This window comes from Pseudomonas tumuqii (genome assembly GCF_013184545.1).
GTDB lineage: Bacteria > Pseudomonadota > Gammaproteobacteria > Pseudomonadales > Pseudomonadaceae > Aquipseudomonas > Aquipseudomonas tumuqii.
In genome coordinates this window covers 1-113,824 of record NZ_JAAOJA010000001.1, presented here as the reverse complement: position 1 = coordinate 113,824, position 113,824 = coordinate 1, and the positions used below count along the sequence as shown (strand labels likewise).

104 protein-coding genes, 2 tRNA genes and 1 pseudogene are annotated in these 113,824 nt (G+C 65.0%); 62 read left to right on the top strand and 45 right to left on the bottom strand.

Annotation, left to right across the window (positions count from 1 at the left end):
* Positions 1-92: 92 nt before the first annotated feature.
* The 10 genes from G9C89_RS00535 to G9C89_RS00490 all read left to right on the top strand — a co-directional run bounded on the left by G9C89_RS00535 (position 93) and on the right by G9C89_RS00490 (position 13,140).
* Positions 93-2,312, top strand: coding sequence for a primosomal protein N' (locus G9C89_RS00535; protein ID WP_172143409.1), 2,220 nt, complete (start codon positions 93-95; stop codon positions 2,310-2,312).
* 196 nt (positions 2,313-2,508) lie between these two features.
* The gene (gene argS, locus G9C89_RS00530; RefSeq protein WP_172143408.1) at positions 2,509-4,242 is read left to right on the top strand and encodes an arginine--tRNA ligase; all 1,734 of its coding nucleotides are present in this window, start codon (positions 2,509-2,511) and stop codon (positions 4,240-4,242) included.
* Complete coding sequence (locus tag G9C89_RS00525; protein ID WP_172143407.1) at positions 4,243-4,926, top strand: SPOR domain-containing protein; 684 nt, start codon at positions 4,243-4,245, stop codon at positions 4,924-4,926.
* Between the two features lie 196 nt (positions 4,927-5,122).
* Positions 5,123-5,656 (top strand): ATP-dependent protease subunit HslV, encoded by a 534-nt coding sequence (gene hslV / locus G9C89_RS00520; RefSeq protein ID WP_090501097.1) that lies wholly within the window; start codon positions 5,123-5,125, stop codon positions 5,654-5,656.
* 27 nt (positions 5,657-5,683) lie between these two features.
* Entirely contained in the window at positions 5,684-7,024 is a 1,341-nt protein-coding gene (hslU, locus tag G9C89_RS00515) for an ATP-dependent protease ATPase subunit HslU (RefSeq protein WP_172143406.1), read from the top strand.
* A gap of 100 nt (positions 7,025-7,124) precedes the next feature.
* A complete protein-coding gene (locus tag G9C89_RS00510; RefSeq protein WP_172143405.1) occupies positions 7,125-7,496 on the top strand; it encodes a gamma-butyrobetaine hydroxylase-like domain-containing protein in 372 nt (123 codons plus the stop codon).
* A gap of 340 nt (positions 7,497-7,836) precedes the next feature.
* Complete coding sequence (gene phaC, locus G9C89_RS00505) at positions 7,837-9,516, top strand: class II poly(R)-hydroxyalkanoic acid synthase (protein WP_172143404.1); 1,680 nt, start codon at positions 7,837-7,839, stop codon at positions 9,514-9,516.
* Between the two features lie 145 nt (positions 9,517-9,661).
* Complete coding sequence (gene phaZ / locus G9C89_RS00500) at positions 9,662-10,519, top strand: poly(3-hydroxyalkanoate) depolymerase (RefSeq protein WP_172143403.1); 858 nt, start codon at positions 9,662-9,664, stop codon at positions 10,517-10,519.
* A 233-nt stretch (positions 10,520-10,752) separates the two neighbouring features.
* Positions 10,753-12,435, top strand: coding sequence for a class II poly(R)-hydroxyalkanoic acid synthase (gene phaC, locus G9C89_RS00495; protein WP_172143402.1), 1,683 nt, complete (start codon positions 10,753-10,755; stop codon positions 12,433-12,435).
* 90 nt (positions 12,436-12,525) lie between these two features.
* Positions 12,526-13,140 carry a TetR/AcrR family transcriptional regulator gene (locus G9C89_RS00490; RefSeq protein ID WP_172143401.1) on the top strand — a complete coding sequence of 205 codons (615 nt, stop codon included), beginning with the start codon at positions 12,526-12,528 and terminating at the stop codon, positions 13,138-13,140.
* A gap of 82 nt (positions 13,141-13,222) precedes the next feature.
* Here G9C89_RS00490 and G9C89_RS00485 read toward each other — a convergent pair whose 3' ends face one another.
* The 3 genes from G9C89_RS00485 to G9C89_RS00475 form a co-directional block, all read right to left on the bottom strand.
* The gene (locus G9C89_RS00485) at positions 13,223-13,972 is read right to left on the bottom strand and encodes a phasin family protein (RefSeq protein WP_172143400.1); all 750 of its coding nucleotides are present in this window, start codon (positions 13,970-13,972) and stop codon (positions 13,223-13,225) included.
* A gap of 10 nt (positions 13,973-13,982) precedes the next feature.
* Positions 13,983-14,423 carry a phasin family protein gene (locus G9C89_RS00480; protein ID WP_172143399.1) on the bottom strand — a complete coding sequence of 147 codons (441 nt, stop codon included), beginning with the start codon at positions 14,421-14,423 and terminating at the stop codon, positions 13,983-13,985.
* Between the two features lie 138 nt (positions 14,424-14,561).
* The gene (locus G9C89_RS00475) at positions 14,562-14,840 is read right to left on the bottom strand and encodes a polyhydroxyalkanoic acid system family protein (RefSeq protein ID WP_172143398.1); all 279 of its coding nucleotides are present in this window, start codon (positions 14,838-14,840) and stop codon (positions 14,562-14,564) included.
* Positions 14,841-15,049: 209 nt separating this feature from the next.
* On the opposite strand from G9C89_RS00475, the gene ubiE reads away from it, so the two are divergent.
* The 9 genes from ubiE to G9C89_RS00430 all read left to right on the top strand — a co-directional run bounded on the left by ubiE (position 15,050) and on the right by G9C89_RS00430 (position 20,952).
* The gene (gene ubiE, locus G9C89_RS00470) at positions 15,050-15,820 is read left to right on the top strand and encodes a bifunctional demethylmenaquinone methyltransferase/2-methoxy-6-polyprenyl-1,4-benzoquinol methylase UbiE (protein WP_172143397.1); all 771 of its coding nucleotides are present in this window, start codon (positions 15,050-15,052) and stop codon (positions 15,818-15,820) included.
* Positions 15,820-16,437 carry a ubiquinone biosynthesis accessory factor UbiJ gene (locus G9C89_RS00465; RefSeq protein WP_172143396.1) on the top strand — a complete coding sequence of 206 codons (618 nt, stop codon included), beginning with the start codon at positions 15,820-15,822 and terminating at the stop codon, positions 16,435-16,437. The genes ubiE and G9C89_RS00465 overlap by 1 nt, the downstream gene beginning before the upstream one ends.
* Complete coding sequence (gene ubiB, locus G9C89_RS00460) at positions 16,434-18,026, top strand: ubiquinone biosynthesis regulatory protein kinase UbiB (protein ID WP_172143395.1); 1,593 nt, start codon at positions 16,434-16,436, stop codon at positions 18,024-18,026. The genes G9C89_RS00465 and ubiB overlap by 4 nt, the downstream gene beginning before the upstream one ends.
* Before the next feature lie 66 nt (positions 18,027-18,092).
* Entirely contained in the window at positions 18,093-18,494 is a 402-nt protein-coding gene (gene hisI, locus G9C89_RS00455; protein ID WP_172143394.1) for a phosphoribosyl-AMP cyclohydrolase, read from the top strand.
* Positions 18,487-18,819, top strand: a complete 333-nt coding sequence (locus tag G9C89_RS00450) for a phosphoribosyl-ATP diphosphatase (RefSeq protein ID WP_079203446.1) — start codon at positions 18,487-18,489, stop codon at positions 18,817-18,819. Before hisI ends, G9C89_RS00450 begins: the two co-directional genes overlap by 8 nt.
* A 41-nt stretch (positions 18,820-18,860) precedes the next feature.
* Positions 18,861-19,094, top strand: coding sequence for a twin-arginine translocase TatA/TatE family subunit (tatA, locus tag G9C89_RS00445; RefSeq protein ID WP_172143393.1), 234 nt, complete (start codon positions 18,861-18,863; stop codon positions 19,092-19,094).
* A 3-nt stretch (positions 19,095-19,097) separates the two neighbouring features.
* Positions 19,098-19,451, top strand: coding sequence for a Sec-independent protein translocase protein TatB (tatB, locus tag G9C89_RS00440; RefSeq protein WP_172143392.1), 354 nt, complete (start codon positions 19,098-19,100; stop codon positions 19,449-19,451).
* The gene (gene tatC / locus G9C89_RS00435) at positions 19,448-20,248 is read left to right on the top strand and encodes a twin-arginine translocase subunit TatC (protein ID WP_172143391.1); all 801 of its coding nucleotides are present in this window, start codon (positions 19,448-19,450) and stop codon (positions 20,246-20,248) included. Before tatB ends, tatC begins: the two co-directional genes overlap by 4 nt.
* Positions 20,245-20,952 carry a 16S rRNA (uracil(1498)-N(3))-methyltransferase gene (locus G9C89_RS00430; protein WP_172143390.1) on the top strand — a complete coding sequence of 236 codons (708 nt, stop codon included), beginning with the start codon at positions 20,245-20,247 and terminating at the stop codon, positions 20,950-20,952. The genes tatC and G9C89_RS00430 overlap by 4 nt, the downstream gene beginning before the upstream one ends.
* A gap of 237 nt (positions 20,953-21,189) precedes the next feature.
* On the opposite strand, the gene G9C89_RS00425 is transcribed toward G9C89_RS00430, so the two are convergent.
* Positions 21,190-21,693: a winged helix-turn-helix transcriptional regulator gene (locus tag G9C89_RS00425; protein ID WP_172143389.1), complete on the bottom strand. Its 504-nt coding sequence runs from the start codon at positions 21,691-21,693 to the stop codon at positions 21,190-21,192.
* A 102-nt stretch (positions 21,694-21,795) separates the two neighbouring features.
* On the opposite strand from G9C89_RS00425, the gene G9C89_RS00420 reads away from it, so the two are divergent.
* Positions 21,796-22,524, top strand: a complete 729-nt coding sequence (locus tag G9C89_RS00420; protein ID WP_172143388.1) for an SDR family oxidoreductase — start codon at positions 21,796-21,798, stop codon at positions 22,522-22,524.
* Between the two features lie 170 nt (positions 22,525-22,694).
* The gene (locus tag G9C89_RS00415) at positions 22,695-23,288 is read left to right on the top strand and encodes a 2-hydroxychromene-2-carboxylate isomerase (RefSeq protein ID WP_172143387.1); all 594 of its coding nucleotides are present in this window, start codon (positions 22,695-22,697) and stop codon (positions 23,286-23,288) included.
* Between the two features lie 17 nt (positions 23,289-23,305).
* On the opposite strand, the gene G9C89_RS00410 is transcribed toward G9C89_RS00415, so the two are convergent.
* Entirely contained in the window at positions 23,306-23,887 is a 582-nt protein-coding gene (locus tag G9C89_RS00410; protein ID WP_172143386.1) for a TetR/AcrR family transcriptional regulator, read from the bottom strand.
* Positions 23,888-23,975: 88 nt separating this feature from the next.
* Between G9C89_RS00410 and G9C89_RS00405 the strand changes: the two genes are divergently transcribed.
* Together G9C89_RS00405 and G9C89_RS00400 are read left to right on the top strand one after the other, a co-directional pair.
* Positions 23,976-24,473, top strand: coding sequence for a DoxX family protein (locus G9C89_RS00405; protein WP_218575902.1), 498 nt, complete (start codon positions 23,976-23,978; stop codon positions 24,471-24,473).
* A 75-nt stretch (positions 24,474-24,548) separates the two neighbouring features.
* Positions 24,549-24,965 carry a UPF0158 family protein gene (locus G9C89_RS00400; RefSeq protein ID WP_172143385.1) on the top strand — a complete coding sequence of 139 codons (417 nt, stop codon included), beginning with the start codon at positions 24,549-24,551 and terminating at the stop codon, positions 24,963-24,965.
* Positions 24,966-24,992: 27 nt separating this feature from the next.
* Here the strand turns inward: G9C89_RS00400 and G9C89_RS00395 are convergent, their stop codons facing one another.
* The 4 genes from G9C89_RS00395 to pip form a co-directional block, all read right to left on the bottom strand.
* Complete coding sequence (locus G9C89_RS00395) at positions 24,993-25,637, bottom strand: response regulator (RefSeq protein WP_172143384.1); 645 nt, start codon at positions 25,635-25,637, stop codon at positions 24,993-24,995.
* Between the two features lie 3 nt (positions 25,638-25,640).
* Positions 25,641-26,990: a cache domain-containing protein gene (locus tag G9C89_RS00390; protein ID WP_172143383.1), complete on the bottom strand. Its 1,350-nt coding sequence runs from the start codon at positions 26,988-26,990 to the stop codon at positions 25,641-25,643.
* A gap of 133 nt (positions 26,991-27,123) precedes the next feature.
* Entirely contained in the window at positions 27,124-27,561 is a 438-nt protein-coding gene (dtd, locus tag G9C89_RS00385; RefSeq protein WP_172143382.1) for a D-aminoacyl-tRNA deacylase, read from the bottom strand.
* Complete coding sequence (pip, locus tag G9C89_RS00380) at positions 27,558-28,529, bottom strand: prolyl aminopeptidase (protein WP_172143381.1); 972 nt, start codon at positions 28,527-28,529, stop codon at positions 27,558-27,560. Before pip ends, dtd begins: the two co-directional genes overlap by 4 nt.
* A 287-nt stretch (positions 28,530-28,816) precedes the next feature.
* Between pip and G9C89_RS00375 the strand changes: the two genes are divergently transcribed.
* The gene (locus tag G9C89_RS00375; RefSeq protein WP_172143380.1) at positions 28,817-29,251 is read left to right on the top strand and encodes a hypothetical protein; all 435 of its coding nucleotides are present in this window, start codon (positions 28,817-28,819) and stop codon (positions 29,249-29,251) included.
* Positions 29,252-29,338: 87 nt separating this feature from the next.
* Here G9C89_RS00375 and G9C89_RS00370 read toward each other — a convergent pair whose 3' ends face one another.
* From G9C89_RS00370 to hutC, 12 genes are all read right to left on the bottom strand, one after another.
* Positions 29,339-31,261 carry an autotransporter domain-containing SGNH/GDSL hydrolase family protein gene (locus G9C89_RS00370; protein WP_172143379.1) on the bottom strand — a complete coding sequence of 641 codons (1,923 nt, stop codon included), beginning with the start codon at positions 31,259-31,261 and terminating at the stop codon, positions 29,339-29,341.
* A gap of 134 nt (positions 31,262-31,395) precedes the next feature.
* Complete coding sequence (hutG, locus tag G9C89_RS00365; RefSeq protein WP_172143378.1) at positions 31,396-32,199, bottom strand: N-formylglutamate deformylase; 804 nt, start codon at positions 32,197-32,199, stop codon at positions 31,396-31,398.
* Positions 32,192-33,400, bottom strand: coding sequence for an imidazolonepropionase (gene hutI / locus G9C89_RS00360; RefSeq protein WP_172143377.1), 1,209 nt, complete (start codon positions 33,398-33,400; stop codon positions 32,192-32,194). The genes hutG and hutI overlap by 8 nt, the downstream gene beginning before the upstream one ends.
* A complete protein-coding gene (hutH, locus tag G9C89_RS00355; protein ID WP_172143376.1) occupies positions 33,397-34,929 on the bottom strand; it encodes a histidine ammonia-lyase in 1,533 nt (510 codons plus the stop codon). Before hutH (G9C89_RS00355) ends, hutI begins: the two co-directional genes overlap by 4 nt.
* Positions 34,930-34,938: 9 nt before the next feature.
* On the bottom strand, positions 34,939-35,769 hold the full coding sequence (locus G9C89_RS00350; protein WP_172143375.1) for a quaternary amine ABC transporter ATP-binding protein: 831 nt from the start codon (positions 35,767-35,769) through the stop codon (positions 34,939-34,941).
* Complete coding sequence (locus G9C89_RS00345) at positions 35,766-36,617, bottom strand: ABC transporter permease (protein ID WP_172143374.1); 852 nt, start codon at positions 36,615-36,617, stop codon at positions 35,766-35,768. Before G9C89_RS00345 ends, G9C89_RS00350 begins: the two co-directional genes overlap by 4 nt.
* A 132-nt stretch (positions 36,618-36,749) precedes the next feature.
* The gene (locus G9C89_RS00340) at positions 36,750-37,721 is read right to left on the bottom strand and encodes an ABC transporter substrate-binding protein (RefSeq protein WP_172143373.1); all 972 of its coding nucleotides are present in this window, start codon (positions 37,719-37,721) and stop codon (positions 36,750-36,752) included.
* A gap of 62 nt (positions 37,722-37,783) precedes the next feature.
* Positions 37,784-39,316 carry a histidine ammonia-lyase gene (gene hutH, locus G9C89_RS00335; RefSeq protein ID WP_172143372.1) on the bottom strand — a complete coding sequence of 511 codons (1,533 nt, stop codon included), beginning with the start codon at positions 39,314-39,316 and terminating at the stop codon, positions 37,784-37,786.
* 2 nt (positions 39,317-39,318) lie between these two features.
* Positions 39,319-40,986 carry a urocanate hydratase gene (gene hutU, locus G9C89_RS00330; protein ID WP_172143371.1) on the bottom strand — a complete coding sequence of 556 codons (1,668 nt, stop codon included), beginning with the start codon at positions 40,984-40,986 and terminating at the stop codon, positions 39,319-39,321.
* Positions 40,987-41,026: 40 nt separating this feature from the next.
* Positions 41,027-42,352 carry a YjiH family protein gene (locus G9C89_RS00325; RefSeq protein WP_172143370.1) on the bottom strand — a complete coding sequence of 442 codons (1,326 nt, stop codon included), beginning with the start codon at positions 42,350-42,352 and terminating at the stop codon, positions 41,027-41,029.
* A 414-nt stretch (positions 42,353-42,766) separates the two neighbouring features.
* Positions 42,767-43,360: a HutD/Ves family protein gene (locus G9C89_RS00320; RefSeq protein ID WP_172143369.1), complete on the bottom strand. Its 594-nt coding sequence runs from the start codon at positions 43,358-43,360 to the stop codon at positions 42,767-42,769.
* On the bottom strand, positions 43,357-44,109 hold the full coding sequence (hutC, locus tag G9C89_RS00315) for a histidine utilization repressor (protein WP_172143368.1): 753 nt from the start codon (positions 44,107-44,109) through the stop codon (positions 43,357-43,359). The genes G9C89_RS00320 and hutC overlap by 4 nt, the downstream gene beginning before the upstream one ends.
* A 93-nt stretch (positions 44,110-44,202) precedes the next feature.
* Between hutC and G9C89_RS00310 the strand changes: the two genes are divergently transcribed.
* Complete coding sequence (locus G9C89_RS00310) at positions 44,203-45,567, top strand: formimidoylglutamate deiminase (RefSeq protein ID WP_172143367.1); 1,365 nt, start codon at positions 44,203-44,205, stop codon at positions 45,565-45,567.
* A gap of 183 nt (positions 45,568-45,750) precedes the next feature.
* On the opposite strand, the gene G9C89_RS00305 is transcribed toward G9C89_RS00310, so the two are convergent.
* From G9C89_RS00305 to G9C89_RS00285, 5 genes are all read right to left on the bottom strand, one after another.
* The gene (locus G9C89_RS00305) at positions 45,751-46,311 is read right to left on the bottom strand and encodes a lipocalin family protein (protein ID WP_172143366.1); all 561 of its coding nucleotides are present in this window, start codon (positions 46,309-46,311) and stop codon (positions 45,751-45,753) included.
* Between the two features lie 10 nt (positions 46,312-46,321).
* Positions 46,322-46,576 (bottom strand): outer membrane protein assembly factor BamE, encoded by a 255-nt coding sequence (locus G9C89_RS00300; RefSeq protein WP_172143365.1) that lies wholly within the window; start codon positions 46,574-46,576, stop codon positions 46,322-46,324.
* Positions 46,577-46,669: 93 nt separating this feature from the next.
* Positions 46,670-47,272, bottom strand: a complete 603-nt coding sequence (locus tag G9C89_RS00295) for a DUF924 family protein (RefSeq protein ID WP_172143364.1) — start codon at positions 47,270-47,272, stop codon at positions 46,670-46,672.
* 3 nt (positions 47,273-47,275) lie between these two features.
* Complete coding sequence (locus G9C89_RS00290; protein WP_172143363.1) at positions 47,276-48,283, bottom strand: class 1 fructose-bisphosphatase; 1,008 nt, start codon at positions 48,281-48,283, stop codon at positions 47,276-47,278.
* A 105-nt stretch (positions 48,284-48,388) separates the two neighbouring features.
* Positions 48,389-50,038, bottom strand: coding sequence for a histidine kinase N-terminal 7TM domain-containing diguanylate cyclase (locus G9C89_RS00285; RefSeq protein WP_172143362.1), 1,650 nt, complete (start codon positions 50,036-50,038; stop codon positions 48,389-48,391).
* 382 nt (positions 50,039-50,420) lie between these two features.
* Here G9C89_RS00285 and G9C89_RS00280 point away from each other — a divergent pair, with 382 nt between their 5' ends.
* Positions 50,421-50,822: a YkgJ family cysteine cluster protein gene (locus G9C89_RS00280; RefSeq protein WP_172143361.1), complete on the top strand. Its 402-nt coding sequence runs from the start codon at positions 50,421-50,423 to the stop codon at positions 50,820-50,822.
* An 8-nt stretch (positions 50,823-50,830) separates the two neighbouring features.
* On the opposite strand, the gene G9C89_RS00275 is transcribed toward G9C89_RS00280, so the two are convergent.
* Both G9C89_RS00275 and G9C89_RS00270 read right to left on the bottom strand, forming a co-directional pair.
* Positions 50,831-52,198, bottom strand: coding sequence for a DUF3999 domain-containing protein (locus G9C89_RS00275; RefSeq protein WP_172143360.1), 1,368 nt, complete (start codon positions 52,196-52,198; stop codon positions 50,831-50,833).
* Positions 52,195-55,779 carry a DUF2339 domain-containing protein gene (locus G9C89_RS00270; RefSeq protein WP_172143359.1) on the bottom strand — a complete coding sequence of 1,195 codons (3,585 nt, stop codon included), beginning with the start codon at positions 55,777-55,779 and terminating at the stop codon, positions 52,195-52,197. The genes G9C89_RS00275 and G9C89_RS00270 overlap by 4 nt, the downstream gene beginning before the upstream one ends.
* Before the next feature lie 714 nt (positions 55,780-56,493).
* Between G9C89_RS00270 and G9C89_RS00265 the strand changes: the two genes are divergently transcribed.
* From G9C89_RS00265 to G9C89_RS25380, 12 genes are all read left to right on the top strand, one after another.
* Positions 56,494-57,804: a nucleotide sugar dehydrogenase gene (locus tag G9C89_RS00265; RefSeq protein WP_172143358.1), complete on the top strand. Its 1,311-nt coding sequence runs from the start codon at positions 56,494-56,496 to the stop codon at positions 57,802-57,804.
* Positions 57,805-57,875: 71 nt separating this feature from the next.
* Positions 57,876-59,324, top strand: coding sequence for a mannose-1-phosphate guanylyltransferase/mannose-6-phosphate isomerase (locus tag G9C89_RS00260; protein WP_172143357.1), 1,449 nt, complete (start codon positions 57,876-57,878; stop codon positions 59,322-59,324).
* A gap of 243 nt (positions 59,325-59,567) precedes the next feature.
* Positions 59,568-61,082 (top strand): glycosyltransferase family 2 protein, encoded by a 1,515-nt coding sequence (locus tag G9C89_RS00255; protein WP_172143356.1) that lies wholly within the window; start codon positions 59,568-59,570, stop codon positions 61,080-61,082.
* Between the two features lie 16 nt (positions 61,083-61,098).
* Entirely contained in the window at positions 61,099-62,256 is a 1,158-nt protein-coding gene (locus G9C89_RS00250) for a PilZ domain-containing protein (protein ID WP_172143355.1), read from the top strand.
* Positions 62,257-62,275: 19 nt separating this feature from the next.
* Positions 62,276-63,604 carry a sel1 repeat family protein gene (locus G9C89_RS00245; protein WP_172143354.1) on the top strand — a complete coding sequence of 443 codons (1,329 nt, stop codon included), beginning with the start codon at positions 62,276-62,278 and terminating at the stop codon, positions 63,602-63,604.
* Positions 63,601-65,001: an alginate export family protein gene (locus G9C89_RS00240; RefSeq protein WP_172143353.1), complete on the top strand. Its 1,401-nt coding sequence runs from the start codon at positions 63,601-63,603 to the stop codon at positions 64,999-65,001. The genes G9C89_RS00245 and G9C89_RS00240 overlap by 4 nt, the downstream gene beginning before the upstream one ends.
* 15 nt (positions 65,002-65,016) lie before the next feature.
* Positions 65,017-66,444, top strand: coding sequence for an MBOAT family O-acyltransferase (locus G9C89_RS00235; protein WP_172143352.1), 1,428 nt, complete (start codon positions 65,017-65,019; stop codon positions 66,442-66,444).
* Positions 66,445-66,453: 9 nt separating this feature from the next.
* Positions 66,454-67,563, top strand: a complete 1,110-nt coding sequence (locus G9C89_RS00230; RefSeq protein WP_172143351.1) for an alginate O-acetyltransferase AlgX-related protein — start codon at positions 66,454-66,456, stop codon at positions 67,561-67,563.
* 12 nt (positions 67,564-67,575) lie between these two features.
* The gene (locus G9C89_RS00225; RefSeq protein ID WP_256674079.1) at positions 67,576-68,229 is read left to right on the top strand and encodes an alginate O-acetyltransferase AlgF; all 654 of its coding nucleotides are present in this window, start codon (positions 67,576-67,578) and stop codon (positions 68,227-68,229) included.
* A gap of 6 nt (positions 68,230-68,235) precedes the next feature.
* Positions 68,236-69,624, top strand: coding sequence for an alginate O-acetyltransferase AlgX-related protein (locus G9C89_RS00220; RefSeq protein WP_172143350.1), 1,389 nt, complete (start codon positions 68,236-68,238; stop codon positions 69,622-69,624).
* Positions 69,615-70,730: a polysaccharide lyase gene (locus G9C89_RS00215; RefSeq protein WP_172143349.1), complete on the top strand. Its 1,116-nt coding sequence runs from the start codon at positions 69,615-69,617 to the stop codon at positions 70,728-70,730. The genes G9C89_RS00220 and G9C89_RS00215 overlap by 10 nt, the downstream gene beginning before the upstream one ends.
* Positions 70,731-70,746: 16 nt before the next feature.
* On the top strand, positions 70,747-72,240 hold the full coding sequence (locus tag G9C89_RS25380; RefSeq protein ID WP_172143348.1) for a right-handed parallel beta-helix repeat-containing protein: 1,494 nt from the start codon (positions 70,747-70,749) through the stop codon (positions 72,238-72,240).
* A 123-nt stretch (positions 72,241-72,363) separates the two neighbouring features.
* Here the strand turns inward: G9C89_RS25380 and typA are convergent, their stop codons facing one another.
* On the bottom strand, positions 72,364-74,178 hold the full coding sequence (typA, locus tag G9C89_RS00205; protein WP_172143347.1) for a translational GTPase TypA: 1,815 nt from the start codon (positions 74,176-74,178) through the stop codon (positions 72,364-72,366).
* Positions 74,179-74,339: 161 nt separating this feature from the next.
* The gene (thiI, locus tag G9C89_RS00200) at positions 74,340-75,794 is read right to left on the bottom strand and encodes a tRNA uracil 4-sulfurtransferase ThiI (protein WP_172143346.1); all 1,455 of its coding nucleotides are present in this window, start codon (positions 75,792-75,794) and stop codon (positions 74,340-74,342) included.
* Between the two features lie 329 nt (positions 75,795-76,123).
* On the opposite strand from thiI, the gene glnA reads away from it, so the two are divergent.
* From glnA to ntrC, 5 genes are all read left to right on the top strand, one after another.
* Complete coding sequence (glnA, locus tag G9C89_RS00195) at positions 76,124-77,530, top strand: glutamate--ammonia ligase (RefSeq protein WP_172143345.1); 1,407 nt, start codon at positions 76,124-76,126, stop codon at positions 77,528-77,530.
* A 172-nt stretch (positions 77,531-77,702) separates the two neighbouring features.
* A complete protein-coding gene (locus G9C89_RS00190; protein ID WP_172143344.1) occupies positions 77,703-78,257 on the top strand; it encodes a DUF4124 domain-containing protein in 555 nt (184 codons plus the stop codon).
* Between the two features lie 3 nt (positions 78,258-78,260).
* Entirely contained in the window at positions 78,261-78,875 is a 615-nt protein-coding gene (locus G9C89_RS00185) for a DUF4124 domain-containing protein (protein ID WP_172143343.1), read from the top strand.
* A gap of 194 nt (positions 78,876-79,069) precedes the next feature.
* Positions 79,070-80,155 (top strand): nitrogen regulation protein NR(II), encoded by a 1,086-nt coding sequence (gene glnL, locus G9C89_RS00180; protein ID WP_172143342.1) that lies wholly within the window; start codon positions 79,070-79,072, stop codon positions 80,153-80,155.
* Positions 80,152-81,588, top strand: coding sequence for a nitrogen regulation protein NR(I) (gene ntrC, locus G9C89_RS00175; RefSeq protein WP_172143341.1), 1,437 nt, complete (start codon positions 80,152-80,154; stop codon positions 81,586-81,588). Before glnL ends, ntrC begins: the two co-directional genes overlap by 4 nt.
* Positions 81,589-81,966: 378 nt before the next feature.
* On the opposite strand, the gene G9C89_RS00170 is transcribed toward ntrC, so the two are convergent.
* Complete coding sequence (locus tag G9C89_RS00170; RefSeq protein WP_172143340.1) at positions 81,967-82,407, bottom strand: hypothetical protein; 441 nt, start codon at positions 82,405-82,407, stop codon at positions 81,967-81,969.
* Here G9C89_RS00170 and trmL point away from each other — a divergent pair.
* Entirely contained in the window at positions 82,406-82,870 is a 465-nt protein-coding gene (gene trmL / locus G9C89_RS00165; RefSeq protein WP_172143339.1) for a tRNA (uridine(34)/cytosine(34)/5-carboxymethylaminomethyluridine(34)-2'-O)-methyltransferase TrmL, read from the top strand. The two genes, G9C89_RS00170 and trmL, sit on opposite strands and share 2 nt — an antisense overlap.
* Before the next feature lie 113 nt (positions 82,871-82,983).
* Here trmL and secB read toward each other — a convergent pair whose 3' ends face one another.
* The 3 genes from secB to G9C89_RS00150 all read right to left on the bottom strand — a co-directional run bounded on the left by secB (position 82,984) and on the right by G9C89_RS00150 (position 84,321).
* Positions 82,984-83,475 carry a protein-export chaperone SecB gene (secB, locus tag G9C89_RS00160; protein WP_172143338.1) on the bottom strand — a complete coding sequence of 164 codons (492 nt, stop codon included), beginning with the start codon at positions 83,473-83,475 and terminating at the stop codon, positions 82,984-82,986.
* A 176-nt stretch (positions 83,476-83,651) separates the two neighbouring features.
* Positions 83,652-83,906, bottom strand: a complete 255-nt coding sequence (grxC, locus tag G9C89_RS00155; protein WP_172143337.1) for a glutaredoxin 3 — start codon at positions 83,904-83,906, stop codon at positions 83,652-83,654.
* Between the two features lies 1 nt (position 83,907).
* Positions 83,908-84,321 (bottom strand): rhodanese-like domain-containing protein, encoded by a 414-nt coding sequence (locus G9C89_RS00150; RefSeq protein WP_172143336.1) that lies wholly within the window; start codon positions 84,319-84,321, stop codon positions 83,908-83,910.
* Positions 84,322-84,460: 139 nt separating this feature from the next.
* Between G9C89_RS00150 and gpmI the strand changes: the two genes are divergently transcribed.
* The 3 genes from gpmI to G9C89_RS00135 all read left to right on the top strand — a co-directional run bounded on the left by gpmI (position 84,461) and on the right by G9C89_RS00135 (position 88,738).
* Entirely contained in the window at positions 84,461-85,996 is a 1,536-nt protein-coding gene (gene gpmI / locus G9C89_RS00145; protein ID WP_172143335.1) for a 2,3-bisphosphoglycerate-independent phosphoglycerate mutase, read from the top strand.
* 149 nt (positions 85,997-86,145) lie between these two features.
* Complete coding sequence (locus G9C89_RS00140; RefSeq protein WP_172143334.1) at positions 86,146-87,396, top strand: murein hydrolase activator EnvC family protein; 1,251 nt, start codon at positions 86,146-86,148, stop codon at positions 87,394-87,396.
* 34 nt (positions 87,397-87,430) lie between these two features.
* Positions 87,431-88,738 carry a S41 family peptidase gene (locus G9C89_RS00135; protein WP_172143333.1) on the top strand — a complete coding sequence of 436 codons (1,308 nt, stop codon included), beginning with the start codon at positions 87,431-87,433 and terminating at the stop codon, positions 88,736-88,738.
* 191 nt (positions 88,739-88,929) lie between these two features.
* Here the strand turns inward: G9C89_RS00135 and G9C89_RS00130 are convergent, their stop codons facing one another.
* From G9C89_RS00130 to hisB, 7 genes are all read right to left on the bottom strand, one after another.
* Positions 88,930-89,685 (bottom strand): substrate-binding periplasmic protein, encoded by a 756-nt coding sequence (locus tag G9C89_RS00130; protein ID WP_172143332.1) that lies wholly within the window; start codon positions 89,683-89,685, stop codon positions 88,930-88,932.
* A gap of 75 nt (positions 89,686-89,760) precedes the next feature.
* Positions 89,761-90,516 carry a substrate-binding periplasmic protein gene (locus tag G9C89_RS00125; protein WP_172143331.1) on the bottom strand — a complete coding sequence of 252 codons (756 nt, stop codon included), beginning with the start codon at positions 90,514-90,516 and terminating at the stop codon, positions 89,761-89,763.
* A gap of 248 nt (positions 90,517-90,764) precedes the next feature.
* Positions 90,765-91,535, bottom strand: coding sequence for an imidazole glycerol phosphate synthase subunit HisF (gene hisF / locus G9C89_RS00120; protein ID WP_172143330.1), 771 nt, complete (start codon positions 91,533-91,535; stop codon positions 90,765-90,767).
* 75 nt (positions 91,536-91,610) lie between these two features.
* A complete protein-coding gene (hisA, locus tag G9C89_RS00115) occupies positions 91,611-92,348 on the bottom strand; it encodes a 1-(5-phosphoribosyl)-5-[(5-phosphoribosylamino)methylideneamino]imidazole-4-carboxamide isomerase (RefSeq protein WP_172143329.1) in 738 nt (245 codons plus the stop codon).
* Positions 92,349-92,385: 37 nt separating this feature from the next.
* Positions 92,386-92,646, bottom strand: coding sequence for a DUF2164 domain-containing protein (locus tag G9C89_RS00110; protein WP_172143328.1), 261 nt, complete (start codon positions 92,644-92,646; stop codon positions 92,386-92,388).
* Positions 92,647-93,285, bottom strand: coding sequence for an imidazole glycerol phosphate synthase subunit HisH (gene hisH, locus G9C89_RS00105; RefSeq protein WP_172143327.1), 639 nt, complete (start codon positions 93,283-93,285; stop codon positions 92,647-92,649).
* Positions 93,285-93,878 carry an imidazoleglycerol-phosphate dehydratase HisB gene (gene hisB / locus G9C89_RS00100; protein ID WP_172143326.1) on the bottom strand — a complete coding sequence of 198 codons (594 nt, stop codon included), beginning with the start codon at positions 93,876-93,878 and terminating at the stop codon, positions 93,285-93,287. Before hisB ends, hisH begins: the two co-directional genes overlap by 1 nt.
* A gap of 130 nt (positions 93,879-94,008) precedes the next feature.
* On the opposite strand from hisB, the gene G9C89_RS00095 reads away from it, so the two are divergent.
* The 15 genes from G9C89_RS00095 (at position 94,009) to G9C89_RS00025 (ending at position 109,631) form a co-directional block, all read left to right on the top strand.
* Positions 94,009-95,298 (top strand): nitrate regulatory protein, encoded by a 1,290-nt coding sequence (locus G9C89_RS00095; RefSeq protein WP_256674078.1) that lies wholly within the window; start codon positions 94,009-94,011, stop codon positions 95,296-95,298.
* Positions 95,299-95,631: 333 nt separating this feature from the next.
* A complete protein-coding gene (locus G9C89_RS00090) occupies positions 95,632-96,963 on the top strand; it encodes a CmpA/NrtA family ABC transporter substrate-binding protein (RefSeq protein WP_172143325.1) in 1,332 nt (443 codons plus the stop codon).
* A gap of 31 nt (positions 96,964-96,994) precedes the next feature.
* Positions 96,995-97,864 (top strand): nitrate ABC transporter permease, encoded by an 870-nt coding sequence (ntrB, locus tag G9C89_RS00085; RefSeq protein ID WP_172143324.1) that lies wholly within the window; start codon positions 96,995-96,997, stop codon positions 97,862-97,864.
* 10 nt (positions 97,865-97,874) lie between these two features.
* Complete coding sequence (locus tag G9C89_RS00080; RefSeq protein ID WP_172143323.1) at positions 97,875-98,657, top strand: ABC transporter ATP-binding protein; 783 nt, start codon at positions 97,875-97,877, stop codon at positions 98,655-98,657.
* Positions 98,658-98,956: 299 nt separating this feature from the next.
* Positions 98,957-100,072 (top strand): NAD(P)/FAD-dependent oxidoreductase, encoded by a 1,116-nt coding sequence (locus G9C89_RS00075; RefSeq protein ID WP_172143322.1) that lies wholly within the window; start codon positions 98,957-98,959, stop codon positions 100,070-100,072.
* Positions 100,073-100,355: 283 nt separating this feature from the next.
* Positions 100,356-102,587 (top strand): AsmA family protein, encoded by a 2,232-nt coding sequence (locus G9C89_RS00070; RefSeq protein ID WP_172143321.1) that lies wholly within the window; start codon positions 100,356-100,358, stop codon positions 102,585-102,587.
* Positions 102,584-103,663 carry an A/G-specific adenine glycosylase gene (gene mutY / locus G9C89_RS00065; RefSeq protein WP_172143320.1) on the top strand — a complete coding sequence of 360 codons (1,080 nt, stop codon included), beginning with the start codon at positions 102,584-102,586 and terminating at the stop codon, positions 103,661-103,663. The genes G9C89_RS00070 and mutY overlap by 4 nt, the downstream gene beginning before the upstream one ends.
* Complete coding sequence (locus G9C89_RS00060) at positions 103,660-103,932, top strand: oxidative damage protection protein (RefSeq protein WP_172143319.1); 273 nt, start codon at positions 103,660-103,662, stop codon at positions 103,930-103,932. Before mutY ends, G9C89_RS00060 begins: the two co-directional genes overlap by 4 nt.
* 255 nt (positions 103,933-104,187) lie before the next feature.
* A tRNA-Phe gene (locus G9C89_RS00055) sits at positions 104,188-104,263 on the top strand.
* A gap of 486 nt (positions 104,264-104,749) precedes the next feature.
* A complete protein-coding gene (locus tag G9C89_RS00050; protein ID WP_172143318.1) occupies positions 104,750-105,523 on the top strand; it encodes an ABC transporter ATP-binding protein in 774 nt (257 codons plus the stop codon).
* 18 nt (positions 105,524-105,541) lie between these two features.
* Positions 105,542-106,294 carry an ABC transporter substrate-binding protein gene (locus tag G9C89_RS00045; RefSeq protein WP_172143317.1) on the top strand — a complete coding sequence of 251 codons (753 nt, stop codon included), beginning with the start codon at positions 105,542-105,544 and terminating at the stop codon, positions 106,292-106,294.
* A 51-nt stretch (positions 106,295-106,345) separates the two neighbouring features.
* On the top strand, positions 106,346-107,041 hold the full coding sequence (locus G9C89_RS00040; protein WP_172143316.1) for an ABC transporter permease: 696 nt from the start codon (positions 106,346-106,348) through the stop codon (positions 107,039-107,041).
* On the top strand, positions 107,038-107,727 hold the full coding sequence (locus tag G9C89_RS00035; RefSeq protein WP_172143315.1) for an ABC transporter permease: 690 nt from the start codon (positions 107,038-107,040) through the stop codon (positions 107,725-107,727). The genes G9C89_RS00040 and G9C89_RS00035 overlap by 4 nt, the downstream gene beginning before the upstream one ends.
* Before the next feature lie 45 nt (positions 107,728-107,772).
* Entirely contained in the window at positions 107,773-108,990 is a 1,218-nt protein-coding gene (locus G9C89_RS00030; protein WP_172143314.1) for a methyltransferase, read from the top strand.
* Between the two features lie 565 nt (positions 108,991-109,555).
* A tRNA-Thr gene (locus tag G9C89_RS00025) sits at positions 109,556-109,631 on the top strand.
* Positions 109,632-110,199: 568 nt separating this feature from the next.
* Here the strand turns inward: G9C89_RS00025 and G9C89_RS00020 are convergent.
* From G9C89_RS00020 to G9C89_RS00005, 4 genes and pseudogenes are all read right to left on the bottom strand, one after another.
* Positions 110,200-111,978, bottom strand: a complete 1,779-nt coding sequence (locus tag G9C89_RS00020) for an acyl-CoA dehydrogenase C-terminal domain-containing protein (protein WP_172143313.1) — start codon at positions 111,976-111,978, stop codon at positions 110,200-110,202.
* Between the two features lie 56 nt (positions 111,979-112,034).
* Positions 112,035-112,703 (bottom strand): TetR/AcrR family transcriptional regulator, encoded by a 669-nt coding sequence (locus tag G9C89_RS00015; protein ID WP_172143312.1) that lies wholly within the window; start codon positions 112,701-112,703, stop codon positions 112,035-112,037.
* Positions 112,704-112,757: 54 nt separating this feature from the next.
* Positions 112,758-113,609, bottom strand: a complete 852-nt coding sequence (locus G9C89_RS00010; protein WP_172143311.1) for a 3-hydroxybutyryl-CoA dehydrogenase — start codon at positions 113,607-113,609, stop codon at positions 112,758-112,760.
* Positions 113,610-113,626: 17 nt separating this feature from the next.
* Positions 113,627-113,824 (bottom strand): annotated as a pseudogene (locus G9C89_RS00005) (acetyl-CoA C-acyltransferase); the annotation flags it as partial.

The window sequence follows — 113,824 nt, the reverse complement described above, 5'->3', positions numbered from 1 at the left end:
TACCAGAGCGCCGCCACGACGCAAGCCACCGCGACACCGGCCGTCGCCAGACCCCGTGCTAAGATCGCGCCCTTCTGCCTGGAGCCCACCGCGTGCCCGACGCCATTCTGCGCATTGCTCTGCCCTCGCCGCTGCGCCGCCTGTTCGACTACCGGGCGCCGCCCGGTGTGCCGCGCAGCGCCCTGCAACCGGGCGCACGGCTGCGCGTACCCTTTGGCCGGCGCGAGCTGATCGGCATTCTGATCGAGGTAACGGATCACAGCGAGGTTCCCGCCGGCAAGCTCAAACCCGCCCTGCAGCTGCTCGATGCCCAATCGCCGCTGCCGCCCGCGCTGTTCAAGCTGTGCCTGTGGACGGCGCAGTATTATCAGCACAGCCTGGGCGACACCCTCAGCTGGGCGCTGCCGGTGCTGCTGCGTCAGGGCGAGCCGGCGGAGGTTCGCCAGGAGCGCTTCTGGCACCTGGCCGAAGGCGCCCAACTGGATGACCCGCGCCTGAGCCGCGCGCCGCGCCAGCGCGAGGCCCTGCAGACCATCGCCCAGCACCCGCACGGCGTCGCCCAGCAACTGCTTGGCCAGCTGCAACTGAACAAGGACAGCCTCGGCCTGCTGCACGAGAAGGGCCTGGTGCGCATCGAGATACGCCGGCATGCCGCCAGCGAACGCCACCTCAACTGGTTGGCCGAACCGGAACTGCCATTGAACCCGGAGCAACGCGCGGCTGCCGAAGCCATCCGCACCGGCTTCGGCCGCTTCAATGCCTTCCTCCTCGCCGGAGTGACCGGCAGCGGCAAGACCGAGGTCTACCTGCAGCTGATCCGCGAGACCCTGGAAGCCGGCAAGCAGGCCCTGGTGCTGATCCCGGAGATCAACCTCGGTCCGCAGACCCTGGCGCGCTTCGAGCGGCGTTTCAATGCGCGGATCGCCCTGCTCCACTCCGGGGTCAACGACCGCGAGCGCCTGGACGCCTGGCTGGCCGCTCGCGATGGCGAGGCCGATATCATCATCGGCACGCGCTCGGCGCTGTTCACGCCGATGCAGCGCCCCGGCCTGATCATCATCGATGAAGAACATGACGCCTCCTACAAGCAGCAAGAGGGCCTGCGCTACCACGCCCGCGACCTGGCCGTGGTGCGGGCGCACCAGGACAACATTCCGATTCTGCTCGGCTCGGCCACACCCTCCATGGAAAGCCTGCACAACGCCCACAGCGGCCGTTACGCCATGCTGCACCTGCACCAGCGCGCCGGCGGCGCCCAGCAACCGCGGTTCCTGCGCCTGGACGTGAAAAGCCGGCCACTCGACTCCGGCATCTCCGCACCCATGCAGCAGGCCATCGCCCAGACCCTGGCGGCCGGCCAGCAGGTGCTGGTGTTTCTCAACCGCCGCGGTTTCGCCCCGACCCTGCTCTGCCACGACTGTGGCTGGCTGTCGGAATGCCCGCGTTGCGACGCACGGATGACCGTGCACCAGCGCTCCGGCGAGTTGCGCTGCCACCACTGCGGGCATGTCGAACGCCAGCCGAGCAACTGCCCGACCTGCAACAACGTCGACCTGCGCCCGGTCGGTGCCGGTACCGAGCGCGCCGAAGAGCGACTGGGCATTCTCTTCCCGCAGGTTCCGGTATTGCGCGTGGACCGCGACAGCACCTCGCGCAAGGAGGCCATGACCACCCTGTTCAACACCGTGCAGCGCGGCGAGCCGTGCATTCTGGTCGGCACCCAGATGCTCGCCAAGGGCCACCACTTCCCCCGCGTGACCCTGGTGGCGATTCTCGATGCCGACGGCGGGCTGTTCTCCGCCGACTTTCGCGCCAGCGAGCGCATGGCCCAGCTGATCGTCCAGGTCGCCGGCCGCGCCGGGCGCGCCGAGGAACCCGGCAAGGTGATCATCCAGAGCCACCTGGCCGACCACCCGTTACTGGTGCAACTGACCGAACAGGGTTACTTCGCCTTCGCCGAGCAAGCCCTCAGCGAGCGCCGCAGCGCCGGCCTGCCGCCCTTCTGCCACCTGGCCCTGCTGCGCGCCGAAGCGCACAAGCCGGGGCAGGCCGAAGGTTTTCTCGACGAGGCCTGCAGTGAAGCCGAACTGTTATTGAACGAGCTCAAGCTCAGTGGCATCGAACTGCTTGGCCCGGTCCCGGCACCGATGGAACGCCGCGCCGGCCGTTACCGTGCGCAACTCCTGGTGCAAGCCAACGCCCGCGCGCCGCTGCACCGCCTGCTCGGCAGCTGGATGCTGGCGCTGGAGCAGATGCCCAGCGGTCGCGCGGTGCGCTGGTCGCTGGATGTCGACCCGATCGATTTATTCTGAAGTAGGGTGCGCGGGGCCGCCTAGGCCGTGCGCACCCTTGGCACACAGGCAGGTGGTGCGCACGGCGCACCCTACACAGCTTTTACCTGCAGCTTATGACTTGCCGCTTGAAGCTGCGCCCTCCGGGCGTCGATAATGCCCAGTTTCCCACCAGCGCCTCAGGGCACAGCCGCCTCAACGGCCGACCGAGCAGACCATGAAAGACAGCATTCGCCACCTGATCCAGCAAGCCCTGACCCGCCTGACGACCGAAGGCGTGCTGCCCGAGGGTCTGAGCCCGACGATCCAGGTGGAGAACACCAAGGACAAGAGCCACGGTGATTTCGCCAGCAATATCGCCATGATGCTGGCCAAGCCGGCCGGCTTGAAGCCGCGCGACCTGGCCGAGAAGCTGATCGCCGCGCTGCCCAGCGATGCCGACATCAGCAAGGTGGAGATCGCCGGCCCCGGCTTCCTCAACTTCTACCAGAACAGCCAGGCCCTGGCCGGTCGCCTCGACGCCCTGCTGGCCGACAGCCGGCTCGGGGTGCGCAAGGCCGGCAAGCCGCAGACCGTAGTGGTCGACCTGTCCTCGCCGAACCTGGCCAAGGAGATGCACGTCGGCCACCTGCGCTCGACCATCATCGGCGACGCCGTGGCACGGGTGCTGGAATTCCTCGGCGACAGCGTGATCCGGCAGAACCACGTCGGCGACTGGGGCACCCAGTTCGGCATGCTGCTGGCCTTTATGGAGGCCAACCCGGCCGCTGCCGAGAGCGAGCTGGCCGACCTCGAAGGCTTCTACCGCGCGGCGAAGAAATGCTTCGACGATTCCGCCGAATTTGCCGAGCGCGCCCGCGAACTGGTGGTCCAGCTGCAAGCCGGCGAGCCCGAATGCCTGCGCCTGTGGCACCGCTTCAACGAGATATCCCTGTCGCACTGCCAGCAGGCCTATGACCGTTTGGGCGTGAAGCTGACCCCGGCCGACGTCAAGGGCGAGAGCGCCTACAACGCCGAACTGCCGGGCATCATCGAGGCCCTGCGCGACAAGGGCCTGCTCAGCGAAAGCGACGGTGCCCAGTGCGTGTTCATGGACGAGTTCAAGAACGCCGAAGGCAATCCGCTGCCGGTGATCGTGCAGAAGGCCGGCGGCGGCTACCTCTACGCGACCACCGACCTGGCCGCCATGCGCTACCGCAGCCAGCAGCTCAAGGCCGACCGCGCGCTGTATTTCGTCGACCAGCGCCAGGCTCTGCACTTCCAGATGGCCTTCGAAGTGGCGCGCCGCGCCGGCTTCGTGCATGACGGCATGCAGCTCGAACACATGGGTTTCGGCACCATGAACGGCGCCGACGGCCGCCCGTTCAAGACCCGCGACGGCGGCACGGTCAAATTGATCGACCTGCTCGACGAGGCCGAAGAGCGCGCCTACAGCCTGGTCAAGGGCAAGAACCCGGATCTGGATGAAAGCGAGCTGCGCAGCATTGCCCACGCCGTCGGCATCGGCGCGGTGAAGTACGCCGACCTGTCCAAGCACCGCACCAGCGACTACAGCTTCAACTTCGAGCAGATGCTCAGCTTCGAGGGCAACACCGCGCCCTACCTGCTGTACGCCTACACCCGGGTAGCCAGCGTGTTCCGCAAACTGGGCACCAGCAGCATCGAGGGACAGATCATCCTCGCGGCCGAACAGGAGCTGGCGCTGGCCGGCAAACTGGCGCAATTCGGCGAAGTGCTGAATAACGTCGCCGACAAAGGCGTGCCGCACCTGCTCTGCGCCTACCTCTATGACCTGGCCGGGCTGTTCTCCAGTTTCTACGAGCACTGCCCGATCCTCAGCGCCGAAGACCAGGCCACCCAGCAGAGCCGTCTGCGCCTGGCCGCCCTGACCGGGCGCACGCTCAAGCAGGGCCTGGAGCTGCTCGGCCTGGAAACCCTGGAGCGCATGTAAGTGGCGGCGCGCAAGAAGCCCCCAGCCAAACGCGGCGCCAGCCGCTACAAGGCTCCGGCGAAGAAACCCGTGCCCGGCTGGATCTGGCTGGCCTGCGGCCTGGCCGTCGGCGTGTTCGTCATGCTGCTGATGAACCTGCAACCGGGTGGCGATGCGGTCAAACGCAACAAGGCTGAGACGGCGCGTGCCAGCCAGCCTAAGCCCGCTGCGCAATCGCAGGAACCGGGCAAGCCCAAGTACGATTTCTACACCCTGCTGCCCGACTCGGAAGTCATAGTGCCGCCGGATGCCCTGCCGCCACCCGCCCCCGTGCAACCAGCGGTGACCCCGGCAGAAGCGGCGAAGATCGACGCCGCCCGCGCCCTGGCCGCACTCAACGGCGAAACGCCGCCGCCCGCACCGCCGATAGCCAAGCCCGAACCTGCTGCCCAGGCGCCACTGAGTACCCAGTTTTTCCTCCAGGCCGGCTCGTTCCGGCGCAAGGACGATGCGGAAAGCGTGCGTGCGCAGATCATCCTGCTCGGCCAGAACGTGCGCGTGGAATCCGGCACGGTGCGCGAAGAAACCTGGTACCGCGTACTGGTCGGCCCCTTCGCCAACCGCGAGCAACTCGCGGTCTCGCAAAAAGCCCTGTCTGCCAACGGCTTCGGCAATCTGCTCCTGCAGCAACGGCAGAACCGCTGAGCCTCACCCCGACCGGCCCGCCAGGAGCCGGTCGACGCTTTTCCTCGGCGCGCATGCGCTGTATCGGCAATCTGCTGTTACAGCCGCGCGCCTGCCATTTGGTCGAGAATCATCGGCCTCCGGTTGAAAAGTAGCGCACGCCCCCCCATTTGAATCTGCATTGGGCATTTTCGCCCCGCTGCGTGGAGACTCCCCCTTGACCACCATCGTTTCAGTACGCCGCCACGGCAAAGTCGTCATGGGCGGCGACGGCCAGGTTTCCCTCGGCAATACCGTGATGAAAGGCAATGCGAAAAAGGTTCGCCGCCTCTATCACGGCCAGGTATTGGCCGGTTTTGCCGGCGCTACCGCGGATGCCTTCACCCTGTTCGAGCGCTTCGAAGGCAAGCTGGAAAAGCACCAGGGCCACCTGGTACGCGCCGCCGTCGAACTGGCCAAGGACTGGCGCACCGACCGCTCACTGAGCCGTCTGGAAGCCATGCTCGCCGTGGCCAACAAAGACGCCTCGCTGATCATCACCGGCAATGGCGATGTGGTGGAGCCGGAGCACGGCCTGATCGCCATGGGCTCCGGCGGCGGCTTCGCCCAGGCGGCGGCCCTGGCCTTGCTGGAGAACACCGAGCAGATGTCGGCCCACGAAATTGCGGAAAAGGCGTTGAACATTGCCGCGTCCATTTGTGTCTTTACCAATCAGAACCTGACCATTGAGGAACTGGACTCGGCCATCTGAGCCGATTTCCGTTCGGAGCCGCCTGTTATGTCCATGACGCCCCGCGAAATCGTGCACGAACTCAACCGCCACATCATTGGCCAGGACGACGCCAAGCGTGCCGTGGCCATCGCCCTGCGCAACCGCTGGCGGCGCATGCAACTACCGCTGGAGTTGCGCGCCGAAGTGACGCCGAAGAACATCCTGATGATCGGCCCGACCGGCGTCGGCAAGACCGAAATCGCCCGGCGCCTGGCCAAACTGGCGGGCGCACCCTTCATCAAGGTCGAGGCGACCAAATTCACCGAAGTCGGCTACGTCGGCCGCGATGTCGAGTCGATCATTCGCGATCTGGCCGATGCCGCGGTGAAAATGCTCCGCGAGCAGGAGATGGTCAAAGTCCGTCACCGCGCCGAGGACGCCGCCGAAGAACGCATCCTCGATGCCCTGCTGCCGCCACCGCGTGCCGGTTTCAACGAAGACCCGGCGCCGAGCAGCGACTCCAACACCCGCCAGCTGTTCCGCAAGCGCCTGCGCGAAGGTCAGCTGGATGACAAGGATATCGACATCGAGGTGGCCGACAGCCCGGCCGGCATCGAGATCATGACCCCGCCCGGCATGGAAGAGATGACCAGCCAGTTGCAGAGCCTGTTCTCCAACATGGGCAAGGGCAAGAAGAAGAGCCGCACGCTCAAGGTCAAGGAAGCGCTGAAACTGGTGCGCGACGAAGAGGCCGCGCGCCTGGTCAACGAGGAAGAGCTGAAAGCCCGCGCCCTGGAAGCCGTGGAGCAGAACGGCATCGTCTTCATCGACGAGATCGACAAGGTCGCCAAGCGTGGCAATGTCGGTGGCGCCGACGTCTCCCGCGAAGGCGTGCAGCGCGACCTGCTGCCGCTGATCGAAGGCTGCACGGTCAACACCAAGCTGGGCATGGTCAAGACCGACCACATCCTGTTCATCGCCTCCGGCGCCTTCCACCTGAGCAAACCGAGCGACCTGGTGCCGGAACTGCAAGGCCGCCTGCCGATCCGCGTCGAACTCAAGGCGCTGTCGCCGGAAGATTTCGAGCGCATCCTCACCGAACCGCATGCCTCGCTGACCGAGCAGTACATTGCCCTGCTCAACACCGAGGGCCTGCGCATCGAGTTCGCCGCAGACGGTATCAAGCGGCTCGCCGAGATCGCCTGGCAGGTCAACGAGAAGACCGAGAATATCGGTGCGCGCCGCCTGCATACCCTGCTCGAGCGCCTGCTCGAAGAGGTGTCCTTCAGCGCCGGCGACCTGGCGGCCCAGCATGACGAGAAGCCGATCCGTATCGATGCCGACTACGTCAACGGCCACCTCGGCGAACTGGCCCAGGACGAAGACCTCTCGCGCTATATTCTTTAAACGCAGCCTGTAGGAGCGAGGGGGACGCCTAGTCCTTGCTCGCGATTTACCATGATCGCGAGCAAGCTCACTCCTACACCAACCCCTTGCGGAACCCGTCATGCACATTCCCAGCGCAGTCAAACTGCACAAGGCATCGCGAACCCTGGAGCTGCAGTACGGCAGCGACAGCTACAGCCTGACCGCCGAGTTCCTCCGCGTGCACTCGCCCTCGGCGGAAGTGCAAGGCCATGGCAAGCCGATCCTGCAGACCGGCAAGCTGCACGTCGCCCTGAGCAGCGTCGAGCCGGCCGGCAATTACGCCCTGAAACTGTGTTTCGACGATGGCCACGACAGCGGGCTGTTCAGCTGGGATTACCTCTACCAACTGGCCACTGATAAGGATCGTTTATGGGCCGACTACCTGGCCGCGCTCGCGGCTGCCGGAAAATCCCGCGACCCCGACGAGTTCGTGGTCAAGCTGATGCTCTAGCCCAACCGGCGAGCCAGAGCCTGTCCAGCTGTTCCAGCCGCCTGCAGCGGGCGGTCGGCCCCACGCTCAAGCCCTTCTCTCACCGAGGTTAGAGCGCACTTTCTAATCTATCTCGGCATACTCAGCGCGCACTTGCCCGTATCGCGGCAAGCTTGCGCAAATCAACAAACTCGGGTAACCAAGGAACTGGCAGGTTCCCTGCATCTGGCCAAGCCAGGTGCATAGATTGAGAAGCGGATCAGTTCCGCCCCCGGTAACCCGAGCAATACCCGGCCCTAGTCCCGTGTCGCCTTGCACAGCAACACGCCGGTATTCGTCTCAGGACAATGGAGCGTCGTAGATGTCTGAAAAAAGCAATGATGATCTGAAATACCAAGCTTCAGAGAACACTCTCGGCCTGAACCCGATCGTCGGCATCCAGAGCAAGGACCTGCTAACGTCAGCCCGCACGGTGCTCACCCAGGCTATCCGGCAGCCGTTTCACAGCGCCAAACACGTTGCTCATTTCGGCGTGGAACTGAAGAACGTCCTGCTTGGCAAGTCCGAGCTGCAGCCCGAGAGTGGCGACCGCCGCTTTGCCGATCCGGCCTGGAGCCAGAATCCGCTGTACAAGCGCTATCTACAGACCTATCTGGCCTGGCGCAAGGAACTGCATGACTGGGTCGAACACAGCAACATGTCGGAGCAGGACGCCAACCGCGGCCACTTCCTCGTCAACCTGATGACCGACACCATGGCGCCAAGCAACAGCATGGCCAACCCCGCGGCGGTCAAGCGCTTCTTCGAGACCGGCGGCAAGAGCCTGCTCGACGGCCTTTCGCACCTGGCCAAGGACATTGTCAATAACGGCGGCATGCCCAGCCAGGTCGACATGAAGGCCTTCGAGGTCGGCAAGAGCCTGGCCACCACAGAAGGCACGGTGGTGTTCCGCAATAGCGTGCTGGAGCTGATCCAGTACCGGCCGACCACCGAACAGGTGCACGAGCGCCCGCTATTGGTGGTGCCGCCGCAGATCAACAAGTTCTACGTGTTCGACCTGTCGCCAGAGAAGAGCCTGGCGCGCTTCCTGTTGCGCAGCGGCGTGCAGACCTTCGTGGTCAGTTGGCGCAACCCGACCAAGGCGCAACGCGAGTGGGGCCTGTCGAGCTATATCGAAGCGCTCAAGGAAGCTATCGAGGCGGTCATCGCGATCACCGGCAGCCAAGACATCAACATGCTCGGCGCCTGCTCCGGCGGCATGACCACCGCCTCGCTGCTCGGCCACTATGCGGCGCTTGGCGAGCACAAGGTACACGCCCTGACCCTGCTGGTCAGCGTGCTGGACAACAAGCTGGACACCCAGGTCGCCCTGTTCGCCGACGAGAAGACCCTGGAGATGGCCAAGCGCCGCTCCTACCAGGCCGGCGTCATCGAAGGCAGCGACATGGCCAAGGTGTTCGCCTGGATGCGCCCCAACGACCTGATCTGGAACTACTGGGTCAACAACTACCTGCTCGGCAACGAACCGCCGGTGTTCGACATCCTCTACTGGAACAACGACACCACGCGCCTGCCCGCCGCGCTGCACGGCGAATTCATCGACATGTTCAAGGCCAATCCGCTGATCCGTCCCGGCGCCCTGGAAGTCTGTGGCACGCCGATCGACCTCAAGCAGGTCACCTGCGACGTGTTCTGCCTCGCCGGCACCACCGACCACATCACCCCCTGGGAGGCCTGCTACAAGTCGGCCCATCTGTTTGGCGGCAAGTGCGAGTTCGTCCTGTCCAACAGCGGCCATATCCAGAGCATCCTCAACCCGCCGGGAAACCCCAAGGCTCGCTACATGACCAACGCGGAACTGCCGCGCGAACCGAAAGACTGGCAGGCAGGCTCGACCAAGCACACCGACTCCTGGTGGCTGTACTGGCAGAAGTGGCTGACCGAGCGCTCCGGTCCCAGCAAGAAAGCACCGAGCAAACTGGGCAACAAACAGTTCCCGCCTGGCGAGCCAGCACCTGGAACCTACGTACACGAACGGTGATCGACTGCGCCCTGCGCACCACTGCCCGCGGCACCTGGAAGTGCCGCTCGCCCAACCGGCAGATTTGCCGAGCGGGCGATCAGGTTTGTTCTGGGAGTGACCGGGACGGTCTCACCCAGTGTTTTCATTCATAGGGCCTGCGCGCATGTCGTTACCTTTTGTATTTCGCACCATCGACCTGGATGGCCAAACCATCCGTACCGCCGTTCGTCCCGGCAGTGGAAAGATGGCGCCTTTGCTGATTTTCAATGGCATCGGCGCCAACCTGGAACTGGTCATGCCCTTCGTTCTGGCGCTCGACAGCGATCTCGAAGTAATTGCCTTCGACGTGCCCGGTGTCGGTGGCTCCTCGACCCCCCGCACCCCGTTCCGCTTCCCCGGACTGGCCAAACTGGCAGCGCGCATGCTGGATTACCTGAACTACGGCCAGGTCAATGTGATCGGCGTGTCCTGGGGCGGCGCCCTGGCGCAACAGTTCGCCCATGACTACCCGGAACGCTGCAAGAAGCTGGTGCTGGCGGCCACCTCGGCCGGGGCGGTGATGGTGCCGGGCAAGCCCAAGGTACTCTGGCGCATGGCCAGTCCACGGCGCTATGTGCAGCCGTCCTATGGCGTGCAGATCGCTCCGGACATCTACGGCGGTGCTTTCCGCCGCGACCCCAAGCTGGCCCTGGCCCATGCCAGCAAGGTGCGCTCGGGCGGCAAGATGGGCTATTACTGGCAGCTGTTCGCCGGCCTCGGCTGGACCAGCATCCACTGGCTGCACAAGATCCGCCAACCGACCCTGGTGCTGGCCGGCGACGACGATCCATTGATCCCGCTGATCAACATGCGCCTGCTGGCCTGGCGCATTCCGAATGCCGATCTGCATGTAATCGACGATGGCCACCTGTTCCTGGTGACCCGCGCCGGAGTCGTGGCGCCGATCATCATGAAATTCCTCGCCGAAGAACGCCAACGCGCCGTGATGCACCCCCAGCCCACACCTGCCCGCCAGAATTGATCCACGCCGAGAAGCGCTGAAAACCTCTCGCCCACTGCATCCCGCACCGAGGAGGCACGAGCAGTGTCCGCCCGCCCCATCCTGGTGCGGACCGCGGGGTCTGGCACTTGATTGCTCAAGCTGTCACATGTCGGGGAACAACCTGCGCTAGTCTAGGGGGCGAACCCGCAGCCTCTTGGTACAAGCCTTGCTGTACTGCTCCCTGATCACGGATAGTTTTGGAGTGTCGCCTCATGCGCAAACAACCCCCGACACGCAGCCTTCCGGCCCCGGCCGGCTCGATGAATGCCCAGAGCGCCGTTGCTGGCCTGCGCGCCAGAGACATGCTTTCCACCCTGCGCGGCCTGGCCGTGCAGGGCTTGCGCCAACCGGTTCACAGCGCCCGACACGTACTGGCCCTGGGCGGGCAACTGGGTCGAGTACTGCTCGGCGACACGCCGTACCAGATCAACCCGAAGGATTCGCGCTTTGCCGATCCGACCTGGAAACTCAATCCGTTTTACCGGCGCAGCCTGCAGGCCTACCTGGCCTGGCAAAATCAGCTGAGCCACTGGATCGAGGAAAGCGACATGAGTGCCGACGACCGCACTCGCGCGCGCTTCGTCGTCAGCATCCTCGGCGATGCCCTGTCCCCCTCCAATACCCTGCTCAACCCATTGGCGCTCAAGGAACTGTTCAACACTGGCGGCAGCAGCGTATTCAAAGGCCTGGGCCACCTGCTCGACGACCTGCTGCACAACGATGGTCTGCCCAGCCAGGTCAACAAGCGAGCCTTCGAAGTCGGCCGCAGTCTGGCCGCCACACCCGGCGCGGTGGTGTTTCGCAATGAACTGCTGGAGCTGATCCAGTACAAGCCGATGAGCGAGAAGCAATACCTGCGCCCCCTGCTGATCGTGCCGCCACAGATCAACAAGTACTACATCTTCGACCTGTCGCCGGACAAGAGCTTCGTCCAGTACGCCCTGAAAAACGGCCTGCAGGTATTCGTGGTGAGCTGGCGTAACCCGACCAAGGCGCACCGCGAGTGGGGCCTGTCGAGCTATGTGCAGGCGGTCGAGGAAGCCATCGATGTCTGTCGGGCGATCACCGCCAGCAAGGACGTCAACCTGCTGGGCGCCTGCGCCGGCGGTCTGACCATCGCCGCCCTGCAGGGGCATCTGCAAGCCAAGCGGCAGCTGCGCAAAGTCGCCAGCGCCACCTATCTGGTCAGCCTGCTGGACAGTCAGCTCGACAGCCCGGCCATGCTCTTCGCCGACGAGAAAACCCTGGAAGCGGCCAAGCGCCGCTCCTACCAGCAGGGCGTACTGGACGGCCGCGACATGGCCAGGGTGTTCGCCTGGATGCGCCCCAACGACCTGATCTGGAACTACTGGATCAACAACTACCTGCTCGGCAAGCAGCCGCCGGCCTTCGACATTCTCTACTGGAACAACGACAACACCCGCCTGCCGGCCGCCCTGCATGGCGACCTGATCGACTTCTTCAAACACAACCCGTTGATCCGTGCCGGCGGCCTGGAAATCTGCGGCACCCCGGTCGACCTGCAAAAGGTCACGGTCGACAGCTTCAACGTCGCCGGGATCAACGATCACATCACCCCCTGGGACGCGGTCTACCGCTCGAGTCTGCTGGTCGGTGGCAGCAAGCGCTTCATTTTGTCCAACAGCGGGCACATCCAGAGCATTCTCAACCCGCCGGGCAACCCCAAGGCCAACTACCTCGAGAGCAGCAAGCTCAGCGGCGACCCGCGCGCCTGGTACCATGACGCGCAGAAGCACGACGGCAGCTGGTGGCCGCAGTGGCTGAGCTGGATCCAGGAGCACGCCGGCGAGCAACGCGAGACCCAGGTAGCCCTGGGCAACCCGCATTACCCGGCGATGGAAGCGGCACCCGGCACCTATGTGCATGTGCGCTAGCAGAACCGCTTCCACACGCTAGCGAGCACTGGCCGAAGCCACCTTCGGCCGGTTATCTTCCCGCTTCCCCTGTCAGCATAAGAAGACCGGATGAAAACCCGCGACCGTATCCTCGAATGCGCGCTGATGCTGTTCAACCAGCAAGGCGAACCGAACGTCTCCATCCTGGAAATCGCCAATGAACTGGGGATCAGTCCGGGCAACCTGTACTACCACTTCCATGGCAAGGAACCGCTGATTCTCGGCCTGTTCGAGCGTTTCCAGGCGGAACTGGCGCCGCTGCTCAACCCTCCAGACGACGTACGCCTGGATGCCGAGGACTACTGGCTGTTCCTGCACCTGATCGTCGAGCGCCTGGCGCACTATCGCTTCCTGTTCCAGGACCTATCCAACCTGGCCGGGCGCCTGCCCAAGCTGGCCCGCGGCATCCGCAACTGGTTGAACGCATTGAAACGCACCCTGGCCTCGCTGCTGGCACGACTGAAGGCGGAAAACCAGCTGATCAGCGACACCAATTCCCTCGGCCAACTGGTCGAGCAGATCACCCTGACCCTGCTGTTCTCCCTCGACTATCAGCGCATCATCGGCCGCGAGGGTGAGAGCCGTCTGGTGGTCTATCAGGTAATGATGCTGGTGGCGCCACACCTGACCAGCGAATCACGCTTCGCGGCCGAGCATCTGGCGCGAAGCTACCTGGAAGCCTGAATCTGCAACGCTGACGTCGGCATAAACACAAACGCAAACGCCCGGCACTAGGCCGGGCGTTTGCGTTTACGGCTGCGCGTCTTTAGGACTGGCTGGCCGGTGTTACTGGAGCAACCACGGCTGTCGGAGCAGGCGCAGGTGCAGGTGCAGGTGCAGCAGGTGCCGCTGCGACTGCTGCAGTAGCAGGCTTGACCGCCGGTTTGGCGGCGGCTTTGGCTGCCGGCTTGGCCGCTGGTTTTACCGCTGGCTTCGCAGCCGGCTTCGCAGTCGGCTTGGCCGCAGCTTTAGCTGCAGGTTTAGCGGCTGGTTTAGCGGCTGGCTTGGCCGCAGGCTTGGCTGCAGCCTTAACGGCCGGTTTGGCAGCCGCCTTGACCGCAGGTTTGGCTGTCGGCTTGACCGATTTGACCGAAACGCCGGTCAATTTCTCGATCTGCTTGGTCAGGCTTTCGACCTTGGCGTTGAGCGCTTTCACTTCATTGCGGCTCGGTACGCCGAGACGCGAAATGGCGTTGTTCAGACGCTTGTCGAACGCTTCTTCCAGCTCGCCCCACTTGCCGATCGCCCGGTCCTTGACCTCGTCGACCTTGGACTTGGTGCTGCCCACTTTCGACTCGACAGTGGACTTCACCGCCTCGACTTGCTTCTCGACTTCGCTCTTGGCCAGCTTCTCGGCTTTTTCGCCGTCCTTGACCAGCGTGTCGAACAGCTTGGTGCCGTCCTTGCTGACCTTGGAGTAAGCCCCCAGGCCTGCCAACCAGATCTGACGCGAGTATTTTTCAACCTCGCCGATCCAGGAGCTGGTCTGCTTTTCGGTTTTCTTTTTGACGGCCATGCTGTTCTCCTTATTTGGTACGCGCGACGTGCTCGAGCAACGCGCTCAGCTCATCAAGCTTAGCAGAGAGTGCTGCAACATCCTGCTTGGACGGGATGCCGATGCGGTTGAGCGCACTGGCCACCCGAGTGTCGAAAGCCTTCTCGATTTTATCGAGTTGCACTTCGACTTTACCTTTCACGCTATTGACGTTGCTGGTCACGCTGCTCTTGACGCTATCGATCTGGCTGTTGGCTGCTTCGACCTGCTCATGGACCAGCGTCTTGCCTTGTTTCTCGACGCTTTCGCCGCTCTTGACCAGCTCTTTGAAATACTCGGCGCCTTCCTGTCCGGCCTTGGCATAGGCACCCAGGCCAGCCAGCCAGATCTTGCGGGCGTAGACTTTGACGTCGGTCAGCACGGTGGCTTTCTCTTCGACTTCAACTTTCTTCTTCACGATAACTTTCGACATGGTGCACCTCACGCGCAGTGGTTTGAGGAAACGCCCACGGAATGCAGGCTTGGGCACAAGGTATCGAGGAAAATTAGAATCCACATACTAGTCGCGAAAAATATCCGCCGAGCCTCAGCGGTTGCGCAACGACGACGCTCAGGCCTTGAGGCTCTTATCCAGCACCTCTTCGATTTCCCGCTTGATGCTGCTGCTCATGGCCGACAGCAGCAGGCCGAGGTTGAGTTGCACCCGCACCCGGTCCTCGCCCACCTCGATGCGGCCATCGGCACCGCTGCGCTTGAATTCCAGGGTGTCGCCGTTCCAGCTGTAACGCACGGCGTACTCGCGGGCTAAGCGTTCGGCCAATTGCTCGGCTTTTTCCCGGGCGACCTCGCGACCGAGCGAATGGGGGCGTTCGACATTGATTCTGGCCATCGCATTTCTCCTGGCTGCGACCTTAAGTCGCGCGACTATAGCAATAAGCTGCAGCCGCTAGCTGCACACTGCAAGCTGCACGCAGCAAGAGAAGCCAGGCATTTCGCTTTGGCGATACTTTGCAGCTTGACCCTTGCAGCTCAGCGCGGCCTTTTCGGTTTAGAATGGCCGCCACTTTGATTCAGCCTCTCTATTCAGGTAAGGGCGAGATGAACGACCCGCGCAAGCACAGCGACAGCGAACCCACCACGCACTTTGGTTTTCAGGATGTACCGGAAAGCCAGAAGGCGCAGAAAGTCGCCGAAGTGTTTCATTCGGTGGCGGCCAAATACGACCTGATGAACGACCTGCTCTCGGGCGGCATGCATCGCCTGTGGAAGCGCTTCACCATCGAGTTGTCCGGCGTACGTCCGGGTAACCGGGTGCTGGATATTGCCGGAGGTACCGGCGACCTCGCGCGCAAGTTCGCCAGCCTGGTCGGGCCCAGCGGCGAAGTGGTGCTGGCCGACATCAACGAATCGATGCTCAAGGTCGGTCGCGACCGCCTGCTCGACCGTGGCGTGGCCGGCAACGTGCGGTTCGTCCAGGCCGACGCCGAGAAGTTGCCGTTCCCGGACAATCATTTCGATTGCGTGACCATCGCCTTCGGCCTGCGCAACGTCACCCACAAAGAGGACGCCATCCGCTCCATGCTGCGCGTGCTCAAACCCGGCGGCCGCCTGCTGGTGCTGGAGTTCTCCAAGCCGTCGAGCAGCCTGCTGTCGAAGATCTACGACACCTACTCGTTCAACTTCATGCCCCTGATGGGCAAGCTGATCACCAACGATGCCGAGAGCTACCGCTACCTGGCCGAATCGATCCGCATGCACCCGGACCAGGACACCCTCAAGGCCATGATGGTCGAGGCCGGCTTCGAGCGCGTCACCTACCACAACATGACCGGCGGCATCGTCGCCCTGCACCGTGGCATCAAGCCCTGATGCTCAGCACCGCCCTGCTGGCCGGCGTCGAGCTCGGCCTCAACCGGGTACTGGCCCTGGACAGCACGGCGCGGCCACGTCTGGCATGCTTGAGCGGCCGGGTGATCGCGCTGGACTGCACGGCGCCGGCCCTGCGGCTGTTCATCCTGCCCAGTGGCGAAGGCCTGCAACTGGCCGGGCAATGGGCCGGCGCGGTCGATTGCCGCCTGCGTGCGCCCGCGGCGAGCCTGTTGCGCCTGGCCACCGGCAAGGACAAGACGGCGGTGCTGCACAGCCCGCAAGTCGAACTGGACGGCGACAGCGCCGTGCTCCTGGAACTGGCCGGTATCCTCCAGGACCTGGAACTGGACTGGGAGTACGAACTGTCACGCTGGCTCGGCCCGCTCGGCAGCCAGCTACTCGGCAGCCATATCCGCAGCCGGGCCAACTGGACCGGCCAGACCCTCGACAGCCTGCGCCTGAATCTGGCCGATTACCTCAGTGAAGAATCGCGTAGCCTGGTCGGCCAACGCGAAGCCGATGCCCGCTTCGCCGAACTGGATCGCCTCAAGCTCGACCTCGACCGTCTCGATGCCCGCATCGAGCGCATCATCCAACCGCATAAGCCCACCGCATGAAGCTGCTCGCCGTTCGTCGTCTGCTGCGTATTCAACGCGTGGTCATCCGCTACCAACTGGATGACCTGCTGTTCGCCCAACCCCTGCCGCTCTGGCTGCGCGCGCTGCGCTATGCCCTGCCGTGGCGCTGGCTGCCGCGCAAGGCCCTGCACTTGTCGCGCGGCGCCCGCCTGCGCCTGGCCCTGGAAGAACTGGGGCCGATCTTCATCAAATTCGGTCAACTGCTCTCCACCCGCCGCGACCTGTTGCCGATGGATATCGCCGATGAACTGGCCAAGCTGCAGGATCAGGTGCCGCCGTTCGACCCGGAGCACTCGCGAGCGCTGATCGAAGCCCAACTCGGCGCCAAGGTCGGCGACCTGTTCGCCCGCTTCGACGCCCAGCCGCTGGCCTCCGCCTCGGTGGCCCAGGTGCATGGCGCGCAACTGAAAAGCGGTGAGGAAGTGGTGGTCAAGGTGATCCGCCCCGGCCTCGAACCGGTGATCCGCCAGGACCTGGCCTGGCTGTTCCTGCTCGCCAAACTGGCCGAGAAGGCCTCCGCCGATGCGCGCCGTCTGCGCCCGGTGGAAGTGGTCGGCGACTACGAGAAAACCATCTACGACGAACTCGACCTGCTGCGCGAGGCGGCCAACGCCAGCCAGTTGCGGCGCAACTTCGACGGTTCGCCACTGCTCTATGTGCCCCAGGTGTACTGGGAGCTGTGCCGACCGAAAGTGCTGGTGATGGAGCGCATCTACGGCATCCAGGTCACCGACCTGGCCACCCTCGCCGACCAGCGCACCGACATGAAGCTGCTGGCCGAGCGCGGCGTGGAGATCTTCTTCACCCAGGTGTTCCGCGACAGCTTCTTCCACGCCGACATGCACCCCGGCAACATCTTCGTCAGCACCCGCACGCCCTGGAACCCGCAGTACATTGCAATCGACTGCGGCATCATCGGCAGCCTCACCGCGGAAGACCAGGACTACCTGGCGCGCAACCTGCTGGCCTTCTTCAAGCGCGATTACCGCCGCGTGGCACAACTGCACATCGACTCCGGCTGGGTGCCGGCCGACACCAAGGTCAATGATTTCGAGGCGGCCATCCGCACCGTCTGCGAGCCGATCTTCGAGCGACCGCTGAAGGATATTTCCTTCGGCCAATTGCTCCTGCGCCTGTTCCAGACCGCCCGCCGCTTCAACATGGAAGTGCAGCCGCAGCTGGTGCTGTTGCAGAAAACCCTGCTCAACATCGAAGGCCTGGGCCGCCAGCTCTACCCGGAGCTGGACCTGTGGACGACCGCCCAGCCCTTCCTCGAGCGCTGGATGCGTGAACGGGTCAGCCCGCTGCACCTGCTGCGCAATCTGCAGCAGCAGGCCGAACAGGTGCCGCACCTGTCGCAGATGGCCCGCGACACCCTGGAACGCCTCAACCAGCAGCCGCCCGCGGCGAGCAACGGCGCGTCCGCCAAGCCGCATCAGTGGCCCGTGCGCCTGCTCGGCGCGCTGCTGATCGGCGGCGCGGCCAGCCAAGGGCTGACCCTCAGTCTGCTGGTCTGGCCCAGTTGGGCCATGCTCGCCGGCGGTCTTTATCTGGTGCTGCGCCGATAGCCACACCGCAGCCGCGCTGGCACACTAGAACCCTATCCCACAGGCCCGTGACGGGCGGAAGCAGCGATGACCGACTGGCTCGACGAAATCAACTGGAACAGCGACGGCCTGGTGCCGGCGATTGCCCAGGATCACCAAACCGGCCGCGTGCTGATGATGGCCTGGATGAACCGCGAAGCCCTGGCCCTGACCGCCGCCGAACAGCGCGCCATCTACTGGTCACGCTCGCGCGGCAAGCTGTGGCGCAAGGGCGAAGAATCCGGCCACGTGCAGAAACTGCATGAACTGCGCCTCGACTGCGACGCCGACGTGATCATCCTCAAGGTCGAGCAATTGGGCGGCATCGCCTGTCACACCGGCCGGGAAAGCTGCTTCTATCGGGTGTTCGACAACGGCGCCTGGAAAACCGTCGATGCCGTGCTCAAGGACCCGCATGCCATCTACGCCAAAGGACACAGCCATGACTGACACCCTGAGCCGCCTGGCCGAAGTCCTGGAGGCGCGCAAAGGTGCCGCGCCCGACAGCTCCTACGTCGCCAGCCTGTACCACAAGGGTCTGAACAAGATTCTGGAAAAAGTTGGCGAAGAATCGGTGGAAACCATTCTCGCCGCCAAGGACGCTGCCGTCAGCGGCGACTGCAGCGACCTGATCTATGAAACCGCCGACCTGTGGTTCCACAGCCTGATCATGCTTGCCGCCCTCGGCCAGCATCCGCAAGCAGTGCTGGACGAACTGGATCGCCGCTTCGGCCTGTCCGGGCACGCGGAAAAAGCCGCCCGCCCGCAATCCTGAACAACTATTTATCAACAACCAGCTACTGAGGAGTACACATCATGGGTTTCGGTGGCATTAGCATTTGGCAACTGGTGATCATCCTGTTGATCGTGGTCATGCTGTTCGGCACCAAGCGCCTGAAAAGCCTGGGTTCCGACCTCGGCGACGCGATCAAGGGCTTCAAGAAATCGATGGGTAACGAAGACGGCGACAAGCCGGCGGTCGAAGAGCCCAAGGGCCAGACCATCGATGCCCAGGCGCGCAAGGTTGAAGAACCGACGAAGAAAGACTGAGCCATGTTCGACATAGGCTTTACCGAACTGCTACTGGTTGGCGTGGTTGCCCTGGTGGTGCTGGGCCCCGAGCGCTTGCCCGGTGCCGTGCGCACGGCCGGCCTGTGGATCGGCCGGATCAAACGCAGCTTCAGCGCGATCAAGGCCGAAGTCGAGCGCGAAATCGGTGCCGACGAAATCCGCCGGCAACTGCATAACGAGCAGATTCTCGAGCTTGAGCGGGAAATGAAGGCGATGAAGCAAGATCTCCTCGCACCCTCGGCAACGCCGAACACAACCGCAGCGACCAGCAGCAACGCAGAGGCGACGCCCAGCGCGCCTGCAGCCGCCAGCCAGGATAAAACCCCACAACCATGAGCCGACTAACGGACAGCGACCAGGAAATGCCCCTGGTATCGCACCTGACTGAACTGCGCACACGCCTGCTGCGCATTGTGGGCGCCGTGCTGCTGCTGTTTGCCGGGCTGTTCTACTTCTCTCAGGATATCTACTCGCTGGTCGCCGCACCTCTGCGGGCTTACCTGCCGGAAGGCGCGACCATGATTGCCACGGGCGTTGCCTCGCCCTTCCTGACGCCGTTCAAGCTGACCATGATGGTCGCCCTGTTTCTGTCGATGCCGATCATCCTGCATCAGCTCTGGGGCTTTATCGCGCCGGGCCTGTACAAGCACGAAAAGCGTATCGCCGTCCCCTTGCTGATCTCCAGCATCCTGCTGTTTTACGGCGGCATGGCCTTCGCCTACTTCGTGGTATTTCCGATCATGTTCGGCTTCTTCGCCAGCGTGACCCCGGAAGGCGTGGCGATGATGACCGACATCGGCCAGTACCTGGACTTCGTCCTCACCCTGTTCTTCGCCTTCGGCGTGGCCTTCGAGATCCCGGTGGCGACCTTCCTGCTGATCTGGGTCGGCGTCGTCGACGTGGCCGCCCTGCGCAAAGGTCGGCCCTATGTGATCGTCGGCTGCTTTGTCGTCGGCATGGTGCTGACGCCGCCGGATGTGTTCTCGCAGACCCTGCTGGCAGTGCCCATGTGGCTGCTGTTCGAGGCCGGCTTGCTGTGTGGCAGCCTGGTCAAGCGCCGCGACCAACATGAGGCTGAAGCCGAAGCCGCCGAGCAAGAACACAACGACCAACCGCCTGCCGCTCAGCCGTGAACCTGCTGCTACTGGAAGATGGCGACTTCGTTGCCGCCGATCGGGCGCGGCTCAGCGGCCGCCGTCTCAAGCACCTGCATGAGGTGCACCGCGCTGCAGTCGGCGACAGCCTGCGGGTCGGCCGCCTGAATGGCTTGATGGGTACCGGCCAGTTGCTGCGCCTGGATGCCGAGCAAGCCGAACTCTCGATCGAACTCGACCAGAGCGCCCCGGCCAAACTGCCGCTCACCCTGCTGCTGGCCCTGCCGCGACCGAAGATGCTGCGCCGCGTATTGCAGACGATCAGCGCCATGGGCGTGCCCAGGGTGGTGCTGCTGAACAGCTACCGGGTCGAGAAAAGCTTCTGGCAGACGCCCTTTCTCGAGCCGGCGGCGGTGCGCGAACAGCTGATCCTCGGCCTGGAGCAGGCCCGCGACACGGTGTTGCCGGAAATCATCATCGAGAAGCGCTTCAAGCCCTTCGTCGAGGACCGTCTGCCCGCACTGGCTGCCGGCAGCCTCGGCCTGATCGGCCACCCCGGCGCCTACCCGGCCTGCCCGCGGGCGGTGGATCAAGCCGTGACCCTGGCCATAGGCCCGGAAGGCGGCTGGATTCCCTACGAAGTCGAGATGCTGCAAGAGGCCGGCCTGCAGCCGGTGCAACTGGGCGAACGCATCCTGCGCGTGGAAACCGCGGTTACCGCCCTGCTGGCGCGCCTGTTCTAGTCTCGTGTCGCCCCTGAGCCTGCGGGTGTGCCTGCGAGACGGCGATAGCCGGGACATCGATCGCACGCATGGCGTGCTCCTACGGTTCAGCCTGTAGATCCTATGTTTATGCACAAACCTCGCAGGACGTAGAACTCGTAGGAGCGGCGGGGGCGCCTAGCCCATGCCTGCGATGCTTTTTGCCGTCTCGTAGCCCGTATGCAATCCGGGACCGCACATCGCCGGATTGCATACGGGCTACGGGTTTTCCTCCGCTCGCCGGGCGTGCCAATGCGCCGGCAGCAACTGCCCCTTGAACGCCGGCGCCTCCTCCAGCACGACATCGCCCGGCTGTAGCGCTTCGCCACATTCCGAGCAGACCAGCACGCCATGCATCGGCTGGCCACAGTGGCTGTGCCGATGGCGAATCGGCGCACCTTCGGCGCCGCTCATATGGCGGTCGCCCCAGTTGACCAGGGCCAGCACGGCGGGATACAGGTCGCGGCCCTTGTCGGTCAGGCGGTACTCCTCGCGTAGCGGGCGCTGTTGATAGGCGACCTTGTCCAGCACGCCGGCTTCGACCAGTTTCTTCAGACGCTCGGCCAGCACATGACGGGTCACGCCCAGGCGTTTTTCGAACTCATCGAAACGCCGGATACCGAGAAAACATTCGCGCAGCACCAGCAGGGTCCAACGGTCCCCGACCACCGACAGGGTGCGGGCCAGGGAGCAGGGTTGTTGCTCGAGTTCTTCCCAACGCATTGCACAGTCTCCAGCCAGCGATGGCTCACCATAGCTTGACAGGTTCCAAAATGGAACCGACTATCGAACAAGGTTCCAAAACAGAACTAACGGAGAGCCGCAATGACTGAACGCAAAGCAATCCTGGTGATGGGTGCCGGCGACGCCACTGGCGGCGCCATCGCCAAGCGCTTCGCCCGCGAAGGCTATGTCGCCTGTGTGGCCCGCCGCCACGCGGACAAACTGGCGCCGCTGGTCGCCGCCATCGAGGCTGAGGGCGGTACAGCGCGGGCCTTCGGCTGCGATGCCCGGATCGAAGCCGAGGTGATCGAACTGTTCGCCAGCATCGAGCGCGAGGTCGGCCCACTGGAGGCGGTGGTGTTCAATATCGGCGCCAATGTGCAGTTTTCCATCACCGAGACCACCGAGCGGGTCTATCGCAAGGTCTGGGAGATGGCCGCCCTGGCCGGCTTCCTCACCGGCCGCGAAGCGGCAAAAGTCATGCTGCCACGCGGGCGCGGCAGCATCATCTTCACCGGCGCCACCGCCTCCCTGCGCGGGCGAGCCAATTTTTCCGCCTTCGCCAGCGCCAAGTTCGCCTTGCGCGCCCTGGCCCAGAGCATGGCCCGCGAGCTGGGTCCGCAGGGCATCCATGTCGCCCACCCGATCATCGACGGCGCCATCGACACCGCCTTCATCCGCGAGAGCTTTCCCGAGCTGTACCAGCGCAAGGAGCAGGACGGCATCCTCAACCCCGAGCACATCGCCGAGACCTACTGGCAGATCCATTGCCAGCCACGCGACTGCTGGGTGCACGAGCTGGATCTGCGCCCTTGGACGGAAACCTTCTGAGCCCCCGGCCAATACCGTAGCCCACATGCAATCCGGGAACACGCCATGACGTCACGACAGCTCCCCGGATTGCATCCGGGCTACGGACCTAGCTCTAGCTCGCGAGATCGTAAACAGGCTCTAACCGCCGCACGCTCGCCCAATAACAAGACCTCCCAGAGGTGCATCCAATGAGCAAAACCGTTGAATTCTTCTTCGACTTCGGCAGCCCGACCAGCTACCTGGCCTGGACCCAGTTGCCGCACATCGCCGCAGCGGCCGGAGCGCAGATCGTCTGGCGACCGATGCTGCTCGGTGGCGTCTTCAAGGCCAGCGGCAACCAGTCGCCGGTGAGCATCCCGGCCAAGGGCCGCTACATGCTGCAGGATCTCGCCCGCTTCGCCAGACGCTATCACGTGCCGCTGGCGTTCAACCCGCACTTCCCGATCAATACCCTGCAGCTGATGCGTGGCGCCGTCGCTTACCTCGACTCGGAGCAGTTCCAGCCCTATGTACAGGCGGTCTTCGAAGCACTCTGGGTGCAGCAGCAGAACCTCGGTAAAGCCGAAGTAGTCGCAGAAGTACTCAACGCCGCCGGCCTGGATGCCGCCGAGTTCGAACAGCGGGTCAGCGACGAGGCGGTCAAGCAGCGGCTCAAGGACAATACCGAGGAAGCGCTGCAGCGCGGCGTGTTCGGCGCCCCGACCTTCTTCGTCGGCAGCGAGATGTTCTTCGGCCAGGACCGCCTCGACTTCGTCGCCGAGGCCCTCGCACAGCCGAACTGAACCCCAGTCTTATGGACTCAGCCGCCCTGCAGGCCATTGGCAAACATCCGGGTCACCCGCTCACTGAGTTCGGCGGCACTCAAGCCACCCTGCACGGCCTCGCTCAACTGCCGATCCAGTAGCAGCTGGGCGAGGCCGTGCACCAGGCTCCAGGCCGCCAGGGTCGCCACCTCGGCCTCGCGCGCTGGCGCCGTCTCGTGTACCGCCTGGGCCAGGCGCCGGTACAACGCCAGCGCCGCCTGCTGCAGCTGCGGATAACGCGTCTTGTCCAGACCGGCACCGAACATCAGGCCGAAGCGCCCCGGCTGCTCCAGAGCGAAGCGCACATAGCACTGGCCGAGCGCGGCCAAACCACCGGTCTCGGCGTCCATCCGCCTGCCCAGCTCGCGAAAACCGTCCTCCGCCAGGGCGGCCAGCAGACTGTCGCGGTCGGCAAAGTGGCGATAGGGCGCGTTATGCGACACCCCTGCGCGGCGGGCCACCTCACGCAGACTGATGAGTGCTGCACCGCCTTCGTCGAGCAACTGGGCCGCCGCCGCCAGCAGCGCCGGCTTCAGCTCGCCATGGTGATAGGGCTGGGATTGCTTGCATGTTGACACCGACAACATCTCCTCTTATGTTGGCAACGTCAACATTATGCCGACGACCCGCACCCCGCGCCAGTCGACTCACTACGGGAGGTCTCCCATGCTGTTCATCGCCCTGCTGATCCTGTTCACCCTGCTCGCGCTGCTGGCCGACCGCGGCGGCATGCCGGGCCTGGCCGACTGGCCGGCGCGGATGCGCCTGGCCATGGCCGTCGCCCTGCTGCTGGTCGGCAGCGACCACCTGCTCACTCCGCAACGCTACCTGGCGATGATGCCGGACTCGCTGCCCTATCACCTGGAACTGGTGCTGTTCACCGGGCTGTGCGAGCTGGCCGGCGCCATCGGCCTGCTGCTGCCGCGCTGGCGGCGTTGGGCGGCGCAGGCCCTGGCGCTGTATTTCGTCTGCGTGTTCCCGGCCAATATCAAGAACGCCCTCGAGGGCCTGGACGTCGAGGGCCTGCCGGCGGCGACCTGGTACTACTGGCTGCGCCTGCCGATGCAGCCGCTGATCATTCTCTGGGCACTGTATGCCGGCGAACTGATCGGGCGCCGGCACATGGCAGCGGAGGCCGGGGAAGGCCATTCCACGGCCGGCTGAGCCAGCGGATGGACTGGCCGGCTCCCGGGCGTGGCGCTATGGTCAGTACAGTGCACGCCCCTGGAGCCGACTGCCATGCGCCCCCTGACCCTCGATCTGCCGCGCCTCGAACAGGCTTTGCTCAGCCAGGACGCTGGCGCGCACTACCTGGACCTGGAAACCGGCAGCGTGCTGCGCGTCGCTCCCGGCGCGCCCGCGCCGGGCGCCGAGGAGAAATACGACGTCCAGCCTGATCGCTACCTGGCCATAGAACCCCTGCCCCTGGACGAGCTGCTGGCCATGCGCGCAGCCTTTCTGTTCGGCCTGCACGACCCGCACGCGCATACCCTGCTGCGCCATGCCCTGAGCGGGCGCAGACCCTTGCGCACGTTCGACTACGAGCTGGAAAAACTGCCGCAGCTACAGGACAGCTGGCAGGCCTTTCAGGCCAGACAGGCACGCGAACGGGCTCTCGAGTGGCTAGACAGCAATGGCCTCGAGGCCGCGGGCTAGCCTTGCGAACGTGGGCAGAGTCCCGCCTCAGATGCTCAACCAGCCGCGTTCCAGTGCATATTTCACCAGTCCGGCCGGGGTATCGACGCCCAGCTTGCGGCGAATGCTGAGCCTATGGGTTTCGACGGTGCGCACGCTGATATCGAGCGTGCGCGCGATGGCCTTGTTGCTCAGGCCCTGCACGAGCATCTGCAACACCTCGCGCTCACGCGGGGTCAGCTCGTCGTCAGCGGCCGGCGGGCTGACGGTTTTTTCCAGCAGGTCGGCACTGTAGTAGGTACCGCCAGCGGCAATCGCATCGATGGCGGCGACTATTTCCCGTGAGGCGGCATCCTTCAGCACATAGCCGCGGGCGCCGGCACGGATCGAGCTGGTCACGTATTCGGCGTGGTCGTACATGCTCAGGATCAGGATCTGCATGCCCGGATACTGGCGACAGAGGATCTCGGTCAACTGCAGGCCGGTCATGTCCTTCATGCCGATGTCGACCAGCAGCAGGTCGGGGCGAACCTGGCTGACCAGGATCAGCGCCTCGGCGCCGCTGCTGGCCTCGCCCACCACCTCCAGCTGCGGCATGGCCGTCAATAGCGCACGCAGGCCGTCGCGCACCAGTTCGTGGTCATCGACCAGGGCCACACGGATAGGCTGGCGATCTTCGGATATGTCGGACATGGCTCAACCCGGTAGCGGCAGACTCACCATAAGCTCGGTGCGGCCTGGCGTTGAAGATAAGGTAAAACGGCCGCCAAGGTGCTCGACCCGCTCACGCATGTTGCGCAGGCCGATGCCGCTACTGCGCGCCTGTTCGATCCGTGCAATGTCAAAGCCGATGCCATCATCGCGCACCCTCAGCTGCACCGTCGAGCCATCCTGTTCCAGCGCGATGCTGACCCGGCGGGCCTGGGAGTGACGCGCGATATTGGCCAGCGCCTCCTGCACGATGCGAAACAACGCCACCGACTCGCCATCGGGCAGTCGCAGCATGTCCAGGCTCTGCTGGTACTCGACCAGCAGCCCGCTGCGTTGCTCGAACTCGACTGCCAGCTGGCCGATGGCCGCCGGCAGGCCGAAGCTGTCCAGCAGCGAGGGCCGCAGATCATGGGAGATGCGCCGCACCTCGGCGATCGCCCCGCCGAGGCGCGCCAGCCCGCCGCGCAGCGTCTCCAGTGCCTGGCTGCGCCCGCTTTCCAGCTCGTGACAGGCCAGTTCGAGGCGGAACTTGACCGACACCAGCAACTGGCTGATGCCGTCGTGCAGCTCGCGCGAAACCCGCGAACGCTCTTCCTCCTGGGAGCTGACGATGCGTTGCGCCAACAGTTGCAGCTTGCGGTCGGCCAGACGCTGCTCGCTGAAGTTGAGCGTCAGCCCACCGACCGACACCAGCAGCACCGCCACCAGCGCCACACCGGCCAGCGCCCACATGGTGCTGCGGATATTCTCCGCCACCTTGGCCCGCGCCTGCTGGGTGGCCAGTTCGACATCATCGAGATACAGGCCGGTGCCGATCATCCAGTCCCAACGCTCGAGCATCACCACGTAGGCGAGCTTTTCGGTCAACTGGCCGGAGGAGGGTTTCTCCCATTGGTAGAGTTGAAAGCCATCGCCGTTGCGCGCGCTGTGCAACAGCGCCTGGATCGCCTGCACCCAATGCGGGTTGCTCATGCTCACCAGGTCGCGGCCGGTCAATTCTGGCTGGCGCGGGTGCATCAGGTTGCGTCCCTTGCCGTCGTAGACGAAGAAATAACCATCGCTGCCATAGTCGAGGCCGAGCAGTATGTTCAGCACCTGCTGCTGGGTGACGGCATCGTCGCGGCCGCTGGCATACAGCGGGGCGACAGCGCTCAAGCCCAGTTCGATGTAGTTTTGCAGTTCGGTCTTCTTGCTGGCGATGATGCTGGTTTCGATCAGCAATTCCTGCTGCTCGCCCAGGTGTTTGGCATACGACAGCACCAGTGCGCCGATCACGGCAATGGCCAGCAGCAGCGGCAGAATGGCGAGCGCGACGATCTTCTGTTTGAGTTGCATAGGGACCGTTGATGACGACGCGGCCAGGTTACCTGGCGTGCCGGCTGGTGGGCAGTGCCCGGGATTCTAGCAAAACGCGACTGACTCACAGCTGTCAGCTCGTCGCGTGGTCGATCCCGACACGCCCAGCGTTTCAGACTTCGAGCAGAAAGGTCACCGGGCCGTCGTTGACCAGATGCACCTGCATATCGGCACCGAAGCGACCGCTGGCGACCGGTGCATGCTTGCTTCGCGCCAGCTCGACCAGCAGGTCGAACAACGCAGCGCCCAGGGCCGGCGGCGCCGCCGTGGAAAAACTCGGGCGCAGACCGTTGCGGGTGTCGGCCGCCAGGGTGAACTGCGAGACCAGCAGCAGGCCGCCGCCGATGTCGCCGAGCGACAGGTTCATCTTGCCGTCGGCGTCGCTGAACACCCGGTAGTTGAGCAGCTTGTGCAGCAGTTTGGCGACGCTGGCCGGATCGTCCTGCGGCTCGACCGCGACCAGCGCCAGCAAGCCCCGATCGATGGCGCCGACGACCTCGCCGGCAACCTCCACCCGCGCGCCACTGACCCGCTGGATCAGCGCCTTCATGCTTCGTCGGGCGACAGGTCGAGCAGGCGCCGGGCGATCTGGTTGGCCGCACGCACCAGGGCGTCGGTGATGCCGACTTCGGAGGCGGCGTGACCGGCGTCGCGGATGATCTGCAGTTCGCTGTTGGGCCAGGCCTGGTGCAGTTCCCAGGCGTTGTCCAGGGGGCAGATCACGTCATAGCGACCGTGCACGATCACCCCGGGCAGGTGGGCGATCTTCGCCATGTCGCGGAGCAACTGGTCGGCTTCGAGGAAGGCGTTGTTGACGAAGTAGTGGCACTCGATCCGGGCAATCGACAGCGCCCGGTGCGCATCATTGAAACGCTCGACCACCTGCGGGTTCGGGCGCAGCGTGGCGGTGCGCCCTTCCCAGGCCGACCAGGCCTTGGCCGCATGCATCTGGGCGATCTGGTCGGGGCCGGTCAGGCGCTTGTAGAACGCCTGCATCAGTTCGCCGCGCTCCTCCAGCGGAATCGGCGCCAGGTAGTCCTGCCAGTAGTCGGGGAACAGGCGGCTGGCGCCTTCCTGGTAGAACCACTGGAACTCCTGCGGCCGGCACAGGAAGATGCCGCGCAGGATCAGCGCGTGCACCCGCTCGGGGTGGCGCTGGGCATAGGCCAGCGCCAGGGTCGAGCCCCAGGAGCCGCCGAACAGCACCCACTTGTCGATGCCCAGATGCTCGCGGATGCGCTCCAGGTCGGCGACCAGGTCCCAGGTGGTGTTGTTTTCCAGGCTCGCATGGGGCGTCGAGCGCCCGCAGCCGCGCTGGTCGAAGGTGACGATACGGTACAGATTGGGGTCGAAGAAGCGCCGGCTCAGGGCGTCGCAACCCGCCCCCGGGCCACCATGGATGAACACCACAGGCAGACCATCCGGGGTACCGCTCTCGTCCACATAGAGTACGTGCGGCGCCTCTACCGCCAGCTCGTGGCGGGCGTAGGGTTTGATCTCCGGATACAAAGTCTGCATGGTGCACTCCTGGATTTATACGTAGGGTACGGCGCCAACTCGTGTGCAAACGGCCCTGTAGCAGCCTGTCGGACTTGGGACTGTCCTGCTGCGAAAGCCTGGATATTGGCTGCTTTTCCCAGTCAAACTCGTTAAATAGAGCGACTATTCGCCTCGTTTGACTGGAAAAATCCGCTCAATCCCAGACTTTCTCGCTACGGACGCCAAAGTCCGACAGGCTGCTAAGTTTGCTGTCACTACCGTTTCCCGCTCCGCCTCGCATCATAACCATGTAAAAGGATTTCAGCATGTCGGCTCGGCGATTTGCCTTACTTTTAGTGATGCCTTTCATCCTGCTGACCGGTTGCGGCGCCAAGGATGACCCGCAGGCGAGCCTGGAAGCGGCGCTGCAGCGACTGCAGGACAACCTGGAAGCGAAAGACACCGGCGCGGTCCTCGAGCAGCTGCACCCGCAGTTCGCCGCCCAGCAGGAGTTCGACCGCGACTGGGCCAGGCGCACCATGGCCCTGCTGTTTCTGCGCCACCAGCACGTCAGGGTGATCGCCCTCAGCAAGAATAGCCGCCTAGATCCGATTTACCGCGAGAAAGGCCACAGCCAGGCGCAGGTCGCCCTGACCGGGGCCGAAGGCCTGATCCCCGACAGTGCGCGGCACTATGCGGTCAAGCTGGAGTGGTGGCGCGAAGGCGATGAGTGGCAGCTGGCGCGGTTGCGCTGGGAGTGACGCCAGCCGCGCACAGCTGCGCGGGTGAGCGTGATCCGGCTGGCATAAGGCCGCAGGGCGCGAGCTCAGGCCAACCGGGTCTGGCGCTTACCAATCCCAGTTGAGGGACAGGTTCACGCCATGTTGACGGTCGTCGGTGCCGCGGAACTGATAGGCCGCGCGCAGCTGCAGCTCCTCGGCCAAGGCATGGCTGACACCCAGCCCGACCAGGGTCTGGCCGCTGGCCGGCGTATGCCCCTGCAGCTCGAAGCTGTTGCCGGCTACCGAATTGAGGCCCATGCGCAGATCGCGGCGATCGTCCTCGAACTCCAGCTCGCGGGCGATTTCGGCAAACACCTGGGTCGCCGGCGCTAGCTGGTAATTGGCTTGCAGGCCCAGCCCCAGCCGCGCGCTGTCGCGCTGTTGGTCGGCGAAATTCAGCGCGGTGGCACTGGCACCGTCCTCGCGATAAGCGTCCACATCCACCTCGGCATAGTCGGCACTGATGAACGGACTGACCCGCCAGCCCGTGTCGGCATTGGCCAGGTCATAGCCCAGGCGCCCGGACAGCGCCCAGAGCTGGCCATCGCTGTCGCCCTGCTCGCTGCGCTGGGCGATGCCCAGGGCGAACTGTCGATTGAGGTCGCTGTAGTCCAGATGGCCGAGGCTCAGACTGGCGTCCGCCCACAGGCGACCCTGCTGGTACTGGGCGAAGGCGCTGAGCAGGTAGCTGCGCAGGTCGTACTCGGAGTCGGCCTCACCCACTTCGAGGGTCTGTTCCTGCAGGCCCAGAGCCAGGCCCAGGCGCCACTGTTCGCTCAGCCGGTAGCTGCTGCCCAGATTCACGCCGAGGCCATCGCTGTCGCCGCTGGCCACCGCCTCGCCGCGCTCGAACTGCTGGCGCTGACCGCTGGCGCCGACGAAGCTGCGCCACTGGCCGATGGCTTGCCAGGCGCCACGGTCGGCCTGCCACTCGCTGCGCAGCTGTTGCTGATGACCCGTGAGGCTGGCCATGGCCATTTCCGGCAGCAGGGACACTTCCCAGGGCGCGCCGAGAATCGAGTAGATGTAGTCGGCGCTGATCTGCTGCACCGCGGCGGTGGGATGCACGCCGTCATTGAACATCAGCCGGTCGGGGTTCGGCGTGAGCCCGCCCAGCCCCCAGGTCGGATCGGCCAGGCAACCGTTGCCGCTGAAACAGACATCGGTCTGGCTCACCAGCGGGTCGAAACCGTAGGTCGCCAGATCGCCCCGCACCTCGCCGAGCAGGGCGCGGAAGTTGAGACGGATGACATTGCCGCCGAGGGCCGCAAGCTGGCTGCCCAACTCGTCGTTGAGCAGGCCCGAAGCGCTCGACCAGGCATCGCGAAAGCCAAAGGCAAAACCGGCGGGCGTCAGGCCGACGTCAGGCAGGTCGGAGACGATGATGGTGCGCGCGCCGGCCTGCTGCAGGGCGGCGACACCCGCCACCAGGTCGGCCGCCGCCGCGGCGGCGCTGGCCTGGTCGGTGACCACGAACTGCAGCACATCGTTGCCGCCGCCGTTTATGTAGAACAGGGCATCGGGATCGACTCGCGGCACATCCAGCAGATAGCCGTTGCGGGTGCGAATGGTGCCGCCGCCGGCATTCACCACCGAGCCGTTGGCCGCGGTGATCGAGGCGAGAATCTGATCGGTGCGGTAGCCACCCACCGCATAGTTAGTGCCATCGGCGTTGCCGGTGAGCAATTGCGGCAGGATCGGTGTCGAGGGCAATGCCTGCAGGCCGAGCAACGCGGCCAGGCGCTGAGTGGCGACGGCATCGAAGTACTCGGTATTGTTGCCGAGATAGGTAGGGCCGGTGCGGTTGGTGAAGCGCAAGCCGCCGGTGGGGTTGCCGCCCAGCAGGGGGCTGCCGAGGTCGGGAAACTGCCCGCTGTCGCTCAGCGAGTCGCCGAAGATGATCAGTTGCGAGTAAGGCATGGCCTGCGCGGCGGCTGGCAGGCTCGCCAGCAGGACGGCAGCGGTGAGCGTTTTCAGGCTAGGGGTCATGGATGCTCCTTCTTATTAGGGTTGCCTTCGGGCAAGCGCAGAAGAGTATCCAGACCGCTCGAGCGGCACAGCCACCCATATGGGTGAAGCAAGTTCCTCCCCGATCGCACTCGACGCAACGCCACCTCAGCCAGCTAGCGCCCGTAGCGTTCGCGGCCCCAGGCCAGCATCGCCTGCAGCAGGTCGCGAAGCACCTCCTGGGTCGGCTCGGCGAGGTCTGCGCGGTAGTCGAAGGGCACCTGCTCCTCCATGTAGGTGCACTGCGCCAGCTCCAGCTGTACGGCATGCACATGCGCCTGCGGCTGGCCGTAGTGGCGGGTGATGTGCCCGCCCTTGAAGCGCCCGTTGAGCACATGGCTGTAGTCCCGGGCCGCGGCGCAGACCGCCAGCAGGCGCTCGCTCAATTGTGGGTCGCAACTGGCACCGGCATTGGTGCCCAGGTTGAAGTCCGGCAGCAGGCCGGCGAACAGGTGCGGCACACAGGAGCGGATCGAGTGCGCGTCAAACAGCAGCGCATAGCCGAACTCGGCCTTGATCCGCGCCAGCTCGGCGGCCAGGGTCTGGTGGTAAGGCGTCCAGATCTCGGCGAGGTAGCGCGCCCGCTCCGCGCTGGACGGCTCGAGCCCGGCGCGGTACAGCGGCTCGCCGGTGAACAGGGTCGCCGGGAACAGGCCAGTGGTGGCGCTGGCATAGAGTGGCGCGTCATCCTGCGGCCGGTTGAGGTCGATGACATAGCGCGAGTAGCACGCCTCCAGGATACTGGCGCCCAGCTCATCGGCGAAGTCATAGAGCCGCGGGATATGCCAGTCGGTATCGCTGAGGCGCTTCGCCTCCTCGACCAGGCCCGCCTCCACGGCAGGGGTCAGCAGGATGCCGGGATGCGGCATGCTGATCAGCAGCGGCACGCTGCCGCGACTGAAGTTCAATACGTTATCCATGGTCGACCTCCCGTGCATGGCGAATCACCCGCTTGGGCAAATCGCCGCCCAACCAATAGGCCAGTTCCGCCGGTCGCCGGATCTGCCAGGCGACGAAATCGGCGAGCTTGCCCACTTCAAGGCTACCGTGACTGGCGGCCAAGCCCAAGGCCTTGGCGGCGTTCAGGGTGACCCCGGCCAGGGCTTCTTCCGGGGTCAGGCGGAACGAGGTGCAGGCCATGTTGAGCATCAGGCGCAGCGACAGCGCCGGCGAGGTGCCGGGGTTGAGGTCGCTGGCCACCGCCATGGCCACGCCGTGCCGGCGCAGCAGCTCGATCGGCGGCAACTGGGTTTCGCGCAACAGGTAGAAGGCCCCGGGCAGCAGCACCGCCACGCTGCCGGCCGCCGCCATGGCGATGACGTCCTCCTCGGTCATATATTCCAGATGATCGGCCGACAGCGCCTGGTAGCGCGCCGCCAGACTGGAACCGTGCAACGCGGACAGTTGCTCGGCGTGCAGCTTGACCGGCAAACCCAGTGCCTGCGCGGCGACGAACACCCGCTCGACCTGGGCCGGGGAGAAACCCAGGTGCTCGCAGAAGGCATCCACCGCATCCACCAGCCCTTCGGCCGCCAGCTCCGGCAGGATCTCGCGGCAGACCCGCTCGATATAGGCGTCGGCGCGGCCCGCATATTCCGCCGGCACCGCATGGGCGGCCAGGCAGGTGGCGCGCACGGTCAGCGGCAGCATGTCGCCGAGACGGCGGATCACCCGCAGCATCTTGCGCTCGCTGGCCAGGTCCAGACCGTAACCGGATTTCACCTCCAGCGTAGTGACGCCCTCGCGCAGCAGCTGCCGCGCACGCTGCAGCGCGCCAGTCAGCAACTCGCCCTCGCTGGCCTCGCGGGTGGCGCGCACGGTGCTGGCGATGCCGCCGCCGGCCGCCGCGATCTCGGCATAGCTGACGCCCTCGAGGCGCTGCTCGAACTCGCCGCTGCGGTCGCCGCCGAACACCAGATGGGTGTGGCAGTCGATCAGCCCGGGGGTCAGCCAGGCACCTTCGAGGTCATGCCGCTCGGCATAGTCGCCGGCGGGCAGCTCGGCCCGCGGGCCGATCCAGGCGATGTGCACACCCTCGGTGACCAGCGCGGCGTCCTCGATGATCGAGTAGCGCCCGCCGGCCATGGTCGCGGCGTGACAGTTGAACCAGAGTGTGTTCATTGCAGACCTCCAATGCTTGCCGCCACTTGGGCGAGGGCCTGGTCCTCGCCCAGCAGCGCGGCGGCGCGGGCGATGTCCGGCGCCAGCCAGCGGTCCTGGTCATAGGCCGCCACCCGTTCGCGCAGCAGCGTCCAGGCGCAGCCGGTGCCGGCGCCGAAGCGCTGGGGCTTGAGGAACTCGAAGGCCTGGGCCGCCAGCAGGTATTCAATCGCGAGGATCTGCGCACAGTTGGCCAGCGCCCTGTGCAGCTTCAACGCGGCGCTGGTGCCCATGCTCAGGTGATCCTCCTGCAGCCCGGAGGTGACGAAGTTGTCCAGCACCGCCGGTTGCGCCAGTTGGCGGTTCTCGCCGCACAGCGCGGCGGCCACGTACTGCACGATCATCATCCCCGAGTTGACCCCGGGCTCGGCCACCAGGAAGGCCGGCAGGCCGCTGACCAGCGGATTGATCAGGCGATCCAGGCGGCGCTCGGCAATGCTGCCCAGCTCGGCGACGGCAATCGCCAGCAGGTCGGCGGCCATCGCCACCGACTCGCCATGCGGGTTGGCCTGGGAGACCACCCGATAGGCGTCCGGGGTACCGAGCAACAGCGGGTTGTCGGTGGCCGAATTGAGCTCGATGTCGACCTGCTGCGCGGCATGCACCCACTGATCGCGGCAGGCGCCGTGCACCTGGGGCATGGAACGGATGCTCAGGGCGTCCTGGGTGCGGATGCCACGGCTGCTGGCGATCACGTCACTGCCCTCGAGCAGCGCGCGCAGGTTGGCGCCGACCCGTTGTTGCCCCGGATGCGGCTTGAGCGCGAGGACAGTCGGGTCGAAGGCGGCGAGCTGCCCGCGCAGGGCCTCGAAGCTCATCGCACCGATCACGTCGGCCCATTGCAGCAGACGGTTCGCATCGTCCAGGGCCAGGCAGCTCAAACCGGTCATGCACGGCGTGCCATTGACCAGGCTGAGGCCGTCCTTGGCCCCCAGCTGCACCGGCTCCAGCCCTTCGGCCGCCAACGCTTCGGCGGCACTGAGCACCTGACCACGGTAGCTGACCTCGCCGACCCCGAGCAGGGCGATGCCGACATGCGCCATATGGGTCAGGTAGCCGACCGAACCCTGCGCCGGCACCCGCGGGGTGATGCCGCGGTTGAGCAGCGCCAGCAGCGCTTCGACCACCTGGCGCTGCACCCCGGATTTGCCGTGGCTGTAGTTAGCGACGGCGGCGCAGATGATCGCCCGGGTCTGCTCGTTCGTCAGCGCCTGGCCGACACCGCAGGCGTGGCTGAGCAGGGTGTTGCGCGACAGCTGGGCGAGCTGTTCGCCCTCCAGCAGCACATTGCACAGGGCGCCCAGGCCGGTGCTGATGCCATAGGCGCGCTCACCGCGCGCCACAATGCACTCGACCACCGCGCGGGCATTGTCGATGCGCGCCCAAGCGGCTGGGGTCAATTGCAGCGGCGTGCCCTGGCGGGCCACCGCCACCACGTCTTGCCAGCGCAATGGCGCATTGCCGAGGATGACGGGGGCAACAGGGGGCATGGCGACTCCTTAGACGGTGGCAACGCGGCGCTGGACGAAACGATCGACGTACTCATCGGCGGGCTGGTAGAGGATTTCCTTGGGCGTGCCGACCTGGATCAGCTGGCCGTCCTTGAGGATGGCGATGCGATTGCCGATGCGCACGGCCTCATCGAGGTCGTGGGTGATGAAGACGATGGTCTTGTGCAGCGCCTGCTGCAGCTCGAGCAACTGGTCCTGCATCTCGGCGCGAATCAACGGGTCGAGCGCACTGAAGGCCTCGTCCATCAGGATGATGTCGGTATCCGCCGCCAAGGCGCGAGCCAGCCCCACCCGCTGGCGCATGCCGCCGGAGAGCTGGTGCGGATAGGATTTCTCGTAGCCCTTGAGGCCGACGGTGTCGATCCAGTGCAGCGCGCGCTCGGCGCAATGGGCCTTGCTCTCGCCGCGCACCTTGAGGCCGTAGGCGACGTTGTCCAGCACGCTCTTGTGCGGCAGCAGGCCGAAGCTCTGGAACACCATGCTGATCTTGCGCCGGCGGAAATCGCGCAGCGCCTCCCGATCGTATTGCAGGATGTCTTCGCCATCGACCAGGATTTCCCCGCTGGTCGGGTCGATCAGGCGGTTGAAGTGGCGCACCAGGGTCGACTTGCCGGAACCGGAGAGGCCCATGATGACGAAGATTTCGCCCGGCTCGATGGCCAGCGACAAATCGTTGACCCCGACCACGCAACCGGTGGCGGCGAGCACCTGGTCCTTGCTCTGGCCCTGCTGAATCATGTTCAGCGCGGCCTCGGGGCGGGCACCGAAGATCTTGAACACATTCTTGACCACGATCTTGCTCATTTGCTCGCCCCTCATTGACTGGCTTGGTGCCGCGCACGGCCATAGGCCTGGGTGATGCGGTCGATGACCACGGCCAGGATGACGATGGCCAGGCCGGCTTCGAGGCCGCGTCCGACGTTGAGAGTCTGGATGCCGATCAGGACGTCTTCGCCGAGGCCACGGGCGCCGATCATCGAGGCGATCACCACCATCGACAGGGCCATCATGGTGGTCTGGTTGATCCCGGCCATGATGCTCGGCAGCGCCAGCGGCAGTTGTACGCCGAACAGTTGCTGCAGGCGGTTGGCACCAAAGGCATTGACCGCCTCCATCACCTCGCCATCGACCTGGCGGATGCCCAGGTCGGTGAGGCGGATCAGCGGCGGCATCGCGTAGATCACCGTGGCGAAAATCGCCGGCACCTTGCCCAGGCCGAAGAGCATCAATACCGGGATCAGGTACACGAAGCTGGGCATGGTCTGCATGATATCCAGCAGCGGCATCAGCACCGTACGCAGGCGGTTGCTGCGGGCGGAAAGAATCCCCAGCGGAATGCCGATAATCACCGAGATCAGGGTCGCGATCAGCATCAGCGCCAGGGTCTGCATCAATTTGTCCCAGAGCCCGACCGCGCCGACCAGGAACAGCAGGCCGACGATCATCAGGGTCGGCAGCGCGCGGCGCGTGGCATGCCAGGCGATAGCGGCGACGATTGCCAGCATCAGCCACCAGGGCGTGCCGCGCAGCAGGCCCTCGAGGTTGATGATGGCCCACAACAGGGTGTCGGAGATGTGGCGGAACACATCGCCGTAGTTGGTCACCAGCTCGTCGACCCAGGTATTGACCCAGTCGGCGATGGAGAAAGTGAAGCGTTCGGGGAACATAGGCTGCTCTCGATCGATTTGGTCCGGGAGGGCGGCGCCAGCCCCCGCTCCACACCCCTCGCCACCAGGGGCGAGGGGACTGTCCTGTGCAAAACATCCAGGAAGGGCCGGCAAGCCCTCCCCGACTGCGGGTTACAGCGCGGCGTCGATCTTCTGCGCCGCCTCTTCGCTGACCCAGGCGTGCCAGACTTCAGGGTGTTCCTTGAGGAAGACCTTGGCCAGCTCGGGCGAATCGAGGCGCTCCTTGGCCATCCGCGCCAGGTTCTGGTTCAGCAGGTCGATCGGCAGATTGACCTTCTCCAGCACCGCGACCAGTTCCGGCGCCTGCTCATGGAAGGCCTTGGACAGACCGACCTGGATGGTGATGGTCTTGTCGCTGCCCGGCTTCTCGTCCAGTTTGACCAGATCGACCTGCCCCATCAGCGGCGTCGGCGACCAGTAATAGAACAGAATAGGCTCGCCGCGCTTGTAGCTCGACAGCACGGCGGCATCCAGCGCCGGCCCAGTGCCCGGGCGGAAGTTGGTGAACTTGTCTTCCAGGCCGTAGCTTTTCAGCATCTCGCTGTTATCCAGTTCGCAGGTCCAGCCGGCCGGGCAGTTGTAGAAACGCCCCTTGTCCGGCTCTTCCTGGTCCCGAAATACGTCGGCGTACTGAGCCAGGTCGGTAATCGCCTTGAGGTTTGGCGCCTTGGCTTCGAGCTTGCGCTTGGCATCGCCCTCGACCACATAGCGCGGCACATACCAGCCTTCGGCCGCGCCGACGATCGGCGCGCCGACCCCGACCACTTTGCCGGCCGCCGCCGCCTTGTTCCACACCTCGCTCCGGCCAACCCACTCCTCGGCGAACACCTGAATGTCGTTGCTGCTCAAGGCGTTCTCCATGGTGATGGAGTTGCCTGGCAAGCTATCGGTTGCGCAACCGTAGCCCTCCTTGAGCACGATCTGCATCACATCGGTGAGCAGCATGCCGCTCTCCCAATTCAGCCCGGCGAATTTCACCGGCTTGCCCGCTTCGCACCAGCCTGCGGCCTGCGTCGCAGCGGAGCTGGCACACAGGCCAAGGACGAGGGCGGTGCCGAGCAGAGACTTAGGTTTTTTGTTCATCTGGTACTCCAGTCTTTCCAAAGGTTGGGTAACGGCAGTCGAGCAAAAGGGTTACCGCGACCTCAAAGACTCGGCAGCAGCTGCGCCGGCACAAGGTCGTTCAGGCAACGGGACTCCAACAGTTCGCTGGCCGCCTCGATATCCGGGGCGAAGAAGCGGTCCTGCTGATAGTGCGAGACCCGCTCGCGCAGCACGGCGCGGGCCTGTTCCAGTTTCGCCGAGGTCTTGTGCCCTTCGCGAAAGTCCAGGCCCTGGCAGGCCCCAAGCCACTCGACGGCGAGGATGCCACGCACGTTGTCGGCCATCTCCCACAGGCGCTTGCCGGCGGCCGGGGCCATGGATACGTGGTCTTCCTGGTTGGCCGAGGTCGGCAGGCTGTCGACGCTGTGCGGGTGGGCCAGCGCCTTGTTCTCGCTGGCCAGGGCGGCGGCGGTGACCTGGGCGATCATGAAGCCGGAGTTGACCCCGCCATTGGCCACCAGGAACGGCGGCAATTGCGACATGTGCTTGTCCATCATCAGCGAGATGCGCCGTTCGGAAAGCGCGCCGATCTCGGCGATGGCCAGGGCCAGGTTGTCGGCGGCCATGGCCACCGGCTCGGCGTGGAAGTTGCCGCCGGAGATCACGTCGCCCTCGGCGGAGAACACCAGCGGGTTGTCCGATACCGCATTGGCCTCGACCCGCAGCACCTCGGCGACATGACGGATCTGGGTCAGACAGGCGCCCATCACCTGGGGCTGGCAACGCAGCGAATAAGGGTCCTGCACCTTGTCGCACTGGGCATGGGAGCGGGAGATCTCGCTGCTGGCAGTGAGCAGGTCGCGATAGGCCGCCGCCACGTCGATCTGCCCGCGCTGGCCGCGGGCCGCATGCAGGCGCGCATCGAAGGGCGCCCGCGAACCGAGCATGGCGTCGACGCTGAGGCTGCCACAGACCAGTGCCGCGGCGAACAGATCCTCGGCCGCGAACAGGCCGCGCAGGGCATAGGCGGTGGAGACCTGGGTGCCGTTGAGCAGCGCCAGGCCTTCCTTGGCCGCCAGGGTCAGCGGTTCGAGACCGGCGACCGCCAGCGCCTCGCGCGCCGGCAGCCACTCGCCGCGATAGCGCGCCTTGCCCTCGCCGAGCAGCACCAGCGACATATGCGCCAGCGGCGCCAGGTCGCCGGACGCGCCGACCGAACCCTTGAGCGGGATATGCGGATAGACCTCGGCGTTGAGCAGGGCGAGCAGCGCATCGATCACCCGCCGGCGGATGCCGGAGAAGCCGCGCGCCAGGCTGTTGACCTTGAGCAGCATGATCAGGCGCACCAGGCCATCGTCCAGCGGCTGGCCGACACCGGCGGCGTGCGACAGCACTAGCGAACGTTGCAGGTTTTCCAGGTCGGCGCTGGCGATGCGGGTCGAAGCCAGCAGGCCGAACCCGGTGTTGATGCCGTAGGCGGTGCGGTTCTCGGCGAGGATCTGCTCGACGCAGGCGACACTGGCTTCGATGGCCGCGGCGGCGCTCTCATCCAGGCTGACGCTCAGCGCGCCCTGATGGACCCGACGCAGTTGGGCCAGGCTCAGTTGGCCGGGCAGAATGTTCAGGCTGCTCATGTTCAGACTCCTTTAATCATCGGCAGGTTGAGGCCCTGCTCGCGGGCGCAGTCGATGGCGATCTGGTAACCGGCATCGGCGTGACGCATCACCCCGGTGGCCGGATCGTTGTGCAGCACATTGGCGATGCGCACGGCGGCCTCGTCCGTGCCGTCGCAGACCACGACCATGCCGGCGTGCTGGGAGAAGCCCATGCCCACCCCGCCGCCGTGGTGCAGCGAGACCCAGGTGGCGCCGCTGGCGGTATTCAGCAGGGCGTTGAGCAGCGGCCAGTCGGACACCGCATCGGAGCCGTCCTGCATGGCTTCGGTTTCGCGGTTGGGGCTGGCCACCGAGCCCGAATCGAGGTGGTCGCGGCCGATCACCACCGGCGCGCTCAATTCGCCACTGCGCACCATCTCGTTGAACGCCAGGCCGAGCTTGGCGCGCTGACCCAGGCCGACCCAGCAGATCCGTGCCGGCAGGCCCTGAAAGGCGATGCGCTCGCGGGCCATGTCCAGCCAGTTGTGCAGATGGGCGTCATCCGGAATCAGCTGCTTGACCTTGGCGTCGGTCTTGTAGATGTCCTCGGGGTCGCCGGACAACGCGGCCCAGCGGAACGGACCGATGCCGCGGCAGAACAGCGGACGGATATAGGCCGGGACGAAACCGGGGAAATCGAAGGCATTGCTCACGCCCTCCTCCAGGGCCATCTGGCGGATGTTGTTGCCGTAGTCGAAGGTCGGCACGCCGAGTTTCTGGAAATCCAGCATGGCGCGCACGTGCACGGCCATCGACTGCTTGGCCGCCTTGACCACCGCCGCCGGCTCGCGCAGCGCACGCTCGCGGTACTGCTCCCAGCTCCAGCCGATCGGCAGGTAGCCATTGAGCGGGTCGTGGGCGCTGGTCTGGTCGGTGACCAGGTCCGGGCGCACGCCACGGCGCACCAGCTCGGGAAGGATTTCGGCGGCGTTGCCACACAGGGCGATGGAGATCGCCTTGCCCTCGGCGCAGTATTTCTCGAGGCGCACCAGGGCGTCGTCCAGGTCCGCTGCCTGCTCGTCGACGTAGCGGGTCTTCAGGCGAAAATCGATGCGGCTCTGCTGGCATTCGATGTTCAGCGAGCAGGCGCCGGCCAGGGTTGCCGCCAGCGGCTGCGCGCCACCCATGCCGCCGAGGCCGGCGGTCAGTACCCAGCGGCCCTTGAGGCTGCCGGCGTAATGCTGGCGCCCGGCCTCGACGAAGGTTTCATAGGTGCCCTGGACGATGCCCTGGCTGCCGATGTAGATCCAGCTGCCGGCGGTCATCTGGCCGTACATGGCCAGGCCCTTGGCGTCCAGTTCGTTGAAGTGCTCCCAGGTCGCCCAGTGCGGCACCAGGTTGGAGTTGGCGATCAGCACCCGCGGCGCGTTGCTGTGGGTCCGGAACACGCCAACCGGCTTGCCTGATTGCACCAGCAGGGTCTCGTCGTCATTCAGGTTGGTCAGGCACTCGACGATCTTGTCGTAGCACTCCCAGTTGCGCGCGGCACGGCCGATGCCGCCGTACACCACCAGCTCCTTGGGGTTCTCGGCCACTTCCGGATCGAGGTTGTTCATCAGCATGCGCAGCGGCGCTTCGGTCAGCCAGCTCTTGGCGGTCAACTGATTACCGCGCGGGGCGCGGATTTCGATGTCGCGAAACTTGGTCATGGCAGGGTCCTCAATTAAGGGTAGTAGCTACGGGCGACATTCACAGCCAGCCCATGTATTGCGCCAGGTAGGCCAACGGGATGCTGAACACCAGGCTGAGCAGGGTGCGCTGCAGCCAGACCAGCAGCAGGTCGCGCAGACGCAGGGGAATCCGGGTGGCGAGCACGCAGGGGATCGAGGCGGAGAGGAACAGCACGCTGCTCACCGAAACGATGGCGGTGACGAACTTGACCAGCGGCTCGGCGTCCTTGAGCAGCATGGCCGGCAGGAACATTTCCGCCAGCCCGGCGGCAATGGCCCGTGCCACCTCCATCGGCTCGCTCAGGCCGAACAGCCAGGTCAGCGGGTAGAGCAGCACGCCGATGGCGTCGAACAGCGGGGTGTACTTGGCCGCCAGGAGTCCGAGCAGGCCGACGGCGAGGATGCTCGGCAGAATGGCGGCGGTCATGCGCAGGCCGTCGAGGAAGGTCTCGCGCAACGCCGACATCAGCGACGGCGCCGCGGCGGCCTGCGCCAGGCCGGCGTTCCAGGCCGCTCGCAGGCGGCTCTCGCCGGCTTGCAACTGCGCTTCGGGAATCGACTCCGAGGGCAGGCGCGCCAGCGGATAGAGGCGCGCGCTGACCGCGGTAACGGCGAAGGTCACCAGCATCGCGCCCCAGAAATACAGGTTCCAGATCTGCATCAGGCCGAGGGTCTTGGCAATGATCACCATAAAGGGCGCCGATACGGTGGAGAAACCGGTGGCGATAATCGCCGCCTCGCGCACGCTGTAATGGCCCTGGCGGTACATGCGGTCGGTGATCAGCAGGCCGACCGAATAGCTGCCGACGAAGGAGGCCACCGCATCGATCGCCGACTTGCCCGGGGTGCGCCAGATCGGCCGCATCACCGGCTGCATCAGCACGCCGATCAGCTCCAGCAGGCCGAAGCCGATCAGGAACACCAGCGCCAACGCGCCCAGGGGCACGATCAGCGCCAGGCTGAGCACCAGTTTGTCGAACAGGAAGGGCAGCATGCCCGGCTGGTACAACAGCGCCGGGCCGACGCCGGCCAGGTAGCCCAGGCCGATCGCCAGGCCGGCGACCTTGAGCCCGCTGAACACCGCGTGGGTCAGGCTGCTGCGCCAACTGCCGCTGAGCCAGGGCTGGACCGCGCCATACAGCATGAACAGCATGGCGAGGCCGATCACCAGCGGCCGAGCGTGGAGCTGCAGGGCGCTGGCAGCGTGGTCCAGCAGGATGGTCGAGCGCCCGCCCAGCTCGAAGGGCACGAAAAATACCAACAGGCCGACCAGGCTGTAGCCCAGAAGCCGCGCCAGGGCGCGTCCCTGGCTGACGGTGGCGGTTGCAGAAAGCTCTTCGGACATGGCCTTTCACCCTGTGCAGCGGATCAATGGAGTAGGAGCATATATCTACACACATATGCTTGTACATACAACCATATGCAAGCGAGGGGCCAGCCCGTCGAAAAGCCGGGTCGGCTTTCCTCCGAGCAGAGCGCAGGCCTTGAATTCAGGGCTATCCGGCAGGCCTGAGAAACGATAGCCGCAGACCCTCGGTCGCCCGCAGACTGTTACCGGAGCAACTTTTTGCCTGCTAAAGTGAGTACATGTCTAGACAACTGAGTAGCCAAGTAACAGCCCATGGGCCACGCCGGCAACGGGCATAGCCGGACCCAACGAGACCGTACTTGCTGGCCACGCGATCGAAGGGGAAGTTGCCTGCAGATCTAGCGCCGGGCGGCAGTCGCCGCCACCCAGCGGCGTATCTTGCCAGATGGGTCAGCCGTGCCGCGGCGTCAGCTCGATCAGGCAACAGACGGCGGCCGGCGCCTGTAGCAGCAGCTCGGCCAGCTCGCCGGGGGTTTCCAGCTGCAGGCAGTCATAGCGCCCCAGCACCGGCGCCGGGGTGCCGGCATGGCTCGCCTGCAACCCGTCATCGGCGGCGAACAGCAGCAGGCTGCTGGCGCTGCTGAACAGGCGCAGTTCGCCTGCCACCCGCAGCCATTGCAGGCGGGCACGGAAACGCTGCGGCACATAGATCAGGTTGAAATCGCGAATGGCGCCACCGAGCAGGCGGCACTCCACCCGACTGTCACCGCCGAAGGCGAAGGGATCGAACGGCAACAACGGCCGCGAGAGCGCGCCGTCCACCTGCAAGTGCATGCCGTCGCCCTCCAGCACACTGATGATGCGCTGGTAGCCAGTGAACGCGGAGAAGCCGCCCGACGCGCCGATATCGGCGATCGACAGGCGCCAGCCGAAGCCATCCAGGCCCTCGCCCCGGTCGCGAGCGATCTCCAGGGTGCTGCCGGCGCCGTTCTTCCACGGCATGCGCGGATAGTCGGCCGCGCGCAGGATCTGCATCCGGCTCATGAACTGAAACGCCCCTCCAGACGATGGCGCGAGCCCGGGTGCAGCAGGCGCGCCGCGGTCACGGCCTGCGGCCCCGACCAGGTGCGCCGGCGAATCAGCAGGCAGGGCTCGCCGCGCTCGATCTGCAACAACCGGCATTCCTCGGCATCGGCGAGAATCGCCTCAACCACGTGCTCGCCCTCGGTCAGCGGCGCGACCCGCGACAGGTAGGCGTAAGGGGTCAGCTGGGTGAAGTCCTGCTTGAGGTAGTCCGGCGCCACCGCCGCATTGACGTAGCGATCTTCCAGTTGCACCGGCACCTCGTTTTCGTAATGCACGATCAACGAATGGAAGACCTTCTGCCCTTCGCGCAGATCCAGCGCCATGGCCCGCTCCGGATTGGCCAACTCCTCGCCCAGGCGAATCAGCTTGCTCTGATGACGATGGCCGCGGGCGGCGATCTCGTCGGCAATGTTGTTCACTGCGAACAGGGCGGAACGCCCCTTGGGCTCGGCGACGAAGGTGCCCACCCCCTGCATGCGCAGCAGCAGGCCGTCATTGGTCAGCTCGCGCAGCGCGCGGTTGATGGTCATGCGGCTGAAGCCCAGCTGGTCCACCAGCTCGCTTTCCGAGGGCACCCGATGGTGCGCCGGCCAGGCACCGCTATGGATCTGCTGGACGATCATCTGCTTGACCTGGGCATACAGCGGTGCCGGTGCTTCACTGAGCTGACCGGCAAGCGCGGACGGCTTCGAGAATGCTTTTGTCATGTGTGTCTCCTTGTCGCCTGACCGGCAGTTTACCCGCGCCACAAACACCTGTATATGTATATACAAATAAACACCAGCAGCTGGATACGCATTATGCCCGCATTCTTCGCGCCCCGCGCCCTGCTCGCCCACGGCTGGGCGCACAACGTCCGCCTGGAGGTCAGCGCCTCCGGCAGCCTGGAAAGCATCACCGTCGACGGCTCGGACGCAGGCGCCGAGCGCCTGCGTGGCCCGCTGCTGCCGGGCATGCCGAACCTGCATTCGCACGCCTTCCAGCGCGCCATGGCCGGCCTCGCCGAAGTGGCCGGCAACCCCAACGACAGCTTCTGGACCTGGCGCGAACTGATGTACCGCCTGGTCGGCCAGCTCAGCCCCGAGCAGATCGAGGTCATCGCCCGCCAGCTGTATATCGAGATGCTCAAGGCCGGCTACACCTCGGTGGCCGAATTCCACTACGTGCACCATGACCCGCAGGGCCGGCCCTACGCCGACCCGGCCGAACTGGCCCTACGCATCAGCCAGGCCGCCCTGGATACGGGCATCGGCCTGACCCTGCTGCCGGTGCTCTACAGCCATTCCGGCTTCGGCGGCCAACCGGCGAATCAAGGCCAGCGACGCTTTATCCACAGCAGCGACAGCTACCTGGCCCTGCAGCAGCGCTTGCAGCCGCTGCTCGAGCAGCACCCGACGCAGCGCCTGGGTCTGTGTTTTCATTCGCTGCGCGCGGTGACGCCAGCGCAGATCGAGACGGTGCTGGCCGCCGCCGACAGCGACAGCCCGATCCATATCCATATCGCCGAACAGCAGAAGGAAGTCGACGACTGCCTGGCCTGGAGCGGGCGCCGGCCCCTGCAATGGCTGTACGAGAACGTGCCGGTGGATCAACGCTGGTGCCTGGTGCATGCCACCCATGCGCAGGCCGACGAAGTCAGCCTGATGGCGCGCAGCGGCGCCGTGGCCGGGCTGTGCCCGAGCACCGAGGCCAACCTCGGCGACGGCATCTTCCCGGCGGTGGACTTCCTCGCCCAGGGCGGGCGCCTGGGCATCGGTTCGGACAGCCATGTCTCGGTCAATATGGCCGAAGAGCTGCGCTGGCTGGAATACGGCCAACGCCTGCGCGACCAGCGGCGCAACCGGCTCTATCGCAGCGATCAGCCGCTGATCGGCCGCAGCCTGTACGACGCGGCCCTGGCTGGCGGCGCCCAGGCGCTCGGCCAGCCGGTGGGTGAACTGGCGGTCGGCAAACGCGCCGACTGGCTGGTGCTGGATGCTGACGACCCCTATATCGCCACCGCCAGCGACGATGCCCTGCTGGGCCGCTGGCTGTTCGCCGGCAGCGAGCGGCAGATCCGGGATGTCATGGTCGGCGGCCGCTGGGTGGTGCGCGACCGCCAGCATGCCGGTGAACTGGAAAGCGCCAGGGCCTTTGCCAGGGTGCTGCGCGAACTGCTGGGCTAGCCGCACCAGCACCGTGACGACTGCTTAATCGAAGAACAAGCCAACTTCGTAGCCCAGATAAGCGCCAGCGCAATCCGGGAGCGGCTTTTCAGACACCCGACTTCCCCCGGATTGCATCCGGGCTACAAAAAAATGCTGCTCACTTGGGCTTAAGTAAACAGCATTGCCCGCGCCGGGCGTTTCTCAGGGCTGAGGCAGCGTGGCGTCTGGTGTGCGCCAGATCAGCGCAGCGGTGTCGTAGTCTTGGCCGCGCGCGACCTCCAGCAACTTGTCGCGCATGGCCGGCGCCACGTGCGGGGTACGCGCCAGCAACCACAGGTAGTCACGGTTCGGGTGGCCAACCAGCGCCGTCTGGTAGTCGTCATCCAGGTACAGCACCCAATACTCGCCCTTGGCGACGCCCGGCAGCAGGCTGCTGAACCAGTTATCGAAGCGCACCCACAGCTTGTCGGTCTGCCCCGCCACCTGTGGCACGGCCTGCCCCTTGGCCTCCTGCCACTTGCCCTCGAGGGTGCGACAGCGATTGGTCACCGCGACACGGCCATCGTCCCGCAGGTCATAACGCGCCTCGGATTGCGCGCAGTTACGCTGGAAGAACATCGGCAGTCGCGCCAGCTCGTACCAGGTGCCCTGATAGCGCTGCAGATCGACCGTCTCCACCGTTTTCGGCGGCACCACTCCGGTCCCGGAATTGGCGCAACCTGCCAGCACTGCAACGGCCAGCAACCCCGCGAATACACGCATCAGCCACTCCTTATTGCAGACCCTTGCCCGAGAACATCACCACCTTGTCGCCGGCGTACTGCACGCTGATAAAACTCTTCTCGTCACCCCAGGTGCAGCTGGTGAGGCCCAGGGCACCGGCGCACTCGCTGGGCGCGCCGAGCAACTGCTCGACCTCCGGCTTGGTCATCCCGGACTTGAGTTTGGAATAATTGTCCTGATTGACCTTGCTGCAAGCAGCCAGCAATACACAGCACAACAGCACGGCGAAATAGCGCAACGACATGGCGCGGGCTCCAGAATTGGCTTCGGAATTGGCTTCATAATTGAAAGTTGGACAAGCTTGGCACAGCGCCGCAGCAGCGGCTGCCGTTGGACGTCAGAAACGCGAACCGGGTTCCCGCAGGAAAGCCAGCTCTTCCGCGGTCGAGGGCCGCCCCAGCACGGCATTGCGATGGGGAAAGCGCGCAAACCGGGCAATCACCTGGCGATGGCACTCGGCGTAATCCAGATAATCGGCATACAACGCCTGCTCGGCAGGCGCCGCGACGGACAGCAGGCGGGTGAAGCGGCGCACCGCCTCGTCCTGCAGGAGCAGATCTTCGGCGTGCTCCAGCACCAGGTAGACGAACACCCGCTGCAGCGGCGCCAGCGCCTCTTCCTGCTCTTCGTCCAGCCCGGCGAGCACCAGTTGCCGGGCCAGGTCGTCACCGGCGAAGGCCCGCGGACTGTCGCGAAAAATCATCCGCGGCAGCTGGTCCAGCAGCAGGATCAGTGCCAGCCAGCCCTGCGGCGAATCCGCCCAGTCGGCCAACTCGCCGGCCAGCGCCTGCTCCACCAGCCCGGCAAAGCGCTCACGCGCATCAGAGTCCTGGCTGTCCTGCTTGCCGAACCACAGCGCGGAACGCGCCGCAGCCACCTCGGCGGCCGTCGTCCCGCTACCGAACCACCAGTCGAGCAACGGCTGCCAAGGTTTATGCATGGATCACTCCTGGTGGTAGGCGGTCACGCGCTCGACTTCTTCCTTGGAGCCAAGGAATACCGGCACACGCTGGTGCAAGGAAGTCGGCTGGATTTCGAGAATGCGCTGGCTGCCATTGGTCGCCGCGCCACCCGCCTGTTCGATGATGAAGGCCATCGGATTGGCTTCGTACATCAAGCGCAGCTTGCCGGGCATCGAAGGATCGCGGTTATCGCGCGGGTACATGAACATGCCGCCGCGGGTGAGGATACGGTGCACATCGGCAACCATGGAGGCGATCCAGCGCATGTTGTAATTCTTTTCCAGCGGCCCGCTCTCGCCGGCCAGCAGCTCACTCACATAACGCTGCATCGGCGCTTCCCAGTGGCGCTGGTTGGACATGTTGACGGCGAATTCCTGGGTGGTTTCCGGCACCTTGATGTCGTCGTGGGTCAGGACGAAGCCACCCAGTTCGCGATCCAGGGTGAAACCTTTGACGCCGTTGCCCAGGGTCAGCAGCAGCATGGTCTGCGGGCCATAGATCGCATAACCGGCGGCCACCTGTTCGGTGCCCGGCTGGAGGAACGCTTCTTCGCCGAGATCGCCCGTGGCACCGTTGCGATCGGGGCAACGCAGGACCGAGAAGATGGTGCCGACCGAGACGTTGACGTCAATGTTGGACGAGCCATCCAGCGGGTCGAATACCAGCAGATACGCGCCTTTCGGGTAGCGCCCGGGAATCTGGTAGGCCTTGTCCATTTCCTCGGACGCCATGCCGGCCAGGTGACCGCCCCACTCGTTGGCTTCGAGGAGGATCTCGTTGGACAGCACGTCGAGTTTCTTCTGCACTTCGCCCTGCACGTTCTCGGTGCCCAGGCTGCCGAGCACGTCGTCCAGCGCGCCCTTGGAGACCGCATGGCTGATCGCCTTGCAGGCCCGCGCGACCACCTCGATAAGGAAGCGTAGATCGGCGGGGGTGTTATGGCTGCGGGTCTGTTCGATCAGATAGCGGCTCAGGGTAATGCGGGACATGGATGGCTCCGGGAAGGAAAGAAATCGTGTGCAGTTTAACGCTATACGGGAGGCAGCGCCTCCAGGCAGGGATGGATGGAGCGCATACCCGGCATTCGGCACGGTTTAAGCCTGCGTGCATACTTGCACGCGGTTACGTCCAGCCCGTTTCGCCTCGTAGAGTGCGACATCGGCCGCATGCAGGAGTTCATCCAGCGCGCCGCCTTGCGCGGGCCACAGGGCCAGGCCAGCCGACAGGGTCACCGTGCGCGCGCCGCTGCGGGTAGGCAACGGACTGGCGGCCAGGCCCTGACAAATCGACTGCAGGCGCTTGTGCGCCTCCTGCACATCGACACCCGGCAGGATCAGCAGGAATTCCTCACCGCCGATCCGAAACACCGCATCCGAGGCGCGCAGGCTGCCCAGCAAGTGCTGGGCCACGCCCTTGAGCACATCATCGCCGGCCAGATGACCATGCTCGTCGTTGAGCTGCTTGAAATGATCGAGGTCGATCAGGGCCAGGGCCAGCGACGTCCGCTCACGCTCCGCGCGGGCCAGTTCGCGGCTGAAGAACTCGTCGAGGTAGCGGCGGTTGTACAAGCCGGTCAGCGGATCGCGCAGCGCCTGCTCCTGCAACTGCTCATGCAGACTGGAAATGGTGCGCAGGCGCTCCTCGCTGATGGCCAGCGCTTCGGCCAGTTTCAGCTCGCTGAGATGGCGCTGGGTGACATCGCGCAGATAGAGCATTTGTCCGAGCAGCATGCTGCCCTGGCGCGTATCCCGCTCGATCGCCCGAATCCGCACCTCGAAGTAGCGCGACGAACTGGCCAGGATCAGCAGCCGATCCCGGTCGCTGCTCGCCTGCTGCCTCAGTAACGCCTGCAGATCCCGGCCGAATACCGGCCAGTCGGCCAACTTTCGCCCCTGCCAGTCACCCTGCAAGCCCGCCAACTTGAGCGCCTCGGGGTTGCTCTCGATCACCCGCGACTGCGGATCGACCACCAGCACCGGGTCGAGCAAGGCTTCCAGCAGCAGATGGCGCGCCACCGGCAGCAGATCGAACAGGCGCACACCGACGATCAGCCAGGCAAATGCCACCAGGGTAAAGGCAAAACTGAAGGGTGTCGGGTCGAAGCCGAAAACGGTCCAGCCAAAGCCGATGTAGCCGATGTTGGCCGTCCAGGGCACGATCGTGAGCAGGACAAAGGCCAGATAATGCCGCCGGTAGACGCCAACGCTGAAGACCGCCGCACGGATCACCACGCCCATGCTGAAGGCCATGAACAGGTAAAGGTAGGCCGCGGCCGCATAGAACAGCGGGCCGTGCTGGTAACGCACAGGAGCGCCCGGCTCGGCCGAAAGCGCAGCCGTCCCCGCGCCGTAGAACCAGCCATGCCAGGGATTGCTCAGGGCCACCAGCCAGATCGCCACGGGCACCACGGCCAGGCCCAGGGTGTGGCGCAGCGGCAAAGGCCGGCGCACGCTATTGACGTACTGCCAGAGGAAGATCGACCAGAAGGCCGGCACCGAGAGGATGCCCGGCCAGGCCATGCTGGCCCAGAACACCTTGCACGTGGCCGACTGCGCGGCCATCTCCAAGGCGGCGGCGAGCATCCACCAGAGGCAGGCCGCATGCAGCAGGATAAAACTCTCGCGGCCCGGGAAGTTGCGCTGATGCTTGACCCAGCGCGCCAACAGCAACACACCGATGCACACCAGGCAGGTCAGCACCACCGGCACACTCGGCGCCCAGCCCGACCCCGTACAAGCGCTCACGGCCACACCTGCGGGGCATGAGCACGGAGCAACGGCAGGAAAGCCCCACTCAGCAAAGGGGGAGCACGGCGAAGTGGCATGCGCGAACGGCCATCCTGACCTGACAGGTTGATAAAAAAGCCGCAGCACACTGCCGGCAGCGCCAAAGATACTGCAGATCACCCTGTTTTCCTGAGGGTTTTATTCGGCCTGAGCGCGGGATCGCCCGAAAAACCAGCACGACTGCCGCCGCGACGGCTTTGCCTTCTAGGCGGCCGGCTGCCAGGTTCGCCACCCGCGTGTTTGCGCAAAAGAAAACCGACCAGCCGGCAGATGTTAGTTCACAAATCCGCCAACGCCGCTATCATCGCCCGCCGCCCAGCCAATACGCACCCAAAGCCCCATGAAGAACAACCTGATCGCCGCCGCCGAAATCGACCGCCTGGACACTTGGGCCAAATACACCAGCGACATGTGCCACGGTTGCATCTCCAGCTGCTGCACGCTGCCGGTCGAGGTGCGTATCGGTGACCTGATCCGCATCGGCGTGGTCGACGACTTCGAGCGGGGCGAGCCGCCGAAGAATATCGCCAAGCGCCTGCAAAAAGAGGGCATCGTCGAGCGCTTCAACCAGAAGTCGGGGATCTTCACCCTGATCCGCATGAGCAACAACGACTGCCTGTACCTGGATCGCAAGACACGCCTGTGCACCATCTACGACAAGCGCCCGGACACCTGCCGCAACCATCCCAAGATCGGCCCGCGCCCCGGCTACTGTGCATACAAGCCGAAAGCGCTGAGCTGAATCACGCCTCAGGGCGCGGCGGGTCTGGCGCGCAACAGGCTCCAGGCCATCAGCACCAGCAGGCCGACCCCGGCGAGCAACACCGCCCATAGCCCCAAACGCTGCCAGTCCCAGCCTGGCGCCTGCTCGGCGCCTGCCGCCACTTCTAACAGAGGCGTCGCGGCCGCAGTCGCCACGCCCAGGGCAGCCAGGCGCTGGTCGTCGTAGCCGGGAATCAGGGTGCTCAGCGGCAGGCTCGCCGCGCTGCCAGCCGCCTTGCCGATGGCCAGCACATAGGGCGGCGTGCCACGGGCGAGGAACACCACCTGGGTCGCGCGGATGCCGACCCGGATGCTCGGCGCGGCACTGCCCAGGCCGCCACCACGCTCATCCACCTGCACGCGCAACTGCTGCACCGGCGCGCCATACAGCTCCAGCTCATCCTGCAGCACCTCCTGGCCATCCTGCGGCAGACGGTAGAGCAGGCCGCGCGCCAGCGGCTGCCACTGCACTTGACCCTCACGCCGGCCCGCGATGCTCACCGGCGCCAGGGTGTTGGCCTCGGCCAGCTCGACCCGCACGCGCTGCAACGGCAGCGCCAGCGGCAGGTCCCAGCGGTACTCGCCGGCCTTGGCGCTGCTCGGCGACAACTCCGCCGACCAGCTCAGCGGTGCCGCCAGCCTGTCGCTGCTGGCACTCAGCAGCCGCGCGGACAGCAGCTGCGGAGCCTGCCGCGGACTGCTCCAGAGCAGGCGCAGGTAACGCGCGGACTGGCCCGGCAGGCGGACGTCACGCTGATCGATGCGTTCATCGGCAAATGTCAGTCGGGCAATCTGCCCATCGCCCCAGGCGCGCCAGTGCTGCAGGTCATCGCTGGCCTCGATGCTGAAGCGCTGAAAGCCCTCGTGCCCGGCACTCCAATCGAGCGTCAGCTGCTGCAGCGGCGCCTCGATAGCACTGGTATCGAGCAGCCAACCGCGCAGCACCTCTTGATCGGCACGCGCCCCCTCCTCCCCCAGCACCTCGACCAGGGTGCCGCTGGTGCTGCGCTGCACCCGCACGCCGGGGCTCTGCTCGGCATGCAGCGGGCCACGCAAGGGGAACCACTTCACCGCGCTGTCCTGCTGCGTCTCGTGCTGCCGAGCACTGCCCAGGCTCAGGGCATAGGCCTGCACCTCGCCGGCGCCGTTGAACACCCGCAGGTCACGCAGGTCGGCGTAACGCGCGGCCATATGCACGGCCATCGGCAGTTCCAGGCGATACCAGGGGCCTTCGCCGCTCAGGCTCAGCGGCACCTGGATGGCGTAGTCACTGGCGCTTTCCTGCCCCACCGCCAGGGGGGCGACCAGGCCCAGCAACGCCAGGATCCAGCCACGCACACCGATCAACCTGCTCATACCCGCACCTGCTCCGTTTCGGGCGCCGACTGCCGGGGCGGCAGCGGCGCGAAATAGCCGACGATCAACAGCAACACGCCCACCGCGATAAAGGACACGATGCGCTCCAGGCCGCCCTGATTGCCCAGCTCGACGAAGAACAGCTTGGCCACCACCACGCCGATCAGGGCCGCACCGACCAGCCACAGCTCGCGCCGCGCGCGCAGGTGGCCGACGATCATCAGCGGCAGGGCGATCAGGGTCCAGACGATGGACAAGCCCGCCTGCACCAGCATCGACTCGAGCAGCGCCGGCAGCTGGTAGGGCACGCCGCCCCAATGGTGGGAGGCGCGCAGCACCGCCGCCGTCAGCAGGGCAAACAGCGAAATGCCGGCCAGCAACTGGGCCAGCTGGCCCCGCGCCACAGCGGCCAGGCCGAGTTGCGCCAAGGCGCTGCGCAGCCAGTGGAACACCGCGACCAGGCTGATCAGCAAGCCCAGCTCCAGCGGGTTGAGCAGCGGCAGATAAGACAGCGGCTCGGCGGCGCCATCGCTGGCGATATTGGCCAGCCAGAACCAGGCCAGCATCAGCAGCGCCAGCGGCGCCGCCACCAACAGGCGGTACTCGCGCGGATACGCCGCTACCGGCCAGGGCCACTGGCGCGGGGTCGCCATCAGAAGCAGATACAGGCTCGGCAGCAGCGCCCAGCCCAGCCAGCGCCAGGCGTTGTAGTGCTGCGATAGCAGATAGAGCAGATAGCGCAGCTCCAGGGCCAGCACCGCGAGGATCAGCCAGCAGCCCAGCACATGGACGGCGCTCAGCGCCCCGGCCGGCAGCAGACCGCTCAGGCGCCGCAGCGCCAGCAGATGCACGACCAGCAGCGCGCCCCAGCCGAGCCAACCGAAGTCCGCCAGCGGGTGATACTCGAGGTGCCAGGCAGACAGCAGGATCAGCGCCGCCACCGGCACCAGCAGCGTGCACAGCAGCGCCATGGCCCGCCACTGCACCCGCACGGCCACCAGCAGCCACAGCGCCACACTCAGGGCCGCGCCCAGCAGCAACAGCGGCGCCTGCAGCGCCGGCGCGGCGAAACGCAGGATTTCGCCGGCCAGGCTCAGCGCCCACCAGCCAGCGCCCCAGACCAGCAACAGCTGCGACAAGCGCTGCAGGCTCCTGGCAGACAGCGCAGCGGCCTGCTCGCGGCGCGCCACCTGCTGCAGGCGCCAGGCGCCGATCAGGGCGGCGATGGCCAGCACCGCCGGCGTCCAGAACCCGGCATGGGCCAGCGGACGCAGGCCTTCGCCGCCGAGCGGGGCGAACAGCAGCGGACTGGCGACCAGGAAGGACAGGCCGCCGAACCCCTGCAGCAACAGGCCGAAGGCGAAACCGGCGCGCTGCTGCAACTGCAGACTGAGCCAGACGATCAACAAGCCGCTGCCGCCCCACACCGCGCTGGCGCTCTGCCAGGGCAGGACGAACAGCACCGCCAGGTTGACGAACAGCAGCCCGACCAGCAAGACCAGCGACAGCCCGCGCATCAGCCGCCTATCGCGGCTGACCTGTCGATCGCGCGCCGCCAGCAGCATGCCGCCGATCAGCGCCAGGCCGATTACCGAGGCGGTCAGCAAGCCGCGCCAACCGGCGCCAGACGCGCCACTGCCGATGCCCGAGGGCGCATCCAGCTGCAGCAGGAACAGCGCCCCGCCGAGCAACTGCACGGCAAAGGCGCTGAACAGGAAGGCGCGCGACTGCAGGCGCAGGCCAACCAACAGGCTAGCCAGCCCGGCCAGGGCCCAGCTGATCGCCGTGGCCTCGGCGTTGAACCACAGCGGCGCGAGCAGGTAGAGAAACGCCAGGCCGGCGCAGGCCAACACCGGCAAGCCACGCCGCTCCCAGGCCGAGGACTGTTCTTCACCCGCCTGACGTAGCGCGTAGAAGCTGAACAGCAGCGCCGCGCCGAGCATCAGCGCGCCCAGCGCCGGGCCGGTCAACAGGCTATCCAGCCCCGGCCGCAGCTCGCCGAGAAAGGCCAGCGCCGCCCCCGCCTGCAACAGCAGGGCGAAGGCACGGGCCAGACTGCGCCGCTGGCGCAACCCCAGCCAGAAGATGCCGGCGCCCTCCACCGCCCAGGCGGCCGAAGTCCAGCGCGCATCCAGGCCCAGGGGAATCGCCAGGCTGCCGAACACCACTCCCAGCGCCAGGCAGGTTTCCACCAGCAGCAGGGCGCGGCCTTCCGTGCGCCTGGCCAGCAGCAGCGCCAGGCCGAGGTAGAACAATCCCAGCGCCAGCGCGCTGAAGGCGGCGGCGAACTCGAGATGCTGCACCAGCGCGAATTGCAGGCCGAAGCCCACCAGCGGCGGACCGAACAGCACAGTCGCGTCGACATAATCACCCTGGCGCGCCGCCCAGCGCAGCAAGGCCTCGCGTTCCTGCGGCGCCGCCCCGGCCTCGCCCAGCTTGCGCCGGGCGAACAACAGGCCGATGACCACGTACATCAGGAAGAACAGCAGCAGGAACGGCTCGCTGCTCCCCAGCAACTCCGGGGTGTAGGAACGCAGGCCCCAGGCGAAGCCAATGCCGAAGGTGCCGACGAAGCCGATCAGGTTGAGCAGGCGCCAGGTCTTGAACCAGGCGATGGCCAGGATGGCGCTGTTGAGCAGGACGAAATAGCTGAACAGCGCGACATGGTTGCCGCTGCCGGTCGAGGTCAGGATGGGCGCGGCAAAGCCGCCGAGCGCGGCCGCGGCCGCCAGCCCCAGGGCGTTCTGCGTCACCGCGAGAATTGCCGAACAGAGGGTCACGAGCAACAGCAGGGCGAACGCCTGCGCCGGCGCGAGCAACGGATGCAGGCGCATGGCGGCGAAGATCGTCAGGTACAGCACGGCGATGCCCGCGCCTTGCAGCATCAGGCCGTAGTTCGGGTTGCGCAGGCGCAACCACCAGCCCAGGCCGAGCAAGGCGATGGCGCTGGCCGCAACCCCGGCGTAACGCAGCTGCACCGGCACCACCATGCCTTCGGTGGCGTAGCGCAGGAGAAAGGCCAGGCCGAGGAACAGCAGCAGCACACCGATGCGCAGCACGGTATTGCCCCCGAACAGCCAGGCCTGGGCCCGGTCGATGGCGCGTTCGAGCGGCGAAGGTTCGCGCGGCTCGACCGGCTGGCGCGCAGCGGGTGCGGCACCTGGTTGATCCGCCGCCCGGGTCCAGGCGTCGCTACTGCCCGATGGCGGCGCGGGCTCGGCCTCGGCTTGCGCGAGAATCTCCGGCGGCAGTTCCCAGGTCAGTTCCGCCTCGGCTGCAGGCTCGGCGGTGACGGGCGCCATCTCGGCCGCCGGCGCCGTGGCCAGCGGCGACTCATCCGCCGCCGCAGGCGGCGCCTCGACCTTGAGCAGCCGCTCATGGATGGCCTGGGTACCTCGCTCGAAGCGCTCGGCGAAACTTTTCAGCTGCTTTGCCAACTCGGCGTTCTGTGCCTCCAGCCCCCTGAGCTTGAGCGCCTGAGCCATACCCAGGCCGACCAAGCCAGCCAACAACGCGCCAGTCAGCGACTCTGCAACCAGAGCCCCCAGCACCAGCCCGACCAGCATGAAGATCCATTGCATGCAGTGCGTTCCCGATCAGATAAAAGCCCGCGCATCCAGGCAATGCCAGGTGGCGGCAGTATAGAAGCCCGCCCGCGGCTTACCCAGAGAGACGCCTGCATGACGCATCACAGGCACAGAAAATATTCACCTGACCAGCCGACGGACGGCGACAACCAGTGGACGACCCTCTGCCGCGGTCAGCCGACACTCGCCACGCCCTCAGGCGAGTCCGCTAACCAGAGCAAAACCCCAGGGCTAGAGCACTCGCCGCCCATTAAAGCGAACGCCGCGGCAATCACCGCCAGCCAATCGGTCACGCCGCAAAGACGTTTTTTTGACGAGCTAAGACCTAAATCCCTTATGCCGAATCATTCTTGCCAACTTATTGACTGGCATCGGCGCACTGTTAGCCTAAGACCCTACTCGTGAGGTGGAATTGATTGAATTTCGCCAAGCCAGAACAGAATAACGATAAAACACCATTCACTCTGAACGAGACGGCGGCCCTCGCTTTGCTGCCCGACTTACTCGCTGCAGAGTTCTGTTGTCCCTGCGTGGATCGACAAGAAGCCGTTGGCAGACCTTAGCTGCACTCAGTGCGGTTGCCCGCTTCATGTCCTTCGCCACTGTGGTTGTGGCGAACCTTGAATCACTGCCCTAACTGATTTTCAACTGGCGCCTGTCAGCTGGCTGCGTGCGCCCTGAAGTTGATCACCGTAAGGGGATGGAGCAATGCGTATCAGCATCTTTGGCTTGGGTTATGTCGGCGCGGTCTGTGCCGGCTGCCTGTCGGCACGCGGGCATGCGGTAATCGGCGTAGACATCTCGCCGAGCAAGATCGATCTGATCAACCAGGGTAAATCGCCGATCGTCGAACCGGGCCTGCAGGCGCTGCTGGAAGCGGGCGTCAAGGCCGGTACGCTGAGCGGCAGCACCGACGTCCAGGCCGCGGTGCACAGCAGCGAACTGTCGCTGCTGTGCGTCGGCACGCCGAGCAAGCGCAACGGCGACCTGGCCCTGCACTTCATCGAATCGGTCTGTGCGCAGGTGGGCGCCGCACTGCGGGAGAAGTCCGCCTGGCACAGCGTGGTCGTGCGCAGCACGGTGTTGCCGGGAACGGTCAGGAACGTCGTCATCCCGATTCTCGAAGAGTGTTCGGGCAAGCGCGCCGGCATCGATTTCGGCGTGGCGGTGAACCCCGAGTTCCTCCGCGAAAGCACCGCCATCGAGGACTACAACTATCCGCCGATGACGGTGATCGGCGAACTCGACCAGCGCTCCGGCGACTTGCTGCAAGCGCTCTACCAGGAGCTGGACGCGCCCATCGTGCGCAAGAGCATCGATGTCGCCGAGCTGATCAAGTACAGCTGCAACGTCTGGCACGCCACCAAGGTGACCTTCGCCAACGAGATCGGCAATATCGCCAAGGCGGTCGGCGTCGACGGCCGCGAGGTGATGGACGTGGTCTGCCAGGACCACAAGCTCAATCTGTCGCGCTACTACCTGCGGCCCGGTTTCGCCTTCGGCGGCTCCTGCCTGCCCAAGGACGTGCGCGCCCTGTCCTACCGCGCCGGCCAGCTCGACGTCGAGGTGCCGCTGATCGGCTCGCTGATGCGCAGCAACGGCGCGCAGGTGCAGCACGCCTTCGACATCATCTCCAGCCACGCCAAGCAGCGCATTGCCCTGCTCGGTCTGAGCTTCAAGGCCGGCACCGACGACCTGCGCGAGAGCCCGCTGGTGGAGCTGGCGGAGATGCTGATCGGCAAGGGCTACGCCCTCAGCATCTACGACAGCAACGTCGAGTACGCCCGGGTCCACGGGGCGAACAAGGACTACATCGAGGCGAAGATCCCCCATGTGTCGTCCCTGCTCGACAGTGATTTCGAGCGGGTCGTCGCGCGCGCCGACCTCATCGTCCTGGGCAACGCCGACGAGCGCTTCCGCGTGCTCGCCCAGCAGGTGCCGGATGGCAAGCAGGTCGTCGACCTGGTCGGCTTCATGGCGCATCCCAGCCGTGACGGTAGCGAAGGCATCTGCTGGTAGACGCCCTTAACCCAACCCTGCGAATTCCCTGCGTGCGCCCGCTGCGGGCAGCACCTTCGAGGAGAACGACCATGATTCCAGTGATCCTGTCCGGCGGCAGTGGCTCGCGCCTCTGGCCCTTGTCACGCAAGCTGTACCCCAAGCAGTTCCTCGCCCTGACCGGTGCGCAGACCCTGTTCCAGCAGACCCTGCTGCGGGTCGTCGGCGAGGGCATGGCCGCCCCCATCGTGGTGTGCAACGAGGAGCACCGCTTCATCGTCGGCGAGCAGCTCGCCCGCATCGGCGGCACCGCGCAGGCGGTGCTGCTCGAGCCGTTCGGCCGCAACACCGCCCCGGCGATCGCCATCGTCGCCCTGAAACTGCTCGCCGAGGGCCGCGACGAACTGCTGCTGGTGCTGCCCGCCGATCATGTCCTGGAGGATCAGCCGGCCCTGCAGCGTGCCCTGGAACTGGCCCGCGCCGCCGCCGAACAGGGCGAGCTGGTGCTGTTCGGCGTGCCGGCGAGCACGCCGGAAACCGGCTACGGCTACATCAAGAGCCATCCCGGACCGGGTGACCTGCCACCCGGGGTGCTGGCGGTCGAACGCTTCGTCGAGAAGCCGTGCCAGGCCAAGGCCTGCGAATTCGTCGCCAGCGGCGACTACTTCTGGAACAGCGGCATGTTCATGTTCCGCTGCAGCCGCTACCTGGAAGAACTGAAACGCCACGAACCGGACATCTACGACACCTGCCTGCTGGCCCTGGAGCGCAGCCGCAACGACCTGGAGTTCGTGCGCATCGACCCGGCCACCTTCGCCTGCTGCCCGGACAATTCCATCGACTACGCGGTCATGGAACGCACCACGCGCGCCTGCGTGGTACCCCTGCAGGCCGGCTGGAGCGATGTCGGTTGCTGGTCCTCGCTGTGGGATGTGCAGGACAAGGACGAATACGGCAACGTGCTCAAGGGCGATGTGCTGCTGCAGGATTGCCACAACTGCCTGGTGCATGGCGGCGACAAGCTGGTCACCCTGATCGGTCTGGACGATCTGGTGGTGGTCGAGACCAAGGATGCCTTGATGATCGTCCCCCGCGCGCGCACCCAGGAGGTCAAGCAGCTGGTCAACAACCTCACCGCCCAGGAGCGCCAGGAAGCGCAGAACCACAGCCAGGTCTACCGCCCCTGGGGCGCCTACGACTCGGTCGATATCGGCTCGCGCTTCCAGGTCAAGCACCTCTCGGTCAAGCCCGGTGCGCAACTCTCGCTGCAGATGCACCATCACCGCGCCGAGCACTGGATCGTGGTATCCGGCACCGCGCAGGTGACCTGCGACGACCAGAGCTTCCTGCTCACGGAAAACCAGTCGACCTATATCCCCATCGCCTCGGTGCACCGCCTGGCCAACCCGGGAAAGATCCCCCTGGAGATCATCGAAGTGCAGTCCGGCAGCTACCTCGGCGAAGACGATATCCAGCGCCTGGAGGATGTCTACGGCCGCAGCGCCAGCCAGCGCGAGGGCGAACAACTGCTCAAGCGTTGACAGCAACACCAGGCGAGCCGAAGCGCCGCACGACGGCGCCAGCCTCCCACTGCGGGAGGCCTCGACCACGCAGCACCTTTGCCTGACTGCCTCTATGCACAATCGATCGGCCCGCAGGGTCGAGGGGTATGGCTATGCGCGCGCAACCGAACAGCTCGAGCAACCCGCGTTCCCGGCGCACGGCGTGCCGGGCTCGCCGTAGCGGCCAGCACCCCGTAACCAGCACAGGAGCACGCTGACGCCATGCCCAAGCCCAACTCGCGACTGCACGACGCCTGCAGCCAGCTGCTCGGCTGGAGCCTGCTGCTCGCCAGCCTGATGCTGCTGGCCGGCCTGCTCGACCCCGGGCTGTTCGATCCGCAGCACAAGAACTTCATCTTACTGATCGGCGCCCTCGGCACCTGGCGCTATGGCAACGCCATCGCCCACTACCTGCGCGGCATGTACTTCCTGCACTGGCGCTTCCCGGCCATGCGCAAGGCGGTCGAGCGCCTGGGCGAGGCGGCGCTGCCCTCGCAGCTTTATATGGTGGTGACCAGTTTCCGCATCCCCGCGCCGACCACCTTCAAGGTCTACCAGTCGGTGTTTCAGGAGATCCAGCGCCTGCCAGTGCCCTGCACGGTGATCGCCTCGATCGTCGAGAAGGGCGACGAGGACCTGATCAAGCAGATCATGCGCCGCGAGGTGCGCGAGCGCCCCGACATCAAGCTGCTGATCGTGCGCGCCCGCGGCACCGGCAAGCGCGACGGCCTGGCCCACGCCTTCCGCGCCCTGTCGCGACGCATGCCGGGGGGCGACGCGGTGGTCGGCGTGGTCGATGGCGACACCATGCTGCTGCCCGGCTGCGTGGCCAATGCGGTGAAATTCTTCGCCTACCTGCCCAGCGTCGGCGGCATCACCACCAACGAGTTCTGCCAGGTCGAAGGCGGCAAGCTGATCCGCGAATGGCACGCGCTGCGCTTCGCCCAACGCCATATCAACATGTGCTCCATGGCCCTGTCGCGGCGCGTGCTGACCATGACCGGGCGGCTGTCGTTCTTCCGCGCCAGCGTGATGATCGAGCCGGACTTCATCAGGGATGTCGAGGCCGACTTCCTCCAGCACTGGCGCCTGGGCCGCTTCCAGTTCCTCACCGGCGACGACAAGTCCTCCTGGTTCAGCCTGATGCGCGCCGGCTGGGACACCTTCTACGTGCCCGACAGCAACACCCTGACCGTCGAGCATCCGCCAGACAGCAGCTTCCTGCGCGCCACCCGCCAGCTGATGTTTCGCTGGTACGGCAATTCGCTGCGGCAGAACTTTCGCGCCACCCGCCTGCTGGGCTTGCGCCAACTGGGGCTGTTCACCCTGTACGTGCTCTATGACCAACGCCTGTCGATGTGGACCAGCCTGCTCGGCCTGAGCGCCTGCCTGGTGGCGGCGCTGCTGTTCGGCATCCAGTTCCTGCTGGTCTACCTGTTCTGGGTGCTGCTGACCCGCAGCCTGGTCAGCCTGCTGTTTGTGTTCGCCGGGCACCCGGTCGATCCGCTGTACCCGCTGGTGCTCTATTACAACCAGATCGTCGGCTCGCTGATGAAGGTGTACGCGCTGTTCCACATGGACCAGCAGAGCTGGACCCGGCAGAAGACCACGCTCGAGCGCAGCCCCCTGGGCTTCGACCTGGCCCTCAATCGCTGGTCGTCGAAAACCATGTTGGCCTCCTCCGTCGCCCTGTTCTTCGGCGCCGTGGCCATGCTGCTGACCCTTTCCCAATCCTGATCCGAGGCGGATGCCCATGAGTAGCGCCATTTCTCCCCCAGCAGCAAGCGTGGTCCACGAAGCGATCGACGAGCGCCAATACGTGCGCACCCGGATGCCCGCCCAGGTGGTCCTCGACAGCGGCGGCGCCAGCATCGAGTGCCGCATCGAAGATATTTCCCTCGGTGGCCTCAGCCTGCGTGGGGCACCGCAGCTGAGCATCGGCAGCCTGCACAGCGCCTCGATCCAGCTCGACCTGCACCAGGTGATGCTGAGGATCGATACGCGGATCAAGGTGACCTCGCACGCCGGCGAGCTGATCGGCGCCCAGTTCGTCGACCTCGACGGGCAGAAGCGCGACATCCTGCGCTACCTCATCGGCGCCTACATGGCCGGCGAGATGGTCGACGTCAACGGCCTGTTCAACGTCATGCAGCGGGAAAACCACATCAAGCAGCGCAAGCACAAGCTCGCCACCGCGCGCAGCCTGCGCGAGCGCCTGCTGGCCCTGGTCGGCAGTGCCCTGTACCTGCTCGCCGGGCTGGCCATCGCCGGCCTGCTGGGGTTCAAGACCTACCTGCTGTTCTTCCGCGTGGCGGCCACCCAGGCCCTGGTCAGCGCCGACGCCCACGTGATCAGCATGCCGGAGAACGGCTATGTGAAATTCCTCGTTCCCGCCGGCACCCAGCGGGTCGAGGCCGGTCAGCCGATCGCCACGGTATCCACCCAGCTGGCCACCAGTTTCACCACCCCGGCCGACCTCAAGGCCCTGGCCGACATCACCCAGACCGACCTGCAGGCCCTGCTCGGCCGCTCGCTGATCGAGACCACCATCGCCAGCCCGTGCGACTGCTGGCTGTACCTGCCCAAGGCGATGGTTGATGGCTACGGCTACAAGTTCGCCGAGCTGGCGCACCTGATCCCGCTCGGCGACAACAGCCTGTTCGTCAGGGCCAGCTTCCCCTTCGACAAGCTCAAGGACCTGCGCGACATCGCCGCGATCGAGCTGCAGGTGTTTGGCGTCGACGGCAAGCTCGGCGGCCAGGTGGTCGGTTCGGCGCTCGATCCGCTGACCCAGCAATTGCTGCTGCAGATCCGTCCCGATCAGCCGCTGCCGCTGGCGGCCTACCAGAAGCCGGTGGTGGTCGACCTGTTCAAGGGTCTGCCGCTGCTCTCCGGGCTCCCCGGCTACTGAACCGCAGCAGGAGAAGCGCATGCTCAAATGCCCTATTCCGTCATGTCTGCTGCTGCTCGCCCTGGCGGCTGGCCCGGCCCAGGCCGCCAGCCTGCAGCAGATCCAGTACCGCCTGCACCAGGATCCGCAGGCCGAGGTCGCGGCCGAGCTGCGCCTGCTCGCCGAGCGTGGCGACCGCGCCTCGATGCGCCTGCTGGCCGATGTGCTGGCCGGCTCCGCCGAGCGCAACCAACAGCAGGAGGCCATCGCCCTCTATCAGGCGGCCTTCGCCGACGGCCACGGCCAGCTCGACGCCCTGGTCGGCCTGGCCAACTTCAGCGAACGCCTGCCCAACGGCCATGACGCCCAGCGCGCCTTCTTCAGCCAGGCCGTGCAACGCTTCGCGCCGACCCGGGACATCAACAGCGTGACCACCAGCCTCGACCTGTTCCTGGTCTACCCCGAGCTGTACCTGCCGGCCCAGGTGCGCGAGCTGATCAGCCTGCACCAGCGCGCCTGCCTGGAGACCTGCGCCAGTGCGCTGTACCGCGCGCGCCTGGCCGAGCAGCAGGGCCAGCGCGCGCTGGCGGACAACCTCTACCTGAGCGCCCTGCGCAGCGATGCGCGGGCAGTGGAGCGCTATTACCAATTTCTCGGCGAGGAGCAGGACGAGCTGTTCCCGGCCAGGGTGAGCGGCCTGCTGGGGCAGATCGACAGCCTGCCGGTGGCCGTGGTGCTGGCCATCGGCAGCCTGCTCAGCAGCATTCCCCGCGAACACGACCCGCAGGTCATGCAGTGGCTGGACAACGCCATCGCCCGCCAGGCCGAGCAGGCCCGGGTGTCCAAGGCCAGCTACATGATGTCGGCGCCGCAGAGCTACAGCGCCGAAGAGGTGTTCGCCCTGATCGACCAGGTCGAACTGACCCGCCCGCAGGAAGGCCGCGCCCTGCGCGCCTCGGCCTATCTGGTGCGCGGCTGGCGCAGCCTCGACCCGTTCAAGGCCCATGAAATCATTCAGGCCCTGCTCGCCGAGGGCTACCAGAACGCCTACCTCAACCTCGGCGAGCTCTACAGCATGGGCGGCCTGGACCAGGTGGACCAGGCCAAGGCCATCGCCAGCTACCGCATCCTCGCCGCCCGCGGCGTGCCCTCGGCCTTCTACCGCATCGCCACCCTCTACGGCGGCGGCAAGGGCATCTGCCACGACAAGGTCAAGGCCTACGCCTACGCCAAGATCGCCGTCGACGGCGGCGAACTGGGCGCACGCAAATACCTCAAGGAACTGGCGCAGCAGATCAGCCAGGAGCAGCTCAACCAGGCCCTGCAGGCGCGCAACGGCATCATCCGTGACATCGAGGCGGCGCTATGAAGCGCGCGAACCACTTGCCGCGCTGCGCCCCCTGGCTGCTGGCCCTGCTCGCCAGCCAGGCCGCGGCCATCGATCAGCAAGGCGCCGTCAGCGACCCGGCCAGCCTGCCCGCGCCCGCGGTGGCGGCCGCCAGGCCGAGCGCCGTCGAGCTGAACCACAAGCTCACTCTGCAGGGCGGCTACGGCCCGGAAAATTCGCAACTGGGCAACGACGGCAAGGGCTTCTATGGCCTGCGCTACGAGCCCTCGCTGAGCTGGCGCTCGAGCGAGCCGCAGTGGCCGAAATGGCAGGCCTTCGCCCGCGCCTGGCTCAACTACAACAGCGCCAGCCAGGCCAGCACCGGCTTGCAGCAGGAGAACAGCCAGCAGATCGAATACTTCAGCGCCGAGCTGCGCGAGTTCTATGTACGCCGCAACCTGCTCGGCGACGACCCGCGCTTCGCCCTCAGCCTCGGTCGCCAGCGTTACTCCGACCACTTCGGCATCTGGTGGGACGACAGCCTGGAGTCGCTGCGCCTGAGCTTCGACGACACCTTCGCCCGCGGCTTCGTCGCCCTCGGGCAAAAGCTGCACAGCTACAACAGCGACAGCCAGGCGCTGGACGCCAGCGAGCGCGACATCGCCTACGCCATGGGCGAATACGCCCTGCGCTGGAGCGGCGAGAACTGGGCGGGGCTGCGCCTGCTGCTGGAACAGGATTACTCCGGGCGCGACGCGGATGACCCCAGCGACTTCGAGGGCGGGCGCGTCGGCCTGTTCTTCCACGGCGACGAGCCGAGCGTCACCCCGCTGTTCAGCGACTATCGCCTGGAGCTGGCGCTGCTCGACGGCCGCGTCGAGCTGGCCAGCGGCGAGGAACAGGATCGCCACGGCTGGGCGCTGCTCGGCGAGATCGGCAAGCGCTTCGCCGAGCGGCCCTGGAGCCCGCGCCTGGCCCTGTACGGCGGCATCACCGACAAGCCGGACGCGAGCACCGACGGCTTCTACCTGAACGCCATCCAGTCCGACCGGGTGGCCAACCCGGAGACCTACAGCAGCGGCCTGGTCAGCGCCTTCATCGGCGTCGACCTGCACAACCTGGCCTATTACGGCATCGCCCTGGAAAGCCGACCGCGGCCGCGCCACTACCTCGACCTGCGCCTGACCGACCTGCACCTGCGCGATGCCGACGGCGACCTGCCGCTGAGCCTGGCCGAACCGGCCGAGCGCAGCGGCAGCCGCTCACTCGGCCAGACCCTGGACCTGAATTACTACTGGGCAATGTTCCCCTACGCCGTGCAAGACAAGCATATGCAAATCAACGCGTTGCTCACCGCCAGCTATTTCCGGGCGGGGGATGCCATCGGCAACCTCGACAACGATTCCCAGGTCTCCTTCGGCGTCGTGCTGCGCTACTAATCCAGAGGTGTCGCCATGGTCTTCACATCGAACATCTTCCTGTTCCTGTTCCTGCCGGTGTTCCTGCTGGTCTATTACCTGGTCAAGGACTCCTGGCGTTCCTACGTCATCGTGCTCGGCAGCTATGTCTTCTATGCCTGGTGGCGCCCGGATTTCCTCCTGCTGTTCGTCGGCATTTCCTACTGGAACTACTGGTTCGGCCTGCTGATCAAGCAGCGCATCGACGGCGGCGACAAGCAGACCGCGTTCCGCCTGTTGAGCATCGGCGTGATCGGCGACCTGGCCGCGCTCGGCTACTTCAAATACGCCAACTTCGGCGTCGAGGTGATCGCCGAGGTGCTGCAGCCGCTGGGCATCAATACCTTCACCCTGGAGCACATCATCCTGCCGCTGGGCATCTCCTTCTATGTGTTCCAGGCGCTCAGCTACATCGTCGACATCTACCGCAAAGATGCCGAGCCGACCCGGCGCTTCGTCGACTTCGCCGCCTTCATCGCCCTGTTCCCGCAACTGATCGCCGGGCCGATCCTGCGCTACAGCCTGATCGACCAACAGCTCAAGCAGCGCAGCCATTCGCTGGAACTGTTCAGCCTCGGCGCCGCGCGCTTCATGCTCGGCTTCGTCAAGAAGGTGCTGATCGCCGACTCGCTGGCGCCGCTGGGCGCGGTGATCCTCGGCGAGTCGCAGCCGCAGATGGTGGATGCCTGGTTCGGCATGTTCATCTCCCTGCTGCAGCTGTACTTCGACTTCTCCGGTTACAGCGACATGGCCATCGGCCTGGGCATGATGATGGGCTTTCGCTTCGCCGAGAACTTCAACCAGCCGCTGCTGTGCCAGAGCATGACCGAGTTCTGGCGCCGCTGGCACCTGACCCTGGCCGACTTCCTGCGCGATTACGTCTACCTGCCGCTGATCCGCTCGCGAACCCTGAAGGCCGAAGGGGCGCTGTTCTGCACCATGCTGCTGTCCGGCTTCTGGCACGGGGCGAGCTTTGCCTACATCCTCTTCGGCCTGTATTTCGCCGTGCTCATGCTGCTCGAACGGCGCTTCAATCTGGTGACCAAGGTCAACGGCCCCTACCGGCTGTGGCGCAACATCCTGGCGCTGGTCGTGCTGTGCGGGGTGATGCCGTTCTTCATCACCGGCGATACCGATCACGCCCTGAATCTCCTCACCGGCATGTATGGCCTGCGCGGCATCGGCTCGCTGGACGCCTACTTCGTCGAGACCTCGAGCATGACCGTGGCCTTCACCGGCCTGGCGCTGGTCTGGATCGCCCTCGCCGGGCGGGTCAACCTGCGCTACTACGCCGGGCACAAGCAGGGCTACTGGATGCAGCATGTCGGCGGCCTGAGCATGCTGCTGCTGTGGGCCGGCTTCGGCTTGTCGCTGAGCCGCCTGGCCGCCAATTCCTTTTCCCCGTTCCTCTACTTCCAGTTCTAGGAGGCCGCCATGTTTCCGGTAATGAATTCCGCGCACAAGTTCAACGGCATCGCATTCATCCTGATGCTCGGGGTGATGCTGATCTACTCGCTGCCCAGGGTGGCGAGCTTCGCCAAAACCCAGGCATGGACCGATGCCAGCGAGCTGTTCATGAGCGGCCAGCTGCTGCGCCAGTTCGAGGATTACTACGACAAGGGTCTGTTCCTGCGCGATCCGTCCATCGAGCTGTGGGCCAGCGCGCAATACCTGCTGTTCCGCGAAGGCAGCAGCGGCGTGGTGCTGGGCCGCGCGGGCTGGCTGTTCAGCAACGAGGAGTACCGCCTGCCGAATGCCTACCAGCAGGCGCTGAGCAGCAACGTGGCGAAGATCGCCGAGGTGGAGAGGACCCTCAAGGCGCACAACAAGCGCCTGATCCTGCTGCCGCTGCCGATGAAACTGGATGTCTACGCGGAGTACGCCACGCGCACCCCGGACCGCCGCTCGCAGCAGCTCTACGGCGACTTCATCGCCCAACTGCGGCGCAGCAGGATCGAGGCGACGCCATTGCGCGAGGCGTTCCTCGCGCACAAGGACCGCCAGCCGCTGTTTCTCAGGACCGATACCCACTGGTCGCCCTTCGGCGCCCGCCTGGCCGCGCAGGAACTGGCGCGCCAGCATCCGGAGCTGATCGGCAGCGCCGCCTACAGCTCGCACCAGGTGGCCGAGAAGACCCTGGCCGGCGACCTGAGCAACTACCTGCAATTCAACCGCGAACTGGCCCCGGAACACTTCCAGCCGAGCCCGCTGGCGGTCTTCGAAACCCTCAAGGACAACCAGCAGGTCAGCGCCGACAGCCTGTTCGGCGAGGCCGAGCAGCCAATCATGCTGGTCGGCTCCAGCTACACCAAGATCGACGACTGGAACTTCCCGGGCTTTCTCAAGGAGTCGCTGAAGAGTGACCTGCAGACCACCGCCGTCGAGGCGCGCGGCCCCTACTACGCCATGCAGCAGTTCCTCGAGGGCAAACACCTGCAGGACCCGGCGATCACCACGGTGATCTGGGAGTTTCCGCTGCGCACCCTGCTCAGCGAGGAACCGACCACCAGCGGCTGGCAAGTCGCCGCCAATCAATTCTTCTGAGGAGCCGCCACCATGAAGCGCTTTCTACTTGCTGCCATGCACAGCCTACCGATCGTCCTGGCCCTGCTCGGCCCGGCCACGGCCCATGCCCAGGACGGCAATGCCGCCCTCTACGACGCCGTGGCCCCGGCCGGCTCGGCCTATATCCGGGTGCTCAACCTGGCACCCGGGGTGGCCGAGATGATGGTCAGCGGCAAGACCGCCGCGCAGAAGGTCAATGGCGGCCAGCTCGGCAACTACCTGTTCGTCGCCCCGGGCGCGCACAAGGTGACCATCGGCCAGGCCAGCCTGGCGCTCAACCTGCCGGCAAAATCGGCGCTGACCCTGGTCTACGACGGCAGCAGCCTGCTGCAGATCGCCGACAATTACGTCGAGGACAGCAAGAAGGCGCAGATCGCCTTCTACAACCTCACCGACCAGCCGCTGGCCCTCAAGACCCGCGACGGCAAGCACGCGGTGGTCGACGGCGTGACGCCCAACCAGACCGCCACGCGCATGGTCAACGAGATCAAGATCGGCTTCGCCGCCTACGCCGGCGAGCGCAATGTCGCCCAGTTTGCCGAGCTGTTCCTGAAGAAGGGCCGTTCCTATTCCTACGTGGTGATTGCCGAGGGTGGCGGCTACCGCACCATCGGCCTGATGAACGGCCTGGACAGCATCAAGTAGCCGCCCATGAAGACTTTCTACCTGCTCCTCGCCAGCCTGCTGCTGCTCGCCGCACCCGCCCTGCGGGCCGCGGTCGAGCCGCCGTGCGCGCTCGACTGCCTGCTTTGCCCGGGGCTGGCGGACGACGCCCAGTATGCCGAAGGCATCATGAAATCGATGAAGCGCATCGCCCCGGGCAAGGACAGCTGGCTGTTCCGCTCGGAGGTCGACCTGAGCAACGATTTCGGCATCCCGACCGCGCTGCAACCGCAGTTCAAGCGTCTGATCCAGGCCTTCGCCGCCAAGCACGTGCAGGTGGTGATTGCCGTGCAACCGACCCGCGGCATGATGCACCGCGACAAGGTGCGGGCCGACAGCGCCTACGGCTTCGACTTCGCCAGCGCGCGGCGCAACCTGGCCCGCTTCCTCGACCAGTTGCGCGCCGGCGGCGCGCTGGTGCCGGACATCCTGCCGCTGGTGGATAGCCCGCCGCAGCCGGACTACTTCTTCCGCCGCGACCACCACTGGACCCCGACCGGCGCCCAGGCCACCGCGCGCATCGTCGCCGAGGCGGTGCAGCAGCAACCCTTCTACTCCGGCCTGACCAAGAAGGACTACCGCACCGAACCCAGCGTGATGGTGCCCAAGGACGGCACCATGAGCCGGGCGCTGAAGAAGATCTGCGGCAACAACTACGGCTTCCAGTACGTGCGCGGCTTCCAGACCGTACCGGCGGGCGACGACTCGAGTGCGCTGTTCGAGGAGGAGTCGACCCCGGAGGTGATCCTGGTCGGCACCAGCAACTCGGCCAACCGCGACGACGACAGCAAGAACTACAACTTCGACGGCTACCTCAAGGAGTACCTCGGCGTCGATATCCTCAACCTGGCGCTGCCCGGCGCCGGCCAGGAAGGCGCGCTGCTCAACTACCTGCAATCGGCCGACTACTCGCCGGATGCGCCGCCGAAAATGATCATCTGGGAGCTGCCGGCCAGTTTCCACCTGGAAGACCCGTTGCTCTACCGCCAACTGCTGCCGGCCATCCAGGGCGGCTGCGCCAAGGCCGAGGTGCTCGCCGGCCAGCAGACCGCGCTGCCGCCACTGCAGGTCAACCAGCGTATCGAGATCTTCAGCAACAGCGGCGCGCAGCGGCGCGACCTGAGCGACCTGGCGGGTTTTCTCGACATCCAGCTGAGCGACAAGAACCTCAAGGACTTCTACCTCATCACCTATTACGACAATGGCCAGCGCGACAAGGTCTGGTACCGCCGCGAGGCGATCGTCGCCGGCGGCCAGTTCTACCTGGAGCTGAGCACGGCCAGTGAGTATCGCGGCGCCAACCTGCTTTCGGTGTTCCTCGAACCCACCGAGGCGCTGACCGAGCCCGGCCATGTGGAGATCAAGCTATGTCGCTGAAATCGCAATCCACCACGCGCTGGCTGGCGGCGCTGCTCAGCTGCGCCGCAACCGCCAGCCAGGCCCAGTCGATCTGGCCGCCGCAGCCGACCGCGCTGAGCGGCCAGGTCGGCGACTACCAGCGCATGACCTGTCCGAAGCGGGTGCCGCCGCCCTACAGCGGCCCGCTGCTGATCGACAGCAAGTACGACCAGGGCGATGCGAGCAAGTCGACCCTGAGCGCCACGCAATCCAGGCAATCGCGCGAAATCCACGCGCGCCTGAGCGAGTACAGCCAGCGCCTGGCGCAGTTCGCCGACTACTACCTGCTGGCCGACCAGCCGCAACAGGCCGCCGTCGGCCTGGCCTGCCTCGATCAGTGGCTGCAGGCCTGGGCCGTGGCCGGCGCCCTGCAAAGCCGCGAGACGAGCAAGACCGGGATCGCCGCACGCAAGTGGTCGCTGGCGGCCATCGCCTCGACCCTGCTCAAGACCCAGGCGCTGAGTGGCGGTCAGCCGCCGCTGGCGCCAGAGCAACGGCAGTGGCTGCAGCGCCTGGCCGAGCTGGTGATCGAGGATTACAGCCCGCGCCAGCAACCCGGCTTCGCCTACTTCAACAACCATGACTACTGGGCCGGCTGGGCCGTCGCCGCCACCGGCATGCTGCTCGACAGGCCCGACTACATCGCCTGGGGCGAGCGCAACTTCCGCCAGGCCCTGGGCCAGATCAGCCCGTCGGTGCATGGCGACTACGCCTATTTGCCCAACGAGCTGGCCCGCGGCCGGCTGGCCGCCAACTACACCCACTACGCCCTGGTGCCGCTGATGCTGCTGGCCGAATCCAGCCAGCGCAACGGCCCCGGCCTGTCTGCCGCGGACAGCGCCAAGCTGCAGCAACTGGCCAACTTCGCCGTGCGCAGCGTGCTGGCGGCCGGCAGCCTGCCCGAGCTGGACGGCCAGGCCCAGGAAGCCGTGCCGGTGCACAAGATGACCTGGCTGCTGCCCTTCCTCAGCCGCTACCCGCAGCACGCCCTGGCGCTCCAGCTGTACCAGGCCGAAAACGCCGAGGTGGACGCCTACAGCCAGATCGGCGGGCGGATCAAGCCGCTCTACCCCACGCTTCCCTGACCCGCGAGGTGACATCGTGCGCCGTCTCACTGCATCTGCCTGCAGCTTGCTCGTCGGCCTGCTGCTCAGCGCCCCGGCGCAGGCACAATCCCTCTACCGCCACCGGATCGAGGCCCTGCCCAGCCAGCCGCAACAGCAGGCGCTGGCCGAGTTGCTGGCCGACACCACGGCGAGCGTGACCGCCGCGCAGCTGGGAGCCGCCGTGCCCAGCGGGCGGGCCAGGGTCAGCCTGACGCCGATGTTCTCCGCGCAGCTCGGCAGCTGGCCGTTCGAATCGCTGGTCGGCAGCGGCCTGTTCAAGGTCATCGCCGACTACCAGAGCCAGCATCCGCGAGCCCTTCAGCTCGACGCCGGGAGCATCGACCTGGCGCAACTGGAGCGCGCCGTGGCCGACCCGAGGATCCTCCGCCGCTACAAGGACGGCTTTCTGCTCAGCTACCCGCTGCTGATCGGCGCCCAGGCCGCCCTGCTGGTCGAAGACAGCCACCTCTACCTGAACAGCCGCAGCGGCGCGGCGCTGATCAACCTGGGCCAGCTCAGGCTGCAGCGCAGCCACCTGCAGAGCTGGAGCGGCGCCACCGGCCCTGCCAGGCCGCGGCTGTTCCGTCCCTTCATCATGACCTGGGCCGGCAGCCTGACCCTGATCGAGCACTCCAGCCTCGCGCGCCTCGGCTACAACGCCCACCTGACCCGCGGCCTGAGCAGCCGGCGCAGCCCGCAGCAGGGCGCGGGCACAGGCCCGGCGCGCTTGCTGATCCGTGCCAGCCAGCTGCGCGAAATGGCCAGCGGCGCCGAACTGCACGATGCCCTGGTGTTGATCGACAACAGCAGTTTCGAGGATATCCAGCAGTACGCCATCGACCTGCATGGCAGCCGGCTGAGCCTGCGGCAGAACCGCATCAGGCAGGTGCGCAATCAGAGCGCGATCCGCATCGGTGGCGCCAGCAGCGGCGATGTCACGCAGAACCTGATCGTCGCCAGTGGCAAGTCGGCGATCGCGGTGGTGGCGCAGTCCGGCGATCTCAGCCTGCGCGACAACCTGATCGGCAACAGCGGCAGCAGCGGCATCCGCCTGCAGGAGCGCCCGGCGCAGGCCGGCGGCCGCCTGCTGGTGGCCGGCAACCTGATCACCAACAGCCATGGCAGCGGCATCGACGCGGAGAACATCGGCGCCGCGCTGATTGCCGGCAACCGCATCAGCGCCTCGCCGGAATACGCCATCAGCCTGCGCAACGTCCGACCGCAACCAGGCCAGATCGGCCTGTTCGACAACCGCCTGGCGAGCATCGGCAAGTCGATGATCCGCAGCCAGGGGATCACCAATCTGCAGCTCGGCGGCAACCGTTTCGAGGGCCTGGCGGTGAACCAGGTGGTGCTGGCCGGTGATCTGTTGCCAGTGCAGAGCCTGCTGCTGGAAACCACCGTGCAGCGGGGCTGCATTGCCCAGCTACAGATCGCTGCCACCGCGCAGGCCATCACGCCACCGCCCAGAGCAGCGCGCTGCGACTAGCACGCGGGGATCCAGCAAGCCGGCACGCGCGGCGAAAGAGGCTGCGCCGCCGCAGATCGCACCCAACAAAAAGCCCCCGCCAACTCAGGTTGACGGGGGCTTTTCAGTCATGCGGCCGGGTTATCAGCCTTTCTTGGCAGCGCGGGTGCGCTCGCTTTCGCCCAAGATTTTCTTGCGCAGACGGATCGACTTCGGCGTGACTTCGCACAGCTCGTCGTCCTGGATGAACTCCAGAGCCTGTTCCAGGGTGAAGCGAACCGGCGGCACCAGGGCGATGGTTTCGTCCTTGCCGGAAGCCCGCATGTTGTCGAGCTTCTTGCCCTTGGTCGGGTTCACACCCATGTCGTTGTCACGGCTGTTGAGGCCGACGATCTGCCCTTCGTAGATGTCCTGGCCGTGCTCGACGAACAGCTTGCCACGGGCCTGCAGGGTTTCCAGCGAGTAGGTCAGCGCCTTGCCGGTGGCGACCGATACCAGTACGCCGTTCTGCCGGCCGGACATGTCGCCGGACTTCATCACGTCGTAGCGGTCGAAGATGCTGGTCATGATGCCGGCACCCGAGGTCAGGGTGAGGAACTCGTTGCGGAAACCGATCAGGCCACGGGCCGGGATGTTGTACTCGAGGCGCACACGGCCCTTGCCATCCGGAACCATGTTGGTCAGGTCGCCTTTGCGCAGACCCATCTGCTCCATCAGCGCGCCCTGGGAAACTTCCGGCACGTCGATGGTGACGTTCTCATAGGGTTCGTGCTTGACCCCATCGACCAGCTTGATGATCACTTCCGGACGACCGACACCCATCTCGAAGCCTTCGCGACGCATGGTTTCGATCAGTACCGAGAGGTGCAGCTCGCCACGGCCGGAGACCTTGAACTTGTCGGCAGAGTCGCCCTCTTCGACGCGCAGGGCGACGTTGTACAGCAGTTCCTTGTCCAGACGCTCCTTGATGTTGCGGCTGGTGACGAACTTGCCTTCCTTGCCGCAGAACGGCGAGTCGTTGACCTGGAAGGTCATGGCAACGGTCGGCTCGTCGACGGACAGCGGGACCATGGCTTCGACGTTCTGCGGATCGCACAGGGTGTCGGAGATGAACAGCTGGTCGAAACCGCTGATGCAGACGATGTCGCCAGCGGCGGCTTCATCCACGTCGATACGGTGCAGGCCGTGGTGGCCCATCAGCTTGAGGATACGACCGTTACGGCGCTTGCCGTGAACGTCGATCGCCACCACCTGGGTGTTCGGCTTGATGCGGCCACGGGCGATACGACCCACGCCGATGATGCCGAGGAAGCTGTTGTAGTCCAGGGCGGAAATCTGCATCTGGAACGGGCCGTCGCGGTCGACTTTCGGCGCCGGCACGTGGTCGACGATGGCCTGGTACAACGGCACCAGGTCTTCCGCCATGGCGGTGTGCTCCAGACCGGCAACACCGTTGATCGCCGAAGCGTACACGATCGGGAAGTCCAGCTGCTCTTCGGTCGCGCCGAGGTTGTCGAACAGGTCGAAGATCTGCTCGACCACCCAATCCGGACGTGCGCCCGGACGGTCGACCTTGTTCACCACCACGATCGGACGCAAGCCAGCCTGGAAGGCTTTCTGGGTCACGAAGCGGGTTTGCGGCATCGGACCGTCCTGGGCGTCGACCACCAGCAGCACCGAGTCGACCATCGACATCACGCGCTCGACTTCACCGCCGAAGTCGGCGTGGCCGGGGGTGTCGACGATGTTGATGTGGTGGCCATTCCAGTTGATGGCGGTGTTTTTCGCCAGGATGGTAATGCCGCGCTCTTTTTCCTGGTCGTTGCTGTCCATCAGGCGCTCGGTGTCGAGCTCGTTGCGCTCGAGGGTGCCGGACTGGCGCAGGAGGGCGTCAACCAGGGTGGTCTTGCCATGGTCGACGTGGGCGATGATGGCGATGTTGCGTAGTTTTTCGATCACTGGTGTATCTCGATCAGAGGATTCGGTTTGCCGCATAGTTTACGCGGCGGATATTAACTAAATACGAATTCGGCCAGACGGTGCAAAAGCGCAGCGGCTTTTACCCCGCCTGCAGGTCGGGAGGGCGATGACGGATGCTTCCGCCATTCAACCCGGGCGTCTTATGCCGGACGATAAACGCGCACATTGGCATACCCCTCGCTAAGCAGGTGGTGGGCATGCAAACGGCTCATGACGCCCTTGTCGCAATACAGCAGGTATTGGCGATTGGCATCCAGCTCTTTGAAGCGGCTGTTCAAGGCATAGAACGGCAGCGTTTGCACTTCGATACCGGGCAGCTCTAATGGCCGCTCTTCGGCGTTATCCGGGTGACGAATGTCAATGATGACATGACTGGCCAGGGCTTCGCTGACTTCCTCGACCTTGACGTCCTTGCCCAGCTCGTCGATCACCTTGTCGATCGGCAGCAAGGTCGCGCGCTCGAGGGCGCGCTGGAGAATCGCCATATCGAACTGGCGCTCTTCATGTTCGATGCGTTCTTTCTTCGCCCGGGTGGTCGGATTCACCGAGATCACGCCGCAATACTCCGGCATGTGCTTGGCAAACTCGGCGGTGCCGATGGCCGTTGCAGTGTCGATGATGTCCTGCTTGTGGCTGGCGATCAGCGGGCGCAGCACCAGCATGTCGGTGGCCGAATCGATCACCGAGAGGTTGGGCAGGGTCTGGCTGGAGACCTGGGAAATCGCCTCGCCGGTGACCAGGGCATTGATCTGCAGCTGCTCGGCCATGTGCGTGGCGGCACGCAGCATCATGCGCTTGAGGATCACGCCCATCTGGCTGTTGTCGACCTTGCCGAGAATCTCGCCGAGCACTTCCTCGAAGGGCACGCTGATGAACAGCACGCGCTGGGAACGGCCGAACTTCTGCCACAGGTAGTGGGCCACTTCCATGACGCCCAACTCGTGGGCACGGCCGCCCAGGTTGAAGAAGCAGAAATGGGTGACCAGGCCGCGGCGCATCATCTGATAGGCGGCGACCGTGGAATCGAAACCGCCGGACATCAGCACCAGGGTCTGCTCCAGCGAACCCAGCGGGTAACCGCCCAGGCCCTGGTGCTGGTTGTGGATGACGAACAGGCGCTGGTCGCGGATCTCCATGCGCACTTCGACTTCGGGCTGCTTCAGGTCGATCCCGGCAGCGCCGCACTGCTGGCGCAACTGGCTGCCGACATAGCGCTCGATGTCCATCGAACTGAAGGCATGCTTGCCGGCACGCTTGCAACGCACGGCGAAGATCTTGCCCGGCAAGCGGTCGCCGAAGTGCAGTTTGCATTTTTCCAGCACGTCGTCGAAGTCGCCCAGCGGGTAGTCGTCGACCTGGAGAAAATGGGTGATGCCCGGCGTGCAAGCGAGCCGCTCGATCAGCGCCTGCAGCGTCTTCGGCTCGCTGATCGCGGTCTCGACTTCCAGGTTGTCCCACACACCACTGACCAGCAGCTGCGGATCGAGATCGCGCAGCACCGAGCGAATGTTCTTCGCCAACTGCCGGATAAAATGCTTACGCACCGGCCGGCTTTTGATGGTGATTTCTGGAAAGACTTTAACGATCAGTTTCATTAAAACGGCGCATGCCGAGACGGCTAAAAAACAGGGGCGCGGATTATAGCGGAAATTGTGCAAGCTTTGACCAAAAATACCATCCCCCCAAATCAGTGCGCCTTATTGGTGCATATAGAAGCCATGGAGATCCATTTTGGTGCAAAAAATATCAGCCTGATTATTCGCAGGCCTCGTCATGCTTGAGTTTCAGCCGTTTAACCCATTCTTGTGCACTGGCATGCAATTTGCTCCCTTGTGAGGCAGGTTATCCTGGCGGACTATCGCGCCCGGCCGCACCATATTATCGAGGGCTCACCATTCCGAGCCTTATCCACCTGGAGGACAGCATGTCGAAGTCGATTCAACTGATCAAAGAACACGACGTGAAGTGGGTTGATCTGCGCTTCACCGATACCAAGGGCAAACAGCACCACGTGACCATGCCGGCACGCGACGCCCTGGACGAAGACTTTTTCGAAATCGGCAAAATGTTCGATGGCTCGTCCATTCATGGCTGGAAGGGCATCGAAGCCTCCGACATGATTCTGCTGCCGGTCGACGAAACCGCCGTACTCGATCCGTTCACCGAAGAGCCGACCCTGATCCTGGTCTGCGACATCATCGAGCCGAGCACCATGCAAGGCTATGACCGCGACCCGCGCTCGATCGCCAAGCGCGCCGAGGAATACCTCAAGTCCACCGGTATCGGCGACACCGTATTCGTCGGCCCGGAGCCTGAGTTCTTCATCTTCGACGAAGTGAAGTTCAAGTCGGACATCTCCGGTTCGATGTTCAAGATCTACTCCGAACAGGGTTCCTGGATGTCCGACCAGGACGTCGAAGGCGGCAACAAGGGCCACCGTCCGGGCGTCAAAGGCGGCTACTTCCCGGTTCCGCCATTCGACCACGACCACGAAATCCGTACCGCCATGTGTAATGCCATGGAAGAAATGGGTCTGGTCATCGAAGTGCACCACCACGAAGTGGCGACTGCCGGCCAGAACGAAATCGGCGTCAAGTTCAACACCCTGGTGGCCAAGGCTGACGAAGTTCAGACCCTGAAGTACTGCGTGCACAACGTCGCCGACGCCTACGGCAAGACCGCTACCTTCATGCCGAAGCCGCTGTATGGCGACAACGGTTCGGGTATGCACGTGCACCTGTCGATCGCCAAAGACGGCAAGAACACCTTCGCCGGCGAAGGCTATGCCGGCCTGTCCGATACCGCCCTGTACTTCATCGGCGGCATCATCAAGCACGGTAAGGCCCTGAACGGCTTCACCAACCCGTCGACCAACTCCTACAAGCGTCTGGTCCCGGGCTTCGAAGCCCCGGTGATGCTGGCCTACTCGGCACGCAACCGCTCCGCCTCGATCCGTATCCCGTACGTTTCCAGCCCGAAAGCCCGCCGCATCGAAGCCCGCTTCCCGGATCCGGCTGCCAACCCGTACCTGGCCTTCGCCGCCCTGCTGATGGCTGGCCTGGACGGCATCCAGAACAAGATCCACCCTGGCGACGCTGCGGACAAGAACCTGTATGACCTGCCGCCGGAAGAAGGCAAGCTGATCCCGCAGGTTTGCGGCAGCCTGAAAGAAGCCCTGGAAGAGCTGGACAAGGGCCGCGCGTTCCTGACCAAGGGCGGCGTATTCTCCGACGACTTCATCGACGCTTACCTCGAGCTGAAGAGCGAAGAAGAAATCAAGGTACGCACCTTCGTACACCCGCTGGAATACGACCTGTACTACAGCGTCTAAACCGGCAAGCAAGACAAGAGGCCACCTTCGGGTGGCCTTTTTTGTGGCTGTTCAGCGGGCATTTACGCTGGACAGTCAATTTGTTGCGCCAGTCCTGATCGCCACACCAGCACCCTTGCCAGCGCGACCTGCCAATGCAAGTCTTAGCAGTACATCCATCGGGAGATTGGCCATGCGCCGGATACTCACCTGCCTGCTGCTGGGCCTGGCACTACCGGCCAGCGCACAGATCTACAAATACACCGATGCCAACGGCAATTCCGTATTCACCAATCAGCCGCCGCAAGGCGTGGCGGCGCAACCCGTCGAACTGCCACCGACCAACACCGTGGAAGCCCAAGCACCGACCCCGCCCACGGCCAGCGATAGCGGCGAAACCACGACCGCAGCGCCCTATCGACTCCTGCAATTGAGCGACCTGCCCAGCGCCGAAGCACTGCGCGCCAACGCTGGCACCTTCAGTGTCGGGGTTGAACTGGAGCCACGCCTGGCGTCCAATCACCGCCTGCGCCTGCTGCTGGATGGCCAACCCTACGGCCAGCCAAGCAATGTGCCGCGCCTGCAATTGACCAATATCGACCGCGGCGAACACAGCCTGGCGGTCGAGGTACTCAGCGGCGACCAGCCGATTCAACAGAGCGCTACCGTGATGTTCACCGTGCAACGGGTCAACACCAGCAGCCCGGCGCTACGCCCACCACCTGCCAAACCCAAACCGGCCCCCTGAACCATGCGCAACCTACTGCTTTGCCTGTTGCTGGCCAGCTTGCCGGCTGCCGCCCAGGTCTACACCTATATAGACGCCGAAGGTAACCGGGTATTCACCGACAAACCTCGGCAGAGTAATGCCGAACTCATCCAGTTGCCGCCCAGCAACGGCATGCACAGCGTGATCAGCGAGCCGCCGCCAGCAGTGGCGCCCCCCAGCGCGCCGGCACCGGGCTACCAGATGCTACGGATCCTGGTGCCGCAGCCCGACGCGACTATCCGCGACAACGCCGGCAACCTGATCGTCACCGCCACCAGCGAGCCGGCACTGCATAGCGGCCACAGCTTTCGCCTGCTACTGGATGGCCAAGCGACAGGCGAAAGCGGACGCAGCCCGGTTTTTCCGCTGGAGAATATCGACCGCGGCACCCACCAGTTGGCCGTGGAAATCGTCGACGCCCAGGGCCGCACCCTGGAACGCACCCCCAACCAGCCGCTGCATATGCTGCGTAGTACCCTGGCGCAGAAACGCCTGGTCAGGCCCTGCAAGCAAGTCGATTACGGCGTGCGCCTGGAATGCCCGCTCAAGGACAAACCGGCGGAAAAGCAAGACATCCCCTTCGTGCCCTTTATCTGATCGCGCAGATAGCGCACCATATTAGTGCAACATGTTGCACCACCGACTATGCATTCCCTATTTTGGTTCGCCCGCCCGCCCGACTGCCGAACCAAAACGCCCCCAAGTTGCCGCCACTGCTGATTCCGCGCGTCTTTTAGGGGCTTTGGTTTGCTTCTTGCATTTTCCTGCTGCATTGCCGGAAGCCTCTGCCTATGACTATCAATGACGCACTGCACCGCCTGCTACTGGACAACCTGACCACCGCCACCCTGCTGCTCAATGCCGACCTGCGCCTTGAGTACATGAACCCGGCGGCGGAAATGCTCCTGGCCGTCAGCGGCCAGCGCAGCCACGGACAGTTCATCAGCGAGCTGTTCACCGAGTCGGCCGAGGCCCTGAGCGCGCTACGCCAGGCGGTCGAAGAGGCGCATCCGTTCAACAAGCGCGAGGCGGTGCTCACCGCCGTCACCGGCCAGACCCTCACCGTCGATTACGCGGTAACGCCGATCCTCAATCGCGGCGAAACCCTGCTGCTGCTGGAGGTGCATCCACGCGACCGGCTGCTGCGCATCACCAAGGAAGAAGCGCAGCTGTCCAAGCAGGAAACCACCAAGATGCTGGTGCGCGGCCTGGCCCACGAGATCAAGAACCCGCTTGGCGGCATTCGCGGCGCCGCCCAGTTACTCGCCCGCGAGCTGCCGGACGAAGACCTCAAGGACTACACCAACGTCATCATCGAAGAAGCCGACCGCCTGCGCAATCTGGTCGACCGCATGCTCGGCTCGAACAAGCTGCCGTCGCTAGCGATGACCAACGTGCACGAAGTGCTGGAACGGGTCGGCAGCCTGGTCGAGGCAGAAAGCCAGGGCAGCATCATTTTGGTGCGTGATTATGACCCGAGCATCCCCGACGTCCTGATCGATCGCGAACAGATGATCCAGGCCGTGCTCAATATCGTGCGCAATGCCATGCAGGCGATCGGCTCGCAGAACGAACTGCGCCTGGGCCGCATCACCCTGCGCACCCGCACCCTGCGTCAGTTCACCATCGGCCATATCCGTCATCGCCTGGTGGCCCGCCTGGAAATCATCGACAACGGCCCGGGCATCCCGGCCGAACTGCAGGACACCATCTTCTATCCCATGGTCAGCGGGCGTGCCGACGGCACCGGGCTGGGCCTGGCGATAACCCAGAACATCATTAGTCAGCATCAGGGCCTGATCGAGTGCGAGAGCCATCCTGGTCACACCGTGTTCTCGATCTTCCTGCCGCTTGAACAAGGAGTAACTCCGTCATGAGTCGCAGTGAAACCGTATGGATCGTCGACGACGACCGTTCCATCCGCTGGGTTCTGGAAAAAGCCCTGCAACAGGAAGGCATGACCACCCAGAGCTTCGACAGCGCCGACGGCGTGCTCAACCACCTCGGCCGGCAACAACCGGACGTGATCGTCTCCGACATCCGCATGCCCGGCTCCAGCGGCCTGGAACTGCTGGCGCGGATCCGCGAACTCTACCCGCGCCTGCCGGTGATCATCATGACCGCCCATTCCGACCTGGACAGCGCCGTGGCGTCCTATCAGGGCGGCGCCTTCGAGTACCTGCCCAAGCCGTTCGACGTCGATGAAGCGGTCTCCCTGGTCAAGCGCGCCTATCAGCACGCGCAGGAGCAGCAAGGCTTGCAGGTGCCCGTCGAACAGGCACGCACGCCGGAAATCATCGGCGAAGCGCCGGCCATGCAGGAGGTGTTTCGCGCCATCGGCCGGCTCTCCCACTCCAATATCACGGTATTGATCAACGGCGAATCCGGCACCGGCAAGGAGCTGGTCGCCCACGCCCTGCACCGACACAGCCCGCGGGCCGCCTCGCCCTTTATCGCGCTGAACATGGCGGCGATCCCGAAAGACCTGATGGAATCCGAGCTGTTCGGCCACGAAAAAGGCGCCTTCACCGGCGCCGCCAACCAGCGCCGCGGGCGCTTCGAACAAGCCGACGGCGGCACCCTGTTCCTCGACGAGATCGGCGACATGCCGGCCGACACCCAGACCCGCCTGCTGCGTGTGCTGGCCGATGGCGAGTTCTACCGGGTCGGCGGCCACACGCCGGTCAAGGTGGATGTGCGGATCATCGCCGCCACCCACCAGAACCTGGAAACCCTGGTGCACGACGGCAAGTTCCGCGAAGACCTGTTCCACCGCCTCAACGTCATCCGCATCCACATCCCGCGCCTGGCCGACCGCCGTGAAGACATCCCGACCCTGGCCCGCCACTTCCTCGCCCGCGCCGCGCTGGAACTGGCCGTCGAACCCAAGCTGCTGAAAAGCGAGACCGAGGACTACCTGCGCAACCTGTCCTGGCCGGGCAACGTGCGCCAGCTGGAGAACACCTGCCGCTGGATCACCGTGATGGCCTCCGGGCGCGAGGTGCATGTCGGCGACCTGCCCCCGGAACTGCTCAGCCAGCCACAGGACAGTGCACCGGTGAGCAACTGGGAACAGGCCCTGCGCCAATGGGCCGACCAGGCCCTGGCCCGCGGCCAGTCGGACCTGCTCGACAGCGCAGTACCGGCTTTCGAGCGGATCATGATCGAAACGGCGCTCAAGCACACCGCCGGCCGCCGCCGTGATGCCGCCCTGTTGCTGGGCTGGGGCCGCAACACCCTGACCCGCAAGATCAAGGAACTGGGCATGAAGGTCGATAGCGCCGACGACGACGACAGCGACGACAGCTGATAGCCGACTGGATACAGAAGAACGGGCCGCGGCCCGTTTTTTTGCTTCCTGGCAGGCCGTTGCAGCACGCACCGGCCCTTCAGCCGGCAAGAGTGAAGGCTAAAGCTGAGCCATGCGCCGGCTCTGGGCCATCGCCACGGCCAATTGGAACCCAGGGTTTCGGCCCATGCTCCGAATCGGCACCCGGATGCCCCCGAATGCACAGGCAAGGAACATTTTTGCCCGGGGGCACAGCGCCCCGACTCCCGGCGACAGCGCCGCAGCCCAGCAAAACCGGGGCTTTGCGCCGCCGTAATAAAACTGGCACACAGTCTGCATATGCTTAAGCAATCCCAGTTTCGGGGACCTTGGTACAGGCAGGCCGGGGATTCCCCTCTTTTATTCGTACGCCAGGCTGACAGTCAGCCGCCAGCGCCCGTCCAGCTCCTCGGCGCGCCACTCGCCGCGTAGCGGACGGGCCGCCACCATGCGCAGCAGCAACTCCCGCCCCTCGCGCCGCACCCGCCAATTGACGACCCTGCCCTGCAGGCGCAACTGCCCCTGCTGCTCACGGCCCAGGCTCTCGACGCGCAGGAAAAAGGCCCCCTCGATGTGATCGGCACGCACCTTCGGCTCGACGTTGAACCACAGCTGCAGCCCCTGCTCCGCCACCTCGACACTCGCCAGCCGCAGGGGGTCGGGCTGCAACATACGGCCGATCATCAGTCCGATCAGAAAGCCGAACAGCGCCAGGGAGCCGATCACCCGCGCCCAGGGACGCGGCCGCGGACCCGGATCAGGAGTAGAATGCCGACCGTCTTCAGGCTTGGAGCCGCGCATGTTTCACGTGATCCTCTTTCAACCGGAAATTCCACCGAATACCGGCAACATTATCAGGCTCTGCGCCAACAGCGGCTGCCATCTGCACCTGATCGAGCCACTGGGCTTCGAGCTGGATGACAAGCGCCTGCGCCGCGCCGGCCTCGACTACCACGAGTACGCCAGCCTGCAGCGCCACGCCGATCTGCCCGGCTGCCTGGAGAGCCTCGGCCAGCCGCGAGTCTTCGCCTTCACCACCAAAGGTTCCCAGCTCTATCACCAGGTGCGCTACCAGCCCGGCGACGCCTTTCTGTTCGGCCCGGAAAGCCGCGGCCTGCCCCAGGACATCCGCGACGGCCTACCCGCCGAACAGTGCCTGCGCCTGCCGATGCGCGCAGGCTGTCGCAGCCTGAACCTGTCCAATACCGTCGCAGTGGCAGTCTACGAGGCCTGGCGCCAGCAGGATTTCGCCGTAGCGCAATAAAAAGCTGCAGCGCTATCCGAGTAGGGTGCGCCGTGCGCACCACCGCCTCGGCAGCCTGCCACGCACAAAAAAGCGCCCCGCAAGGCGCTTTTGTCGACCCGGGCTGTGAAGCCTTAGTGGGCCGGAGCGGCCTCGGCAGCCTGCTGCTGGATGCGCTGCAATTCCTGCGCGTAGAGCGCGTCGAAGTTCACCGGCGCCAGCATCAGTGCCGGGAAGGAGCCACGCACGACCAGGCTGTCCAGGGTTTCGCGCGCGTACGGGAACAGGATGTTCGGGCAGAACGCACCCAGGGTGTGGCTCATGGAGGCGGCGTCCAGGCCCTTGACCAGGAAGATCCCGGCTTGCTGGACTTCGGCGATGAAGGCGGTTTCCTCGCCATTCTTCACGGTAACCGAGAGGGTCAGCACCACTTCGTGGAAGTCGCCATCCAGCGGCTTCTGCCGGGTATTCAGGTCCAGGGCAACGCTCGGCGTCCATTCCTGACGGAAGATTTCCGGGCTCTTCGGCGCCTCGAAGGACAGGTCGCGGACATAGATGCGCTGCAGGGAAAACTGCGGATTCTGTTCGCCCTGGGCGGCGGCGCCGTTGCTAGCTTGTTCAGTCATGGCAAAGCCTTCTTGTCGTAGATAGATGAGAGGGTACTAACCAGGCCATTGAAAAATGTCGCGAGCGACTGCCAGGCGCGGCTGGGCGACTCGCCTGGCCGTCGCCGATAGTCCGCTTCGCTACGTTGCAACGCCGCATAGCGCGCGAAGCCCGCAGTGGTTTTTCAACGGTTTTACTAAGCCTCGAGCAGCGCATCCAGCTTGCCAGCGCGCTCCAGGGCATACAGATCGTCGCAACCACCAACATGGCTGCTGCCGATCCAGATCTGCGGCACCGAGGTGCGCTGCGCCTTGCGGGTCATCTCCGCGCGCACCTCAGGCTTGCCGTCGACCTTGATTTCATCGAAGTCCACGCCCTTCTGCGCCAGCAACTGCTTGGCGCGCATGCAGTAGGGGCACCAATCGCTGGAATAAATGACGACGGCAGACATATCACTTCACCAATGGCAGGTTGTCGCCACGCCAGCTGGCAATGCCGCCAGACAGTTTGGCGGCATTGAAACCGGCCTTCTTCAGGTCACGGCTGACCGTTCCGGCATGCTGGCCCATGGCATCGACCACGACCAGGGTCTTGCCTTTGTGCTTTTCCAGCTCGGCGATGCGACTGGCGACTTTTTCATAGGGGATGTGCAGGGCGCCGACGATATGGCCGGCAGAGAAATCCTTCTGCCCACGTACATCCAGCACCAGGCCTTGCTCGCTGTTGATCAGGGCGGTCAGCTCGCGGCTGCTCAGGCTTTGCCCGCCTTTACGCAGCTCCGTGAAGATCAGCAGAGCCAGCAGAACAACGAACAATCCGCTCAATACATAGTGGGTAGAGGCAAATTCAATCAGATTGGCAAGCATGAGGTGGTTCCGGGACGGTAAAATCCCGGCAGTATACACAGCCCCACAGGTCGGCCACACCCCGCCCAGCGGTGACGGATCCGACACCAGGCCTTAAAATGCCCGGCCTTTTTGCCTTCATGCACAGCGAGCCAGATTAATGAGCGCCACGCCCAAACCTTTGGTCCTGATCATTCTCGACGGCTTCGGTCACAGCGACAGCACCGAATACAACGCCATCCATGCCGCCAACACGCCGGTCTACGACCACCTGCGCGCCACCCAGCCGCACAGCCTGATCTCAGGCTCAGGCATGGACGTCGGCCTGCCGGACGGCCAGATGGGCAATTCCGAGGTCGGCCACATGAACCTCGGCGCCGGCCGCGTGGTGTACCAGGACTTCACCCGGGTGACCAAGGCCATCCGCGATGGCGAATTCTTCGGCAATCCGGCGATCACCCGCGCCGTGGATCAGGCGGTGAGTGCCGGCAAGGCCGTGCACATCCTCGGCCTGCTGTCCGACGGCGGCGTGCACAGCCACCAGGATCATCTGGTCGCCATGGCCGAGCTGGCCGCCCAGCGCGGCGCCGATAAGATCTATCTGCACGCCTTCCTCGACGGTCGCGATACCCCGCCGAAAAGCGCCCAGGCCTTCATCGAACTGCTCGACAGCACCTTCGCCAGGCTCGGCAAGGGCCGCATCGCCAGCCTGATCGGCCGCTACTTCGCCATGGACCGCGACAACCGCTGGGACCGCGTCGAGCAGGCCTACAACCTGATCGTCAACGGTCAGGGCCAGTTCAACGCCAGCAACGCGCTCGAAGGCCTGCAGGCCGCCTACGCCCGCGGCGAGAACGACGAGTTCGTCAAGGCCACCACCCTCGGCGAGCCGGTCAAGGTCGAGGATGGCGACGCCGTGGTGTTCATGAACTTCCGCGCCGACCGCGCCCGCGAACTGACCCGAGCCTTCGTCGAAGCCGATTTCCAGGACTTCCCGCGCGCGCGCCTGCCGCAACTGGCCGACTTCGTCACGCTCACCCAGTACGCCGCGAGCATTCCGGCGCCCAGCGCCTTCGCCCCGGCCAGCCTGACCAATGTGCTCGGCGAATACCTGGCGAAGAACGGCAAGACCCAGCTGCGGATCGCCGAGACCGAGAAATACGCCCACGTCACCTTCTTCTTCTCCGGCGGGCGCGAAGAACCGTTCGAGGGCGAGGAGCGCATCCTGATCCCGTCGCCGAACGTCGCCACCTACGACCTGCAGCCCGAGATGAGCGCAGCGGAGGTCACCGACCGGATCGTCGAGGCGATCGAGCAACAGCGTTATGACGTGATCATCGTCAACTACGCCAACGGCGACATGGTCGGCCATACCGGCGTGTTCGACGCCGCGGTCAAGGCCGTGGAGTTCCTGGACAGCTGCGTCGGGCGCATCGTCGCGGCGCTGGACAAGGTCGGCGGCGAAGCCCTGCTCACCGCCGACCACGGCAACGTCGAGCAGATGGAGGATGCCTGCACCGGCCAGGTGCACACCGCCCACACCTGCGAGCCGGTGCCCTTCATCTACATCGGCAAGCGCCAGCTGAGCATCCGCGAAGGCGGCGTGCTGGCCGACGTGGCGCCGACCATGCTGACCCTGCTGGGCCTGCCCATCCCGCAGGAAATGACCGGCACCAGCATCATTCAGCTGAAGTAGCCTGTGTAGGTTGGGCTGAGCTCCGCGCAGCCCAACAACCCAGCAACCCCGGGACTGACAGCAGCACCGACCGGCCAACGCATCTTGCAGCTTGCAACTGTTTTTTTAGGCATACTAGGCCCGTCTCCCGCCCAGGTGTCGCCAGTACCATGTTTCGCCTCCTTGCCCTGATTTTCCTCGCCTGCCTGCTGACTCCGGCGTTTGCCGACGAGAAAGCCGACGCCCAGAAACAGCTGGAAGCCGCCCGCAGCGACGTGGCCGAGCTGAAAAAGCTGCTGGAGAAGTTGCAGCAGGACAAATCCGGCGTGCAGAAAGACCTGCGCAAGACCGAAACCGAAATGGGCGAGCTGGAAAAACAGGTCAAGGAACTGCAAAAAAGCCTGAAAGACGGCGAGGTGGAAATCCAGCGCCTCAATCAGGAGAAAAAAAAACTCCATGACGCGCGCCTCGAGCAACAACGGCTGATCGGCATTCAGGCCCGCGCCGCCTACCAGAGCGGCCGCCAGGAATACCTGAAATTGCTGCTGAACCAGCAGAATCCGGAAAAATTCTCGCGCACCCTGACCTATTACGACTACCTCAGCGAAGCGCGCATGGAGCAGTTGGCCACGTTCAACGAAACCTTGCGCCAGCTGGCCAACGTCGAGCAGGACATCGTCAACCAGCAGAACCAGCTGCTAGAGCAGAAAAGCAGCCTGGACGCTCGCACCGAGCACCTCGCCGAGGCGCGCAAGGAACGCCAGTCGGCCCTGGCCAAACTGAACCAGGAGTATTCCGCCCGCGACCACAAGCTCAAGGCCCGCCAGCAGGAGCAGGCGCAAATGGCCCGGGTCCTGAAAACCATCGAAGCGACCCTGGCCCGCCAGGCACGGGAAGCCGAACAGGCGCGGCAACAGGCCCTGATCGCCGCGCGCGAGCAACAGCGCAGCAGCACGGCAGCCGCCAGCAGCCCTGACAGCGGCCCGCTGGTCAGCTCCGGCAGCACTTATGGCGGGCCTTTCGCCCAGGCGCGTGGCAAGTTGCCCTGGCCGGTCGATGGCCGCTTGGTCGCCCGCTACGGAACCCCGCGCGGCGCTGACGCTCGGACCAAGTGGGATGGCGTACTGATCGGCGCCAGCGCCGGCAGCCAGGTCCGCGCCGTGCATGGCGGCCGCGTGGTCTTCGCCGACTGGTTGCGCGGTGCCGGGCTTCTGGTCATTCTCGACCATGGCAATGGCTACCTGAGCCTGTACGGACACAACCAAAGCCTGCTCAAAGACGCCGGCGACGTAGTCAACGCCGGCGAGCCCATCGCCACGGTCGGCACCAGCGGCGGGCAAGACACTCCCGCGCTGTATTTCGCGATTCGCCAGCAGGGCCGCCCCAGCGACCCTGCACAATGGTGCCGCACGCAAGGATAAGCGCTGCGCTCACCTCTCTAGGAGTTAGTTCGACATGCCGCATCTGTCTCGCCTCACCTCTCTGGCCCTGGCTATCGCCTTGCTCGGCGGCCCTCACCTGCTGCAGGCCGCAGAAACGCCGCCAGCGGCGGCCATCGCGAACGACAAGGCGCCGCTGCCGCTGGACGAGCTGCGCACCTTCGCCGAGGTGATGGATCGCATCAAGGCTGCCTATGTCGAGCCCGTCAGCGACAAGACCCTGCTGGAAAATGCGATCAAGGGCATGCTCAGCAATCTCGACCCGCACTCCGCCTACCTCGACCCGCAAACCTTCCGCGAGCTGCAGGAAAGCACCAGCGGCGAGTTCGGTGGCCTGGGCATCGAAGTCGGCATGGAAGACGGTTTCGTCAAGGTGGTCTCACCGATCGACGACACCCCGGCCTCGAAAGCCGGGATCCAGCCGGGCGACCTGATCGTCAAGATCGACGGCCAGCCGACCAAGGGCCTGTCGATGGTGGAAGCCGTGGACAAGATGCGCGGCGAAGCCGGCAGCAAGATCCTCCTGACCCTGGTGCGCGAGGGCGGCAAGCCCTTCGATGTGGAACTGACCCGCGCGGTGATCAAGGTCAGGAGCGTCAAGAGCCAGTTGCTCGAGGACGGCTACGGCTATGTGCGCATCTCCCAGTTCCAGGTCAACACCGGCGAAGAAGTCGGCAAGGCCCTGAACAAGCTGCGCAAGGACAACGGCAAGAAGCTGCGTGGCCTGGTGCTGGATCTGCGCAACAACCCCGGCGGCGTACTCCAGGCTGCGGTCGAGGTATCCGACCACTTCCTCAAGAAAGGCCTGATCGTCTACACCGAAGGGCGCATCGCCAACTCCGAATTGCGTTTCTCTGCCGACCCGGCAGATGCCAGCGAAGGCGTGCCGCTGGTGGTGCTGATCAATGGCGGCAGCGCCTCGGCCTCGGAAATCGTCGCCGGCGCCCTGCAAGATCACAAGCGCGGCGTGCTGATGGGCACCGACAGCTTCGGCAAGGGCTCGGTGCAAACCGTGCTGCCGCTGAACAACGACAGCGCCCTGAAACTCACCACCGCGCTCTACTACACCCCCAACGGCCGCTCGATCCAGGCCCAGGGCATAGTGCCGGACATCGAGGTGGCACGTGCCAAGCTGACCCGCGAACAGGATGACGCCAACATCAAGGAAGCCGACCTGCAGGGCCACCTGGGCAACGGCAACGGCGGCGCGGACAAACCGAGCCAGGGCAAAGCCAGCAAACCGGAACGGCCACAGGATGACGACTACCAACTGAGCCAGGCGCTCAATCTGCTCAAAGGCCTGAGCGTCACCCGCGGCGATTGACTCCATCCCAAGCAAGCAGCCTGCTGCCCGTAGGAGCGGGCCATGCCCGCGAAACCGCAATCGCGGCCATGGAACTGGGCGCCACCGCCGCGCCTACAGGTAGTTCGTCACAGCCCAACAAGCGTACAGATGACCAGCAAAAAGCCCGGCCTTGATCACTCAAGGCCGGGCTTTTTGACGCCGATTAGCGGCTACAGATAGCTGTTGGTCATGTCCTCGACGAAGCCTTCGCTGCGCAACTCGTCCAGCGCCTTCTGCAAGCGCTGCACCACCTCATCCGGGGTGTCCTTGTTCAGCGCCAGGTACAGCTCGGCCTCCTTGAAGCGCAGTACGGTGGTCAGGCCGCTGACGCCCTCCTGCTTGGCCAGGTAGCGGCCAACCGGGTCGGTGGTGGCCCACAGATCGATCTTGCCGCTGAGCAGCTTCTTGACGTTTTCCTGGTCGCGCAGCGCATTGATCGGCTGCAGCCCCTGGCTTTCCAGGTGCTGGCTGACCGCATCGTTCTTGTAGGCGCCGACCTTGTATTGCCCGGCCTCTTTCAAGCTCGCCACACTGAGGTTGTTGCCTGGCGCGGCAAGCAGCACCCAGCCGGTGTTGGCAATCGGCCCCACCCACTTGAACAGCGGCTGGCGCTCCGGGGTAAAGGTGGTGGAGAACAACCCATAGTTGGGCTTGTCCAGGGTCAGGCGGTACAGCCGATCCCAGGGAAAGCGCAGGCTCAGGCTGTAGTCGATCTTGGCGCGCTTGAACATGGCACGGACGATCTCGGCGCTGATGCCGTCGATGCCGTCGTCACGGGCGAAGTTCTTGTCGTCGACCGACATATTGAACGGCGGGAAGTTCTCGGTCAGCAGCACCACCTTGTAGCCATAGGGCAACTCGGCATGGGCCGCGCAGGCGCTGAAGAAAAGGCCGAACAACAGACTGCTTTTTATGATTTTCAACATTAGTCTTCCCGCTCGCAGGTGTGGGGATTATGGCCAGCGGCAGCCCGGCTCGTGGCCAGACTGCTGAGTCCTGTTTTACAGATAACTGTTGAGGATGTCGTCGACAAAGCCTTCGTCGCGCATCCGGTCCAATTCGGCCTGCAGCTTCTGTACCACTTCGTCGGGTACAGCCTTGTTGAGGGCCAGGTACAACTCGGCACTGTCGAACCGCAGGATGGTTTTCAGCCCGGAGACACCTTCCTGTTTCGCCAGGTAACGTCCGGCGGGATCGCCGGTGGCCCACAGGTCGATCTGCTCGGCCATGAGCTTCCTGGCGTTCTGTTGATCACGCAATACGGTGACCGGTTGCAGCCCCTGTTGTTGCAGATGGTCGGCGATGGCATCACCCTTGTAGGCGCCGACTCTGTACTGCTTGGCCTCTGCCAGGCTGCCCAGCGTGATAGTGCTGTCGCCCCGCCCCAGCAATACCCAGTCGTCCGGACCGATCGGCCCGACCCACTTGAACAGCGCTTCACGCTCGGGCAACCGGGCGGTGACGAACACGCCGTAGTCCGGCTTCTCCAGCGCCAGCTTGTAGATGCGATCCCAGGGGAAGCGCAGGGTCATGCTGTAGTTGACGCCGGCACGCTTGAACATCTCGCGCACGATATCCACCGCTATACCGTCAAGTTTGTCTTCCTGGGCGAAGTTCTTGCCGTTGACCGCCATGTTGTAGGGCGGGAAGTTCTCGGTGAGCAAAACCACGCGGTAGTCCGGCGCCAATTCGGCGTGAGCGCTGGTGCTCAGCCCGAATACGACACCGGCCAGCGCAAACAGCAGGCGTTTGTGCATGTGCATTCTCTTTATGCGGGTGAAGGCAGGACAGTTCTGGTGAAGGCAGGATGCCGCAGCATACTCAGCCCGACCCTCTACGCCCAGTCGCACCCGGGAGAATGCGGCTCATCCGGTCCATGGCAGACCTGGAATGACGCATTTATGTATTTGTCGGCAGACGCCAGCCGAGAGCCTAACCCAGCGCGCCAGCGGGCGCTGTCGACTCGTTCCCAGCTTGGGTCGACAGTGCCTGCCGTGCCGACCTATCAGCGCACCACGATGCCGCGACTGGCCAGGTAGGCCTTGGCCTCGGGTACGGTGTATTCGCCGAAGTGGAAGATGCTCGCCGCCAGCACCGCATCGGCCTTGCCTTCGAGGATGCCGGCGGCCAGGTGTTCGAGGTTGCCGACGCCGCCGGAGGCGATCACCGGAATGCCGACCAGCTCGCTGATGGCGCGGGTGACGCCGAGGTCGTAGCCGCGCTTCACGCCATCCTGATCCATGCTGGTGAGGAGAATTTCACCGGCGCCGAGGTCTTCCATTTTCTTCGCCCAGAGCACGGCATCCAGGCCGGTCGGCTTGCGCCCGCCGTGGGTGAAGATTTCCCAGCGCGGGGTTTCACCCGGTTTGGAAACCTGCTTCGCGTCGATGGCGACGACGATGCACTGCGAACCGAAGCGCGCAGCCGCCTCGCCGACGAACTCCGGGGTAAACACCGCCGCGGTGTTGATCGAGACCTTGTCCGCGCCGGCATTCAGCAGGTTGCGGATGTCCTGCACGGTGCGCACGCCGCCGCCCACGGTCAGCGGAATGAACACCTGGCTGGCCATGCGCTCGACCGTATGCAGGGTGGTGTCGCGGCCATCGACGCTGGCGGTGATGTCGAGGAAGGTAATCTCGTCGGCGCCCTGCTCGTCGTAACGGCGGGCGATTTCCACCGGATCGCCGGCATCGCGGATGTTCTCGAACTGGACGCCCTTGACCACGCGGCCGTTGTCCACGTCGAGGCAGGGGATGATGCGTTTAGCCAGTGCCATAGAGGTATTCCCGTAAGGTGTCGCGGGGCCGCCCAGGTCGGGCGCACCACCAAAACAGTGCAGGTCGCGCCCGCGTCAGCCCTTGAAGCTGTCGCAGAAGGCCTGCGCTTCAGCCACATCCAGGGTGCCTTCATAGATCGCCCGGCCGGTGATGGCGCCGATGATGCCTGGCGAGCGCGCCAGCAGCAGCTTCTCGATATCGCCGAGGTTGTGGATACCACCGGAGGCGATCACCGGAATCCGGCTGGCGGCGGCCAGGGCCGCAGTGGCCTCGACATTGCAGCCCTGCATCATGCCGTCCTTGGCGATGTCGGTGTAGACGATCGCGGACACACCATCGGCCTCGAAGCGTTTGGCCAGGTCGGTGGCCTGCACCGTGCTGACTTCGGCCCAGCCGTCGGTGGCGACGAAACCGTCCTTGGCGTCCAGGCCGACAATCACCTTGCCCGGGAAGGCCTTGCAGGCGTCGGTGACGAATTGCGGATCTTTCACCGCCTTGGTGCCGATAATCACGTAGCTGACCCCGGCCTTGACGTAGTGCTCGATGGTTTCCAGCGAGCGGATGCCGCCGCCGATCTGGATCGGCAGATGCGGGTAGCGCTTGGCGATGGCGGTGACCACCTCGCCGTTGACCGGCTGGCCTTCGAAGGCGCCGTTCAGATCGACCAGGTGCAGCCGACGGCAGCCGCCTTCCACCCACTTGGCCGCCATGCTCACCGGGTCGTCGGAAAACACCGTGGAGTCTTCCATGCGGCCCTGGCGCAGGCGCACGCAAGCGCCGTCTTTCAGATCGATAGCGGGAATAATCAGCATCGGTTGAACCTGTTCAAGTCTTTGGATTCGGTGAGGATCAGCTCTTCTCGAGCGCCCAGAGGTCGCTTTCGATGCTGTCGAACCTGTCCCTGAGGACGGTCTGCACATCGAAAATCGCCCGGTTGTAATAGTGCGGAGCAATTTCGCGGGTAAACAGCTCGAGGATTTCCGCGACCTCGAACGAACCCAGCTGCAGCTCGAAGCGCGCCTCCACGAAGCGCTTGAGGGTGCTGATCGCCTCACGCTCCTGTTCCGGCGTGAGGCTGAGGATCGGCGGCTTGCCCTTGGCCTTGCTCATTTACCAGCGCCCATCCCAGGCGGCGAAGTTCTGCAGCAGCTGCAGGCCATGGGTGTGGCTCTTCTCCGGGTGGAACTGCACGGCGAAGCGCGAGCCATCGGCCAGCGCCGCGGCGAAATCCTTGCCGTAATGGCCGCGACCGACCACCTGCTTGGGATTGCCCGCCTCGACGTAATAGCTGTGCACGAAGTAGAAGCGCGCCAGGTCCGGAATGTCGTGCCACAGCGGGTGCTTGACCGACTGCGCCACCTCGTTCCAGCCCATGTGCGGCACCTTCAACTGCTCGCCGTCCTCGACCATGCCCTTGCCGAAGAAGCGCACCTGGCCGGGGAACAAACCGATGCAGTCGACCCCATCGTTCTCCTCGCTGCGCTCGAGCAGCGCCTGCATGCCGACGCAGATGCCGAGAAACGGCCGATCGACGCTGACTTCACGCACCAGCTCATCGAAGCCCAGGCGCTTGATCTCGGCCATGCAGTCGCGGATCGCCCCGACCCCGGGAAACACCACCCGATCGGCCTCGCGAATCACCTGGGCATCGCTGGTCACCAGCACCTTGCCGGCACCGACATGCTCGAGGGCCTTGGCCACCGAGTGCAGATTGCCCATGCCGTAATCGATTACTGCAACCGTCTGCATCAGAGGCAACCCTTGGTCGACGGCATCTGCCCGGCCATGCGCGGGTCCAGTTCGACGGCCATGCGCAGGGCGCGGCCGAAGGCCTTGAACACCGTCTCGATCTGGTGGTGGGTATTGGTGCCACGCAGGTTGTCGATGTGCAGGCTGACCAGGGCATGGTTGACGAAGCCCTGGAAGAACTCCTGGAACAGGTCGACATCGAAGCCGCCGACCACCGCCCGGGTGAAGGGCACGTGCATCTGCAGGCCGGGACGCCCGGAGAAGTCGATCACCACGCGCGACAGCGCCTCGTCCAGCGGCACATAGGAATGGCCGTAACGGGTCATGCCCTTCTTGTCGCCGATGGCCTTGGTAAAGGCCTGGCCGAGGGTGATGCCGACGTCTTCGACGGTGTGGTGGTCGTCGATATGCAGGTCGCCCTGGCACTGGATATCCAGGTCGATAAGGCCGTGACGGGCAATCTGATCGAGCATGTGCTCGAGGAACGGCACGCCAATAGCGAACTTGGCCTTGCCCGTGCCATCCAGGTTGATCGAGACCTTGATCTGGGTCTCCAGGGTATTGCGCTCGACGGATGCCGTACGTTCGGCCATCACCAGCTCCAGAAATTGCCCACGGAAAAAGGCTGCCATTATAAGGGCAAAGCCGCCCTGGCGATACGCACCCGCCGGCTGGACTGCATCTTGCACGTTCCCGGGCATTTACCGGCCGGAGGTGGCGATCATGCACGAGAGAAAGATGCCGGCCACCCTGCGCTTTATGCTGGCGGCCCGGCGTAGCGAACTGCTCGGCCTGGAAGACCTGAGCCAGACCTGCGAGCTGGTCACCCGCATCAGCCAGCTGGTCCACGCCCTGCAGAAAGAGCGCGGCTACTCGAACCTCTACCTGAGCGGCAACGCCCCGCACCAGCGCCTGCAACTGGACAACCTGAGCCAGGCCGCGCAGATGCTGGAGCGCCAGGTACGCGAGGATCTCGAACGCATCGAGCCAGACAACCTCGGCTCGGCCGACAAGACCCGCCTGTTCACCCGCATCGCCTATGCCCTGCATAGCCTCGACGAGCTGCCGGCCCTGCGGCGCAAGATCCGCGAGCACCGCACCAGCATGCAGGACGCCACCGCCACCCTGGTACGCCTGATCGGCGGCCTGCTGGCCGTGGTCTTCGAGGCCGCCGACACCGCGGTCGACCCCGCGATCACCCGCAGCCTGGTGGCATTGTTCAACTTCATGCAGGGCAAGGAACTCGCCGGCCAGGAACGCGCCCTCGGCGTTGCCGGCTTCGCCAGCGGCTACTTCACCGCCGAGATGCTCGAGCGACTGGAACATCTGCTGGAAAGCCAGGAGCGCAGCTTCGAGACCTGCAGCCGCTTCGCCAGCCCGGCGGCCCTGAGCCTGTGGCACGACCTCTGCGCCAGCGACAGCAATGCCCAGGCCTGCCGCCTGCGCGAAATCGCCCGGCGTACCCGCGCCGAGGCCAGGGTCGATCCCCAGCTCGGCGAACTCTGGTTCGAGCTGCATACCAGGCGCATCGATGCGATGAAAAGCGTCGAAACCTGCCTGGAGCAGGATCTGCTGCAGCGCTGTCGGCAGAGCATGCAACGCATCCGCAGCGACCTGCACAGCCACCGCCGCCTGCTCGACGGCCTCAGCGACATGCATGCCGCCGCCGAGCAGGCCAAGCTGTTCAGCGTGCACAGCAGCGACCTCGACAGCTCGCCGCAGGAAGGCATGAGCGCCACGCTGGCGCGCTCGACCCTCGACTTGCTGCAGAGCCAGACCCAGCGCCTGCAGGGCATGCACGACGAGCTGCGGGACGCGCGCCAGGCCCTGGAAGAACGCAAGCAGGTGGAACGCGCCAAGCAACTGCTGATCAAGCAGCAGGGCTACAGCGAAAGCGCCGCCTATGCCTGGTTGCGCCAGTCGGCGATGAACCAGGGCCTGCGCCTGGAGGAAGTCGCCAACCGCCTGCTGGCGCTCGACATCGAGCCGGCCCGACCGCGGCACAAGCACTGAACTCAGGCATGCACGCCGCCCACTGCACTGCGAACGTGCACGCGCCATCGGCCAGCGCCATGCCGGCGCCTCACTCGGCCGCCCCGGCAGGCGCCCCGCCACTGCCAACAAAACCGCGCAACGCCTTGATCTGCCTGGCGCACCGGGTGCAGCGCGGCGCCCTGCCGGTGCATTTCGACGTCCTGGCACGGCTTTCGCTATGACCTGAATACGCCCGGCATGCTGTGCCCGGCGCCACAATCCGATCAGGACAACGATGTCCACGCACCCGACTCAGTCGACCGGCGTGACATCGTTTTTTTTTGCCTTTTTTTGCCCAAAGGAACCCTGCGCATGACCGACAAGCCGAGCAATGACGACAGCAACAGCGCACTCATGGCCTCGCGCCGGCGCTTCCTGAAACAGTCGATAGTCGCCGCCAGCGGCATCGCCCTGCTCGGCGGCATGCCCCTGGGCCTGTCGTCCAGCGCCTGGGCCGCCGGCACGGACGTGGAGACCACCAAGGCCAAACTCGGCTTTATCGCCCTGACCGATGCCGCGCCGCTGTTTGTCGCCGCCGAGAAGGGCTTCTTCGCCAAATACGGCATGACCGAGGTCGAGGTGCTCAAGCAATCGTCCTGGGGCACCACCCGCGACAACCTGGTCCTCGGTTCGGCGAAGAACGGCATCGACGGCGCCCATATCCTCACCCCCATGCCCTACCTGATCAGCGCCGGCATCGTCACGCCGAACAACCAGCCGGTGCCGATTTCCATCCTCGCCCGCCTCAACCTGGCCGGCCAGTGCATCTCGGTGGGCGAGGAATACCGCGACCTCAAGATCGGCGTCGACAGCGCCCCGTTCAAGGCCGCCCTGGACGCCAAGAAGGCCAGCGGCAAGAAAGTCAGCGCCGCCATGACCTTCCCCGGCGGCACCCACGACCTGTGGATGCGCTACTGGCTGGCCGCCGGCGGCATCGACCCGAACAACGACATCAGCACCATCACCGTGCCGCCGGCGCAGATGGTCGCCAACATGAAGGTCGGCAGCATGGACACCTTCTGCGTGTGCGAGCCGTGGAACGCCCAGCTGATCAACCAGAAGATCGGCTACACGGCCAACACCACCGGCGAGCTGTGGCACAACCACCCGGAAAAATCCTTCGCCCTGCGCAGCGATTACATCGCCGCCAACCCCAACGCGGCCAAGGCCCTGACCATGGCGATCATGGAAGCGCAGATGTTCTGCGAGAAGCCGGAAAACAAGGAAGAAGTGGCGAAGATCTGCTCGCAGCGGCGCTGGATCGGCGCGCCTTACGCCGACATCGTCGACCGCATGAAGGGCAACTTCGCCTATGGCACCGGCAAGGTGGTGGAGAACCATCCCGAGCAGATGCGCTACTGGGACGACTTCGCCTCCTACCCGTTCCAGAGCCACGACCTCTGGTTCCTTACCGAGAACAAGCGCTGGGGCTATCTGCCGACCGGTTTCGACAGCCAGGCGCTGATCGCCCAGGTCAACCGCGAGGATATCTGGCGCGCCGCAGCCGCCGCCCTGAACCTGCCGGCCGAGCAGATCCCCACCTCGACTTCGCGCGGCGTCGAGACCTTCTTCGACGGCAAGGTGTTCGACCCCGAAAACCCGCAAGCCTACCTGGACAGCCTGACCATCAAGGCCATGGCCTGATCGCCATGCACCGCCTGCGAGGAGACAACCCATGAACGCCAACGTCAAACTCCAGCCACCCGTCGCCACGCCGGCCCCGAGCGCCGCGCCGTCCTGGCTGAGCAAAAGCGCCACGCGCCTGCAGCAAACCCTGCTGCAGGATCTGCTGCCGCCGCTGGTGGTCCTGCTGGCCCTGGGCCTGCTCTGGGAGATGCTCTGTTCGGGTGCCGGCGCCGCCCTGCCGCCACCCTCCCAGGTGCTCAGCGAGACCTGGGAGCTGATCGTCGATCCCTTCTACGACAACGGCGGCAATGACGTCGGCCTGGCCTGGCAACTGCTGGCCAGTCTCAAGCGGGTCGCGGTGGGTTATCTGCTGGCGGTGGCGGCGGGGGTCGCCCTCGGCGTGCTGATCGGCCAGTCGGACTGGGCCATGCGCGGTCTCGACCCGCTGTTCCAGGTGCTGCGCACCGTGCCGCCGCTGGCCTGGCTGCCACTGTCCCTGGCCGGCTTCCAGGACAGCCACCCGTCGGCGATCTTCGTGATCTTCATCACCGCGATCTGGCCGATCATCATCAACACCTCGGTGGGCATCCGCAATATTCCCCAGGACTACCGCAACGTCGCCCAGGTGATCCAGCTGAATGCCTGGGAGTACTTTCACATCATCATGCTGCCGGCCGCCGCGCCCTATATCTTCACCGGCCTGCGCATCGGTGTCGGCCTGTCCTGGCTGGCGATCATCGCCGCGGAAATGCTCATCGGCGGGGTCGGCATCGGCTTCTTCATCTGGGACGCCTGGAACGCCTCGCGCATCAGCGACATCATTCTCGCCCTCGTCTATATCGGCGTGGTTGGTTTCTTCCTCGACCGCCTGGTGGCCTTCGCCGGCCGGCGCATCACCCGCGGCATTCCCGCCGCCTGAGGATTCGGACATGAGCTACCTCTCCATCGAACAACTGGACAAAAGCTTCGTGCGCGACGACCTGGCCTCCCAGGTGCTGAAGAACATCAACCTGCGCATCGACAAGGGCGAATTCATCTCGATCATCGGCCACTCCGGCTGCGGCAAATCGACGGTGCTGAACATCGTCGCTGGCCTGCTCGACCCCAGCCTCGGCGTGGTCATCCTCGACGGCAAGGAAGTCAGCGGCCCCGGCCCGGACCGCGGCATGGTGTTCCAGAACCACTCGCTGCTGCCCTGGCTGACGGTGTTCGAAAACGTCGAAGTGGCGGTCAACAAGGTGTTCAAGCGCAGCATGAGCAAGAGCGGGCGCCGCGAGTGGATCGAGCACAACCTCAAGCTGGTGAGCATGGGCCACGCCCTGCACAAGTACCCCCAGGAGATTTCCGGCGGCATGAAGCAGCGCGTCGGCATCGCCCGCGCCCTGGCGATGAAGCCCAAGGTGCTGCTGCTCGACGAACCCTTCGGCGCCCTCGACGCCCTCACCCGCGCCCACCTGCAGAACGAGGTGATGCGCATCCAGACGGACCTGGGCAACACCATGATGATGATCACCCACGATGTCGACGAGGCGGTGCTGCTCTCCGACCGCATCGTGATGATGACCAACGGCCCCTCCGCCACCATCGGCGAAATCCTCACCGTGGACCTGCCGCGCCCGCGCGACCGCATCGCCCTGGCCGACGACCACGAGTACAACCGCTGCCGCCGCGCGGTGCTGAGCTTTCTCCACGACCGTCATCGCCTGCAGTAGGCGCCACCCATATGCCCGCGGATTTCGCGGCTAAAGCCCCTCCCACCCTGATCGAGGCAGGTCGCCGCATCGGCGTACGCTGACGAGCGCTTTGTGGGAGGGGCTTTAGCCGCGAGACAATCGAACGGGGCATACAGCTTCGCGGTTAAAGCTCGATAGCAGGTTGAGTTAGCAGCGCATGCCGCTGTTAGCGGTTGAACGCCGCCCCCCCCAAAAGCGCTGCATGTGCAAGCCAGCCAGCTCGCAGATCTTGCTATGCTCGGCAGCCAAACCCGCCGAAACCAAACACCGCACCCACCATGGACAGCATCGACACCCTGATCATCGGCGCCGGCGCCCTCGGCCTGGCCTGCGCCGCGCGCCTGGCCAGCGCGCAGCAGAGCTGCCTGATCGTCGAGGCGGAAGCGCTGATCGGCAGCCACACCTCCAGCCGCAACTCCGAGGTGATCCACGCCGGCCTCTACTACGCTCCCGGTTCGCTGAAAGCCGAGCTGTGCCTGGAAGGCCGCGAGCGCCTGTATGCCTGGTGCGCCCAGCATCAGGTGGCGCACCGGCGGATCGGCAAGCTGCTGGTGGCGGTCAGCGCGGCCGAACGTGGCAAGCTGGAGGCGCTGGCCACCAATGCCCAAGCCTGCGGCGTGCATGACCTGCAAGCTATCGAGCAATCCCTGCTCGCCGAACTGGAGCCCGCCGTGCGCGGCGTCGCGGCGCTGCTGTCGCCGAGCACCGGAATCATCGACAGCCATGCCTACCTGCAATCACTGCTCGCCGCCGCCGAGAATCAGGGTGCCCAACTGGTCCTGCAAACCCGCGTCGACCAGCTCGAACCCGGCCCTGACGGCTGGCTCGTCACCGGCCGCAGCGCCGGCGAAGCCTTCCAGCTCAAGGCGCAGCGGGTGATCAATGCCGGCGGCCTGTTCGCCCAGCAACTGGCGCAGCGCACCGCCGGCCTGCCTGCCGCGCAGATCCCGGCTTTGCACCTGTGCCGCGGTCGCTACTTCGGCTACAGCGGCCGCGCGCCCTTCCAGCACCTGATCTATCCGCTGCCGGAGGCCAACACCGCGGGCCTGGGCATCCACGCCACCCTCGACCTCGGCGGCCAGCTGCGCTTTGGCCCGGACGCCGAGTATCTGCAACAGATCGATTACCGGGTCGACGAACAGCTGCGCGAACCCTTTGCCAAGGCAATCCGCCGCTATTTTCCGCAGCTCGACAGCACGCGCCTGGTGCCCGGCTACTGCGGCATCCGGCCGAAACTCGCCGGCCCCGGGGAACCCGCCGCCGACTTCCTTATCCAAACCGCAAGCGATCACGGCCTGCCGGGCCTGATCAATCTGTTCGGCATCGAGTCGCCCGGACTGACCGCCAGCCTGGCGATCGCCGAACGCGTGGCCCTAGCAGCCTGTCGGACTTAACACTGCCCTGCTGCGGAAAAGCCGGGATTGGTCATTTTCTGCGCGCTTTTTCGTTAAATAGAGCGACTATTCGCCTCAAAAGCGCACAAAAACTGCCTCAACCCGAGATGTCGGACCACGGACTTTCCCTCGCTACGGACGGTCAAGTCCGACAGGCTGCTAGCGCTGTAAAAGCCGCTTGCAAAATCAGCACACAACCCGGACTTTCGCCGGCCTGCCTATTGCAGCGGTCGGCGCTATACTCGCCGACTCAATTCAAGTTATCCGAAACAAGGAATCGTCCATGAAAGCGCTCGGCAAAATCCTGGGTCTGTTTTTTCTCGGGCTGTTGCTGATCCTGGTGGCCCTGGGCTTTGCCCTCACCCACCTGTTCGATCCCAACGACTACAAAGACGAAATTCGCCAGCTGGCCCGCGACAAGGCCAACCTGGAACTGACCCTCAATGGTGACATCGGCTGGAGCCTGTTTCCCTGGCTCGGCCTTGAGCTGACCGACGCCACCCTGGCCAGCGCCACCACTCCCGACCAGCCCTTTGCCGACCTGCGCCTGCTCGGCCTGTCGGTGCGCGTGCTGCCGCTGCTGCGCCGCGAAATACAGATGAGCGACATCCGCGTCGACGGCCTCAACCTGAACCTGCAGCGCGACGAAAAAGGCCGCGGCAACTGGGAAGATGTCGGCCGCCCGCCACAACCCGCCGCGGCCGTGAACACAGTCGCCGGCGCAGCGCCTGCACCAGCCGCAGACGAGCAGCCCGCGAGCACGCCGTCAGGCGCCGAGCCGATCAAGCTGGATATCGACAGCCTGATCGTCAACAGCGCGCGCATCGATTACCACGACGCGCAGAAAGGCCAGCAATTCAGCGCCGAAAGCATTCAGCTGACCACCGGGGCGATCCGCGAAGGGGCAGCCATTCCGGTCAAACTCAGTGCCTTCTTCGGCACCAATCAGCCGGTCGTGCGGGCGCGCAGCGAACTGCAAGGCGAGCTGCGCTTCGACCGTGCGCTCAAGCGCTACCAACTGGAAGACGCCAAGATTTCCGGCGAAGCCTCCGGCGAGCCCTTCGACGGACAGACCCTGACCTACTCCCTGCAAGGCCAACTGCTGGCCGACCTGGCCGCCCAGATCGCCGAATGGAACGGCCTGAAACTCTCGGCCAACCAGCTGCGTGTCCTCGGCGAAGTGAAAATCCGCGACCTGGATAGCGAGCCGAAACTGACTGGTGGCCTGTCCATCGCGCCGGTCAACCTGCGCGAATTCCTCGCCACCATCGGCCAGAAACTGCCGCCGCTGAACGATGACAAGGCCCTCGGCCAGTTCGAGCTGGTCAGCCGCCTCAGCGGCAGCTCGACCAGCCTGACCATGGAAGAGCTGAAGCTGAAGCTCGACGACAGCAGCTTCAGCGGCCAGATCGGCATCGCCGACTTCGCCAAGCAGGCCCTGCGCGTGGAGCTCAAGGGCGACAGCCTGGATCTCGACCGCTACCTGCCGAAGCCCAGCAAGGACAGCCAGGATGCCGGCGCCGCGCGCCAGGCCGAGGTCAAGCAAAGCGTCGCCAGCGCCGGCCAGAGTGGCAGCACGCCGCTGCCCAAGGCGCCCACCCAGCACGCCTGGAGCGCCACCACGGTGCTGCCGGTCGAGCGCCTGCGCAGCCTCGACCTGCAACTGGCGCTGGGCCTCGACCAGCTGACTTACCAAAAGCAAGCCATCAGCGCCTTCAACCTCAAGGCCAAGAGCCGGGCCGGCCTGCTGACCCTGGAAGAAATGCGCGGCAAGCTCGGCAGCGGCGATTTCGACCTCAAGGCGACGGTCGACGTGCGCCCGGCCACTCCACTGCTGAGCCTGCAAAAGCGCCTGCAGCGGATCAGCGTAGAACCCTTCCTCAAGAGCGAGCAGCAGCCCTCGCCGGTCACCGGCCTGCTCGACCTGCAAGCCAACCTGAGCACCAGCGGCAACAGCCAGAAGGCCTGGGTCGACGGCCTCAACGGCACGGCCAACTTCGCCCTCAATGATGGCGTGCTGATCGGTGCCAACCTCGAGCAACAACTCTGCCGCGGCATTGCCGCACTCAACCGCAAGGCCCTGAGCGGCGAGCCGCGCGCCAAGGACACCCCCTTCGAGACCCTGCAGGGCAACCTGACCTTCCTCAATGGCGTGGCCCACAACCCGGACCTCAAGGCCAGCGTCCCCGGCCTCACAGTCGGCGGCGATGGCGACGTGGATCTGCGCGTCCTCGGCCTCGACTATCGTGTCGGCATCACCCTGATCGGCGACCAGCGCGAAATGCCCGACCCGGCCTGCCAGGTCAACGAGCGCTATATCGGCATCGCCTGGCCGCTGCGCTGCCGCGGCCCGCTGGAAATGGGCGGCAGGACCTGCCGCCTGGATCAGGATGGCATGGGCAAGGTCGCCGCCAAGCTGGCCGGCAACAAGCTCAACGAAAAGATCGAAGAAAAGCTCGGCGACAAGGTCAGCCCCGAACTGAAAGACGCCCTCAAGGGCCTGTTCAAGCAATGAGCCCCGAGCAGTTCGCAAGCAGCGTGCTCGACTGGTACGACCAGCACGGGCGCAAGGATCTGCCCTGGCAGCAGGGCATCAGCCCCTACCGGGTCTGGGTCTCGGAAATCATGCTGCAGCAGACCCAGGTCAGCACCGTGCTCGGCTACTTCGACCGCTTCATGGCCGCGCTGCCGATGGTAAAGGACCTGGCCGAAGCGCCGGAAGACGAAGTGCTGCACCTGTGGACCGGCCTCGGCTACTACACCCGCGCCCGCAACCTGCAGAAGGCCGCGCAGATCGTCATGGCCGAGCACGGCGGCGAGTTCCCCCGCGACGTCGAGCAACTGACCGAACTACCCGGCATCGGCCGCTCCACCGCGGGCGCCATCGCCAGCCTGAGCATGGGCCTGCGCGCGCCGATTCTCGACGGCAACGTCAAACGGGTGCTGGCGCGCTACGTGGCCCAGGAGGGCTACCCGGGCGAGCCGAAAGTCGCCAAGCAACTCTGGGACGTCGCCGAGCGCCTGACCCCGCACGCGCGGGTCAATCATTACACCCAGGCGATGATGGATCTCGGCGCCACCCTCTGCACCCGCAGCAAGCCCAGCTGCCTGCTCTGCCCGCTGCAAAGCGGCTGCCAGGCCCACCTGCTCGGCCTGGAGATTCGCTACCCGATCGCCAAACCGCGAAAGGCGCTGCCGCAGAGACGCACCCTGATGCCGATCCTGACCAGCCGGGCTGGCGAGGTTCTGCTCTACCGTCGGCCTTCCAGCGGCCTCTGGGGCGGCTTGTGGAGCCTGCCGGAACTGGACGACCTGCCCAGTCTCGAGCTGCTCGCCAACCGCCACGCCCTGCACCTGGGCGAGCGCCGCGAACTGGCCGGGCTGAGCCACACCTTCAGCCACTTCCAGCTGGCCATCGAACCCTGGCTGATCCGCGTCGAAGCCGCGCCATCGGCCGTGGCCGAGGCCGACTGGCTCTGGTATAACCTCGCCACCCCGCCGCGCCTGGGCCTTGCCGCCCCGGTGAAGCAACTGCTGAAGCGCGCGGCCGACGCACTCGCGACCGAACAGAACCCTGGAGAGCAGCCATGACCCGCACCGTAATGTGCCGCAAGCACAAGCAAGAACTGCCCGGCCTCGACCGCCCACCCTATCCGGGCGCCAAAGGCGAAGACATCTACAACAACGTCTCCAAGCAAGCCTGGGACGAATGGCAGAAGCACCAGACCCTGCTGATCAACGAACGCCGCCTGAACATGATGAACGCCGAGGACCGCAAATTCCTCCAGGCCGAGATGGACAAGTTCCTCTCCGGCGAGGACTACGCCCAGGCCGAAGGCTACGTGCCGCCCAGCGAGTAAGCCAATGCGGGAGAGGCTTCAGCCGCTGCTGGAAGTTCGCCGCTGAAGCCCCTCCCACGGTTTGTAGACTGGATTAGCCGCAGACGTAATCCGGGAAAACCCGGCACCTGAAAAATCTCCCCCGGATTGCATCCGGGCTACCCAGCACCACCGCCCTTCTCCCGCCATCCGAACCTAAGCGCCCGTAATAACTAAATATTTTTAAAACTCACGCTTGACACCCACCCTGCAAATCCGTCTAATAGCGCCCCGTTGGCCCAGGTAGCTCAGTCGGTAGAGCAGGGGATTGAAAATCCCCGTGTCGGCGGTTCGATTCCGTCCCTGGGCACCACTAATACCGAGAAACCCCAAGCGAAGATGCCTTCCTTGGGGTTTTTTATTGCCTGCGATTTTGTGGCATCTGGACGGGACCTTGGGTGTTGCGGACGCGATTGTTGCGACCATCTCGGCCATCAACCGCAGCGCTGCGCGCAGGGTTGGCATCGCGGGTTAGGGCGTCACTTGCCGCAGGCAGTGCCCATGGTTCATCGGTGCGGCACAAAAGCTGGCGGGCTGTCGCTTCGCGCCGAACGGATTGCCGCCGGGCCGACCCAGAAACACCTTTCGCCTGGCAAAGTCTCTCGACGGCAGGGCTAAACACCCGGACCATTTTGCGTCTGCGCGACAGTCAGCAGCAGCCAGGCGACACCCGCGACACACCAGGCCCTGCACGCACACCAAACGGCTTGGCGGCTGGCGAAACGCTATGCTAGCTTGACGGCTCGCCAGGAAGGCCAAGCTATAGCCGGAGCGCATCCGAACAAGAAGAGGACACCCCATGGCCGAGGCCACGCCCGCGCTGGAAATCCGTAATCTGCACAAACGCTATGGCGACCTCGAGGTGCTCAAAGGCATCTCCCTCACCGCTCGCGATGGCGACGTGATCTCGATTCTCGGCTCGTCCGGTTCCGGCAAGTCGACCTTCCTGCGCTGCATCAATCTGCTGGAAAACCCCAACCAGGGGCAGATCATCGTCGCCGGCGAGGAACTCAAGCTCAAGCCCGGCAAGCACGGCGACCTGGTCGCTGCCGATGGCAAGCAGATCAACCGCCTGCGCAGCGAACTGGGCTTCGTGTTTCAGAATTTCAACCTGTGGCCGCACATGAGCGTGCTCGATAACATCATCGAGGCGCCGCGCCGGGTGCTCGGCCTGAGCAAGGCCGAGGCCATCGAGCGGGCCGAGGCGCTGCTGGCCAAGGTCGGCATCTCCGACAAGCGCCATGTCTACCCCAACCAGCTGTCTGGCGGCCAGCAGCAGCGTGCGGCGATTGCTCGCACCCTGGCCATGCAGCCGAAAGTGATCCTGTTCGATGAGCCTACTTCGGCTCTCGACCCGGAGATGGTACAAGAAGTGCTTAATGTGATCCGCGCGCTCGCCGATGAAGGCCGCACCATGCTGCTGGTTACCCACGAGATGGGCTTCGCCCGTCAGGTGTCCAGTGAAGTGGTGTTCCTCCATCAGGGCCTGGTGGAAGAACAAGGCTCGCCCGAGCAGGTGTTCGACAACCCGAGCTCGGCGCGCTGCAAACAATTCATGTCCAGCAATCGCTAAACACGGAGCAACTCTCGCATGCTGAATTACAAGAAGATCCTGCTGGCCGCAGCCGCCACCCTGGCTTTCGGCACCAGCGCCATCGCTGCTGACAAACTCAAGATGGGCACCGAAGGCGCCTATCCGCCGTTCAACCTGATCGACGCCAGCGGCCAGGTCGGCGGTTTCGACGTCGAAATCGGCCAGGCCCTGTGCGCCAAGATGAAAGCCGAGTGCGAAGTGGTCACCTCCGACTGGGACGGCATCATCCCGGCCCTCAATGCCAAGAAGTTCGACTTCCTGGTGGCCTCGATGTCGATCACCGAGGAACGCAAGGCGGCCGTCGACTTCACCGAGCCCTACTACACCAACAAACTGCAGTTCATCGCGCCGAAAGACAGTGATTTCAAATCCGACAAGGCCAGCCTCAAAGGCAAGGTGATCGGCGCCCAGCGTGCCACCATCGCCGGCACCTGGCTGGAAGACAACCTGGACGGCGTGGTCGACATCAAGCTCTACGACACCCAGGAAAACGCCTACCTCGACCTGTCCTCGGGCCGCCTCGACGGCGTGCTGGCGGACACCTTCGTCAACTGGGAATGGCTCAAGAGCGATGCCGGCAAAGGCTTCGAGTTCAAGGGCGAGCCGGTATTCGACAACGACAAGATCGGTATCGCCGTGCGCAAGGGCGACCCGCTGCGCGAGAAGCTGAATGCCGCGCTGCAGGCCATCATCGAAGACGGCACCTACAAGAAGATCAACGACAAGTACTTCCCCTTCAGCATCTACTAAGCAGCCGGCACTGCGTCGCCCAACGGGCGACGCAGGCTTGTGAGCGCCCCCATGACTTTCGATCTCTACGGATTCGGCCCGGCCCTTGCCGCCGGCACCTTGATGACCATCAAGCTGGCGCTCAGTGCGCTCTTGCTGGGTCTGGTGCTCGGCCTGCTCGGGGCTTTGGCCAAAACCTCGCCGTACAAGCCGCTGCAATGGCTGGGCGGCACCTATTCGACCATAGTGCGCGGCATTCCCGAACTGCTCTGGGTGTTGCTGATCTACTTCGGCACCGTGCAGCTGATGCGCAATCTGGCCGACACGCTGGGCATCGAGAGCCTCGAACTGAGCGCGTTCGCCGCCGGCACCATCGCCCTGGGCATCTGCTTTGGCGCCTATGCCACCGAAGTGTTCCGGGGCGCCATCCTCGCCATCCCCAAGGGTCATCGTGAAGCCGGCCAGGCGCTGGGCCTGTCCGTACCACGGATCTTCTGGCGCCTGATCCTGCCGCAGATGTGGCGCATCGCCCTGCCCGGCCTGGGCAACCTGTTCATGATCCTGATGAAGGACACTGCCCTGGTGTCGGTGATCGGCCTGGAAGAAATCATGCGCCGCTCGCAGATCGCCGTGACCTCGAGCAAAGAACCCTTCACCTTCTTCCTGGTGGCGGCCTTTATCTACCTGAGCCTCACCGTGCTCGCCATGATCGGCCTGCACTTCCTTGAACAGCGCGCCGGCCGTGGCTTCATCAGGAGCACCTCATGAACTGGGAAGTCATCATCAAGTGGTTGCCGCGCCTGGCCGAAGGCGCCGCGCTGACCCTGGAACTGGTCGCCATCGCGGTAGTCGCCGGCCTGATCCTGGCGATACCCATGGGCATCGCCCGCGCCTCCAAGCACTGGTTCGTCCGCGCCGTGCCCTACGGCTACATCTTCTTCTTCCGCGGCACCCCGCTGCTGGTGCAGCTGTTCCTGGTCTATTACGGCCTGGCCCAGTTCGACGCCGTGCGCCAAGGGCCGCTCTGGCCCTACCTGCGCGACCCATACTGGTGCGCCATCCTGACCATGACCCTGCACACCGCCGCCTATATCGCCGAGATCCTCCGTGGCGCGATCCAGGCCGTGCCGCCGGGCGAAGTGGAAGCGGCACGCGCACTGGGCATGGCCCGCTGGCAGACCATGTTCTATATAGTCCTGCCGCGCGCCGCGCGCATCGGCCTGCCCGCCTACAGCAACGAAGTGATCCTGATGCTCAAGGCCAGCTCCCTGGCCAGCACCGTGACCCTGCTGGAGCTGACCGGCATGGCGCGAACCATCATCGCCCGCACCTACCTGCCGGTGGAAATCTTCTTCGCCGCCGGCATGTTCTACCTGCTGATCGCCTTCCTGCTGGTGCGCGGCTTCAAGCTGCTGGAACTCTGGCTAAGGGTCGACGCCTGCCAGGGCCGCTGACGCGACGGGGCACTCGCGGCCCCAGCCGGGCTTGACGACACCACCATGAACGATTCCCCTCTCAGCGGCGACCGCCTGCTCCAGCGCTTCCAGGCGCTGGATGCCTTTCTGCTGCAGCACCAGGCGCTCTGGCAACCGCGGCCATTCACCCAGCGGCAACTGCCGTGGGAAAGCCAGCACCCGCAACTCGCCGGCTGGCTCAGATCGCGCAGTCTGGAACAGGCCGAGGCCAGCCACAACCAACCGCACCTGCTCGATGCACCCGCACCCTTTGCCGGGCTCGCCGCGCAAGCGAGCGCCCTGAGCCGAATCGGCGCATTCGCGCCACAGCCCTTGCCACCACTGCCGGCGCGTTTCTCGGTCGACGTGCCGGGGCGCAAATGGCAACAGATCCAGGCCTTCGCCGGCTGCCTGCAGTTTCACCAACCCGCCCGACACTGGCTCGACTGGTGCGCTGGCAAAGGCCATCTCGGCCGCATGCTGGCGCATGACGGGCGCCCCCTGACCTGCCTGGAACACAACCCAGAGCTGGTCCACAGCGGGCAACTGCTCAGCCAGCGCCTGCACCTCAACGCCAGGCATCTGCAGCAGGACGTACTCGGCGCCGATGCCGGCGCGCAACTCGACCGTGAGCACACCCCGGTCGCCCTGCACGCCTGCGGCGATCTGCATGTGCGCCTGATGCAACTCGCCAGCGCGGCCGGCTGCACGCAATTGGCCATAGCGCCGTGCTGCTACAACCGCATCGCCAGCCCCGATTACCAGGCGCTCTCCGCTGCCGCCCAGGCATCGGCCTTGCGCCTCTCGCTGGATGACCTGGCCCTGCCACTCAACGAGACCGTCACCGCCGGCGCCAGAGTCCGCCGCCAACGCGATCGCTCCATGGCCTGGCGCCTGGCGTTCGACGTGCTGCAACGCGAACTGCGCGGCATCGACCAGTACCTGCCCACGCCCTCCCTGCCGACGGCCTGGCTGGCGAAAGAGTTCGCCGACTACTGCACAGACCTCGCCGCCCTGAAACAACTGCCCGCACCAGACCCGTCAAGAGACTGGCAACACCTGCAAAACCAAGGCTGGCAACGACTGGCCCAGGTGCGCAACCTGGAACTGCTGCGCGGCCTGTTCCGCCGCCCCCTGGAACTCTGGCTGCTACTCGACCGCGCGCTCTACCTGCAAGATCAAGGCTTCAGCGTGCGCCTCGGCTGCTTCTGCCCGCGCCAGCTCACCCCACGCAACCTGCTGCTGCTCGCCGAACGCCGCTGAGCTCACCCAAGTTGCCCACATTATCTGTGGATAACTGTGTTGATAGATTCTGAGCAGATTCCCCTGACGGCTCTGCCATCGACCCTGGCGGTGCCTGCTCGTTTTTTGAACAGCATGTAAAAATCAATAAAAACATACACTTATAAAAAACCGAGAAACACCTCACAAAATGAACCTGTACTCTCGCCAAATGACACCCGCTTGTGCATAAGGATTTCGCAGCTAATCGCCAGACCCGCAATAATCAACCCGATTAGCAGCACTTATCGGCCCTGCGCCCACATCGGACAGCGGCGCGAACTGTGCTTCCCGACGCCATGCTTTTGGGCTGCAGGACGGCCTGCAACCTGCCTTCACCACAGGACGCATGACCTACATAGATGGGGAAAAAGAAAGTGCCGCAAGCTTTCTCGAGAACGACCACTGCCCTCTAAAAGACAGGCCCGAGAACGCCGGTCACGCCTTGCCGACGGCAGGTTGGCAAAGGCTTGAAAATAATCAGAATAAACAATGCGCAGACGACTTTACTCGGCCAGATGAATGGATATAATGGCGCCCCTGAAATGCCGGTATAGCTCAGCTGGTAGAGCAACTGACTTGTAATCAGTAGGTCCCGAGTTCGACTCTTGGTGCCGGCACCATATAAAACAACGACTTAGGCCCACCGCAAGGTGGGCTTTTTCGTTTCTAGGGAATCTGCTCCCCGTTCTGCTCCCCGTTGAGGGAGGGGCTGGGCAGCTAAACTCTCTGCAAATATCTAGCGGTAGTGCCCTTCTCTCCCGCTGGGATCTCTAGGGCCACCAAACTGTGCCTTCGCCAATTTGCCTTAGCGCCAACGACACGTTGCATTGGACTTGATTGGTGCGCACCGCTGTACCGATCCGCTAGACGTCGACGGGAGGAAGCGCAGCTCGCTGAGATCCAGGCACTAGGTGATGCTGCGCAGGAGGTAGGCAGCTGCCGGTCGTGACAGGCCGGAGTCGACCCAACGCTGCCGGTTCACACAGGCATGAAACGGCCAAAAGCGGACTGCCCGCAGGCTTAGCAAGGTCCAGTTGAGGCGTGGAAACGTCTACGATATCTGGGGCAATTCAGGTCTACCTGGTTCTTATTGAGCGTTTGAGTGACGGATCGGCGCGCAGTACGTACAACGGCAGGCATACCGCGATCCGGAGTTTGCCCAGGCTTGGGAGCCTGGGCATGGGACGATCAGAACTGCGCGGCGTCGAGCAGATACAGGCTCTCGCTACCCGCCTTGACCGAAGCGGTCAGGGAGTGGATGCGCGGCAGGATGCGGGCGAAGAAGAAGCGCGCGGTGCCCAGCTTGCTGACGTAGAACTCGTCCTGATCTTGTTTGGCCAGGGCGGTGCGCGCCATCAGTGCCCACATATAGGCGTAGGCGGTGTAGCCGAATACCTGCAGGTACTCCACCGAGGCGGCGCCGACTTCGTTGGGGTTGGCCTTGGCCCGCTCCAGCAGATCGGCGGTCATCAGTTCCAGGTTGCCGATGGCTTCCTTCAACGGAGTGACGAACTCAGCCAGGTTGCTGTCGGCCGAATCGGTAAAGGCTTTGATCTCTTCGGCGAAGTGCTTGTAGAACGCACCGCCGCTGCCGACCACTTTACGGCCGACCAGATCGAGCGCCTGAATGCCGTTGGTACCTTCGTAGATCTGGGTGATGCGGCAGTCGCGGATCAGCTGCTCCTGGCCCCATTCGCGGATGAAGCCGTGGCCGCCGAAGATCTGCTGGCCATGCACGGTGGTTTCCAGCGCCATGTCGGTGAGGAAGGCCTTGGCCACTGGGGTCAGCAGGGCCACCAGCTCTTCCGCACGCTTACGGGTGGCAGCATCTTCGCTGAACTTGGCGGTGTCCAACTGCATGGCCACATAGCTGAAGAAGGCGCGCCCGCCCTCGTTGAGCGCCTTCATGGTCAGCAGCATGCGGCGTACGTCGGGATGCACGATGATCGGGTCGGCGACCTTGTCCTTGGCCTGCGGGCCGGTCGGCGCGCGGCTCTGGATGCGCTCGCGGGCGTACTCGACGGCGTTCTGGTAGGAGCGCTCGCCCAGGGCCAGGCCCTGGATGCCGACGCCCAGGCGCTCGTAGTTCATCATGGTGAACATGGCGGCGAGACCCTTGTTCGGCGCATCGACGATCCAGCCGCTGGCACCGTCGAAGTTCATCACGCAGGTGGCCGAGGCCTTGATGCCCATCTTGTGCTCGATTGAGCCGCAGGACAGCGAGTTGCGCTCGCCAAGGCTGCCGTCGGCGTTGACCATGAACTTCGGTACCAGGAACAGCGAGATACCTTTCGGGCCCTCCGGGGCATCCGGCAGCTTGGCCAGCACCAGATGAATGATGTTCTCGGTGAGGTCGTGTTCGCCGCCGGTGATAAAGATCTTGGTGCCGCTGACCTTGAAGCTGCCGTCAGCCTGCGGCTCGGCCTTGGTGCGGATGATGCCTAAGTCGGTGCCGGCATGCGGTTCGGTCAGGCACATGGAACCGGCCCAAGTGCCGGCATACATGTTTGGCAGGTACTTTTCCTTCAGCTCTTCGCTGGCGTGGGCGTTGAGCGACAGGCAGGCACCGGCGGTCAGCATCGGGTAGAGGCCGAACGACAGGTTGGCCGAGTTGACCATTTCCTCGACTTGGGCCGAGATCGCCTTGGGCATGCCCATGCCGCCGAACTGCGGGTCGCCGCCGACCCCGACCCAGCCGCCTTCGGCGTAGGTCTTATAAGCCGCCGGAAAACCGGCCGGGGTCTTCACCGCGCCGCTTTCCCAGGCGCAGCCTTCTTCGTCGCCGCTACGGTTCAGCGGGGCGATGCTACCCGCGGTGACCTTGCCGGCCTCTTCGAGAATGGCCGCTGCGGTGTCTTCGTCCACCACTTCGGCCAAGGCCGGCAGTTGTGCCCACAGCTTGGAGACTTCGAACACTTCGTTGAGCACGAAACGCATATCGCGCAGGGGAGCTTGGTAGTCAGACATGATTGAATTACTCAGACAGTGTGCGGGCATTGCGCATGCCCCGATTAATAGAAAGGTCAGCCGCGCGGGCTTGCACCAGGGACGCGCGACGTAACTACGGTTGCGCTATCTGCAGCCGCTGGCGGCTGCTTGAGAACGCCGGACAGCGAGCCGAGGACGATCCCGCCGATCACCTCCTGCCGCTGCGTCGAGGACAAACCAGCCTGATCCAGCCAGGCCGGCAGGTTGTTGAGCCAGGTGCCGACAGCTTGCACGGTCGCCTTGAGCACCGGCAGCGGGCCTGTAGCGCCGGCCTCCAGCAAGCGCGCCAGGAGCGTCTCCTCATAGCGCCTGCGCAGCTGCTGGATCTGACTCTGGTGCTGCGGCGAGAGGCAGCGATACTCCCGCTCGGCCATCAGGAAATGCAGACCGCGGTGCTCGTGCAAGGCGATATGTGCCCGTAGCAGCGCCTGCAGGCGGCCGTGGGCGGCACCATGGTCGGTGAGCAGGACCGCATCGAGCAGGTCCTCATAGAGTTCCTCGATCAGCTCGAACAGCAGTTGTTCCTTGCTCTGGAAATGGTGGTACACCGAGCCCGTGCCAATCCCCAGATGCAGGGCCAGCTCACGCATGCCCACCTCGGCAAAACCCCGCTCGGCGAACAACTCAAGCGCCTTGCCGCGGATCTGCTCGAGGCGCGAGAGCGCTGCCCCTGATTCGTCAGGGCACGATCGCTTGGTATTCATGCCGACATGACTTCCGGAAAACGCCAGCGCGGCCCCATCCCTGGCTTCGCCTGGTCAGTCATAGCGATAAAAACCATGACCGCTCTTGCGCCCGAGGCGACCGGCTGCCACCAGCTCCCTGAGCAGGGGGGCCGGGCGGTATTTGGGATCACCGAAACCCTGCTGGAAGGACTCCAGAATCGCCAGCAGGGTATCCAGACCAATCAGATCAGCCAGCGCCAGCGGCCCCATGGGCTGACCGCAACCCAACTGCATGCCGGTGTCGATATCCTCGGCAGTGGCCAGGCCTTCCTGCAGGGTGAAGATGGCTTCGTTGAGCATCGGCCCCAGAATCCGGTTGACCACGAAGCCCGGGCGGTTGCCCGCGCTAATCGCGGTCTTGCCAATGCGCTCGGCGAACGCCAGGGTGCGGGCATGGATAGCCTCGGCGGTTGCCAGCCCGCGAATCACTTCCACCAGCGTCATCAGCGGTACCGGGTTGAAGAAATGCAGGCCGATGAAGCGCTCGGGACGCTGCACCTGGGCGGCCAACTGACTGATCGACAACGACGAGGTATTGCTGGCGATGATGGCCTCGGCGCTGACCCGCTCACTAATCTGCTTGAGGATGCGCAGCTTCAGGTCCAGGTTCTCGCTGGCCGCCTCGATCACCAGGCCGGCGTCGCTCAGGCTGGCATAGTCGCTACTGGTGCTGATGCGTCCCAGCGCGGCAACGCGCTGCTGTTGCGTCAACGTGCCCTTGTCCACTTGCCGTCCGAGGCTGCGATCAATGCTCGCCAGCGCCTTGACCAGGGCGGCTTCGGATATATCCACCAGCGCGACGGACAGCCCTGCAAGGGCACACACCTGGGCAATACCGCTACCCATGATGCCGCCGCCAATGACACCGATAATCTCGTCGTTCATGATCGTCTCCCGCCTGCTCAAACGCGCTCGAAGATCGCGGCAATGCCCTGGCCGCCGCCGATGCACATGGTCACCAGGGCATAACGGCCCTGGGTACGATGCAGTTCGTGGATGGCCTTGGTGACAATGATCGCCCCGGTGGCACCGACCGGGTGGCCGAGGGAAATGCCCGAGCCATTCGGGTTGACCTTGGCCGGGTCGAAGTCGAGTTCGCG

Excerpts from the sequence above, each read along its gene's own strand:
- G9C89_RS00050 (WP_172143318.1), top strand. The coding sequence starts at position 104,750 with ATGGCCGAGGCCACGCCCGCGCTGGAAATCCGTAATCTGCACAAACGC.
- G9C89_RS00150 (WP_172143336.1), bottom strand. The coding sequence starts at position 84,321 with ATGCTTGCCAATCTGATTGAATTTGCCTCTACCCACTATGTATTGAGC.
- argS (WP_172143408.1), top strand. The coding sequence starts at position 2,509 with ATGAAAGACAGCATTCGCCACCTGATCCAGCAAGCCCTGACCCGCCTG.
- G9C89_RS00270 (WP_172143359.1), bottom strand. The coding sequence starts at position 55,779 with ATGCAATGGATCTTCATGCTGGTCGGGCTGGTGCTGGGGGCTCTGGTT.
- G9C89_RS00265 (WP_172143358.1), top strand. The coding sequence starts at position 56,494 with ATGCGTATCAGCATCTTTGGCTTGGGTTATGTCGGCGCGGTCTGTGCC.
- pip (WP_172143381.1), bottom strand. The coding sequence starts at position 28,529 with ATGCAGACTTTGTATCCGGAGATCAAACCCTACGCCCGCCACGAGCTG.
- hutU (WP_172143371.1), bottom strand. The coding sequence starts at position 40,986 with ATGACCAAGTTTCGCGACATCGAAATCCGCGCCCCGCGCGGTAATCAG.
- mutY (WP_172143320.1), top strand. The coding sequence starts at position 102,584 with ATGAGCCCCGAGCAGTTCGCAAGCAGCGTGCTCGACTGGTACGACCAG.
- G9C89_RS00325 (WP_172143370.1), bottom strand. The coding sequence starts at position 42,352 with ATGTCCGAAGAGCTTTCTGCAACCGCCACCGTCAGCCAGGGACGCGCC.
- G9C89_RS00415 (WP_172143387.1), top strand. The coding sequence starts at position 22,695 with ATGAGCAAAACCGTTGAATTCTTCTTCGACTTCGGCAGCCCGACCAGC.
- G9C89_RS00465 (WP_172143396.1), top strand. The coding sequence starts at position 15,820 with ATGCTCAGCACCGCCCTGCTGGCCGGCGTCGAGCTCGGCCTCAACCGG.
- G9C89_RS00350 (WP_172143375.1), bottom strand. The coding sequence starts at position 35,769 with ATGAGGGGCGAGCAAATGAGCAAGATCGTGGTCAAGAATGTGTTCAAG.
- G9C89_RS00030 (WP_172143314.1), top strand. The coding sequence starts at position 107,773 with ATGAACGATTCCCCTCTCAGCGGCGACCGCCTGCTCCAGCGCTTCCAG.
- phaZ (WP_172143403.1), top strand. The coding sequence starts at position 9,662 with ATGTCGTTACCTTTTGTATTTCGCACCATCGACCTGGATGGCCAAACC.
- phaC (WP_172143404.1), top strand. The coding sequence starts at position 7,837 with ATGTCTGAAAAAAGCAATGATGATCTGAAATACCAAGCTTCAGAGAAC.
- hslU (WP_172143406.1), top strand. The coding sequence starts at position 5,684 with ATGTCCATGACGCCCCGCGAAATCGTGCACGAACTCAACCGCCACATC.
- G9C89_RS00235 (WP_172143352.1), top strand. The coding sequence starts at position 65,017 with ATGGTCTTCACATCGAACATCTTCCTGTTCCTGTTCCTGCCGGTGTTC.
- G9C89_RS00040 (WP_172143316.1), top strand. The coding sequence starts at position 106,346 with ATGACTTTCGATCTCTACGGATTCGGCCCGGCCCTTGCCGCCGGCACC.
- tatC (WP_172143391.1), top strand. The coding sequence starts at position 19,448 with ATGAGCCGACTAACGGACAGCGACCAGGAAATGCCCCTGGTATCGCAC.
- G9C89_RS00190 (WP_172143344.1), top strand. The coding sequence starts at position 77,703 with ATGCGCCGGATACTCACCTGCCTGCTGCTGGGCCTGGCACTACCGGCC.
- G9C89_RS00020 (WP_172143313.1), bottom strand. The coding sequence starts at position 111,978 with ATGTCTGACTACCAAGCTCCCCTGCGCGATATGCGTTTCGTGCTCAAC.
- ubiE (WP_172143397.1), top strand. The coding sequence starts at position 15,050 with ATGAACGACCCGCGCAAGCACAGCGACAGCGAACCCACCACGCACTTT.
- trmL (WP_172143339.1), top strand. The coding sequence starts at position 82,406 with ATGTTTCACGTGATCCTCTTTCAACCGGAAATTCCACCGAATACCGGC.
- hisH (WP_172143327.1), bottom strand. The coding sequence starts at position 93,285 with ATGCAGACGGTTGCAGTAATCGATTACGGCATGGGCAATCTGCACTCG.
- G9C89_RS00070 (WP_172143321.1), top strand. The coding sequence starts at position 100,356 with ATGAAAGCGCTCGGCAAAATCCTGGGTCTGTTTTTTCTCGGGCTGTTG.
- hisA (WP_172143329.1), bottom strand. The coding sequence starts at position 92,348 with ATGCTGATTATTCCCGCTATCGATCTGAAAGACGGCGCTTGCGTGCGC.
- G9C89_RS00185 (WP_172143343.1), top strand. The coding sequence starts at position 78,261 with ATGCGCAACCTACTGCTTTGCCTGTTGCTGGCCAGCTTGCCGGCTGCC.
- hutC (WP_172143368.1), bottom strand. The coding sequence starts at position 44,109 with ATGACAAAAGCATTCTCGAAGCCGTCCGCGCTTGCCGGTCAGCTCAGT.
- G9C89_RS00425 (WP_172143389.1), bottom strand. The coding sequence starts at position 21,693 with ATGCGTTGGGAAGAACTCGAGCAACAACCCTGCTCCCTGGCCCGCACC.
- hisI (WP_172143394.1), top strand. The coding sequence starts at position 18,093 with ATGACCGACTGGCTCGACGAAATCAACTGGAACAGCGACGGCCTGGTG.
- G9C89_RS00240 (WP_172143353.1), top strand. The coding sequence starts at position 63,601 with ATGAAGCGCGCGAACCACTTGCCGCGCTGCGCCCCCTGGCTGCTGGCC.
- G9C89_RS00405 (WP_218575902.1), top strand. The coding sequence starts at position 23,976 with ATGCTGTTCATCGCCCTGCTGATCCTGTTCACCCTGCTCGCGCTGCTG.
- G9C89_RS00375 (WP_172143380.1), top strand. The coding sequence starts at position 28,817 with ATGTCGGCTCGGCGATTTGCCTTACTTTTAGTGATGCCTTTCATCCTG.
- G9C89_RS00510 (WP_172143405.1), top strand. The coding sequence starts at position 7,125 with ATGCACATTCCCAGCGCAGTCAAACTGCACAAGGCATCGCGAACCCTG.
- G9C89_RS00370 (WP_172143379.1), bottom strand. The coding sequence starts at position 31,261 with ATGACCCCTAGCCTGAAAACGCTCACCGCTGCCGTCCTGCTGGCGAGC.
- G9C89_RS00130 (WP_172143332.1), bottom strand. The coding sequence starts at position 89,685 with ATGTTGAAAATCATAAAAAGCAGTCTGTTGTTCGGCCTTTTCTTCAGC.
- G9C89_RS00485 (WP_172143400.1), bottom strand. The coding sequence starts at position 13,972 with ATGGCCGTCAAAAAGAAAACCGAAAAGCAGACCAGCTCCTGGATCGGC.
- glnL (WP_172143342.1), top strand. The coding sequence starts at position 79,070 with ATGACTATCAATGACGCACTGCACCGCCTGCTACTGGACAACCTGACC.
- G9C89_RS00320 (WP_172143369.1), bottom strand. The coding sequence starts at position 43,360 with ATGAGCCGGATGCAGATCCTGCGCGCGGCCGACTATCCGCGCATGCCG.
- G9C89_RS00300 (WP_172143365.1), bottom strand. The coding sequence starts at position 46,576 with ATGTCGTTGCGCTATTTCGCCGTGCTGTTGTGCTGTGTATTGCTGGCT.
- tatB (WP_172143392.1), top strand. The coding sequence starts at position 19,098 with ATGTTCGACATAGGCTTTACCGAACTGCTACTGGTTGGCGTGGTTGCC.
- G9C89_RS00305 (WP_172143366.1), bottom strand. The coding sequence starts at position 46,311 with ATGCGTGTATTCGCGGGGTTGCTGGCCGTTGCAGTGCTGGCAGGTTGC.
- G9C89_RS00090 (WP_172143325.1), top strand. The coding sequence starts at position 95,632 with ATGACCGACAAGCCGAGCAATGACGACAGCAACAGCGCACTCATGGCC.
- secB (WP_172143338.1), bottom strand. The coding sequence starts at position 83,475 with ATGACTGAACAAGCTAGCAACGGCGCCGCCGCCCAGGGCGAACAGAAT.
- G9C89_RS00400 (WP_172143385.1), top strand. The coding sequence starts at position 24,549 with ATGCGCCCCCTGACCCTCGATCTGCCGCGCCTCGAACAGGCTTTGCTC.
- G9C89_RS00275 (WP_172143360.1), bottom strand. The coding sequence starts at position 52,198 with ATGAGCAGGTTGATCGGTGTGCGTGGCTGGATCCTGGCGTTGCTGGGC.
- dtd (WP_172143382.1), bottom strand. The coding sequence starts at position 27,561 with ATGAAGGCGCTGATCCAGCGGGTCAGTGGCGCGCGGGTGGAGGTTGCC.
- G9C89_RS00480 (WP_172143399.1), bottom strand. The coding sequence starts at position 14,423 with ATGTCGAAAGTTATCGTGAAGAAGAAAGTTGAAGTCGAAGAGAAAGCC.
- G9C89_RS00245 (WP_172143354.1), top strand. The coding sequence starts at position 62,276 with ATGCTCAAATGCCCTATTCCGTCATGTCTGCTGCTGCTCGCCCTGGCG.
- G9C89_RS00225 (WP_256674079.1), top strand. The coding sequence starts at position 67,576 with ATGAAGCGCTTTCTACTTGCTGCCATGCACAGCCTACCGATCGTCCTG.
- G9C89_RS00170 (WP_172143340.1), bottom strand. The coding sequence starts at position 82,407 with ATGCGCGGCTCCAAGCCTGAAGACGGTCGGCATTCTACTCCTGATCCG.
- G9C89_RS00220 (WP_172143350.1), top strand. The coding sequence starts at position 68,236 with ATGAAGACTTTCTACCTGCTCCTCGCCAGCCTGCTGCTGCTCGCCGCA.
- hutH (WP_172143376.1), bottom strand. The coding sequence starts at position 34,929 with ATGCCCCCTGTTGCCCCCGTCATCCTCGGCAATGCGCCATTGCGCTGG.
- G9C89_RS00015 (WP_172143312.1), bottom strand. The coding sequence starts at position 112,703 with ATGAATACCAAGCGATCGTGCCCTGACGAATCAGGGGCAGCGCTCTCG.
- phaC (WP_172143402.1), top strand. The coding sequence starts at position 10,753 with ATGCGCAAACAACCCCCGACACGCAGCCTTCCGGCCCCGGCCGGCTCG.
- G9C89_RS00310 (WP_172143367.1), top strand. The coding sequence starts at position 44,203 with ATGCCCGCATTCTTCGCGCCCCGCGCCCTGCTCGCCCACGGCTGGGCG.
- grxC (WP_172143337.1), bottom strand. The coding sequence starts at position 83,906 with ATGTCTGCCGTCGTCATTTATTCCAGCGATTGGTGCCCCTACTGCATG.
- G9C89_RS00230 (WP_172143351.1), top strand. The coding sequence starts at position 66,454 with ATGTTTCCGGTAATGAATTCCGCGCACAAGTTCAACGGCATCGCATTC.
- G9C89_RS00250 (WP_172143355.1), top strand. The coding sequence starts at position 61,099 with ATGAGTAGCGCCATTTCTCCCCCAGCAGCAAGCGTGGTCCACGAAGCG.
- hutH (WP_172143372.1), bottom strand. The coding sequence starts at position 39,316 with ATGAGCAGCCTGAACATTCTGCCCGGCCAACTGAGCCTGGCCCAACTG.
- G9C89_RS00345 (WP_172143374.1), bottom strand. The coding sequence starts at position 36,617 with ATGTTCCCCGAACGCTTCACTTTCTCCATCGCCGACTGGGTCAATACC.
- hisB (WP_172143326.1), bottom strand. The coding sequence starts at position 93,878 with ATGGCCGAACGTACGGCATCCGTCGAGCGCAATACCCTGGAGACCCAG.
- G9C89_RS00010 (WP_172143311.1), bottom strand. The coding sequence starts at position 113,609 with ATGAACGACGAGATTATCGGTGTCATTGGCGGCGGCATCATGGGTAGC.
- G9C89_RS00395 (WP_172143384.1), bottom strand. The coding sequence starts at position 25,637 with ATGTCCGACATATCCGAAGATCGCCAGCCTATCCGTGTGGCCCTGGTC.
- G9C89_RS00125 (WP_172143331.1), bottom strand. The coding sequence starts at position 90,516 with ATGCACAAACGCCTGCTGTTTGCGCTGGCCGGTGTCGTATTCGGGCTG.
- G9C89_RS00340 (WP_172143373.1), bottom strand. The coding sequence starts at position 37,721 with ATGAACAAAAAACCTAAGTCTCTGCTCGGCACCGCCCTCGTCCTTGGC.
- thiI (WP_172143346.1), bottom strand. The coding sequence starts at position 75,794 with ATGAAACTGATCGTTAAAGTCTTTCCAGAAATCACCATCAAAAGCCGG.
- G9C89_RS00095 (WP_256674078.1), top strand. The coding sequence starts at position 94,009 with ATGCACGAGAGAAAGATGCCGGCCACCCTGCGCTTTATGCTGGCGGCC.
- G9C89_RS00420 (WP_172143388.1), top strand. The coding sequence starts at position 21,796 with ATGACTGAACGCAAAGCAATCCTGGTGATGGGTGCCGGCGACGCCACT.
- G9C89_RS00075 (WP_172143322.1), top strand. The coding sequence starts at position 98,957 with ATGGACAGCATCGACACCCTGATCATCGGCGCCGGCGCCCTCGGCCTG.
- gpmI (WP_172143335.1), top strand. The coding sequence starts at position 84,461 with ATGAGCGCCACGCCCAAACCTTTGGTCCTGATCATTCTCGACGGCTTC.
- G9C89_RS00450 (WP_079203446.1), top strand. The coding sequence starts at position 18,487 with ATGACTGACACCCTGAGCCGCCTGGCCGAAGTCCTGGAGGCGCGCAAA.
- G9C89_RS00140 (WP_172143334.1), top strand. The coding sequence starts at position 86,146 with ATGTTTCGCCTCCTTGCCCTGATTTTCCTCGCCTGCCTGCTGACTCCG.
- G9C89_RS00060 (WP_172143319.1), top strand. The coding sequence starts at position 103,660 with ATGACCCGCACCGTAATGTGCCGCAAGCACAAGCAAGAACTGCCCGGC.
- G9C89_RS00035 (WP_172143315.1), top strand. The coding sequence starts at position 107,038 with ATGAACTGGGAAGTCATCATCAAGTGGTTGCCGCGCCTGGCCGAAGGC.
- G9C89_RS00290 (WP_172143363.1), bottom strand. The coding sequence starts at position 48,283 with ATGTCCCGCATTACCCTGAGCCGCTATCTGATCGAACAGACCCGCAGC.
- G9C89_RS00475 (WP_172143398.1), bottom strand. The coding sequence starts at position 14,840 with ATGGCCAGAATCAATGTCGAACGCCCCCATTCGCTCGGTCGCGAGGTC.
- ntrB (WP_172143324.1), top strand. The coding sequence starts at position 96,995 with ATGAACGCCAACGTCAAACTCCAGCCACCCGTCGCCACGCCGGCCCCG.
- G9C89_RS00110 (WP_172143328.1), bottom strand. The coding sequence starts at position 92,646 with ATGAGCAAGGCCAAGGGCAAGCCGCCGATCCTCAGCCTCACGCCGGAA.
- ntrC (WP_172143341.1), top strand. The coding sequence starts at position 80,152 with ATGAGTCGCAGTGAAACCGTATGGATCGTCGACGACGACCGTTCCATC.
- G9C89_RS00045 (WP_172143317.1), top strand. The coding sequence starts at position 105,542 with ATGCTGAATTACAAGAAGATCCTGCTGGCCGCAGCCGCCACCCTGGCT.
- G9C89_RS00280 (WP_172143361.1), top strand. The coding sequence starts at position 50,421 with ATGAAGAACAACCTGATCGCCGCCGCCGAAATCGACCGCCTGGACACT.
- tatA (WP_172143393.1), top strand. The coding sequence starts at position 18,861 with ATGGGTTTCGGTGGCATTAGCATTTGGCAACTGGTGATCATCCTGTTG.
- G9C89_RS00260 (WP_172143357.1), top strand. The coding sequence starts at position 57,876 with ATGATTCCAGTGATCCTGTCCGGCGGCAGTGGCTCGCGCCTCTGGCCC.
- G9C89_RS00215 (WP_172143349.1), top strand. The coding sequence starts at position 69,615 with ATGTCGCTGAAATCGCAATCCACCACGCGCTGGCTGGCGGCGCTGCTC.
- glnA (WP_172143345.1), top strand. The coding sequence starts at position 76,124 with ATGTCGAAGTCGATTCAACTGATCAAAGAACACGACGTGAAGTGGGTT.
- hutI (WP_172143377.1), bottom strand. The coding sequence starts at position 33,400 with ATGAACACACTCTGGTTCAACTGTCACGCCGCGACCATGGCCGGCGGG.
- G9C89_RS00135 (WP_172143333.1), top strand. The coding sequence starts at position 87,431 with ATGCCGCATCTGTCTCGCCTCACCTCTCTGGCCCTGGCTATCGCCTTG.
- hisF (WP_172143330.1), bottom strand. The coding sequence starts at position 91,535 with ATGGCACTGGCTAAACGCATCATCCCCTGCCTCGACGTGGACAACGGC.
- G9C89_RS00390 (WP_172143383.1), bottom strand. The coding sequence starts at position 26,990 with ATGCAACTCAAACAGAAGATCGTCGCGCTCGCCATTCTGCCGCTGCTG.
- hutG (WP_172143378.1), bottom strand. The coding sequence starts at position 32,199 with ATGGATAACGTATTGAACTTCAGTCGCGGCAGCGTGCCGCTGCTGATC.
- G9C89_RS00080 (WP_172143323.1), top strand. The coding sequence starts at position 97,875 with ATGAGCTACCTCTCCATCGAACAACTGGACAAAAGCTTCGTGCGCGAC.
- ubiB (WP_172143395.1), top strand. The coding sequence starts at position 16,434 with ATGAAGCTGCTCGCCGTTCGTCGTCTGCTGCGTATTCAACGCGTGGTC.
- G9C89_RS00295 (WP_172143364.1), bottom strand. The coding sequence starts at position 47,272 with ATGCATAAACCTTGGCAGCCGTTGCTCGACTGGTGGTTCGGTAGCGGG.
- G9C89_RS00490 (WP_172143401.1), top strand. The coding sequence starts at position 12,526 with ATGAAAACCCGCGACCGTATCCTCGAATGCGCGCTGATGCTGTTCAAC.
- G9C89_RS00255 (WP_172143356.1), top strand. The coding sequence starts at position 59,568 with ATGCCCAAGCCCAACTCGCGACTGCACGACGCCTGCAGCCAGCTGCTC.